Here is an 88,993-nt window from a genome sequence, read left to right as displayed (position 1 = left end):
CGAACACAGAAGTTAAGCTTCAGCACGCCAAGAGTAGTTGGGGGATCGCCCCCTGCAAGGGTAGGACGTTGCCACGCAACCTAGAGTTTTTAACCATTTGGTTAGGAACTCTTTTTTTGTGCCGTAAATTAGGTGTATAATTACCAACAATTAAGTCATAGGGGTAGTGATTTTATGAAAAAACAACGCTGGTACCGTTTTTCACTTGGTTGGCAAATTGTATTTGGCTTGTTCTTAGGGATTATCTTAGGTGTTATTTTTTATCAGAATAAAGATGCCATTAATGTAATGCAAAACATTGGGACTATGTTTATTAGCCTAATTCAAATGATTGTTTTACCAATTGTGGTTTCTTGTTTAACGGTTGGAATTGCCGGAATGGGTGACATCAAAAAGGTCGGACGGATTGGGGTAAAGACGCTGGTTTACTTCGAATTAATGACCACGGTTGCTATTATTTTGGGTCTCTTAGTCGCTAACATCGCTCATCCCGGAACTTACATTAATGTTCATCAGATGCATGGATCGACGGACATTAGTCAATACATAGCGACTGCCAAGCAGTCCAAAAATACAGGAATCTGGTCCATGATCATGAACTTAATTCCTACTAACATCTTTGCGTCATTAAGCAAGGGTGATATGATGCCCATCATTGTTTTTTCGGTCTTCTTTGGTTTAGGAACCGCAGCCATCGGTGAAAAGGGACAAATCATTATTAACTTCATGAGTGCAGTCTCAGAAGTTATGTTTAAGATCACGAACTGGGTTATGCACCTAGCTCCCATTGGAGTATGTGCTTTAATCGGCGTGACCTTGGCCGAACTAGGAATTAAGGCCCTGTTACCGTTAGGCTATTTTGTTTTCTTAGTTTACCTCACTATGCTTGTCTTCGTTCTGGTAGTAATGGGAGTGGTGGCTCGCCTCTGCCATTTCAAACTCTCGGACCTTTTGGCGGTTATTAAGAATGAAATTGTTTTAGCCTTTTCGACTGCCAGCTCTGAGGCGGTTCTACCTAAGATGATTCAAAAAATGGATCACTTTGGCGTTAATCCATCAATCGTTTCGTTCGTTATCCCAACCGGATACACCTTTAATCTTGACGGTTCGGCAATCTACCAGTCACTGGCGGCTCTTTTTCTTGCCCAAGCTTATAACATTCACTTATCGATTGGACAGCAGGTTACCTTACTGATTGTATTGATGATCACTTCAAAGGGAATGGCCGGAGTTCCAGGGGCCTCCTTTGTTGTGCTGCTTGCGACTATTTCAACGATTGGCGTTCCCATGTCTGGTTTGACCTTCATCGCTGGCATCGATCGGTTCATTGATATGGGTCGGACGGCAGTCAACGTGGTCGGCAATTCACTTGCGACGGTGGTAATTGGAAGTTCTGAACATGAATTTAACCGGAAGCAAGCGAATAGTTATGTCAAACAAGTTAAATCAAAAAAAGCATAATCGTTAAAGCTGAAGTTGGACATTTAAGCTGCTTTCAGTTTTTATTTTGTCGTTTGTTAAGAAATTGATAAAAAAGCATTGACAGGATTGGTCGTTTCAATTTACAATCAGTGAAACTAATGAAAGGAAGTTTTAGCGATGACGGCACCCGTAGTTTCCATGATTAGCATTTTATTATTCATTTTAGTCACAGTGATGATTAAAAATTGTGTGGATAATAAGATGCTTTTAAGTCAGAGCTAACTTCTTCTTTAAGTCCTCACAGTTTTGTTGGTAACTGCGGGGGTAAGCAGGTAATGTCCTCCAGTTACGTGAACTGGGGGACTTTTTTATTTTCAAGAAGTTAACTTTAATAAATAGTTCAAGGAGGGTTTGAAATGACAAATAAAGAAACGCTGGCTCACGAACAGCGCGCTTACTCAAAGGCAGCACGAATTAAGTATTTTGATATTGTAATTAAATCAGGGGCCGGAGCAATTTTAACGGACGAAGATGGACGCAGTTACATTGACCTCTTATCCAGTGCTTCATCAACTAATACCGGACATTGTCATCAGAAAGTTGTCAAAGCCATTTCAGATCAAGCTAGCCGGTTGATTCAATACACTCCAGCCTATTTTGCGACTTCTGAAGAAGCTAAGTTAGCGCCACGATTAGCTAAATTAGCTCCAATTGATGGACCAACTAAAGTGGCTTTTGGTAATTCTGGATCAGACGCGAATGATGCGATCATTAAATTTGCGAGAGCATTCACGGGCCGTCAGTACATTGTGAGTTTTACCGGTGCTTATCATGGTTCAACCTATGGATCGATTAGTACTTCGGCAGTTAGTCTCAACATGTCACGCAAAATTGGACCACTTTTACCTGGAGTGGTGAAGGTTCCATATCCAAGTCCATGGAATCGTCTAAAGGGTGAAAATGATGATGAATTCAGTGATCGGATGTTTGCGGCCTTTAAGTTGCCATTTGAGACTTATTTACCAGCTGAGGAGACGGCGGTCATTGAGATCGAAGCCATTCAAGGTGATGGTGGTTTTATTAAAGCACCAGAACGTTTTTTAAATCGGGTGTATCGATTTGCCAAGGATCACGGCATCCTATTTGCCGTAGATGAGGTTAATCAAGGACTCGGACGAAGTGGGAAGATGTGGTCAATTGATTATTTTAAGGATGTTCATCCAGATTTAGTTGCGATTGGAAAGTCAATTGCATCCGGATTGCCGCTCAGTGCCGTTGCGGGTCGAAAAGAAATTATGGATGCCTTGGATGCACCTGGGAATACCTTTACGACGGCTGGTAATCCAGTGTCGGCGGCCGCTGCTAACGCTACGTTAGACGTCATTAAAAACGAACACTTGGTAGAACGAAGTGCAAGATTAGGCAAACAGGCCAATCAATTCTTTAAGCAAATGGAAGACCGATTTCCATTTATTGGTGACGTTCGGATGTATGGATTAAATGGTGGAATTGACATTGTTGACCCTCAGACCAAGAAACCAGACGGTGATGCCGCTAACAAACTAATTTATCGAATATTTGAGTTAGGGGCCATCATGATTACCGTCCGTAGCAATGTTTTACGTTTCCAACCACCGTTGGTAATTAAAGAAGCTGATTTAAAAAGGTCCTTTTCAATTATTGAACGAGCAATGCAAGAATTAAACGACGGAAAATTAACTAAATCACCCGCAAACATGGGTTGGTAACCAAAAGGAGTTTGAAGCATGAAAAATATTTGGCACAAGATGAATGAAAAAGTTGATTTTCATTTCTATATATCTAAAGATAAACACTTGGAAAAAACCATGACCGTTAAGGACTTCCTCGCGCTCGGCCTTGGAACCATCCTTTCAACGTCAATTTTCACCTTACCTGGGATTGTAGCAGCTAAGTATACCGGACCGGCCGTTGTCATTTCGTTCATCCTAGCAGCACTAGTAGCTGGCCTCGTAGCAATGAATTACGCTGAAATGGCGTCCGTCTTGCCCTTTGCCGGCTCTGCTTATTCTTGGATCTCAGTCCTGTTTGGTAAATTTTGGGGCTGGATCGTTGGCTGGGCGCTACTAGCGGAATACCTCATCGCCGTGGCCTTTGTTGCCGCTGGACTCTCATCAAACGTCCAAGGACTAATCTCGCCGCTTGGAATTACGCTACCAAAGGCAATTTCTTCCCCACTTGGTACTAACGGAGGGGTAATTGATATTATTGCCGTTTTAGTGTTGGCACTTGTCACCTACATCTTGATGCGTGGTGACCGACAAACAACTCGAATTTCAAACGTGTTGGTAGTGTTGAAACTGCTGGCAATCGTGACCTTTATCGTGGTTGGTGCGACCGCTATCAAAGCCCAAAACTACGTTCCGTTTTTCCCGAAAAGTCATCCGAATCCTGATGGAACGGTCTTTGGTGGCTGGCAAGGGATCTACGCTGGAATTTCAACGATTTTTCTCTCCTACATTGGGTTTGATTCCATTGCCTCTAACTCTGGTGAAGCTAAGAATCCCCAAAAAACCATGCCACGTGGCATCATCGGTTCGTTAGTAATCGCTACGATTTTCTTTATTTGTGTTTCACTAGTGTTGGTAGGGATGTTTAAGTACACCATGTATACTAACAACGCCGAACCAGTGGGGTGGGCGCTTCGACAAAGTGGTCACACTATTGTTGCCACCGTCGTGCAGGCCGTGGCGGTTGCCGGGATGTTAGTGGCTTTAATTGGAATGATGATGGCTGGTTCCCGTTTAATCTATTCCTTTGGCCGTGACAAAATGTTGCCCAAGGCCGTTGGCAAACTGAATCAAAAAAAGATTCCAAGTAATGCGCTCTGGATCATCACCATCATTGGAATCATTCTGGGGGCCATTTTTCCGTTTACCTTCCTCGCCCAATTGATTTCAGCTGGGACGTTAATTGCCTTCATGGCGGTCTCACTGGCCATGTATCCACTCAGAAGACGCGAAGGGAAAACCCTCCCCAAGGCGGCTTACCGGATTCCTTTTTATCCAATCTTACCCGCATTAGGCTTTTTGGGTTCCCTCGCTGTCTTTATGGGACTCGATATTCAGGCTAAAATTTATGCGGTCGTTTGGTTCCTGTTGGGTGTCATTATTTACTTCGTTTACGGCATGCGTCACGCCGACTCCAAGATTCCCGACAGTGATGATCAAGAGATTGACGAGAACCTTTAAGTGTTGAATATGTGACTTTTATCCCAAAGGTGGTTGAAAAATCAATATTCGCGTAGTACTCTTAGAACAATCTTAAAAGAAAAGGGTGAATTAGTAATGTCAGATAAAAGGAAGAAAGTTGTTCTAGCATATTCTGGTGGTCTTGATACTTCAGTTGCGATCGCTTGGTTGACTGATAAAGGTTATGACGTCATTGCAACCTGCATCAACGTTGGCGAAAACAAGGACCCAGAATTCATTAAAAATAAAGCGCTAAAGGTGGGTGCCGTCCGCTCATACGTCATTGACGCTCAAGATGAATTCGCTGATGAGTATGCTTCAGTCGACTTACAGGCCAACGCCATGTACGAAGGATCGTATCCGCTTGTTTCTGCTTTATCAAGACCTTTGATTGTAAAGAAATTGGTTGAGGTCGCAAAGAACGAAGGCGCCGATGCGATCGCTCATGGTTGTACTGGAAAAGGAAACGATCAGGTCCGATTTGAAGTTGCTATTCATGCCCTTGCTCCCGACATAGACGTGTTAAGTCCAGTTCGTGACTGGCACTGGTCTAGAGAAGACGAGATTGAGTACGCCAAGGATCACAATATTGATATCCCAATTGATTTAGATTCGCCATATTCAATTGACAGTAATATCTGGGGTCGTGCTAACGAAGCCGGGGTCTTAGAAGATCCATGGGTGAGCGCTCCAGAAGATGCCTTTGATATGACCAAGCCGGTTGAAGAAACTCCCGATGAACCAACCGAACTAGAAATTACGTTTAAAAAGGGGCTTCCAGTTGCGTTGAATGGCAAGTCCATGAAATTCGCTGATATCATCAAGGAGTTAAATACGATTGCCGGTGAAAATGGCATCGGTCGAATTGACCACATTGAGAATCGGTTAGTTGGAATCAAATCCAGAGAAGTCTATGAGACTCCTGGAGCAACGGTGCTCCTTAAAGCTCACAAGGAACTCGAAGATTTGACCTTTGAAAGAGGCTTAGCACACTTCAAGCCCATTGTTGAAAACGAAATCAGTGAGGTCATCTACGACGGACTCTGGTTCTCACCACTAATGGAGTCCCTTCAGGCCTTTTTGAAGGATTCGCAAAAACACGTCAGTGGAGTGGTCAGAGTTAAGTTATTTAAGGGTAACGTCACCGTCCTTGGCAGAAAGTCAAAGAACTCGCTGTATGATAAGGATCTTGCTACCTACACCTCATCTGATTCATTCGACCAGGTGGCTTCCAAGGGCTTTATCAAATTGTGGGGTCTTCCAACGAAGGTGAACTCTCAGGTTCAGATTAAAAATCAAAAGCAAAAGGACAAAAGTAAATGAGCGATAAACTATGGGGTGGCCGCTTTACCGAGCAACCTGATGAATCGGTTGATAATTTTGGTTCGTCAATCTCTTTTGACCAGTTAATGGCTGACGAGGATATTGAGGGATCACTGGCTCACGTGAAAATGCTAGAAAAGACTGGCATTCTTCCCGCTGGCGACGTTAAACAGATTGTCAGTGGCTTAGAGGGCATTCAAACCGATTTGCACGCTGGTAAAATTAAGTTCTCCAAAGCAAATGAAGATATTCATATGAATATTGAAAAGATCCTCACCGATCGGATTGGTCCGGTAGCCGGAAAACTTCACACGGCGCGTTCCAGAAACGATCAGGTGGCGACGGATTTTCATTTATACCTAAAAAAGCGGCTTCCCAAAATCATTGACGAGATTACGATTTTACAGAAGACGTTGGTGAAGATGGCGGATGAAAACGTGGAAACCATCATGCCGGGTTATACGCACCTTCAGCATGCCCAGCCCATCTCGTACGGACACTATTTAATGGCGTACTACCAGATGTTGAAGCGGGACAAGGAACGTTTTGAGTTTAACAAGAAGCACACGGACATGCTGCCACTGGGAGCGGCAGCCCTTGCCGGGACTACGTTTCCCATTGATCGCCAGTTTACTGCCCAAGAACTTGGCTTTGATGAGGTCTATGCCAATTCGTTAGACGCTGTTTCTGACCGTGACTTTGCCTTGGAATTTCTGAGTAACTGTTCCATCTTGATGATGCATCTGTCCCGTTTCTGTGAAGAGATTAGTATGTGGGTTAGTTATGAGTTTCAGTACTTAGAAATCAGTGACGAGTATTCGACTGGTAGTTCAATCATGCCGCAGAAGAAAAATCCAGACATGGCCGAACTGATTCGGGGAAAGACCGGGCGCGTGTATGGTGACTTGATGGGACTTCTGTCAACCATGAAATCACTGCCATTGGCCTATAATAAAGACTTACAGGAAGACAAAGAAGGGGTCTTTGATGCGGTTAAGACCGTCTTGCCGGCACTCAAGGTGTTCAACGGGATGCTCTCCACCCTAAAGATCAATAAGGACAAGATGCGTGATAGTACCAAGCATGATTTATCAAACGCAACCGAACTGGCCGACTACTTGGCGGCCAAGGGGGTTCCGTTTCGTGAGGCCCACGGAATTGTTGGTAAATTAGTCTTAAACTGCATTCAGACGCACCGTGACTTACAGGACATGAGTTTAAAAGAGTTACAGAAAGCCTCATCTGTAATCCAGGACGATGTCTATCATGAACTTGATCCAGAAGTGGCCGTGAAGCGCCGCAACTCCGAAGGTGGAACCGGGTTTAAGCAGGTCAGAGCGCAGATTGACAAGGCTAAAGCTGAATTAAAATAAAAAAAGCAAAAAAGACTGAAACCGCATGGCTTCAGTCTTTTTGTGCTCTCTGGTAGCAAATTTTCTTAAATTAGATTTGCTTTTCATTTCACAGGTGGTACACTTTGAAAAATTAATTAAGAAATTGTTAAGGAGATGAAGTTCAATGAGTAAGTCGAAGTTAAAGACTGTCATGCAGTTGTTGTTGGTCGTTGTCATTGTTGGAATGGGTACCTTGTTAACACGACGACCAGCACACGCGGATGACCAATCGTTGAACCGAGTCAAGCAATCAGGAACACTGACGGTCGGAACCGCTCCGGATTATCCTCCGTTTGAGTTTCAGGTTAATAGGAATGGGAAACAGGACGATGTCGGCCTTGATATTGACATTGCCAAACAGATTGCGAAAAATTTACACGTTAAGTTAAAGATTAAAAATATGAGTTTTGATTCTCTGCTGGTAGCCGTTCAGTCGGGCAAGATTGACATGGCAATTGGCGGAATTAATCCGACTCCCGAACGGAAGCAGAATGCTGATTTCTCCAAGATTTACTATAGCGGTGGGCAGGATTTTCTCATCAACAAAAATGATACTGGTAAGATTAAAAATAAAAATAGTTTAAAGGGGCAAAAGGTTGGAACCCAGACCGGGACCCTGCAACAAAGTTTAGCTAAAAAGTATATTCCCAACGCGCACGTAGTTGGGATGGACAAGACACCAGATTTAGTTCTGGCACTTAAGACCCACAAGGTTGCTGCCGTCGGGGTTGAAAAGCCGGTGGCCCAAGCCTATGTCGCAAACGATCATTCCCTAAAGGCCGTTGATTCGGGTTACAAATTAAATAAAAACGACGTTGGGACTGCCATTGCGTTTAAGAAGGGTAACACGTCCCTTGTAGGCGCCGTCAATCAAAGTATTGATCAGATTCACCAAAAGAACCTGATTCCACAATACCTAAAGGACGCTGGGAAGCACATGAAGGTTAACACCCGCAACACGTCAATGTGGCACTACTGGAAATACTTCGCCACTGGGGTTGAGTATACTTTAATTATTTCAGTCGTTTCCGTCTTCTTCGGCATCATTCTTGGCATCATCTTGGTACTGATGAGACTCTCGAAATACAAGTTCTTGAGCTGGCCGTCAATTGCCTACACGGAATTTGTCAGAGGAACCCCCATGATGGTACAGGTCCTGTTCGTCTACTTCGGACTAGGCGTTTTGGTCAATATTCCCGCTTTGACTGCCGGCATTATTGCCGTTTCCTTAAACAGTGGTGCTTATGTCAGTGAGATCATCAGAGGTGGGATTAACGCCGTTGACAAGGGGCAGTCAGAAGCATCGAGAAGTTTGGGACTTTCTAAAAAAGACATGATGGCATCGGTTATTTTGCCCCAGGCCTTTAAGAACATTTGGCCCGCCCTTGGAAATGAATTTATCACCATTATCAAGGACAGTTCCATCGTTTCAATCATTGGAGTAACAGAAATTGTGTACGAACTAAACATCGTTCGGGCTGACACTTACAGAGGAGTGGCACCAATTGCCGTTGCAATGATTCTCTACTTTATCCTCTCGTTCTCGTTGTCAAGGGTGCTGAACTACTTTGAAAGAAGGATGAACCATGACTAAAACTGATAATGAAACGTTGATTCAAGTCAACGATTTGAAAAAAGATTTTGGGGAAAATGAGGTCTTAAAGGGCATCGACGGAACCATTAAAACGGGCCAGGTCATCTGTGTGATTGGTCCCTCTGGTTCTGGTAAGAGTACCTTTTTGCGGTGTCTGAACATGTTGGAAGAACCCACCAGTGGACAAATTATCTTTGATGGAAAGGATCTTACCAGGTTCAACCACAAAGAGGTTGCTACTTTGGGTGAACGGATTGGGATGGTGTTTCAAAGCTTTAATCTTTTTCCTAACATGACCGTCTTAGAAAATTTAAAGCTGGCTCCTAAAAAAGTGAAACACGTCAAAGATCAGGAGGCCGCTTCAATTGGACTGAGATTACTAGACCGAGTGGGATTAAAGGGGAAGGCCAATGTTTATCCGTCCAGTCTCTCTGGTGGCCAGGCCCAAAGAGTTGCCATGGCCAGAGCACTTGCCATGAATCCGCAAGTTATGTTATTTGATGAACCGACAAGTGCACTTGATCCTGAAATGGTCGGTGAAGTGCTTCATGTCATGCAAGGACTGGCTAATGAGGGCATGACGATGGTGGTTGTGACTCATGAGATGGGTTTTGCGAAAAAGGTAGCCGATGAAGTCTGGTTTATGGCGAACGGTTACATCCAGGAAAAGAATACGCCGGATCAGCTCTTTGACCATCCCCAAAATCAGCGAACCAAAGAATTTATCGATAAAATTATTAATGAAGATGAGTAGACTAAAAGAGCTTCCAAATGGAAGCTCTTTTTATTTTCTGACCGTTAAATTGTTCGGGATGGTGGCGACATAGGGGTCGTGTCTTTTTAGGTATTGCACAATTAAGTCGGAGGCACTGTCTGGACTTTCGTTGATTACCTTCTGGGCGTTAAACATGTCATAGTCGCCACCACCAATGGCCCGATAGTTATTTAACGCAACCTTTAATTCCTGATTATAAGCAACGGGCTGATCGTGATAGTTGAGTTTAACCACCCGTTTGCCAACCGGTTGGGAGATGTCAAATTCGTAGTCAATTCCACTGTAGATGTCGTAGTTGAATAGTTGCATTTTGGGGGTAATGAATTTGGGGTCAATGACAATCTTACCGTTTTGAATGGCGAAAAATTCGGCACATTTTTCGAGGGCCCGCTTTAAATCCGCTCCGGTAATTTTTTCGGCCATAATGGTGTTGGGGTAACTGTAACCGTTGATGATTTCACGCATTGAAATGTCATGATGAAAGCCCTTAATATCATCGTTGAAGAGGGCGGTTCCGGCGATGTCAACGTTCATCGCATCCATCTCCACCCGATTGATAAAGTCGATGTAGGGATGATTGTTCATTCGGACCTTCATGGGATCGTCAATCAGCATGCTTGCTCCCGTTGTTTGGCCGACTGGTTGATCCAGCCAGTCTTCCACCTCGCTTTCGATTTGATGATCGGAAATTAGGTCATAGTCTGGTTGGGTGTGAGCCGTTGAAATGAGATGACTGGAACTTCTAACAAGCTGTTTGTTAGAAGTTAAATCCAGGTCAATTTCACCGACATCACTGCCGTGAACTCCAGGTTGAGTGAAGGGAACGCCATTAATTTTTCCCGCCAACTGACGGTGCTGATGACCCGTAATGAGGGCATCAATTCCAGGGACTTCCGTCGCAATGCGGTAGCCTTCGTTTTCTGACGTGTCTTTTTCAGTTGGCTCACCGGTCTTGGGATCGGCTTCAATCCCACCATGGTAGGCGACAATGACCACGTCCGCCCTTTGACGTAATTCAGGAACATACTGCTTAGCCGTTGCTAGTGCTGAATTAAATTTTAATCCATGAATGTTATTGGGACGCTCCCAATTGGGAATAAAGGCGGTCGTTAGTCCGAGAATGGCAAACTTGACGCCTTTTTTTTCGATAATTACGTACGGTTGATCGGCAATCTTGTTAGAAATGGCACCCTCAATGTTGGCGTTCAAAATGGGGTAATTCCGTTTACTCTCAGTGTCCCTAATGTACTGTTGGCCGTAGTTGAACTCGTGATTTCCCAGGGTAGCGGCATCATATCCAACGTCAGCCGTTATTTGACTGAGAAGACGACGTTTGTCTGCGCCCTGTTCTGACAAAAAGGTGGAAAATGGTGATCCCTGAGTCCAGTCCCCATTTTCAATTGCTACGACAATTTCGTCGTCTTTTTCGTCCTGTTGTGCTTTTTTGATGATGGCACCTGCCTGAAGCATGCCGAGTGAAGCGTGGTTATTGCGGGTTGTATAGTTAGTGGGGTACACGTATCCATGCACGTCACTGGTTGATAAAATTCGGACTTTCAAGTTATTATGCCACCTTTTCCGTGTTTTCTGATGTAGTGATGGGAGTCTTGTTTTCGTGTTTTAATTCCTTGATTGACAGCATGATTATGAAGCTAACGAGGTAAATCCCGCTCAAAAAGAGGATCACCGCCATGAGGTTAAAGCGATCCATCAAGAATCCAATCAGGACGGTGGAAAAGCTGCCGACACTTTTAGCAATACTCATGATGGTGTTGTTGGCCGTTGCCCGAATCTCGGTTGGGTAGAGCTTGCTGACGATGGTTCCATAACCACTATACATCCCGTCGGAACAGAAACCAACGATTCCACCACCGATGAGGAATTCCAACTTATTTTGCGCGATAATCAGTAAAAAGACTGAGGCAGCGGCGGCTAGTAGCCAGATGCCATACGCCAGACGACTGCCGAGGTGATCCTGAACGATCCCAAAACACATGATCCCAAGTGACATGCCGACGATGGTCGCAATCATCCAGAGGGAGGAACCGGCCACTGAGATGTGCATTCTTTCTTGAGCAATTGAGGGAAGCCAACTAATGAGACCGTTATAGCCGGCGATGTGAATCATGAACATAATCATGATTCTGACCGTTAGAAAGCATTCTTTCGGGGTGGCGAATAATTCGGTCCAGTGGCTGAAATCACGGTTAGGATCTTTTTCAATGGCGTTTCGGTTCTCGGTAAATTCTTTACTCTCGGGTAAGTGAAATCTGATAAACCAAGCTAAGATAACGGGAACGATCCCAATGAAGAAGAGGACGTGCCAACCAAAGTGGGGAAGAATAAAGGCAGATAGGAGGGAGGCAATAATTGAACCAATCTGACCGCAGACTCCAGCAGCGGCCGACAAGCGACCGAGATATTTCTTGGAGAAGGCCTCACTTAGCATGGTAATCGCAATACCATACTCACCAGAATTACCGATTCCGATGATGATGCGAAAGAGACATAGCATCCAGAACGAGTTGGTAAGTCCCATTCCGGCGGTTCCAATGGCATAGATGATGATCGTCCAGCAGAGGGTTTTGACCCTTCCATAACGGTCGGCGATTGCGCCAAAGCCAATCCCACCGAAAATTGATCCGATGGCGGTAATGGCTGGCAGTAAGCCACCCTGAGCCTTTGAGATGTTTAAGCTAATGATGATTGAAGCCAGTGCCAGTGACATAAACATGGCGTCCATTCGTTCTAGGATGAACCCAATCCCAGTTGACCACGTGATGCGCTTTTGATACTTTGTCAATTTTGGCATAAAAAAATTGTCCTCCCATTTAATTCTGCAGGGTCCAGATTCACCGCACAGAATAGCATGAGAACACAATCGTTCAATCATTATATGGATAACATGTTATGCTTGTGGCTTCTCTGAACCATTTAAAGCTCTATATTGTAATTAATATTATCATAAAGTTGATAAAATGCAATGCAGTTTTACTGAAATAAATTATGGTTATGAGATTAGTTATTAAATATACCAGTTTGTATTTAATTTAAAGAATTATTTTTCAGTTTTATGTTTATTATGCTTGTGTTTTATTCCAAAGTTAACTAGAATGATAAAAATAGTAAAGTGGACACTGTCCACGGAAGGAATATATATAATGAATGATGTATATGAACCAATTGCTATTGTAGGAATTGGTTGTGCTTATCCACCAGAAATTTTTAACGAAAAAGACTTTTTTGAATTTGTTAAAGGTGGAAAAAATGGAGTAAATGTTGTTAATGATTCTATATGGGATAAATCTAAGTATTATTCTTCAAATCATAGTGAAGATGACAAGACATATTGTGAAAAATCAGGATTCTTAAATAAAATGCCTATGGATTCTTTGCTTTTAAAAAAGTTTGATATAGATTTTGATTCTGTAAAAATGTTAAACAAAACTCAGCAATTGATGTTACATACCATATTAAGTGCTATTGACGCGACGGGATCTTCAGTTGATGATTTTAAAGATTCTTTATTGGTTGTAGGAAATATGTTAGGTGATGAAGCTTATGCAAATTTTGTCTTAGCTAAAAGGTATGTAGAATATTTTAAGATTGCTAAAGAATTTGGGATTAATTCATCTGATTTATTGAGCAAATTAAAGGATTCAATGTTTGATAAATTTATTAGTAAAAATATATCTCTTTTTAATATATTTCCATCTAATTTGCTTGCTGGTGTTACAAAAACACTTAATTTGAATTGTAATTCTTTTGTTCTTGATGGCGCTTGTTCGGGTAGTTTATTAGCTTTAGATGAAGCAATCAAAAACATTCATTTGGGTGAATGTAATAGTGCAATAGTTACTGGTGTATTGGGGAATATTGGAGTTACTGGAAATGTTGCGTTTTCTAAAATCGGAGCTTTATCCTCAACTACCGCAAATCCTCTAGACGAAAGTGCTGATGGATTAATTCCTGGTGAAGGATGTGGCACGGTCATTTTAAAGAAATTAACTGATGCAGAAAATGATGGCGATAATATATTGGGAGTTGTGTCAGGTTCTGGTGTCTCAAGTGATGGATCAGGTAAGTCGATTTATGCCCCTTCATCTGAAGGTCAATATAGAGCAATGAAAAAAAGTTTGTTGAGGAGCAACATTGATTTTAGTGATGTTGATTATGTTGAAATGCATGCTACTGGAACACCAGTTGGGGATAAAGTCGAATTAACAGCACTTGAACATTTAATGAATGAATATTTACGAAAAGATAAATTATATGTTGGCTCTATGAAGCATCAAATTGGCCATAGTTTTTCAGCAGCTGGGATGGCAAATTTATTTAAAGTATTGTTATATTTTGATGAACCTAATTATCCAATTACATTTGGATTTAATAAGTATCCAAGTGACTTAGACGATGATATAAAAAATAATATAGTTGTAGTTGATAAAAAGGTTGATTGGCTCAGTAAAAACAAAACACCTAAAACGGCAATGATAAATGCTTTTGGTTTTGGTGGTATTAATGCAAATATAATAGTTCAAAAGTATAAAGAAGGATATTTTAGTGAAGAACAAAAAGAGTCTAAATATGATGATGTATATCAAATAAATGGTATTGGTTTTGCATCTAGTAAATTTAAAGATGTTGATTCTTTTATTAAAAATAATGAAACTACTATTGATTTTCCATATTTAAAATATAAATTACCTCCAACCGTTGCTGAAAAGATTGATTATTCTCAAAAAATTGGCTTAATAGCGGCTAATGATGCTTTAATTGATGCAAAAAATAATTTATCAAAAATAAAACGGGATAGAATAGGATTATTTGTTGGAGGAATGCTTGGGCTTGAAAAAGCTTACTCTTATGATAGTAGGATTAGAAGTAAAGAACTATCTGAGTGTTTGCATCAATTAAATTCGAAAATTAATGATAGCACTCTAAATGAAATTGAAGGTAAATTTAAAAATTCTTTTACTAGTTTAAGCGAAGATAGTTTGCCTGGATTTATGGATAATATTGTTGCAGGAAGAATTTCTAATGCATTAAATATTCAAGGCTCTAATTTAGTTATCGATGCAGGTGATAGTTCTTTTGTTACAACTTTGCATCAAGCTATTAATAGTTTAAATATAGATGAATATGATGCAGTAGTTGTAGGTGCCGTTCATGCTAATACTGATGATAGTTATTTAGATTTAAAAGCAACAATTGAAAATAGTAAAGTGATTGACCCACAAAAATCAGCATGTTTTTTTGTAATTACCAAAAATACAACAAAAGATTCTAAATATGGGTACGTCACGAATCCTGTACCTTCCCATATTTCAAACAAAGATAACTCATTTAAATCTAAGTTTAGAAATTATTTAGGAACTCAAGATGCAGTAGAATTATTAACTTCCGTAATAAGTGATCCAGATACAAAAACTGAATTTCATACTAAATCTAATAATTATCAGAATTGGGAATATAATTTTTTGCCTAGAGTGACAAATATTCGTAAAGAAAAAATTGCTTTTTTTGATACTTATGATGCTTATAGTATTGAAGATATGATTAATAATAATAGTTTTTCAGAGAAATTATTAAATACGTCGAGAGTTGCAATTGTGTATAAATGTAAGAAAGATTTAATTGAAAAAAGTAGATTATATAAAAAAATTAAAAAGGGAGAATAGTATGAATATTTCAAATGGATTAGAAGAAAAAATTAATAACAATGTAAAAGATATAATTGAAGGGAAAAGAACTAAAAATTACGTATTTGAACCCTCGTTTGAATCTGCACAAGATGGGACATCTGTAATAAATAATAAGGATGTTGTCATGCTTACTTCTAATAATTATTTAGGTATGGCAACAGATGCGGATGTAGAAGAGAAAATGAAAGATGCTATTGATAAATATGGAAGTGGAACCTGTGGTGCAAGACTGCATAATGGAACAACTGATATGCATGTTGAATTAGAAAAGCAATGTGCCAAATTTTTTAATACTGAATCTGCGGTTATTTTAAGTTCTGGATTTATGGCAAATTTGGCTGCCATTTCATCTATAGCTGATGATGAAACATTAATTATTACTGATAAACTTAATCATGAAAGTATAGATGATGGAATTAAATTATCTGGTGCAACCGTAAGAATATTTGAACATAATAACATGGAAAAGTTAGAGTATATTCTTTCTAATAATGATGACTATGATAAAAAATTGATCATTGTTGAAGGTGTTTATTCTATGGGCGGTGATTTATGCCCACTAGATAAAGTCAATGAATTAGCAAAAAAATATAATGCAAGTGTTTTAGTCGATGAGGCGCATGCTTTTGGATTTATAGGTAAACATGGAAGAGGAGTTTCAGAATTATTTAATGTAGAGAAAGATGTACATATGAGGATGATAACTTTTAGTAAATCGGCGGCTACGGTTGGTGGATGTATTGCAACAGATAGAAAAACTGCTGAGTATATAAAGCATAATTCCAATCAATATATTTTTAATGCAAGCTTACCACCAACAATTATTGCTGGAACAATTGAATCTATTAAAAAAATCCAAACAGAAACATGGAGGAGAAAAAAATTATGGGAAAATACACTAAGGTTTAGACGTGGACTATTATCCATGGGATTAAATGTAATGGAAAGCACATCACCAATAATTCCTATATTTGTTGGTGATGATGTTCTAAACATGAAAATCACAAAAGAATTATTAGATAAAGGTGTCTATATAGCAACTGCAATATACCCAGCTGTTCCTCATAATTCGAGTAGGTTGAGAGCAACGATTACATCGTCATTAACAAATGCCGAAATTGATTATTCATTATCGACTATTAAAGCTGTTTTTAGTAGTAATGGATTACTTTAAGGGGTTTTGATAATGAAAGACAACACTTTATTAAAAAATAATGATATTTTGCAACGTATACCAAAAATATATAATAATATAGCATTTACTTTTCCTGGACATGGATCTCAATATAAAAAAATGTTTAAAGATTTTAACAATAGTATTTTTAAAAAATATTTAGCGCTAGGAGATAAATACTATCAGGAAGTATCACAAACTAATGACAAATTAAGCGATTTAATTAACACCCCTGCTATTAATTATTCTTATGTAATGCAACCAGCTATATTTATAGTTGAATATTCAATGTTTCAAACGATGATTAGTTATGGAATAAAACCAGATATTTTAATTGGCCATAGTTTAGGAGAAATATCTGCATTAGGTTGTGCAAATGTATTTTCTTTTAGAGACGGAATTGATATATGCTACAGAAGGGCTAAAATATTGAATTTCTTGCCCCAAACAAATAATGGAATAATGTTAAGTATCAATATGGATAAAGATTCAATTAAAAAAATACTTGATAGTTATCATATGGAAATATCTATTGTTAACGACAATCAACATGTTGTTACTTCAGATAATATTTTTAAAATTTTAAAATTAAGAAAATATTTGGATTCAAAGAAAATAAAATCATCTATAGTTAAAAGTCCATTCCCATTTCACTCAAAACTAATGGAGCCGGTAGTTGAAAAGTTTAAAAAGTCTATTACTGAATTTAAGTTTAATGAAATGAACTATAATATTTATTCGCCAATTTTACAAAGAGAGTTAACTAAAAGTGATATTAAAAATATTCCTGAAATTATTTCAAATAGTTTAATTAAAAAGTTTGATTTTGAGAAAAGCATTAAAGAGATTCATTATCAATATAAGGTAGGAATATTTGTAGAAATTGGATCAGGATATATATTGACTAATCTAGTAGATAATATTTTATCAGATTGTTATGTTTCAATTAATTTAAATTCTCCTAAAAGCGATGATAATTTAACGTTTTGTGAAGCAATAATACAAATTAAATTGAATTTAATTAAAGATCGTACAGAAATGGAAGGTAATAAATCAATGAATGAAAACGATAGTAAAATTACTGAGATCCAAAAAATAACTGGCTATCCGGAAAATGTCGTATTTGAAATGATTCATAGTAAATATGACAATATCAGCATAAAATATGCAGTTTCTCCGCAAGTAGCTAAAAAGATTCAGTCTATTATAGACCTTAATGATACAAATATTAATATTGGAAGTATAAGCAATTCAAGTTTAGAAAATGAAAGTATAGATAATAATGTAAAGAATGATGAAATAAAAAATGAAAGTGATACAAACATTGATGATCTTGTATTGAATACAATTGCATCGAAGACAGGGTACCCCAAAGAGGTTTTACAAAATGATGCTGAATTAGAGGCTGATTTGGGTATCGATTCAGTTAAAATCGGTGAAATAATAAATGAAATTTCTAAAAAAAGTAACATTGATATTACAAATCAAACAATTATTCCTAAATCTGTAGGAGATATAATTGATTTCTTTAATACTAACTTAAATAATACAGGTGAAATTAAATCTATTAAACATAATGATAAGAAGAATGACAAAGTAAAGGATAAAAATGGTACAAACATTGATGATCTTGTATTAAATACAATTGCATCGAAGACAGGATATCCTAAAGAAATTTTACAAAATGACGCAGAGTTGGAAGCGGACTTGGGCATTGATTCCGTAAAAATTGGCGAAATTGTAAATGAGATAGCTAAAGATTTAAACATTGATGATATTAACAATAATTCATCAGTTAAAACTGTTGATGATGTTATTGAGGCCTTTAAGGGAAAGTATTATGAATAAAGCTAATAGATATGAAGCAGTTACTATTCCATATTCAATAGTAGACGAAGATAGTAAGTTAAACTTGTATAATAAGAACATTATGGTTATTGGAAATAGTGATAATAAAGAGCTTTCCAGTAATTTGGTTATGTTATTAAGTAAAACGAATAATGTTGAATTTTGTTCATTTAGTTATAATACATCTGATGATGAATTGAAAAATTATTTTAAAGATAAAAGTAATTTCGACGTAATATTGAATATGAGTTCTTTTTTTACTAATTCAGATTTAAACGATACATTTAATAAATGGAATGACAAAGTTAATTATATTTACAATTGTGCATTTTATTCATCTAAATATAATTATGAAATGCTGAGTAATGGAGCCTGCTATATAGGACTAACTAATGTTGGCAATGCTTTTGGCATTGAAAAGGGTGGTAATACAAGTAATAGTTTAAGTGGAATTTTAACCGGATTTATTAAGGGATTAGAAAAAGAACTAAGGCCGATTAATTGTAAAGTTGTAGATTTCGATAGTGATTATATACATGATAATGATATTCTAGAAAAAACAATCATTTCTGAAATGACCTCATTTGGAAATAATATTGAGATAGCATACACGAAAAATGAGAGGAAAAAGGTAGTAACAATACCTGCAATTAAATTAAATAAAAGTAAAGATATTTCAATAAGTAAGAGCGATACAATCTTGTTTACTGGCGGTGGCAGAGGAATAACAAATAAAATATTAATTGGGATGTTAGAAAGGTACCAATGCGCTGCTGTTATAACTGGAAGAACTAAAATAACCGAAGAAACATATAAAATTGCAAGAATGAATGATGATGAATTAAATGATTATAAACGAAAATTCATGATGGATGAATTTAATAAACATAGTAAAGAATCACCTTTATATATGGCTAATGAATTTAATAAATTATTACATTCTAAAGAATTGTTAGAAAATTTAGAGTATTTGAAAAGTAATGGATATAATATTGATTATGTTTCGTGTGATTGTAGTAATGATGATGATGTTAACAATTTAAAGAAACGATTAATAAATAAAGGTATAGACATAAAAGGAATAGTTAATGGTGCAGGTCTGCCATCGTTTGGTAAGATAATCAATAAAAATGAGAAATTAGCTAATCAAGTTGTTACATTAAAAGCCAATTCTTTATTTTTATTGAATAAATATTTTATTAATGAGAATACAAAATTTGTAATTAGTATGGGATCCATTTCAGGAAGATTTGGTATGGATGGTCAAGCTGACTATTCCGCTGGCGCAGATGTTCTAGTTAAAATAACTAATGAATTAAAAGCAGTTAATTATAATTCTAATGCTATATTTAAAGTTATTGGTTGGCCTGCATGGGACAAAGTTGGAATGGCATCTAATTCAGATGTTATGGAAATTCAACAAAATCAGCGGGGATTAACTTATATTGATCCAACAGAAGGAGTAAGACATTTTTTAAATGAACTTAATGATGATGGAAATGGTTCAGAATATTTATATTTTGGAGAATTGGGTACAGAAAATATGCCTAAAGGGCAACTAGATTATATTAATTTAGGAAAATATAATTATAAAACTCAATTAGACGAGAATAATCATGTGGTAAACAAGATAAAGTATCCTTGGATTAACAAAATAAATAAATATAGCAACAAATTTATTGAGGGTCAGAAGAAAATAAATATTTCTGTTGATAAACATTTAGAAGAACATATTGTTAAAGGACAAAATGTTTTGGCAGGAGTTTTCCATGTTGAAATATGCGCCGAGCTAAGCAAGTTATTTTGTGATATTCACGATTTTGATGGGTTTGAAATAAACAAGATAAAGAACTTTAAATTTAATGAATTCGTTAAATTTTATAAACAAAATCCACTATTATTAAAATTTAGGCTTTTTTTAGTTAATAAAAGCAGTAATGAAATGATGTTTAAGTTTGAAATTAGATCTGATTTTATGAATTCAAATCATAAAGTATTGAGAGAAGATAGATTACATTCTAGTGGTGAGATAATTTTATCTAAGGAGAAAAAAGCTAAGAAGAAATTTCATCCTTATGATTATATATCCAATAAAGGGGTTAATATTGATCTTTCTAAATATTATCGTGTAGCAAAAGACAATATTTATTTTGGGAATGATTTTAAATATTTAAATAGTGTTGAGTTATTTAAGAATGATATTGGTATGGCTATGATGGAGGAAAAAGATGAAAGTGTAATTTTGAATGATATTAAAGATTATTATAGTCAAATAAATCCTATTGGCATTGATAATATAGGTCGAGTAATGTTATTAAATGAGTTTAATAATTATGGGAATTCTATAATACCTATAAATATTATTTATTCTGTCTTTTTTTCTAGAATGAATAAAAATAATGATTATAAAATTTTTTGTAAAAAAATCAATGATAGTAATGAATATGTTAAGTATATGGCAATTGTTGTGGATAATGATAACAATATTATGCTTGAAATACCTTGTATGAAATTAATTAAATTAGAAAAAAGTTTAAAAAACAATGAAATTATTGAGTAAAATAAGTAATAAAGTTGGTATATTTGAATCATTTGAATTTGATTATAATAGTAATATAAATTATCTGACCAAATTTTTAACTGAAAAAGAAATTAGATCTAAAAAACTCAACTCTTTATCTAAAGAGAGACAATTGTCTTATGTTTATAGTAGAATTCTTCTTAAATCAATCTTTCTAGAAATTAATGCTAAAAGTGAGTTTTCTAATATTGACATTGTAAATAGAGAAAATGGTAAGCCAATATTAATTTATAATGGGATAGTTAAAGATAAATATTTCATAAGTATCTCTCATTATTCCAATAAGGAATTTGTTGGAATAACTACGGTTAATTGTGGAATTGATTGTCAATTGGTATTAAAAAATAATCATAATTTTTTTGAATATTTTTGCAATAATGATGAAGAATTAAGATATTTTGAGATAGCAAAAAAAGAAATGAGTATTAATAAATATATGACAATTTTGTGGTGTATTAAAGAGAGTTGGATAAAGTTAACTAGTCATAAAGAGATAGTTTTACCTAGAAGCATAAAATTAAATATTGATAGTATTCGATATAGTCAAAAATTTTTGGTAGTTCATACTAGAATAAATAGTCAATGTCATACTGCAAGAATAATTTTTTTGAACAACTATTGTTATTGTGTTCTTTATTAAAAGCAGGAGTTTTATGGTTAAAAATAAAAAAGAATCTTTAAAATATGAAATGATAAAAAAGGGAGTTGAAATTGTTAAATCAGGTGGAATTGATAATGTTTCTTTAAGAAAAGTAGCTAGTTTATGTGGAGTCACGCATTCGAGTCCTTATAGGCATTTTAAAAATAAAAATGACTTTTTGAACTATGTAATACTTGAAATATCATCAATATTTGGAGCGTATCTTACAAAAAATATTTCCATTGAATCTAGTTATAAAAATATGCTTATAAATATGGGTTGTAAATTTGTTGAATTTTCAGTCAAATATCCAAAATTTTTTGATGCATTATTTTTAAGTGATTATGTCATACCAACAAAATCAGAAAATGAAGAATTAACATCTGATGTATCTTTACCTGGTTTTGATGAGTTTAAAGATATTGTCAATAAGTTTTCTTTAGAAAATAAAATCCATATGAAAAATAATATTGAAACAATGCAATTATGGAGTTTTATTATGGGTTTATCTATAATAATAGGACATCATAATATCCAAAGTTATGATAAGAATTGGACAAAGGTAATTATTTCTAAAATGGTAAATATATATATACTAGGAAGTAGGTAAATTTTGAAAACATTAATCGTTTATGCTCATCCATATAATAAAAGCTTTAATCACTCAGTTTTAGAAGCAATTGAGGATAAAAATAAAGGAAACTGTACTGTTATTGATTTATATAAAGATAAATTTAATCCTGTATATACTACTGATGAATTAAAGCTATTTAAATATGGTAAAACAACAGATCAATTAGTGGAAAAATATCAAAAAATGATTTTATCATCATCTAAAATTGTTTTTATATTCCCAATTTGGTGGAATGAAGCTCCGGCAATTATAAAGGGATTCTTTGATAAAGTTTTTAAATGTAAATTTTCATATACTGACACTAAATTTGGAATAAAAGGTAATATAAAAAATATTGAGAATGTTGAAGTTTACACTACATCTAAGTCTCCAACTTGGTATTTAAAACTATTTGCTGGTAATTATATAAGAAGAGTGTTTATAAAAAGTACATTAAAGCAAGTTGGAATTAATAATTGTCATTGGAGTAATTTAGGAAACATCAAAAAAATAGACAATATAAAGAGAAGTAAATATTTAAGTAAGATATAAATAACAATTATTTCTTAAATACGTATAATTTTATAGTATGATATATGGTACACATTCTTGTACCTTAAAAGACTTTGTTCGATATTTAATTGAGCTAAGTCTTTTTTTGTTTGAAAATTAAATTATCTTATGGATATTATTTTACCCACAAAAAAACAGCCGCATCACTGCAGCTGTTTTCCAATCTTTAATTAACACATGTGGATTCCCATCTTTTTGTATGAATTCATAGCGGGGATATCTAAGTCCTTCACCGGGATGCCCTCTTCTTTTGAAAGAGCGTTCAGTAGGGTATCCATGTTCATTAACTTGTACTTCTTGTGTGGATCATTCTTGTCATAAGCTTGAATTTGGAGCATCATGCCACCGTCTTCGTGTTCCGTGATGTGACAGTGATACATGTAAACACCAGGAAAGTCGAACTTAACTTGCAGGCGAACTACTTCACCAGGGTTAACCCCAATGGTGTCCTTCCAACCGTGTTCGTTTGGATAAGGATCACCACCGTTTCTGGAAAGTACTCGGAATTGAGTTCCGTGCATGTGGTAGGGGTGAACCATCCCACCATCCATTTCATTTGAGTTAGATACTTCCCAAATTCGTTCTTTGCCAACTTCTTGGCGATCGTCGATTCGTTGCATGTCAAACTTCTTGCCGTTGATTTCAACGGATTCGTCCATTCCAGACATAGCTGCCTTATGAACGGGAGCGTCCTTGTCAATTTTGGCAAATGGTGGCATGTCAACGAGGTGATCTGGGAGCTTGGTGTTGTCTGGTGCGAACTCATGAATCTTAAACGTCATGATGGGAACGTCGTCGGAGTAGAGTTGAACTTCATCACCGGGTTTATAACCACTGAAATCAACGATGACTTCATCACGTTCGGCACAAACCATCATGAGGTGTGTAAACTCGACTGGTTCAGGAAGAATTCCGCCATCAGAACCAATTTGGGTGAACTTTAGATCGTCATCAAAGTGAAGGCGCCATTCACGACGGTTGGAGCCGTCCAGGAATCTGAGTCGTACTCGTTGGGTAGTAACATCAAAGTAGGGGTTCACGGTACCATTAATCATGGCAGTTGGACCTTGAACACCGTCTGGATCGTAGTCTTCTCTGTAGTTTAGTTGGTTACCCTTGTGGAAATGACGGTCTTGTAGGACAACGGGAATGTCATCGACTCCGTAATTTCTTGGGAAAGGTAACTTGGATTCAATGTCGTCTTGAACAACCACTGGGGTTGCAAGACCCTTGTAGACTTGTTCAGAAGTTTCTGGACATGGATGAGCGTGCAACCACAATGTGGCAGCAGGCTGATCCACCGTAAACTCAATTTCACTGCTTTCACCAGGGTAAACTGGTGCGTGACAACCACCGTCAACGTATGGACCGGAAACATTTAGTCCGTGCCAATGAAAGGTGGTTAAAACTGGTAAGTCATTTTTTAAGGTCACATGCATGTGTTTACCCTCTTTTAAAATGATGGTCTTACCTAAAATACTAGCGTTGTAACCCCAAGTCTTTGTTTTTTCACCGGGTAAAATCTGAGTTTCACCTGGTTGAGCATCCACCGTGTACCACATGTCGGTATCGGTTTCTTTATCGGGCTTTAAAATTTCGGGGATGTTTAATTTGTGTTCTGGAACATCAGGCACCTTGAGTGGAATGTATCCACCGTCATGGGTGTTAAAAGCTGGTTCATCATAGAAATAATCATTGTATACTTTTCGTTCGGACATTGTCTTGTTCCTCCCTAATTGTTTAACTATCTACTACACCATCATAATACAGCTTTTTAGACTATAATGCTTGTTTGTTAGCTAAAAACATAGAAAAAGATCGACTATTAAAGTCGATCTTTTTAAAACGTTGATTTTATTGTTCTTTGTACCATGGGTAATGGAAGTTACCTGGACGGTCAGTACGTTCGTAAGTGTGAGCACCGAAGTAATCACGTTGTGCTTGAAGCAAGTTAGCTGGAAGTACTTGAGCTCTGTATGAGTCGAAGTATGAAACGGCAGCTGACAATGATGGAACAGGAATACCTGCTTCAGTAGCTAACGAAACGATCTCTCTAGCTGAGTCTTGGTACTTGTTAGCGATGTCTGAGAAGTATGGGTCCATTAACAAGTTAGTTAACTTAGGATCCTTATCAAAGGCATCAGTGATGTTTTGAAGGAATTGGGCACGAATAATGCATCCAGCACGCCAAATCTTAGCTAATTGGTCGTACTTCAAGTCCCAACCGTAGTGTTCTGAGGCCATTCGCATTTGTTCGAAACCTTGAGCATAACTCATGATTTTACCGAAGTATAATGCTTGGCGAGCCTTTTCAACGATTTCGTCGCTGTTAAACTTAGGTTCTTTGGCAGGACCATGAAGAACCTTTGAAGCAGCCATTCGTTCTTTTTTCATCATTGAGATGAAACGAGCGTAAACTGATTCGGTGATAACTGATTGAGGAGCACCAATGTCTAAAGCATCAATTGAACTCCACTTACCAGTACCCTTGTTAGCACCACGGTCTAAGATTGCGTCAACAATTGGCTTGTTCTTGTCGTCGCCTAAGTCATCTTTTCTAGTCAAGATGTCAGCAGTGATTTCGATCAAGTATGAGTTTAACTCACCCTTGTTCCAATCTTTGAAGATTTTAGCAAGGTCATCAACTGAGTAACCAGCAGCATTTCTCAAAAGGTTAAAGGTTTCATCGATTAATTCCTCGTCACCGTATTCGATACCATTGTGGACCATCTTTACATAGTGACCAGCACCGTTAGGGCCAATGTAAGCAACACATGGTTCGCCATCTTCGGCCTTAGCAGCAATCTTTTCAAGGATTGGAGCAACACGGTCGTAGGCTTCTTTTTGACCACCGGGCATTAGTGAAGGGCCTTTAAGAGCTCCAAGTTCACCACCAGAAACACCCATTCCGATAAAGTTAATACCTGACTTAGCAAGTTTTTCACTTCGAGCCATAGTATCGTGGAAGTTAGTGTTACCACCGTCAATAAGAGTGTCACCCTTATCAAGTAATGGTAATAGTTCAGCAATAACGGCATCAGTTGGCTTTCCAGCTTTAACCATCAATAAGATCGTACGAGGTTTTTGAATTGATTCAACGAAATCCTTAACGTTGTAACTTGGAATCAAGTGTTTGTCACCGTGATCCTTCATTACTTGTTCAGTCTTACTTGCAGTACGGTTATAAATTGCAACTGTGTAACCGCGACTTTCAATGTTGAGGGCAAGGTTCTTACCCATAACAGCCATACCAACAACACCAATGTTTGCTTTTTTATCAGCCATAATATACCTTCCTTTTCGAATATATATGTTAATTCATTACACTAGTAGTTTACCATTTCACATTAGAATTGTGAAATAGAAACTTCAAATTTTGTAAGCACTTTCTTTACTTTTCAGCAGGGAAGTACCAACTGTGACCATCTCGAGCTAATAACTCGTCTGCTGCCTTTGGTCCCATTGAGCCTGGTTCGTAGTTAGGAAAATCAGGTTTGGTTTCGTCCCAGTACTTCTGAATGGGATCAACGTACTTCCAAGCGGCGGCAACTTCTGGCCAGCTTGCAAAGTTGGTGTGATCACCATTTAAGATGTCATGGAAAAGACGCTCGTATGGTTGAGGAACTTCTGAAGCCCGAGCATCATTTTGTAGGTAACTAAGGTCGATGGTTTCGGTATGGAAACCTTGTTTGGAATCCTTGACGTTGACTCTCAGTGTAATTCCACCGCGAGGGTCAATTAAAATTGAGAGGACGTTGGTTTTAAGAGTATCTGGCAAACCGGCTTTACTGAAGATGTTGTTAATGTCTTTTTTGAAGACAATATCAACTCTAGTGGCTTTGGTTTTTAACTTCTTACCAGTTCGAACGTAGAAAGGAGTGCCCTCCCATCTAGAAAGATTGTAAGTTACTTTTCCGGCAACAAAGGTATCATTATTAGAATCGTGTGGAACGTCTGGCTCGTCACGGTAGGCGGCTGAACCACTACCAGCTCCATATTGACCACGAACAAAGTTCTCTTTGACACCCTCAGTATTGTAGAAGTTCATACTTTCAAGGGTTTTGACCTTGGTAGCACGAACGTCAGTATCAACAAATGATTCTGGCTTATCCATTGCAAGGAGGGTCATGATTTGCATGGTATGGTTTTGAATCATATCACGTAAAGCACCGGCTGTGTCGTAATATCCGGCACGGTCTTCTACGCCAAGTTTTTCGGATAGGGTGATCTGGACGTTATCAATGTAGTTGTGGTTCCAAACGGCATCGATGATGGGGTTACCAAATCGAATAACTGGGATACTTTGAACCATTTCTTTGCCTAAATAATGATCGATGCGAAAGATTTGGTCTTCCTTAAACGCAGCGGTTAATTCATCATTTAATTTTTCAGCAGATTCATAGTCCCGACCGAATGGTTTTTCAATTACCAAGCGGTTAAAGCCACCATTGTCTGAAAGAACGTGTTGTTCCTTCAGATTTTTAGCAACGATTCCAAAGAATCTTGGGGCCATTGAAACATAAAAGATCCGATTACCATTAAGTTCGTATTTCTTGTCAAGTTCGTCGGCTAATTTACTCAAGGCCTGATAATGTTCCACGTTGGTAACATCATGAGATCTGAAGTAAAAATGACTAGCAAACTCTTCAGCTTGTTCTTGATTATCTGCTTCTGACGAGATGGAATCTAAAACCATTTTTTGAAATTCCTCATCGGTGTGGGGTCGTCTAGCTAACCCAAGCAGTGCAAAATGATTGTCAATACTGCCCTTTTTGTAAAGTTCAAATAAGGCTGGATATAACTTTCGCAAAGCAAGGTCACCAGTGCCACCGAAAAGCATGAATAATGCACGGTTAGCAGTTGCCATTAATACTCACTCCTTTTAATAATTATAGTTATTCGTATACAAGACCAATTATATAACACTACTGCTACCAAAAAAAGTGGTTTATTCCTTATTGTTCCACATATGAAAGCGCTATCTAAAGTATCCCTAACTTGACGCATTTCTTCATTATAAATAGTTTAAAATAATTTTTTGATTGCCAAATTGGTACAGGTCATAAAGTGGTTGGCCGTAAAAAAAGGCTGATAATTTAAACGACATAAAAAAGTTTTCTACCATAATAATGGAGAATCGATGGTTAAAAATAAAATGGTAGTGGAAAATTCAAAGCGGGAAACAGTGATGATGTGAATCTAATGATCGTTAGATTCACATAGTAGAAACAGGTCAAAAAAGGGAAAATTAGGTTGAATTGACCTAAAAATATGGTTGTCAACCTTTTTTTGAAGTGATTTTGAAGAAATTGAAGGGAATATATGGCAAAAAAACGAGTAAAAATTACAAAATGATACAGGAAACACTCAATAATTCGGTGATTTTTAGGGTTATGTTGCAAAACATGTTACTTATGTTACAAAATAACAAAAATCGGCGATTTTTTTAAACACTGTGTTATTTGTGTGTAATGTTTTCCGTTTAGTATATACATTGTTGATTGATACAGGAGATCAACGAATTTAAAAAACAGAAAACCGGAAAACGAAAATTAGTTAAGAAATTTAGATTAGGAGTGATTATTATTATGAAGTCAAAAAGTATCAAGGCCGTAGTTTTATCAAGTGCCGCAGCATTAGGTTTATTAGCAGTAGGTGCTAACACCACCCACGCTTCAACAAACGTTACAGTTAAATCAGGTGACACTGTTTCAGAAATTGCTCAACAATACAAAGTTTCTACTAACCAAATCGCCAAAGCTAACCATTTACAAAATGTTGACCAAATCTCAGTTGGACAAAGATTAGTAATCCCAACTGGTGTTACTGTTCCAAATGCAGTATCACAACCAGCACAAACTACTGGTTACCAAGCACCAAAGACTACTCCAGCTGTTAAAGCTCCAGTTGCTAAGGTTGCACAACCTGTACAACAACCAGTTGCTGCTCAACCAGCACCAAAGGCTCAAGTACAAGCCCCAGCCCCAGTAGCACCAAAAGCTCAAGCTCCCGTACAACAAGCCCCAGCTCCACAGCAACAAGCTAATACTCAACCAACCCAATCACCAAAGGCTAATGTACAAGCATCAACTCAAAAGAGTACTCCAGCCCCAGCAGCACCACGAACTAACCAAAGAACTTACGCTGTACAAACTAACACTGTTAAACCAGCTAACGTTAACTATTCAAGCAACGGTGGTGATGATGCAGCCAAAGCTTGGATCACTGCACGTGAATCAGGCGGCTCATACACTGCTTCAAATGGTAACTACTACGGTAAGTACCAATTATCTAAGTCATACTTAAATGGTGACTACTCAGCTGCTAACCAAGATCGAGTTGCTAACCAATACGTAACTTCACGTTATGGTTCATGGTCAGGTGCCCAATCATTCTGGCAATCACACGGTTGGTACTAAGATAATTTATACTAACTAATTAAGAAGAATTAATTGAAGTCACGGTGATCGAAAGGTCATCGTGATTTTTTTAGCTTGAAAAATAATCCGTTTATAAGTTATACTAATAGTAGACTTTTGCATGAAGCCAGGATTCTATTTGGATATTGTGAAAAGAAGTGGGTGTTGTGAAGTTTTCCCTATTTTTATTGCACAAGGATTTTATTCTATGGTATAATGTCTTTGTGAAAGATGTTATTAGATTGCGTGTCTGTGGTGCTTTATCACCATTACAAACATACAATTTATTAGCAATAAAATAATATATTTTTTGGAGGTAGTTTTTTATGGAAGCAAATATTGGTAAGAAATTAGTTTTAGGTGTGGCATCATTAGCAGCCGTTTTAGGTTTGTCAATGGCCGTTGGTAATGTTAATGCAAATGCCGATGCTGTAAATGGCGACACTAGCTCAACTCCTAATGACACTACTGGTTCAGTATCAGAAAAGTCAAATGCTCACGTTCAAGTAAGAACCGGATACTTAACTTTATCAGAAGTTCCAGATTTAAACTTCGGTGAAGCAGCTAACAACCCTAACCCACAATTCGGGATTCCGTTGCATGATAACCAAACCGGTAATGGTAAGCCACAATTAGTGGTTGTTGATGGTCGTGCCGTTAAAGACCAACCAAATGGTGCTGGTTGGAGTGTCTCAGCTGCTTTAGGTCAATTTAATGATCAACCTGGTAATGGTTGGGGTGTTCAATTAAATCAAACCGCTTATAAAAATAGTACTGGCAGTACCGCTGAAGTTAATACTCCATTGCTTCAAGCCGGATCTAACAATTCTACCCAAGTTCTTTCAGCTAATGCTGGTCAAGGTTTAGGATCAACTTCAGTTAACTACTCAAAGAGTACTGACGCTAGTTTGAACATGCCAGCTAACGTTACTCCAGCTGATTACAACGCACAAATTACTTGGACTCTTAACGCACAAGGCCCACAAAACCCAACTAACTAATAGTTCTCTTTACGGGTGTGTATTGTATAACCAAGAAGACAGACCACGTACGGTTTGTCTTCTTTTTAGTAAATTAGAAAATTAATTAAGTAGGACGTGATTGTAATTTTATCAAGGTTGAAGAAATTCTGGTTACCGTTTTTACTTGCCGTTGCAACCATTCTTTTGATGATTCCGATACTTGGAACCTTAAAAACAAATGCAGCCCAAGGTCCATCAATTGCGGTTAAACCGAATTACACTAAGAATCAAATTAAGCAAGATGGAGTGATTTTTGTTCAAACTAAGCCGGGTCAAACCCAACAAATTAGTTTAAGCATCGTTAATTTATCCAAGTCACCCCAGTCCTTTAGCATTGAACCAACAACTGCTTTTACTTCCGGTGGTGGTGCCATTGCGCTCAATCCGACTAATAAGTTTCCGACTGATAAAACTTTGAAGTATAAATTCAAGGATTTAGTCCAAGGAGACAAGAAGCAGACGATTAACTTAGCTCCTAACAAGGGAACCAACGTTAACTTTAACGTAAAAGCTCCTGACAAGACCTATCAAGGTGTCATCATGGGTGGACTGTACGTTAGTCCACAATTACCACCTTCCGCAGCTAAGTTAAGGGGAGTCAGCGTTAATAATAAGTTTGCTTTAGCAATGCCCGTCTATCTTCGTGACAACACTAATCAAACCATTAAACCAAAGCTTACGGCTCAAGGCATTAAACCGGGGAAGGTAGCTAATGAACCGGTGATTTATACTAAGTTAGCGAACGAAAAGCCCACGACGGTTAGTCAAATGCATTTAAAAGACAAGATTTACCGAAAGAGTAATCCGAAGAAGGTCTTGAGTAAGGCCAACCAGAGTGGCTTAAGTATGGCGCCTAATTCCAACTTTAATTTTATGAATAATTTTGGCAAAAACGCGTTGTTACCTGGTAATTATCATTTTAGTTTGCAGGCTTCAGACATTAACGGAAACAAGTGGGATATTGAAAAAGATTTCCATATTTCAATTGCTCAGGCAGCAATTAATAATGCTAATAAAAACTGGTGGTGGATCATCCTATTGATTATCTTGTTAATCTTAATCTTGATCTTATGCTACGTTTTGTACCGTCAACACAAAAAACAAAAGGATTTGATTGACGCACAGCAAGCAGAACTTGATAAAAGAAACGATCAATCTAAATAACTAGGTTGGGAGATGTACAAATGCGAATACAATGTTCTAAGTTTTTAAGGATGGTACTGTTAACTGGATTAACTATTTTAATAGCCGTTGGGTTAGAAGCGAATGCAGCTTCGTTTGCGAAGAGTGAATCTAATTCAAATACCACAATTCGAATTGGTAGAAACGTAACTCCAGCACCCAATGGACAGGGTGGTCAGCCTGAAGACATGTCTAATAAAACCCCAGGTCCCTCTAAATCAGAAGGCACTAAAATTCCGCCAACCATTGCTGTTAGTGGAGAGCAACAAGGTACGTTACCTCAAACAGGACAAATGCTTCAATGGGGCACGATGGTAGCCGGAGTGATTTTTCTCTTTATCGCTTTTCTGATTATATTAAACCGTCATTTCATTAAAAAATTAGAATTGAAGAATTCGAAATAAAATTCAAATGCGAAAACTAATTAAAATTATAATTTTAGTTGGAGTTTTGTTGATTGAACTGTTTGTGCCAATGACTTCCCAGGCCAATTCGGATGATTATCCGTCATTTTCTGCCACGCCAGTTTTGGGTGGACTCCCGCTTCAAAAGGGCAAAGAGTATTTTGCGATTCAAGCTAAACCGAATCGGGAATACCAGCTTCCGCTTCTTTTGAAAAATCATGGAGACCGTCCCATTAAAATTAGGTTAACGCTGAATAATGCAACGACCACGTCGAGTGGCAGTATTTCATACGCTAATCCAAGCGTGCTTAAAAATGATCAGAATTCGGTTTCTAGACAAGTTGTTGGAAAACTTAAAAGAGAAGTGAATTTGGCTCCGGATGCAAGTAAGGTAGTCAATTACCAAATCAGGACAAATTCACGAGTTATGGGAACAGAACTTGCTGGCATTACTGCTACTGGAGTGGTTCCTTCCGTTTCAAACGAGAAGGTTAACAGTTTAGCCAGTTACGTTATTGGAGTTTCGTTAAGTGGACAGGATGGATTGAAATTAGATCGTTTAAAAATTTCAAACATTGAGAGTGGAAATTATGATGGATTAAATGCGTTTAAAGTTACGATTAAGAATAATTACCCACAGCTGATTCAACATGCGAGGGTGCGAGTCAAAGTTTTTCATAACGAAAAATTGGATACGATAAAGGAATATTCGGATGTCAGTATTGCCCCGAATACTCCTTTGGTGTGGACAATTCCCTATCAAAAATTGCAGCCTGGTAGGTATCGGATGGATGTTATGATCCATTCTGACAAGCAAACGGTTCGATTGCACAAGACGTTTACCCCACTAAAGTTATCAAACCAAGTAGAGTCATACGTACCGGTTTTAATTGCGGTATTTTTGACCATCGAAATTTGGATTATTTTTTGGATTTGTCGGATGTTCTATCACAAAAAGAAAAATAAAAAGAATTGAGAAAAAATGAGAATAAAAAGAGAAGTACTTTATAAGCTATTAATAGGAGTGGTTTGTACTGCTGTATTTATGATTTGTGGCGCAATGATGAGTGTTAGGGCGGATCCAGATAATCCGTATAACATTCCTGCACCACCAGAATCAGGTCCGTCAATGGATGAATTTATGTTTGCTGGGATTCAACCGAATGAAAGCGTTCAAAAAAGATATCCCAACGTTCAGGTGGTAACTGATAATACTGGTGATGATCATTCTGCTCAAACCATGTGGTGGAAGAACCAAGTTGATTTACAAAAACCGTTTACAATTAAGTTTTACGTTTATATGAAAAACCCGAAAAAAGTTAAAACATTAGCTGATGGACTGACCTTTACCCTGCAAAATGACAATCCAAATGCCATCGGATCATCGGGTGAATCACTCGGTTCATATGGAAACGTCCGAACCGCTTCAAAGGCAATTGACAATGATCATGTTAATCCTAAAAAGGCATATTTGAGGACCCAATTTATTCACAATGCTTTATCGTTTGAGTTTGATCCATACTACAACGGAGATTATAGTGACCATAAATTGCCACGAAAGATTCCACATACGGCGTTCATTTACCCAAATGAATTCACTGGTCCATTTGACTGGCACGATAAAGATCATATTGGAATCAATCACCATGATTATAGTCAGACGCCATCTTTAACGGCTAATCAGGGAACATGGATCCCGGTGACTTACAAGTGGATGCCTAATGACTGGCAACCAGATAGTAACGCCAGGTCGGATCATGCCACCGCAACGGTTACTTATAATGATCCCAAGTCTGGTCACTCAATTGACGGAATTGATCAGCATACCACTACTGAAAATGTTCCTTTGAGCCAATTTCAAGGTGACTACGCATGGTGGGGATTTACTGGTGCAACTGGTGCGTTGAACATGGTCAGTGCCATTGCCAATACCGAAATTCCTCAGATTCCTGGGGTTAAAAAATTAGTTTGTGATTTAAGTGCACTTCAACGTGAGGGGAAGTATAAGGATATTAATCCCTACGATAGTGATACCGGTGCCGCAAATGACATGATTAAGGAAATCGATCCAAGTGAATTTAAGGACCTTGTCACTAACGCTAAGGTTGGAGACGTGATGCTTTATAAGGTCGATACCTACAACTACAAAGATAATGGTTTAGGAAATACCTGGGATAACGTTAAGGTTACGGATGACATGACCAATCTAGGGATGCGTGGTCTGGACGATAACGATCAAATTGTGGCGGAATACCCCAACGGAATTGAACCCATCGACGATGATGGGAAACCTGACTCGGTTGGATTTCGAACGATTATTACTGATCCAGATCCTAATACTAAGCAGAATACGGTAACCGCTAAGGGAAGTAACTTTACGGCACCGGATGACGGAGTGGTTAAGTCAAGTCAGGCGACCGTCGAAATGTCGAATAACCCGTACGACAACGTTAAACCACGGGTTATTTTACAAAACCAGATGTCAAATGACGGTGGTAATACTTGGACCAATAATCTGACCGACGTCAAAGACGGAAGTGAGGTTCAGTACAAGATTTCCCTTCATAACATGATTGAAGGCACGCAGTTTAAAGATGGTTCGTATTCATTTGTGGTTCCAAGTATTAAAGACATCAAGAACATTGATGTTAACGGAGAACCAATTAGTAATAGTGATTATACGGTAAGTGACACCACCGATTATGAGATTAGTGGGAAAGACTCCAACTCTAACTTTAAGAACGCTAAGAAGATTACGATTAAGAATCTTCCAGACATGAATGGTCGAGAGGTAACTAATATTACCGCTGACCTTCAGCTTGGGGACAATAATCCTGATAATATGAGTTCAATCCCTGAATTGACGGGAACCGATCGCAACCAGGATTCACTTAAGTTTCAAGGACGAAAAGAGACCTATAATTTCTACAATGGATCGGTTGTTTTGAATCAACCGCAGGATTTAGACTACGGCTTTCAAAATGACTACTTCTTTAAGGATCAGTACATGCAACCAAGAAACCTTGGCAAGAAAAAGACCCCGATTGACATCAACAAAGGGTACGAGGTTGCTAGTTTAACCGATGATCGTCGTGTTAAGAGTCCGTACAGTGTCTGGCTCTCTCAGGAGAATACTCCTGAAAATCCACATGAGATTGGGAGGCCCGGGTCACCATTTTCACTGGCTTACTTTGCCTTAAACAGCAAGCAACCAACCATTTTGAATCCAGGAACTGGCAACGTCCAGGTTTACAACTATCCTGGAAAAAAGGAAGATGGTAAGATTACGACTCCAATTAAATGGAATGCTAATCAAGGACTTGATTTAAGGATGAACCAGAGTGGAAGTGCCGTCGGTAGTACCGGAGGATATGACGCTACGCTTAACTGGAGCATCAAGTATGGTTCAAAAGATAGTGGAACACCATAAGGACGGTCAATCAGTGATCGCGGTTATGATATGTTTTGCCAAATGAAAGGCTATCAAGGACTTGATAGCCTTTTTTGTTGCATGTAAATTTAAACATGACGGTGGTAAATGTGAAGCGCTTTTTTGATGTGCTTAAAATCTCCATAATGGCGTGCTATAATTAGCGTAAATCTATCAAAGTGAGGAAACGTTATGGGTGAAATCAAGAAAAAAATGAAAGATCGACTTGATGCCTTCAGTGACGCCATTATTGCCATCATTATTACCGTGATGGTGTTGGAACTGCCGATTGAGAAAATGGGTGGAAACGTTGAGTATCTGGTTCTATTTCGTGCCATTGGAATTTATGCCGTTAGTTTTTGTTTTGTTGGGAACTTGTGGTACCAGCATGCACAAGTATTCAACGATACCGAAAAAGTCGCCAACAAGACGGTTGTCATGGACCTGGTGTTCCTCTTTTTCATGTCGTTAATTCCAACTTTTACAAAGCTTATGACCGACGATACATCGCAAATCACGGTGATGCTTTATGGCACTCTTTCACTAATTTTATTGGTGGTCTTTCGCATCATTGTGTCGCAAATTGCGGAAGTCAAGTACCGAAAGCACTCCAAGCAACATGAAGTTTTCAACTATATTTTTGCCAGAAACTTTAACTATTCAATCGCGGCGTACGTCATTTTGATTATTTTGGCGTTTTTCTTTCCTAGAATTGCTTTGACTTTATTTATCATTATCCCAATTTGGTCGTTTATTGAAAACAGCCACGAGCACGGGACCTTGAACTTGGCTAATCAAGGAATGGAAGAGGGCCAGGTTAATTTAACCGAATCGGTTAAAAATTTGACAGCTGATCAGAAAAAATCCTTAAAAGCCAAGTTAGCTTCGACGATTAAGGCGTCAAAGGGTACTGATGATGAGAAAGAAAAGCATGAGATTTGGACCCAGTTTGCCAAGTGGGCCGCTGATCAGAGGTAAAACTTAAAGCATTGCTATAAAATATTTTTAGGGATTGATGTCAATGAACAAACGATGTCAGTCCCTTTTTTCTTCAACATTTTCTTTCAAAGTTAAATATATGTTAAAATTTATCTAAAGGTAGGTGTTAAATATGGAGAAAAACGCATTTACTAGTCGTATCAGTTTACTGTGGACGGCCATGGCCATGATTTTATTTGGCACTAGTGTGGTTGAAGGCATCCAAGAGATTATCTATGGTTTTCCCATTGGTTTCATTGACTGGATTTTAATTATTTTAAGTGCCCTCTGTATCATTATTTGGGCTGTCACTTTATTTATTAAGAATCCAGCAATGGAGATTGCGGGTGAAATTACTCCAAAGCAACGTATTTGGGGTGGGATTGTGACCCTGCTTGTGTTTCTTTTGGTAATAATTGGAATTTCTCATCTTTCCGTCATGTGGACTGATTTAATCCTGATTCTAGGGTTTATTGGCTTTTTACTTAACGAAGTATGGACGTTTAAAGATTAAAATTTTTGATAATTAAATCTGAAAAAAATCCATTCCAATGTTGAATTGGGATGGATTTTTTGTTTACCTGTAATTATTTGAATATGAAGATGGAAATAATGAGGAAGAAGAGATAGGCCGCCGCCGGAATGGCAGTCTTTCTCATCACCGTGCCCTCTTGACCTTTCAAGCCAACTACTCCACTAACGGAAACAATGTTGTAGACACAAATCATGTTTCCAACGGCGGCGCCGATGACTTGACCGGCGAGGATGAGAAATTTGTCTAAGCCAGCGTCCACGGCGACATCAGCCTGAATTGATGAGAAAGTCAAGGTCGAGACGGTCGTGCTCCCAGTGACAAATGATCCCACTGCGCCTAGGATTGGTGCGATTGCTAACCAGACGCCATGCAGGTGCGTAGCCATAAACGATGCCAAGTAACCGGGCATGCTGTCAAGTTTAGCGCCGTTAAAGTTGGTGTTAGTAAAGACCTGAACCATGATTAAAGTCACAATTAAGGTCAGAAGCGTGGTCTTCATTGACTTCACCACGTCCCACGCTTCGTGTGAAAACGAACGAAATGATTCTTCACGAAGCAGGACCGTTAGTAGGGCAACAATCAAGAGGACGGTTCCCGGTGAAGCTAAAAGGAGCCAGCTTGAGTCAATTGCCTTAAAGCCAAGAATGTTGGTTAATGATAGGTTGACGTGGCTGTTTAACCAGTTATGAACCGGTTTGACGAGTTTAGGGATCACTAATAGAACGACTACGAGGACGTATGGTAACCATGCTCTAATTAGTGAAATATCGGTTCGGGGCTCTTTGATGGTTACTTTTTCGGACTGCTGCCATGGATTTTTCTTAACATCCCTTGGTAGTAAGATGTTGAACTTAATACTTAAGATGGCAAAAATCAGCGCAATGATTGGGCTGATAACGGATGTTAATTCGTATCCCAGTAATAATTGACTGATAATGGTTGAAGTCGAGTAGATTAAACCAATGGCAAGACACCATGGAGTAACCTGTAAAACTGATTTGAAGCGGTGCTTGGTGTATTGGTTGGGAAGTAGGAAAACCAGCATCACGATTAGGATCAGCGGAACCAGGGTCCCACTGATTAACTCGAGGTTAGCAATCTTTAACCCGACTTTTCCCATCTCAGCCGTACTAACGGTGTTACTTAGACCAACCGTTAGCGGGGTCCCGACGGCTCCAAACGAGGCGGCCGTTGAGTCGGCGACAAGGGCCAAAACGATTGAAGATAGGGGCTTAAATCCCAGAGCGATTAGCAGTGGTGCGGTGACCATGGCTGGTGCTCCGAAACCTGAGACTCCCTCGATTAGGGAACCAAACAGAAAGACAATCAGGATGGCTTGTAGGCGCATGTCGGTGGTTAAATTGGTAAAGCCAGCGTTGATTCGATCCACTGATCCGGTGTATTCCAGTGCTCTTAGTAATAACAGTGCCCCAAGGAGGATCCAAGCAATCGTCAGACTTTTGTGGACTCCCTGAATGGCTGAAGCTGCCAGAGCTTTCATTGGCATTTTCCAGACCAATAAACTAGCTAAAATAACAAGTATTGCCGTTACACTCATTCCCTTTAAAGCTGGCATGTTTAAAAAGCCCAGCAGAATTATTGGGACTAGTATCGGAAACATTGAAACTAATAATTCCATATAATGTTTTCTCCTCTTAGTGTTTTGCGGTAAAGATGTCTTATAACTATTATACATTAGTTAGAAGCTTCAAGCGAAGCGGGTTATTTTCAAGGAGTTTTGGAAATAAAAAAAGCTAATCTTTAGTGATTAGCCTTTTATGGCACAAATCAATTATTTGATTATCGTTTTACAACAACCTTCCCCATCATTTGATGGGACTCCACCATACTGGTTGCTTTACGAAGATTTTTGGCAGAAATGGGACTAATTGTTTTAGTGAGGGTACTTTTAATTTTTCCCTCATCAAGTAGTTTTCCAATTTTATCCAGGATTATGTGTTGTGTAATCATGTTGGGAGTTTGGTACCATGATTTTTCATACATCCATTCCCAACCAAATCTTACCATCCGTGATTTTAATGGACTAAAGTTTAAATTTCTACCTGATCCAGTGGTGGATGCAATGTTTCCGGTTGGACCAATTAATTTTGTGATGGTTGACCAATAAGCATCAAGATTTGCTAATTCCAAAATATAATCAACGTGCTTAAACCCTAAATCATGAACCTGGTCAACAATGTTATCGTGATAGTCAACAACATGATCAGTTCCATGCTGTAATTCCCATTGCTTAGTCGTTTCGTTTCCTGCAGTTGCAATGACGTTCAAATTTGCCAGATGCGCTAATTGTGTTGCTACCGAACCAACGCCACCAGATCCATTAATGACTAAAATAGATTTTGACGAGTTGCCCTCTGTATCATTAATATCGATATCCATTTGTTCAAACATTGCTTCCCATGCCGTTATACTGGTTAGTGGCATCGCAGCAATTTCTTCAATACTTAGTTTTTTGGGTGCATGCCCCACTATTCTTTCGTCGACTAATTGATACTCACTGTCACTTCCAGGTCGTTTATACGATCCAGCATAAAAAACTTTATCACCAGTTTTAAAAATGCTCGTCTCTGCTCCAGTTGTAACTACAGTTCCGTAGGCGTCCCATCCCATTATCTTAGGATGAACAAGTTGCTTTCGTTGGGCGCGTCTAGTATAAACATCAACAGGATTTACCGATACAGCCTCTACTTTAACCAATAAATCGTGAGGTTTAGGGGTAGGGACTTCTGTACTAAATTCAAATAGACTGTCTGGATTTTTAATTGATAAATATTTAGTAAAGCCAATTGCCTTCATGTTCTTTTTCATCATCTATCTAATCTCCTTATTTAAGTTACTGTTAATTTTAAGGAGAAAATGATGCTTTACAATAATGTAATTTTTGTTACTAGGTTACAAGATTTTCACTAGATAATTAGATTACTGTGGTTGAAGCTTTTATCTCTGATCGTCGTTGATTGAATTATACAGTTTTCCCCATTTTTCCATTTCATCAATAACCGGTTTTAGTGATTCACCAAATTTAGTGATTTTGTATTCTGTTTTTGGTGGAACGACAGGATAGACCTTCTTTTCAATGATATTATCGTTTTCTAGTTCCTTTAATTGTAGCGCCAGCATACGTTTTGAGCAGCCGTTGATCTGCTTATTTAAATAATTAAATCTAACTACTTTACTTTTAAATAAGTGATACAAAATAACACTTTTCCATTTGCCAGAGATTATTTGTAATGTACTTTCAACTGGGCAGCCTTCTTGACAATTATATAAATGTCTATTGCTCATGACTTTTACTTCTCTCTTTATTTTGATCAAAATATCATTGAAGTTGTCTACACACCTAGTATACGCTATATCTTTGGATAACTTTGTGTTCTTATTGAATGTAATGAATTTAAATTAAAGTATTATTTACTAATAAAAAATGAGACGCCCTCACCAAAGGGACGTCTCATTTTTGCTTATTTACTTAGATATTTCTTTTCGTAGTGGTGGTACAAAAGATAACCCACAATACCAAACAAGACAGGTCCAACGACCATCCAGATACTGCTTACGTAGTTGCCACTCAAAGCGGGAGCGATAATCGTAAAAATAATGGCAAAACCGACCGTTAGCATTACGACACAGACCGCTAATTTGGCGACCAGTGAATTCTTGTAGAAGACAAAGGGCTTCTTGATTTTCTGGTTGGCTTTAAAACCAATGAACGAGAAGGCAATGAACAGGTACGGAATTACCATGGCCACGTTGGTCATCTGAACCAGGATGTTGAAGAAAGCTTTGGCACTTTGTCCTCCAAATGAGATTACGAGGATGAATAAGATGACTAAGAGTCCCTGAATCACCATGGCATTGCCTGGTACGTTGTGTCTGTTGATTTTGGTAAAGAACCTCGGCCAAATTTCCTTGGGAGTGCCCTCCACGATCGTCTTGATTGGCGAAATGACGAGTGTGATGAAGGCCCCACTCAGTGCTAGAAAAATGGAAACCCCAACGTAACGGCTGACCCACATCCCGATTTGAACGGAGACGCTATGAGGAAAGTTCAGGGCGGTCCCCAGTTGATAACCAAAGTTATTCATGATAACGAAGGGGATGTTGACTAGGTTAATGTTGTGTTTTGAACCCAAGACCTGGTTCCAGTTCGTAAAAGCTCCAACCATGAAAATCCCAATCGAATAGACGACGGAAATGGTGATGGCCGAGATGGTGATTCCCTTAGGAAAAGTCTTTTCGGGAGTCTTGGTTTGATCGACGAGGCCCCCAATGGTTTCTAGTCCACCGTAGGCAAAGATTGCGTATACGATAAATCCGAGGACATTAATTAATGAATCGTATTGCGGATTGGGTGATACTAAGACGGCTTTCCAGGAGAGCGGCTGAAAGGTATGTCCGTTAATTAAAAGGATGATGGCCCCACCAACAATGAGGATTACATTGGTTAGCATTGCCGCAAACCCGCCGATGGAAGTTACCTTCTGAATTTGACTGATCCCACGGGTAGCAATGAACGTAATCACGATCATCAAAAGGACGGCTAAAAGGCCGATGGTTTCAACGCTTGAAAGTCCAAAGAGATGAGCATCTGACGTTTTATCAACGCCGAAGATTGCATTTGAAAGTGGGACCCAGATGGCGGAACTGGTGTTGACCATCCAGATGATGGCGGAAGCATACCACATGGAGATTCCCGTGAAGGCGAATTTAGGATTAACTGATTCGCTCATCCAAGTGTAGATGCCACCGTGCTTTTCTGAAAAAGCCGCACCAAACTCCGCAATCATGAACGCGAACGGGATGAAGAAGCAGAGCGCTGCCAGGATGTACCAGATGATTGAGGCATACCCCATTAGATAGAACGCTCTGGAAATGTTCGCTGATCCGAAGACGGATGTAAAGATCATTAAGACTAACGCAAATAATGATAACTTTTTATTGTCCATCAAATGTAACCTCCAATTTCTTAAATAATTCTTAAAGTATAACAGGAAAATCCCGATTTGTGACACAAAAAAAGAATTCATTGCTGAATTCCTTATTTTTTGAATTGAATTTTAACGTATTCGCGATACTTGGGCAAAGTCTTGATTAACTCTTCGTGAGTCCCGTGTCCACTGATTTCACCGTGGTCAACAAAGTAAATGTCGTCTGAATCAACGATGGTACTCAATCGGTGAGCAATAATGAGGGTAGTACGACCCTTCATGAGTTGATGAAGCGCCTTTTGAACCATGGCCTCTGATTGTGAATCAAGACTGGCCGTGGCTTCGTCAAGCATCAAGATTTTTGGATCTCGCAAAAAGGCCCGAGCGATCGCGAGTCGTTGCCTTTGGCCACCACTGACCTTGATTCCTCGTTCACCAACTTGAGTGGAAAGTCCGTCGGGCATCTCTTTCACAAAGCCCTCCGCGTACGCCAGGCTTAGGACGTGCCAGAGTTGGTCATCGGTAAACTGCTCGTCTAGTCCATAGGTCAAATTATGGCGAATCGTCCCCGCCATGATGGCTGAATCCTGACTAACCAGTCCGATTTGATGCCGCCAGTTGGAGAGGTTAATGTCCTCGATGTTTTCCTTGCCAATTGTAAGGGTGCCAGACGTTGGTTGGTAGTAACGTTCAATCAAACTGAAGATGGTTGATTTTCCACTTCCAGAAGGTCCAACGAAGGCCGTAGTTTGATTGGGCTTGGCGGCGACATTGACTTTTTTTAAGACCGGTTCGTCGGGGTCGTAGGCAAAACTAACGTCATTGAGGCGCAACGTTTTACCGCCAATATCATCTGAGAAGCCTGACGCAAAGTCTTCTTCGGGTTCAATGAGGAGTTCTCGGACGTGTTCGGTAGAACCATTGGCCTTCGAGAGGTCAGTGACAAAACGACCCAGCATGCTAACGGGACCAATGATTTGAAACAGGTACATTAGAAAGGCAAACATGGTTCCGATGGTCATAGCTCCAATGGCAACCCGATGAGCGCCATATGCCAAGATTCCAACAATCATAGCCATCATGACCGTGTTCAGAATTGGTCCCGCAATGGAGTCATAGACCGACTCTTTGAGACCGATTCGATACAGATTGTGAATCAGGTTAGAACCAGCGTTGGTTTCGTACGGTTCGGCATTTGACGATTTAACTAAGCGAATTTCGTTTAAAGTTTCCTGCGCCTTTCCGCTGAAATCAGCCATTTGGTCCTGACGCGACTTCCCAATCTGACTTGACTTGTGAATGATTGGTCGCATCACGGTCATGACGATGGGAATGGCAATAAACATGATTAAGGCCATTCGCCAGTCCATGATTAGCATGATGATTAAGGCTCCGATCAGTTGAAAGATCGACGTAATCGTGTTGGGAAATGAAACTGACAGTAAGTCTTTAATCTGATCCGTGTCACTCACGAGCCGCGAAGTCATTTTTCCGGTCTTCACGCTATCAAAATAGTGAACGTTTAACTTCACCATTTTCTCCCATAGTAGTTCTCGAAGGTTAGCCACTACGTCTTCACCGAAGAAACCCAGGAGCGTTCCTGAGCCTGCGTTAATGAGGGCACTTAAGACGAATAAAATAACCATGGCAAAAATCAGGACTAGACTCACGCCCTTGGCGAAGTCGTTCACCATGACCTGGGCAATCTTTGGAACCGTTAGTTGGGCTCCGGTAGCGACTAGTCCCAGGATCAGTCCGACCATTAGTTGCCAGTAGTGGGGTTTAGTTTGTCGAATTAGATGGAAGAATCCCCGAAAGTTAAAGGATCCGTTATTTTTTTGGTTTTTCTTTTTCACGTTATCACTCCTTAAATCGTAACTACTATCCTATCACAAATCGACTTGCTTGAAACGAATATTCATTCCGCCTATCCTAATCGTAGAAACACATTGAGAGGAGTTCTCATCATGGAATATGAGTATTACACGTTAAATAACGGAATGCAGGTTCCAAAGATTGGTTTTGGGACCTATCTTTTAAAGGGTTTTGAAGGTGCAATGGCGATCACTTCTGCCATTCATAAGGGTTACCGGTTAATTGACACTGCCTATAACTACGAAAACGAAGGGGCCGTTGGTCGTGGAATTGAAAATTCGAACGTCCGCCGTTCTGATTTGTTGGTAACTTCAAAGTTGCCAGGCCGTTACTACGACCGAAAGAGTGCCATTAATGCCATTCAAGAGTCACTTTATCGGGCTGGTCTAGACTACTTTGATATCTACTTGTTGCACTGGCCTAATCCCAAAGAGGGGAACTACGTTGAAGCATGGCAAGCACTGATTGATGCCCAACAGTATGGTTTGATTCGGACGATCGGAGTCTGTAACTTCCTACCAGACTACTTGGACAAGCTAGTTGATGAAACTGGTGTCATGCCATCAATCAACCAGATTGAACTTCATCCCTACTTTAATCAGGCTGATATGCGTCACTATGATGAAGAACACGGGATTTTAACCGAAGACTGGAGCCCACTTGGTCGTGCCAGTGAGATGTTAAAGAACCCAGTTCTGGTTGATATGGCCGCTAAGTACCATAAAAACGTTGGTCAATTGATTTTACGCTGGGAGATTCAGTTAGGAACCCTGCCAATTCCTAAGTCAGCTCATCCTGGTAGACAGAGTGGTAATTTGAACGTCTTTGACTTTGAGATTACTCCTGAAGATATGGAAACGATTGATTCGTTAACCAAACCAGATGGTCGAACCCACAACCAAGATCCAGCCACTTACGAAGAATTTTAGATTAATTAATGCTTGAAATCAATTAATAAAGGAGACCCAGAAGTGGGTCTCCTTTTTGTACGGATTAATTAATAAATAATTTCAAGAACTTTTTGAAGCCGATGAAGTAATTTTTCAGAATCTTTAGGAGATTCCATTGCTTCTTTAATCGTCTGGTGGCACAGAACGGTGATGGCCCACCGTTTGGCTGGCAGATTAATGATTGCCGAATCATCAATGTTTTTCTGATTATGCAGGATGTCCATCTGAATAAATTCAAAGTATTCACTTTCAGCACTATCTTCTAGAAAGGAACGGGCGGCATCAACGTAGTCGCTTGGTTTCAGTTCATCAAGCTTTTTATTTGTGAAAGGTCGATGAATGGTTGATAAAACCAGTCTGCGCGTGTAATCATAGCCGCCCTTTAAAGTAATGAAGTATTTGTAGTAGGCTCCACGTGAGATTTTGGCATCCTTGATGATCCTGGCAACTTGGGCGTCAGCGAAGGGATGAGCGGAAAATTCATTTAAAAGGGCACTGTTGATGCGATCCTTTTTTGCCTGGGGGAGATTTACAAAAGTTGACGATGGCATAAAAAATCCTTCCTTCTATGTAATAATTTAATTATACCCACATGTTGACACGGTGTTAACCGCTAATTTATCATAATTGGCTCATTAAAAGTCCGAATAAACAAGCGATGATTCCATGATTTTCCCCTTTCATAATAAAAGACCGAACATAAATGTCCGATCTTAATTGTTAGGATTAAGTTAGGCGAAGATGTAGCCAAATCCACCGGGACCGACGTGGGTCATAACGATGGGACTTGTCAGACGGCAAGTGACGTCGATGTCAGGTCGTGCTTCCTTGATCTTAGCGGCAATTTTCTTTGGGGCCGTTCCGTCGTCAACGTATGAAAGACCAACTTCGGAAATATCCTTATTATTAATGATTTCATCGGTGACTTGATTGGCAATCTTGGTCATTTTCTTGATGCCACGGCACTTGTACTTCAGTTTTAAAGTTCCCTCAGTCAGTTGAATTACGGGCTTTAGTTGAATTAGTGAAGAAATAAAGCCAACCGCCCGGCTAGCACGCCCACCCTTGACCATGTAATCAAAACTGTTGATGAAAACGTAGGTCATGATGGTTGGTACAAAAGCCTTTAAATTGTCCATAATTTCGTTAACAGACTTGCCTTGATCTGCCAATTTTTTGGCACGTATGACAGCAAAAGTAAGACCACTATCAGTTGAATCACTGTCTAGGACTGAGATGTCTCCGCCCACTTGTTTGGCAGCGGTCCTAGCCGTCTCAACCGTTCCACTTAAAACCTTGGTTAAATGAATGGAGATGATTGAAGCGTCTGGATCTTCTTTTTGAATTTTTTCGTAGGCTTGAATGAATTGACCCAGAGAAGGTTGACTGGTCTTCGGAAATTCTTTGTCGTTTGCAAGATGATCGGAGAATTCTTTTCTGGTAATGTCAACACCATCTTCATAAGTTTTACCATCAATGGTAACCTGAAGTGGTACGACCGTGAGATTATTTTTTTGAATTTCATCTGGGGTTAATTGAGCAGTTGAATCAGTAACAATATGAATCATGTGTTTCTCCCTCCAATTAACGTTTCGTTAATTTGCCTTATGGACCTTAATTATAGTAGAAGGATCGGTTTTTTCCCAGTTAAAATTGGATTTAATTTTAGTAGAGAGTTTGGTTAAGCGTGGGACAGGTAACTTCATCTTTGAAAGTGCGGTTACATAGTGTGAATGGTGTAACCGGTTGGCAATCACATTATAAAAATTATAAATTAGAGAAAGAAGTAGCTTTTTTGTTGCAAACAAGATATAACTATATTAGGGAGAAAAGCAGGGAGTTTCATCATGAAAAATAAAATGAAAATCCTGTTAACCAGTGTTGTTTCGGTGCTGGTAGCGGGTTCGATGGTAGCCGGATTGGTTGCCAAAAAGCGTGATAACGAAAAGAAGCATGCGACAAAAAAGTAAGCATTGCTGATTATTAGGGGGATTTCAACTACGGTTGAGTTTCCCCTTTTATTATGGTCGATCGTGTAAGCGTTGAAATTAAAGAAAAAATTAAAATGAATAATGAAGTGAGGCAAGCAAATGGTAAAAGGAAGAAAAAAAGAATTAAGGTTGAGTACCGTTTTAATCTATTCGTTACTATTAAATACCGGGTCATCCTTTATGTGGCCGCTAACCACGGTCTACATGCATAATTACCTTCATGAATCTCTGACAACGGCCGGCATCGTGCTGTTTGCCATGTCAATGTTCATGATTATTGGGAACTATCTGGGTGGTTATCTTTTCGATCGCTGGTCACCATATAAGACCGCCATCATCAGTGTCCTAATTACGATGACTTCGATTGTGACTTTGATCTTCTTTCACGGCTGGCCCATTTTTGGAATTATGTTACTGCTGTACGGACTGGGTAACGGCTCCAGCATGACGCTCTTAAATTCGTACGCATCGATGATCACCTCTAAAAGTACGCGATACGTTTTTAATTCGTTGTACGTGGGGCTTAATCTGGGGGTCGTTGTCGGAACCGCGTTGGTTGGTTTCTTGATGAAGTACGGGATTTCGATTGTTTTCATCGTGGCAACGGGTTTTTACATTGTGTTGTTGTTGATGACGATTTTTGAATTTAACATTAAATTACATCGACCAGAACCGACGGCCGTTAAGCGTTCACAAGATGACGACGATGTTTCTGAGAAAAAGAGTCGCGGTTTAAAACTGATTTGGCTAATCTGCATCATGGTTTTTTGTATTTATATGAGTTATACGCTCTGGGAAAGTGTCATGTCAGTTCATATGACCCAGTTGGGAATCTCGTTTGAAAATTATAGTTTCTTGTGGACGATTAACGGGTTATTGATTGTTTTCATTCAACCAATTATTAATAAAATTGGTACCCGGTTTAAGATGAGTCGGCAGATTGCCTTTGGGGTAATCATTTTTGCCCTGAGCTTCTTTATGTTAATATTTGCTAAACGGTACGCCGTCTTCGTGATTATCATGGTCATTTTGACCTTTGGTGAAATGAATGGATTGCCGGGAATTCCGGCTTGGATTGATACGTTGGCGGATCCCAGACAAAAAGGGAAGTTTCAGGGACTATTTAATATTTTTATGTCACTTGGAAGAGCAGTGGGACCACTCTTTGGTGGATTAATGGTTGAATTTTTCAACTATCCCGCTTTATTTATCGTATCCGGCGGACTGATTTTATTCGCATTGTTCTGTGTGATGAGCGAATCAAGAAAGTTAAGTAAAACACGTCAAGATTAGTGAGGTAAACCATGGTCGACACTTATTATAAAGATTCAATTGATGTGTCTGACGCACACCAAAATAATTTAAAGCACGTTAACGTCAAACTCCCTAAACACGAAATCACCGTTTTTGTCGGTGAGTCCGGATCGGGGAAATCGTCGTTAGTATTCGACACGATTGCGGCCATGTCACGTCGTGAACTAAACGAAACGTTTCCTAGTTTTTCACAACAGTATCTCCCAAAGTACGGGCAGCCGCAAGTTGGTGACATCAAAAATTTGCCAGTTGCCATTGCAATTGAACAGAAACAACTAACCGGCAACGCCCGGTCGACGCTTGCCACCTATACGGGAATCTACTCGTTATTACGGCTCCTGTTCTCACGGGTTGGAAAGCCATTTGTGGGATACTCGGAGGTCTTTTCGTTTAACCTGCCGCAGGGGATGTGTCCGTACTGTCAGGGATTAGGTTATGTCGATGAAGTTGATGAGTCAAAGTTAATTGATCCAGAAAAGTCACTTAATGACGGAGCGATTACCTTCGTTAGTTTTGGACCCGGAACCTGGCGTTGGCGGGGATACGGTTACAGTGGTTTATTTGATAATGACAAACCAATTAAAGATTATACTCCCGAAGAGTATGACTTGTTGATGCACGCGCCACAACAAAAACTGTCCAATGCGCCCGCTTACTACAAAACGAGCCAGTACGAGGGTGTGGTTCCCAGAATCAAACGTTCAATCATCAACAGTCGTGAGGGTAAGCACCACAAAGAAGCCATTAGTGAGATTGTGACCCGGGAAGTTTGCCCGGTATGTAAGGGAGCTCGACTTAACCCCAGATCTTTGAGTGTTAAGATTAATGATTTTAACATTAACGACGTTTCTAAGATGGACCTGGTTCAGTTCTTGGACTTTTTGGAGTCCATTAAAGATAACCTTGGAGATGAAATCATCCGGGGTTTAGAGTCTAAGATTAAACCTTTAATCGACATTGGATTAGGGTACTTGACCCTCGATCGGACCACCAGCACCTTATCAGGTGGTGAAGTGCAACGTATTAAGATTGCTAAACACCTGACTAATTCACTGTCGGATATTCTGTACGTTTTTGATGAACCCAGTGTAGGGCTCCATCCCCATGACATCGCTTTGATTAAAAAAGCTATGATTAACCTAAAGAAGAAGGGTAATACCATCTTTATCGTTGACCACAACCCAGAGATCATGTCGATTGCCGATCACGTGGTCGAAGTTGGCCCTAAATCTGGGGCTGACGGTGGAAAGATTACCTTTACCGGAAGTTATCCAGAAGTGTTGGATTCTGATACTTTGACCGGAAAATGGTTAAGGGCACCCCATCACTTCGCCAAACCACTTCAACCCAAGGGATTTGTAAACTTAGAGCACGTTCACATGCATAACATTGACGATGTGAGTGTCAAGGTGCCAACCGGGATTATGACCGTTTTGTCAGGAGTGGCTGGATCTGGTAAGAGTTCACTAGCGGAGGCCATGAAGGACCATCTAAATGGCAATTACGTTGATCTGACGCAAAAACAAGCCGGCATCAGTATTCGTTCCACTCCCGTGACCTATCTCAACATTTTAAACCCAATTCGAAGGCTTTTTGCGAAGGCCAACAACGTTTCAACCCAACTCTTTAGTTACAACGGCAAGGGTGCTTGTCCGCGTTGTAAGGGGAAAGGGGTCACAATTACCAATATGGCCTTTATGGATCCGGTTGTTCAGACCTGTGAGTTGTGTCACGGGAAACGCTACAGTCAGGAAGCCTTGGGATACAAGTACCACGAGCAAGACATCGCCGACGTTTTATCAATGTCGGTTGCTCACGCGGCTGAATTCTTCAAGGATGTCCCTGAAATCGCCAATCCTTTGAAACAGATGAGCGAAGTTGGATTGGATTATTTAGCGTTAAACCAAGCTTTGACCACGTTATCCGGTGGTGAACTGCAGCGGTTACGGTTGGCCCAGATGCTAGAAGAGAAGGGCAAGATTTACTTTCTTGATGAACCCACGGCCGGTCTGCACATGAATGATACGCAACGATTGCTGAAGTTATTTAAACGAATGGTTGCCGATGGTGATTCTCTTATTATCGTTGAACACAACCTTGATGTAATCAGTCAGGCTGACTGGTTGATTGACATGGGACCTGGAGCCGGAACGTACGGTGGAAACGTCCTGTACAGTGGAATTCCCGAGGGATCGGAAAAAGTTCCCCAATCATTTACCGGAAAAGCCCTTAAAAAGTACATGTTGCCTTATAAAGAAAGATAAACAAAAAGAGATCATCACTGATATCAGTGATGATCTCTTTTTGCATTAGAATCCGATGAAAGACTCAATGTTGGCTTTTATCATATTGATACCATCTTGGATGGTCATGATAATTTGTTGAAGAGCATTATTATCCCGTTCACTAGCATTTTGTTCGATTTCTTGTTTGGCTTTTTCGATAACATCTTGAGTTTTTTGGTTAGCTGCATTACTGCCATTGTTGCCACCATTATCAGCATTATTTTCTGGTTTATTGTTATAATTTTTAACCACCACGGGCGGATTTTGTTTAACCTGTTGCTGAGCACTCTTTCCTGAACGGTATAAGCCAAAGATGCCCAACAAAATGATAATTAGAAAAATAATGACGACCCAGCGGAACCAGTGATGTTTCTTCTTTTTGGGAGCACTTTGGTACTGCGTTTGATTGGGTGCTGTTCTATCAACACCCGGGGAAACCACCTGTGCACTTGGTGCGTACACCAAGTTATAAGTGAGCGTTCCTCTTGCAAAAGTTCCGTTGATATTCTCGTTCGGATTGACGGCCACGACCCGACCCATGTTTGCCGGATAATCAACGTTTCGTTTAAAGGTGACGTTAGTGAGGTAACTGACGGCATTCTGATCGCCACTAAGTCCCTGAACGACGTATCCCTTTAGGTCAGGGACTTCGATTGAAAATGCTTCCCCGGGAGTTTGCGAATATTTTAATGGGTTAGTCAAATTTTGACCGTTTTTATCAACAACGTTAATAACTACATTTCCGACATTGCGGTCCATTCGACTACCAACTGTTTCATTGTTCATTGATTGAGTGCTCCTTTAATCAGTTTATATGCATTATCTTACCATTATTTCTCAATCTCACAAAAAGAATCCAACCCAATTTCCCGCACCTTAATGGGAGATCAGGTGTCGATTAGTCGCTTTAAATGTGATATCATGGTTACTGTAAGTGATAGTCATTAACTATCAGACTGAATATTGAGAGGAAGAATGACATGAGCGAAAAAAAGATTATTGAAAAACTCGATGACATTAAAGATTACGAAGACAAAATGGCTGATTTAGTGTCAGCAATCTTGACCGACCAACCTTGGGAACAAACTGATGAAGTTCGAAACGTTTACTTTTTGGATGTAACTGATTTTGGGAAAGACCTTCAAGACGTTTTGGACCAAATGAACGTTTTGCGTGACCAATACGATGAAACATTACACTCATACTTGGGTGTTCCATTCATCCCTTACGTTCCACTATCAAAATTAACTGATGCCGCTTTTCAAACTTTAGTTGACGTTGACCCAACGGACAACATCACTAAGACTAAGAAGAACAGTGTTTTTGTTGATTCACGTGTTATTGATAGTAAAGATGGTAAGCACATTAGCTTGGACTTACAATTTAACGAACAATAAGATTAAGTGTAAAGAGAGTTGACACCTTGGTGTTAGCTCTCTTTTTTATGGCGTTTTTGAAATAAATATTTTAAAAATGATTGACAGAAAGTGATTTGAGTTGTTTAATTAGTGGCAATTAAAGAAGAGGAGGAATATTCCATGAATAATCATATTGATCATCAAAACGACCTTTATACTTACTTTACTTGGTACAAGTGCGTATCTAAGTAAGGTTGTTTTGAGGGCCTAATTAGATACCGTAAGGATACTAACTAGGCTAATTACAGATTATCGTTGGATATTCCTAATAACGAATGTGTTTTTAATCCCAGTTAGCATCGAATGTTAACTGGGATTTTTTTGTCTATCGAAAGGAGAATTAGAATGTCAAAAGCATTAATAAGTAAAATGAATCAAGAAATGTTGCAGCTATCACCATCGTCGATTTTAAAATTTAATGATGAGGTGAGTCAGATTCCTGATATTATTCCGTTAACGTTAGGAGAACCAGACTTTAATACTCCCGAACACGTTAAGGACGCGGCAATTAAAAGTATTCAACAAAATGAGAGTCACTATGCCCCAACCAAGGGAACTAAGCGACTGCGGGATGCAGCAGCGCACTTTTTACAAAGTAAATACGATTTAAACTACGACCCGGAGACGGAGATCATTATGACCGCTGGAGCAACCGGCGGAATTTATACGGCGTTAACATCGGTCTTAAATCCTGGGGATGAGGTTTTAATTCCAACGCCGATTTTTCCACTCTACTTTCCGATTATTAAACTGCGGGGAGCCACCCCAATTTTTATGGACACCTCTAAAACTGACTTTGTCCTCACTCCAGAACAATTAGAACAAAATTTAAGGGATCACCCTAAAACCAAGGCGATTGTCTTGAACTTTCCCACTAATCCCACTGGCAAAACTTATCAGCCTGACGAACTCCAAAAACTGGCCGATGTGATTAAAAAGCACGATATTTTTGTGATTTCTGACGAAATTTACAGCGAACTGACTTATGATGGCAAACACACCTCAATCGCTAAATATCTTCCCGAACAAACCATTTTATTGAATGGGGTTTCAAAGTCACACGCGATGACCGGATGGAGAATTGGGATCATGGCGGCGCCTAAAGACATCACTAGTCAACTTGAAAAAATCGATCAATTTACGATCACTTCAACCACCACAAACGCGCAAGCTGCGGCCGCCGAAGCCCTTGGAAACGGAATGAATGATACTGATGCCATGAAGAAAGAGTACCGAAAGCGACGTGATTTTGTCTACGAGAAATTGAATGCGATGGGCTTTAAGATGGCCAATCCCGATGGCGCTTTTTACATTTTCGCTAAAATCCCTGATGGTTTAATTCAAAATAGTATGGACTTTAGTTATGACTTAGCCCGTAAAGCTAAGGTAGCCGTCATTCCCGGAAGTTCATTTGGGCCAGGCGGCGAGGGATACGTTCGCATTAGTTATGCTACTTCAATGGAAAACTTAAAAGAAGCCATGGACCGAATTAGTGAATATGTCGAAAAAGAAAGAGAAAAATAGTGGTGACACCAAAGCCCTTAACTACTTACGATAGTTAAGGGCTCTTTTGCGGTGTATTTTATTTTACTTACAATTACTTGTTTTGGGCCTCTTTTTCTTGAGCCGCTTGCCCCAAGATGTTGAGGTAGTTAAACGGACGATCAAAGTTTGGTTGAAACAGCATGTCAACCATGGCCAGGTCGTCGATGGTGTTTTCGTTTTGAATGGCAACCGAAAGCACGTTAGCGGATTGCGAAATGTCGTAGAGACTGGTCAATGCGCCACCCAAGATTTTACGGGTGTCAGGACTGTAAACCAGTGACATCAGAACGGGAGTCGTGGTAGGCATGAATTCAGGACGATAGTTGTCTTCAACAATTACTTGATGAGCGTTAATGCCCTGAGCCTTAGCGGCACTCATGGTTAAGCCGGTTGAGGCGAGGTTTCGGTCGTACAACTTCAAACCGGAGGAGGATTGCGTCCCCATGTATTTTTCGGTGTCGTTTTCGATGTTCTTTCCAACCAAGATTCCTTGACGAACCGCATTGGTGGCAAGCGGAATGTAGGCGTTTTTGTGGGTTGGGTTATAGTGAACGGCGGCACTGTCACCAGCGGCGAAGATGTCCTTATTAGATGAATGCATGTAATCATCGGTGATGATTGCACCATTTTCAAGCATGTCAACTTGACCCTTGAGTAGACTCGTGTTGGGTTTGAAACCAATGCACAAAATAGCTAGGTCAGCAGTAAATTCGTCACTGCTGGTCTTAATTGAGACCGTATCACCGTTATCAGTGAACTTTTGCACCATTTGGTTTCCTTCGAATTTAACCCCATGGTCCTTGTAGTCTTTTTCAACGATGTCAGTAAACTTAGGGTCATAGTATTTACTTAAAACCCGGTCAACTCCATCAATCAAAGTGACCTCATGGCCAGTCTTGGAATAGGCTTCGGCTAGTTCGGCCCCGATGTATCCAGCTCCAATGACAGCGATCCGTTTAGCGTCCTTGGCGTCATCGAAAAGTACCTGAGCGTCGGTCCAGTTCTTACAAAGCTTGACGTGATCGCTATGAACGCCCTCGATTGGAGGGACAACCGGAAGGGAACCACTGGTCATTACGAGCTTGTCGTAATGTTCGGTCTTACTTTCACCGGATTCTAAATCCTTAACGGTGATTTCCTTGTTATTTGAGTCGATGTTAGTGACTTCGTGCTTCATTTGCACGTCGGCGCCAAGTCCCTTTAATTCCTTTGGATCAGAATAGAACAGGCCTTTTGGATCCTTAACTTCGCCACCTAAATAAAGGGCGATTCCACATGATAGAAATGAGATATTGTCATTTTTTTCATAGACAGTTAAGTCATAATCGGGATGCTCTTTTAAGATTTGTTTAACCGCAAAAGTTCCCGCATGGGTACAACCAACAACAATAATTTTCATGATGCAACTTACCTCCTAGTGTGAAACAATATTCATGAATTATAGGCTATCCTACCAGATAAAATTGTGAAATGCTAATCAATACACTCATAAAATGGTTCTTATTTGTTATTTTTTGAAAGCGACTTCATTACTATACTCTCTGGCTCTTTCACACATGGTTTGATAAATGCGAACGACATCACGATCGGTGCCCCTTAATTCGTATTCTGCAATTTCAGGGACGTTAAAACGTTCCGCATATCTTCTGGCTGTGAGACAAAATTGGACGTTAAAATTGCGATTACCACTGCCGACGATTCCCATGCAGTAGTTAGCGTTATGGTCGTAAGCAACGTATTCGCCCATGGTGTTGGTCATGAGTTCTTTAACTCCGTTATCGATTCCGTTTCCGCCATCAAGATAGGTTGGCACGAAAACAAAGTACGGTGATGTTTCGTCAGCAAAGTCACTTTGATCTGAGATTTCGGTTGATTCAATTAGTGGATTACTAGCATCTTTTTGGTGCTCGGTTTCCGCGTAGTCCTCTAAATTTTGCACGAAGTTGCGGGTGTTACCGGCAATTGAGATGTATAAAATGCGAATGGGTTTGATGATTACTACCTCCTTAAATATGAAAAATAGTCACTATTAGTGTAACCTTTAACAAGTTTAAATGCACAGAATCTTAGAAGTCAAAGCAGCCAAAAAACGCACGGAATTAGTTATCCGTACGTTTTTAATTTAATTTCGTTTCTTTACGATCCAGATGACGATTCCACTGATAGCGAGTATTAAAATTCCGAAGGCGCTCGCAATTGATCCTAATAGCAGTCCGGGAGTTTGGTATTTCAGTTCAATCTGGTGTTTCCCAGCCTGAATGGGTGCTCCGACAAAGCCAGTGTTGACCCGACTAGTGGGCACCTGTTTGCCGTCGACGAAGAGTTTCCATCCCGTTGAATATGGAATGGAAGTGGTTAAGACGGATTTCTTCTTGTTATTACTGATTCCTTTGACTTCGTTCTTTTTAACCTGAAGTTTTTGGAGACGGTTGCGTTGAAGTTTTTGAATCTGTTGTTCATACGAATTGCCAAACGGAACGGCAATAATCTTTACGTGTTTAAAATTAATCCGGTGGACACCGTCAAACGTTAACTTAATTTGATTGCGGCGTTTGGTGGAATACCCTAGGTTAATTAAAGCGTTTTTCTTTTGCGTGTAGTTTGAGAGATTGTCGCGTCCGTACTGTGAGTAACCGTTCTTCATTCCTTTCGTTGCGGCATTTAAGGAGTACTGACCGACAAACGGAGTGTGGAGGTTCTTTCGTTTCTCGTTTAGTTTCATCATCTTCGTGTACGGTTGATTTTTGATGGCGTGCTGTCTTTTGGTCATGCTTTCCTTTGAAGTCGACGAGTAATCGTGACTCTGAATGCCCTCTAATTGTAAGTAAATTTCGGCATTTTTGGTGCGGTTAGGTTGCTTAATCTTAAGAAAATACGGGACTGATTTACCGAGGACATCCTTAGTTACCACGTGGAGACCGTCTTGATTTTGCTTCTTGGTGTCATTTTCTAATTGGACGTTTTCAGAAAGAATCTTTAAAGCTTCTTTTTGGGACGTGTGGTTAATGGTTGGTTCGTTGTACTCAACGCTCTTAGAATTGTTAGTGAAGGCCGTTAATTTATCGTAGTTATCGAGGGTCTTTTCGTAGTCCGGTTTCACCTCATAACTAAGTTGTTTCTGATTCTGTTTTAGCTTGGCTGATTTAATGCCCTGAATTGGAGAATCAACGTGGACCCCACTGATCATTGCTTGTTCACGAGCGGTTGGGGATAGTTTTTGGTACTGCCGGTTTGAGATCGTTTGATCCTGGGTGTAAGCAATTGGAAGTGCGTTCTTGTTTTTTAAAACGTAGGTTCCATCGGGGTCCTTTTGGTTCACGAGCGGGTTGTCAGACGCAAACAGGAGCGGCTTTTTGTCCTTACCCTTGACCATCTTGAAGCCAAAGGGTTGTGATTTGTTTTGTTGGCCCGTGCGAATAAAGAGATACTTGACGCCCATTAGATTATCAAGGGTGGTGCGGTAGTCATTTTGAGCGACCGGAGCGTTAAAGGTCCGTTGGTTATTTTGAACGGAATTTTCAAGTTGGCCAATGGCCCCATTTTCCACCGTCAGATATGATGAAATGTCACGGGTCGAAAATAACATCGGAATGTTGGTATTGATGTTAGAGTAGTTTGATAAGTTGACGTCGTTTCGACCAGCATAGTGGTATCGATTACCAAGTGAGGTCCGATATCCACCTAACCGCGGTTCAACGTACTGATCGGCGCCATCATAGAAATTATTGATAAAGTTAGTGGCAACGTGCTTATTAAGCATGCCCTTTGAAAAGCCGGCAACGTTAGGACTGTAATAGCCAATTCCAAGTGAGATGAGGTTAACGATTAAAACCGCGGTCACACTTCCGATGGTTGTCACTGGCTTTAAATGGAAGAGCTGACTACATAGGATGACTCCCATTAAAATCAACAGGAGAACGATTTCACCGTAGTCATGCGCGCTTAGCTTCATGATGAATCCGCGAGAAGCCCAAATAAGCACAATTAGGGTGATAATTGCGAAAATCATGACTTCCACGTCACGTTTAGTTAACGTGGTGAGATGATCTGAAAGAATCGTGGCAGCCATCCCAATTGGAAGTAATCCTAAACACATCCACCGGTTTGATGGGGTCGATATGGCGTTAAAGACGGCTCCAAAAGCCGGAATCAGGGCACCAATGAAAACCACCAACAGGCCGATGTTTAGGTAAAGGTATTTCTTGAAGTGAGTCATCGTGTAAACAATGCCCAAAAATCCGAGTCCACTAATCCCAACAATGAGCCAGAAACTAATGGTCAGGTAGCCATTTCCGAGAATTTTACTTGGAATGGAAAGGTAATAGTAGAGGGGATAGAAAAGATAGCCGTTCGCAAAGGTCGAAGTGGTCCTCGTGGAACTCATGGCAAATAAAAGCGTCGGAACGAAAATGACGGCACTAATCAAGATTCCCGCTAGAATGGCCGCAACCATTTTGACCAGTGCGCTCGCAAAATGAAAATCAGGATTTTTACGAAGGCTGAAATACCTAATGACGACGTAGATAATACTGCCAAGTCCAATGATGTAGGCAAAGTAGAAGTTACTTAAAAAAGTTAAGGAAACGGCCAGCATCAGTGGAATGAAGGAATGGTTAGAAATGATGCGTTCGACGCCGTAGCAAATCAGTGGGAAGAAAATCATCGGTAGAATAAAAAAGGGATGGTGCATCCCCGAATAAAGGGCGTAACCCGCAAACGTGTAAGTTAAAGTTCCGAGTACGACACTGTATTTTTTAAAATGGAATTGTTTGATGAATATTAAAAAGGCCAATCCGGCAACGTATAGGCGCAGGATTACCAGGATCCCATATCCCAGTTCCAGTAAGTGGTCTGGGAATAAAACAATCAGGTAGTTGAAGAGATCACCGACTACGTAGTACGAAAAACTGGTTAACTGATCAGCACCGAGGCCAATGTTAAACGACCAGTTAGTAAAGCCGTGACTGGGATGGGCAAGAAATTCAGTTAGCATGTGTTTAAAGTTGACGAGAATGGGATAGTGTTGGGCAATTCCGTCCATTCCCCAAATTAGTGAATTACCGGTTAAGTAAAACGTCCAGATGTAGGCCATGATAATAATCAGAAAAATTAGACTGTAAAAAAGCCAATCCGGACATTTTTTTAAAACTGTTTTCATTGTTTCTATTACCCCTATGTATTAGTAAAGCCGAGGAGGATCCTCGGCTTTATTGATATTAGTTATTTGTCTTTTTGGTCGTCATCTGCGTCTGATTCATCATCAGTTGGTTCCAGTTTATTGACCTCTAGCCAGTTAATGAACGAGTTCTTGTAGTCAAGAACCTTAAACTGAAAGCCATCAATTGTAACAACGTCACCCACTTTAATGTGAGGGTTCTGTTCGATGATGAACCCAGCAATCGTAACGATGTCAGAGTCGTCAAAAGCAGGCATCTCAACGTCGAAGTACTTTTCAAAGTCATACGTGTTTAATTTTCCGTTCACCTGGAAGGTGCCATTGGGCTGTTTAAAGATGTATTCGTTAACCTGCGGATCGATTTCGTCTCGAACGGTCCCAAACAACTCTTCGTAGATATCCTTATCGGTAATTAAACCAGACGTTCCACCGTATTCATCGATTACGACAACAATTGGTTGATGCATCTTAATCATTTGTTGAAGTACCATCGTAATGGGGGTTGTCTCGGGAGTCGTACTAATCTTTCGGATTAGTTTTCCGACCTTAACGTTTGAATCGACCTGCGATTGTCTGACCAAATCGTAACTGTAGACATAGCCAAGGATGTTATCCTTATCGTTGTCTTTGACAACGGGAATTCGACTAAACTTCTTTTGAATGTAGACGTTGATAGCATCTTGGACCGTATCGTTGATGTCGATCGTTACCAATTGGGTTCGGTCAATCATGATGTCCCTGGCCACTTTGTCGTTTAATTCAAACGATCGTTGCATGTACAAGTAGTCGTTTCGCTCCAGGTCACCGTTTTTAACGGCATCCTTTGAAAGACTCAAAATCTCTGATTGCGAGAAGGCCTCATCGTTTTCGTTTGCCACGGGGATTCCCAGTAACTTAACCACGCCAGTTGCTGACACATTTAGTAACCACACAAATGGGTAGAACAAAATGTGAAAGAAGTGAAGGGGGCCAGCAATCACGCTTAAAACTTTCAGTGGCATGTCAATACTGATGTTTTTTGGAACAATTTCGGTAAAGACCACTTCTAAATAGGTAAGTAACAGCACCCCAACAATCGCACCAACACTGTGAGCGGTAGCAGGATTAACACTGAAATCCTTTAATTCCATGATGGAAACCAGGATTTCAATCACGAATGATTCACCAATCCAACCAAGAATGATTCCCGCAAGTGAAACACCTACTTGGGTTGTCGAAAGATACTCATTAAGGTTGGTTACCATTTTCATTTCACGATTAACTTTTTTCTTCTTTTTGTCACTGATATCTTCATCATCCAGTTTTTCTTGGAGGGCGCTTGGCCTTGATTGGACCAGTGAGAACTCACACGCGACAAAGAATGCAGCAAAGAAGAACGTTATTAAAATAATTATTAGATCAAGTATTATCTGACCGGTATTCAAATTTCATTCCTCATTTCAAAATTTTAAACAATAAATATATTATAACGTACTTATCCATTTTTTTAAGTATTTAAGATGAGCGGCATAATTAATTGATTTTATCATAAAGCCGCTTGAATGGAAGCAATTTATTAAAATAAATTCCTTATTATGTTACGAAAAATGTTTGATTTTACGGTTTCGAGGAAAAATTAACGGTTAATACGAAAGTTATTTTGTAAGTAGCACTTTTTACCCCAATTATGAGCTAATTTCTTGTGTGAAAGGGACGATCCATCCTAGTATAGAGGGTGCTAAGAGATTAGCAAATAAAATAATAAAAAGGGGTTTTAGTTATGGCAAACGATTTAAGAAAAGCTAGTTATGATCCAATGGATGACTTTTTTGGCGACTTTGGCAAGAGTTTATTAAACTCAGTTGCTGGAAGCAACAGAATGAAAACTGATGTTTTAGACCAAGGCGATGACTACGTCGTAAAGGCAGAATTACCTGGCTTTAGAAAAAATGATATTGACATTAGTTATGATAACGATACCCTATCAATTCATGCTGTTCATGACATTGACAAGGAAAATAAGGGTGACAATGGTCGGATCTTAAGTAGAGAACGTTCATCAAGTGACGTTAACCGTTCGTTTTACATCCCTGATGTTGATGAGACCAAGATTTCAGCTGATTACGATGGCGGTGTTTTGACCATTACTTTGCCAAAATCACAAGATGATGAAACCCAAAACCATCACGTTGAAATTGACTAATTTAGACTAAGTGTTAAGAGATGATCCGGTTGGACCATCTCTTTTTTTAACTATTTTTAAAGCTTTGCGCTTTTCTTTCATTAGTGGTGCAAAATTTAATTCCTTCTTATACAATATTAATTAGAAATGAATTAATTACATAAGGAGGTGTAACTGTGGCAAGTGACCAGATCGATATTAATAACGTGAATCCGAGTGAGGGACTAACGAGTACGGAAGTTAAACAACAGGTGGCAGACGGTTATAAGAATACGGCGCCTAAACCACTAACGAAGTCTGTGAAACAGATCTTGGTGGAGAACATCTTTACGCTGTTTAACGTAATCAACGTAGTTCTTGGTGCGCTAGTATTCTATACTGGTAGCTATATCAACATGTTGTTCTTGGTGATTGCCATAGCGAACACTACCATCGGAATCTTTCAGGAGATTCGTTCTAAGCGCCAGGTTGACAAAATGGCGTTGTTGTCTCAGAGCAAGATCAAAGTTCGACGGAACGGAAAAATTGAACTTATTCAACCGGACCAGATTGTTTTAGGAGACATCGTTGAACTGGATCGTGGGGACCAGGTACCAGTTGACGGAGTCGTAAAACAAACCAAGGGGATTGAGGTTGATGAGTCTCAAATCACCGGTGAATCCAATCCAATTGAGAAAACCACCGGAGATGAACTGACGTCTGGCAGTTTTCTGGTTAGTGGAAAAGCCTTCATGCTTGCAACTAAAGTTGGCGATGAGACCTTTGTTAACACGATTACAAACCAGGCTAAGACCGACAAGAGTAAGAACAGTGTCTTAATCTCGCTGATTAAAAAAATCATCAAAATTCTGACTTTTATTATCATTCCACTTGGAGTAGCACTTTTTGTTTCCCGTTTGATGCACGGGGTGAGCGTTAATAATGCCATTCTGGGAACCGTGGCGGCCATGATTGGGATGATTCCGGAAGGGTTGGTTCTTTTGACGTCAGTGACCCTCGCAATTTCTGCCTATCACCTGGCAAAAAAACGGGTCTTAGTCAGAGACCTTTCTTCCATTGAAACTCTGGCACGGGTGAACACGATCTGCCTGGATAAAACCGGGACGATTACCAGTGGCGAATTGAAATTTAAACAGATGGTGAAAGAAGCTCCTAATTACACTGATCAACAAATTGCCGAAATCATGGGCTCTTTGGTCCATGAAATTGATGACAATAACGAGACCGCTTCAGCGCTTAAAAATGAGTTCAAGCAGCACCCGTACGCTGCTAGTATGATCGTGCCGTTCTCTTCAGCGAGAAAGTGGAGTGGGGCCGAGTTAGACGACAAAGGCAAATACGTCTTCGGAGCACCTCAGTTCATTTTGGATCTAACTGACAAGCAACAACAAGAAGTTAAGCATTACGCCGAACAGGGTTTTCGGGTCATTGCGCTCGCAAAAGTGGACCAATTAAACGAGGATAGTATCGCTGGTAGTGAACTGATTGCCTTAATCTTGATTACAGACGTCATTCGGCCGAACGCTTCTGAAACCCTGCAGTTTTTCTATAACCAGGGGGTGGACTTAAAGGTCATCTCTGGCGATGATCCGGTCACCGTTTCAAGCATTGCCAATCGGGTCGGCATTCACAATTCTGATGATTACATTGACATGACGACGATTGAAGACGACGCCAACTATCGTGATTTGGTCAAGCAGTACGTGGTGTTTGGACGGGTCAAACCCGACCAGAAACAACGGCTAATTAAGGCGCTACAAGAAAACGGTCGGACGGTTGCCATGACTGGTGATGGGGTCAACGACTTACTGGCCTTAAAGCAGTCAGACTGTGGAATCGCAATGGCATCAGGATCTGAGAGTGTCAAGAGTATTGCCGACTTCGTGATTATTGATTCCAACTTCGACGCCCTCATTAAGGTGTTAAACGAAGGTCGGAGGGTGATCAACAACATTGATAGCATCGCCTGCCTGTACCTGATTAAGACCATGTTCTCGGTCATGCTCAGCGTGCTCTTTCTGTTTTTTGCCAGAAACTATCCGTTTCAACCAATTCAACTCACGCCGATTAATGACTTAATGGTCGGAATCCCATCGTTTCTCTTGGCGCTTGAACCAAATTATCGAGCTTTAAAAGACCGCTTTGCTTCTAACATTTATGAAATTTCACTTCCAGCCGCACTAAGTGTCGTTTTCTACATTTTAGTGATTGGTGTGATTGGCGATATTTTTGGACTATTCACCTCAATTACTTCATCACTGAGTGTTTTGATTACTGGGGTCATCTGTTGGTTGGCTTTGACAATGGTTTGTCGACCATTTAACCGCTACAAACTAACCATCGTCGTTTTGAGTATCACACTCTTTTTGGCGGTGTTCATCTTTCTTGGTAAAATTTTCTCGTTGGTCACGATCTTTACGTGGTCAGTCGGAGGAATTGGATTATTATTAGCTCTTACAACTGATTTCACATTTGTTGGGGTGCAAAAGTGTGTCAGATTAGTTAGACATAAACTTTTTAACAAATAAGGATTTAGACAGATAGCGTCATGAGGGCGTTATTTGTCTTTTTAATTAACAGTTAGTGCATTATTTAACAATAGTATTCGTCAAATTAATTAATTATTTTTTAAGAGTTTAATAACCGTCAGAATAATAAGTGATAAAAATAACAATGAACCATTGCTTTTTGAAAAAGATGATGATATGATATTAGTTGTGAAGAAAATAACAAGAAAATATTGGAGGCTGGAAGTATGACAGATGCAAAGCAACAACCCAATGTTGAAGAGATCGATAAGAATATTGATGCCAAAGTTCAAAAAGCACGCATTGCCGTAGATGAGATGAGTAATTTCGACCAGGATAAGGTTGATAAGATTACCCACGCCATGGTACTTGCTGGGGTTAACGCCCACCAAAAATTAGCTAAAATGGCTTATGAAGAAACCGGACGTGGTGTTGAAGAAGACAAGGCCATTAAGAACTTGTTTGCCACCGAAGAAATTTGGCACGATATTCGTAATGATAAAACCGTTGGGATCATCTCAGAAGACTCTGAAAATGACCTGATTAAAGTTGCTGAACCACTCGGTGTTATTGCTGGAATTACCCCAGTTACTAACCCAACCTCAACTACTTTATTCAAGGCAATTATTTCAATGAAGACTAGAAACGCCATCATCTTTAGTTTGCACCCACAAGCCCTTCAATCGTCAATTGAAGCTGCTCGAATCGTGCGTGATGCTGCGGTGAAAGCTGGTGCACCTAAGGACGCCATTCAATGGATTGAAAAGCCTAGTCGAGAAGCTACGAACGCTTTGATTCAGAACCCTGGCGTTGACATTACCCTTGCAACTGGTGGTCCTGGATTGGTTAAGGCCGCATACTCCGCTGGGAAACCAGCTTTAGGAGTTGGTCCTGGTAATGGTCCCGTTTACGTTGAAAAAACCGCCAACATCCCACGTGCCGTTAACGATATCGTTTTATCAAAGACCTTTGATAACGGGATGATCTGTGCCACTGAAAACAGTGCGGTAATCGATGCCGATATCTATAAAGATGTAAAAGAACAACTTGAATTAAACCGGGTTTACTTTGTTCCAGAAAAAGAAAAACAAAAATTAACTGACGCCATGTTTGACAGCAAGCGTCTTAGTGTTAAGGGTCCAATTGCTGGTGCCACTGCGCAACAAATTGCTGACATGGCTAAGATCAAGATCCCAGAAGACACTCAAGTGCTTGCCGTTGAGATGACCGGAATTGGTCCTAAGTACCCAATGTCAGGGGAAAAGTTATCACCAGTTCTTTCGGTCTACAAGTCAAAAGACCACAAGGATGCTTTCAGAATTTGTGCTGAACTTCTAAACTACGGTGGATTAGGTCATACCGCAGCAATTCAAACCTCAGATGATCAATTGGCCGTTGACTTTGGGGTAGCCGTTAAGGCTTCGAGAGTGATCGTTAACTCACCATCTGGTCTTGCTGGAGTTGGTAATTTGTACAACAACATGACCCCGTCACTTACGCTTGGGACTGGATCATGGGGTAAAAACTCAATCTCCCATAACGTTACTGATTATGACTTGTTGAACATTAAAACTATCGCAAAGAGAAGAAATAATATGCAATGGATTAAACTACCTCGAATCTACTTCGAAAAGAACTCAGTTCGCTACCTCCACGACATGCCTGGTATTAAGAAGGCCTTTATTGTTACTAGTCCTTCCATGGTTAAGTATCACTACGTTGACAAAGTCTTAGATGAATTGAACCGAAGAGAAGATGACGTTCAGTACTACATCTTCGATGACATTCATGGTGAACCAACAACTGACATGGTTAACGCTGGGGTTACCCAAATGAACGCCTTTAAGCCAGATACCATCATCGCCCTTGGTGGAGGATCACCACTTGATGCCGCTAAGATGATGTGGTTGATTTACGAAAACCCTGAGACTGACTTCTTTGGTGCAAAACAGAAGTTCTTGGATATCAGAAAACGTGCTTACAGATACAACAAACCAGAAAAATCACAAATGGTTGCCATTCCAAGTACTTCTGGAACTGGTTCAGAAGTAACGCCATTCTCAGTTATTACTGATTCAAAGCTTCACGTTAAGTATCCATTAGCTGACTACGCTTTGACACCTGACGTTGCCATTGTTGATCCACAGTTTGTTAAGACGGTACCAAAGGGCACCATTGCTGCCTCAGGACTTGATGCCTTAACTCACGCGATTGAGTCATACGTCTCAACCATGGCTTCAGATTACACTCGTCCAATGTCACTTCAGGCCATCAAGATGATTTTTGATAACCTGACTGACTCATACAACGGTAACATGGAAGCTCGAGACAAGATGCATACCGCCTCAACGATCGCCGGAATGGCATTTGCGAACGCTTTCCTTGGAATTACCCACTCAATTGCTCATAAGATTGGTGGACAATTCGGGATCACCCACGGGCTTGCCATCGCCATTACTTTGCCACACGTTATCAGATATAACTTCAAGAAACCAAAGAAGATTGCCACATGGCCTAAGTACGAATCATTTAGAGCCGACGACGATTACGCTAACATCGCTCGCTACCTTGGTCTTCCTGGAAACTCCAATGAAGAATTGAAGGAAGCCTTGGTTCACCGCTTCATCGAATTAGCTCACTCGGTTGGAGTTGAACTTGATCTGAAGTCACAGGGTGTAAGCAAACAAGAGTTAGAAGCAGCTGCCGATCATCTTGCCGAACTGGCATATGCTGATCAATGTACAACTGCTAACCCGAAAGAACCACTGATCGCAGATCTCAAGAAGATGATTCTTGACGAATACGAAGGTGTTGGGGTTGAAACGCAAACTGATAAAGAAGTTTAGTTTCTAAGTTATTAAGAACTAAAAAGTAGGAATTCCAAACGGAATTCCTACTTTTTTTGTGCAATTGATTTGGTTAAAACGTTGATTAATTCTTGCTCTTCGGGTGAAAGAACGTGACTTTTACGAAAGGCCACCGAAACGTAAAACGGGGGTAAATCTTCATCGTCAATGGGGATGGGGACAAGGTTGTCGGAAGGTTTAATGGCCTTACTAACCAAAAAGGTGATCCCCACGTCTTCAGAGACTAATTGTTTGGCTAGCTCAATATCAGACGTTTGATACTTAATCTTAGGGTGAATGGCGTGAAGTTTAGACAGATCCGAAAAGACCTGAGTGTGAACGAAGTCACTGGAGAGGCCCACAAACTCTTCGTTTTTGAGGTCGGCAAATTTAACGGAGTGAGCGTCTGCCAGTGGTGACTGTCGATTCACGACTAGCATGAAGTGGTCTTTGGTTAAAACCGTTGCGTCAATCTCACTACTTTCAAGCGGTTTGGATGATCCTAAAAGTGCTAAGTCGATTCGACCGTCTTTTAATTCCCCTAAAAGCTTTTTGGAACCACTCTCTGAGTTATCAAGATCATTTAGGATCCCAAGTGAAAATAGCTCGGACGCCAGCTTGGGAAAATAATAGTTGCCAATGATTGGTGGAAGACCAAATCGAATGACATGGTCATTGATGCTGCCCATTTCGTTGTTAATTTTGTCTACTTCCTTCATAATTACCTGGACGTGTTTTTCAAGGTCGACGCCGGCCTTAGTGAGTTTAATTTGGTGGTGGGCTTGATTTCGATTAATTAATTCGACGTTGAAGTTATCCTCTAAACGCTTAATGGCCATGGTAATCGTGGGCTGTTTAACGTGATAATACTTGGAAACGTCGGTGTAATTTTTAAGCTCGGTTAACTTGTTGAAGTACATTAAATCTTTTAGCTTCATGATGACCTCATATAAATTAAATTTATGAATAAATCGTGTTTGACTATCTTTTTGATAGTGAATTAGTATTTAAAAGAATCAATTACAGACTATTTTACTACAAAAAGGAGTCTTAAAATATGGCTAAAGGTGAAGAAATATTGAACAATCCCTTTATCAATAAGGGGACTGCATTTACTGATGATGAAAGAAAAACATTAGGACTGGTGGGGATGCTTCCACCGAACGTTCAAACTTTGGACGAACAGGTTGAAAACGTTTATGACGAATACCAACACAAGGGTAGTGACCTTGAAAAACGCATCTACTTGATGAGTATTTTTAACGAAAACCGGGTTCTATTCTATGCAACCTTCGCTAAACATGTCACTGAATTCATGCCAGTCGTTTACGACCCAACGATTGCTGACTCAATTGAAAACTATTCCAGACTGTACGTTAACCCACAAAACGCGGCGTTTTTATCAATCAATCACGATGACCCTGAAACGATCCGTGAAAGTTTAAAGAACACTGCTTCCGGACGCAACATCAAGTTGATCGTTGTAACCGATGGCGAAGGAATCCTTGGAATTGGTGACTGGGGAACTCAAGGAATTGACATCCCAGTTGGTAAATTAATGGTTTACAGTGCCGCTGCCGGCATTGACCCATCGGAAGTCCTACCAGTGGTCTTAGACGTTGGAACTACTAACAAGAGTTTACTCGACAATCCACTCTACCTTGGTAATCACCAGGACCGCGACTACGGTCAAAAGTACTACGACTTCGTTGACAAGTTTGTAAAAGAAGCAGAAGACTTGTTTCCTAATTTATACTTGCACTTTGAAGACTTTGGGCGTGCCAACGCTTCAAACATCCTTGATAAGTACAAGGATGACTACTTGGTCTTTAACGATGACATCCAGGGAACTGGAATTATCGTCCTTGCTGGTGTCTTAGGTGGCCTTAAGATTTCTGGTGAAAAGATGACCGATCAGAAGTACCTGTGCTTTGGTGCCGGAACTGCCGGCGTCGGAATTGCCGAACGGGTTTGTGAAGAGATGGTGCAAGCTGGCTTATCCGAGGAAGAAGCTAAGAAGCATTTCTACATGGTTGATAAGCAAGGCCTCTTGTTTGACGACATGTCCGACCTAACTCCTGGACAAAAAGAGTTTGCGAGAAGTCGTTCTGAATTCTCTGACTCAGAAAACCTGACCGACTTACTCTCAATTGTGAAGGCTGTTCATCCATCAATCATGGTTGGAACTTCTACTCAACACGGCGCCTTCACTGAAGACGTTATTAAGGAAATGGCCGCTCATACTGACCGTCCAATCATCATGCCAATCTCAAACCCAACTAAGTTGGCTGAAGCAACTGCTTCCGATTTGATCAAATGGACTGATGGTCGTGCCTTAGTCGCTACCGGTGTTCCAAGTGCACCCGTTGAATACAACGGAGTTAAGTATGAGATTGGACAGGCTAACAACGCCTTAGTCTACCCAGGAATTGGGTTAGGTGCCATTGCTGCCACCGCCACTAAACTTAACGACGACATGATTAGTGCTGCTGCTCATTCCCTTGGTGGAATTGTGGATTCAACGGTTCCTGGGGCTGCCATTTTGCCACCAGTTGACCAGTTAACCGAATTCTCTGAAACCGTTGCGATTGCTGTTGCTCAAAGCGCAGTTGATCAAAACATTACGCGCGAAAAGATTACGGACGTTAAGTCAGCCGTTGATGACGAAAAATGGTATCCAAAATACCCAGATTTAACTAATTTAAACAAATAATTGGAGGAATGTTACATTGGCAGCGTTTATTACTTCACTAGAAAGTGTTGCTGAGATTGTCATTGTCATTGCACTTGGATATTTCTTGAGAAAGTCGGGAAAATTCGCCGACAGTTTCAAGGGAAACATCTCATTCTTAATCATGAATGTGGCTTTGCCTATTTCAATCTTCGTATCAGTATTAGATAATTTGACCCGTGGAAAGTTAGTCGGGCTAGCTGGCGGACTGTTATACACCGTAATTAGTTTTGCGTTAGGTTACGTTGTCGCCATTGCCCTAGTCTACATCCTAAAAATTAGAAAGGGTCGTAGGGGAACTTTCATTAACATGGCAGTGAACGCCAACACCATCTTTATTGGGCTACCTTTGAACTTGGCACTGTTTGGAACTTCTGGGATGACTTACTTCCTGATTTACTATGTAATGAACACCATCTCAACTTGGGCCATCGGAATCTTCTTCATCTCAGGAGATGATCCCACCAAGAAGAAGGGTGAAAGCAAGGGGAACTTTAACTGGAAGAAGTTGCTTCCAGCTCCACTGATTGGTTTCTTGGTTGCGTTAGTTTGGATTCTGATTGTTAACGTTAAGTTGCCAATGTGGATTGACAAGACTTGTAACATGATTGGTGGTCTTGTAACACCATTATCCTTAATCTACATTGGGATTATTTTGGCCGATGCCGGTCTTTCATCAATTCACTTTGATAAGGATTCCATTGCCGCACTACTTGCTCGTTTCGTGATTGCTCCGGCAATTATGATTGGAACCTTACTGGTCTTCATGCACACCGGTGCTGGGATTCCAAACATCGAATTTGGCACCTTAGTAATTCAATCTGCCACCCCTGGTTTGGCTGTGCTTCCAATTCTGGTTAGTCAGTCCCATGGTGACGTTGATTACGCTACTAACCTGGTTGTAACCAGTACGATTCTGTTTGTGATCGTCGTTCCAATCTTGATGGCCATTATCAACTTCATTGTATAAGTAAGTAATTAATAAAGAAGTCAGACGTTCAATCTGGCTTCTTTTTTGTGTGCCATGCCACGGTCCCGGTTTGAAAGTGGTAACGTAGAAGTATGCACAATTTCATTTATTAATTAATTGGAGGGATTAAACAGTGACCGCATTTATTGCCTCACTAGAGAGTGTCGCTGAGATTGTTATTATTATTGCTTTAGGGTATTTTCTTCGTCGTTCCAACAAAATGACGGATGGTTTTAAGGGAAATGTTTCGTTCTTAATTATGAACATTGCCTTACCAGTTTCGATTTTTATTTCCGTTTTGGATAATTTGAATCGGGGAAAATTAGTTGGACTAGTTGGCGGACTACTATACACGTTGATTAGTTTTACCCTGGGTTATGTAATCGCAATCGCATTGGTTTTTGTTTTAAGGATCAGAAGGGGTCGAAGAGGGGCCTTTATCAACATGTCGGTCAACGCCAACACGATTTTTATGGGATTACCCTTAAACATTGCGTTGTTTGGAAACGCCGGGATGACGTATTTCTTGGTCTACTATGTGATGAACACCGTCTCAACCTGGGCGATCGGAATCTTCTTCATTTCAGGAGATGACCCAACGAAACAAAGGGGAAAAAAGAAAAAGAAGGTTACCCTCAAACAGATTTTACCGCCGCCACTGGTTGGATTTATCTTAGGTTTGGCGTGGATTTTGATCGTGAACGTCAAATTGCCAGCTTGGATTGATAAGACCTGCAACATGATTGGTGGATTAGTGACACCGTTGGCATTGATCTACATTGGAATCATTTTAGCCGATGCCGGCTTATCTTCAATTCATTTTGATAAGGATACCATTGCCGGACTGGTAGGAAGATTTGTGATTGCGCCAGCAATCATGATTGGAACCCTCTTAGCGTTTATGCATTTTGGCGTGAACATGGCCTTTCCAGAGTTTGGGACGTTGGTAATTCAGTCGGCAACGCCCGAACTAGCGGTTTTGCCGATTTTAGTTAGTCAATCCCATGGGGACGTGGACTATGCCACTAATTTAGTGGTAACCAGCACCGTGCTGTTCGTTATCGTGGTTCCGATCCTGATGGAAATTATTAATTTTATTATGTAAGTAAAAGAAGCTATTGGATGGCTTCTTTTTTAGTTATATATTTATAATGTGGGAAATTATTTTAGTAGGAGTGAGAGACATGAACGATAAAATTGCAAAGGTAAAAGAGTACGCCAAAGAGAACATGAGTAAGGATAAGAGTGGACACGGATTTGACCACATCCAACGGGTCGCAAACATGGTCTTACAATTGATGGGGACCGAACCAGCTAACGGTGAGATTGCCCTTTCAGCTGCTTACTTACACGACGTTTTTGACGATAAATTGGTGGATGATCCGGACGCTAAAAGAGAGGAAGTCAAAGAGCGGTTAGCAAAATTTGGCTTTAGTCCTGATGAGATTTTGCAGGTGATGGACATTATCAACCACATGTCTTTTAGTGACAACATTGAACACAAACAACCGTTATCAAAAGAGGGTCAAATCGTTCAAGATGCTGATCGATTAGATGCTCTGGGTGCGATTGGAATTGCGCGGGCCTTTCAGTATGGTGGGGCACATCATCGGACCATTTATGATCCGACAATTAAGCCGCGGACTTTAACTACTAAAGCAGATTATCGCAACGCAACTGACGATACCACCATTAATCATTTTTACGAAAAGTTGTTTAAGATTGCTTCCGATTTAAATACCGATGCTGCTAAACAAATTGGAAAGAAGAGAACCCAGTACATGCGTGAATTTGTTGCTGAATTCAAAAACGAGTGGGATGGATAAAAAAACGCCGATCCGAACGATCGACGTTTTTAGTTTATTCGGTAATATCAGTAAAGGTTCCGTTGACTAATTGTTTGACGTCTTCAGCATTTACTTTAACAGAACGACCAATCTGACCGGATGACACAATGATGTCACCCTGTTTTTGGGCTTCTTCATCGATGTAGATGGGATAACCCTTTTGTTCATAAATTCCGATGGGGGTATTTGCACCGTGCTCATATCCGGTCGTATTAACTAAGTCTTTTAGGGGAACCATGCCCACTTTTTTGTTGCCAGAAGCTTTGGCTAACTTTTTGTAACTTAAGCGTTCATCTAAAGGAACCACTCCAATGACGGGACCAGTTGTTTTTCCAGTCAGCGCTAACGTTTTGTAGATTAAATGTTGATCAACGTCAGCTTCGTTAGTGGTGATTTGTTGAACGTCTCCCTCTTGATGGGTGGCAAAAATCATCTGTTGAAAAGGAATATTGTGTTTTTCAAGGATTTGTTCGACTAAGGTTTTGTGGACTTGATTCTTTTTTTTCTTTGACAAATGGCTCACCTCTCGGAGGTATTTTATCATATTAATAAAATATAAGTAAAAATTTCATTTACTTTTAATTCTTATTTATGTAGAATCAACGTGGAAGGAGATGCAAAGGAAAATGAGTGAGAAAGATGAAAAAAAAGCACCAAAGAAAAAGCATGCCCTAATTGAGTATGCGAATGGTAAATCCCTCCAAGAAATTAACGGAAGCGTTGATGTCCCTGAAGGATTAGGATTTTGGAAAACATTATTCATGTATTCAGGACCAGGAGCGTTAGTTGCGGTGGGGTACATGGATCCCGGAAATTGGTCAACTTCAATTACCGGTGGTCAGAACTTTGGATACTTGCTGATGTCAATTATCTTGATTTCAAGTTTGATCGCGATGTTACTTCAATACATGGCGGCTAAACTTGGTATCGTGACACAAATGGATTTAGCGCAGGCGATTCGTGCAAGAAGTAGTAAGACATTAGGGGTTATCCTTTGGATAACAACTGAGTTAGCAATTATGGCGACCGATATCGCGGAAGTTATCGGGGCAGCGATTGCGTTGTACTTGCTATTCCATATTCCATTGTTGATTGCCGTTTTAATTACGGTTCTTGATGTTTTGGTACTGTTACTACTTACAAGTATTGGATTTAGAAAGATTGAAGCCATTGTTGTTTGTTTGATTTGTGTCATCTTCTTGGTATTTGCCTATGAAGTAACTCTTTCAAACCCACAGTGGTCAAAGGTTTTCTTAAACTTAGTTCCAAACATCAAAACCGTTCAAACCCATCCATTTGTAGGTGGTCAAACTCCGTTAAGTGGTGCCTTAGGTATCATCGGAGCCACCGTTATGCCGCATAATCTATACTTACATTCTGCCATTTCGCAAACCCGTAAGACTGATAATAACGACGAGGATTCAGTGGCACGCTCAGTTAAATTTTCAGCTTGGGATTCCAACATCCAATTAACAATGGCGTTCTTTGTTAACGCATTGTTATTGATTATGGGGGTTGCGGTCTTCAAGTCTGGTGCCGTTAAAGACCCATCATTCTTTGGTTTGTTTGCTGCCTTAAAGAATCCTGATTTTATGACCAACCCATTACTAGCAAGTGTTGCTAAAACCGGAGTCCTTTCAATCCTGTTTGCCGTGGCTTTGCTTGCTTCTGGTCAAAACTCCACTATCACTGGTACTTTGACTGGTCAGGTTGTTATGGAAGGTTTCATCCATATGAGAATGCCTTTGTGGGCTCGTCGTTTGGTAACCCGTGTCATTTCAATCATCCCAGTTGTTATTTGTGTACTTTTGAGTAGTGGAAAACCGGCCATTGAAGAGCATGAAGCGCTTAATACTCTGATGAACAACTCACAGGTCTTCTTGGCGTTTGCTTTACCATTCTCCATGTTGCCGCTTCTGATCTTTACCGATAGTAAGTTTGAAATGCGTGGAAAACGGTTCGTTAATGCCCTCTGGGTTAAAATTGCTGGTTGGGTATCTGTGATTGCTTTGACTTTCTTGAATCTGTATGGTTTGCCAAGTCAGATTGTCAGCTTCTTTGGTGATAATCCAACTCCAGCTCAAACCGATATGGGGAACTGGATTGCCTACATCTTGATTGTTTTAGTTCTGGCCCTCTTGACTTGGGTTGTTTGGGACTTGTACAAGAGTAATAAACGGTTCATGGAGGAACATAAGAACGCGAAAAAAGAAGTCGATCAGTACGAATAATTAATTAGAAAAATAGAACTTCGATTTGATCGGAGCTCTATTTTTTTAGCCAAAATTTATTATTTTTAATATGTTAAAATAATGGGTAAGAAACGTCTAATAAGGAGTATTGAATGGCTGATCTAGTTTATAAACGGGTAATGGATGATTTAAAAAAGAAGATTGATTCCAACTATTTCAATAATAATCGTTTACCGGATGAACGGACTTTAAGTTCAAAGTACCACGTCAGTCGGAGCTCGGTTAAGCAAGCTTTAGGTATCCTAGCGGAACAAGGAATTATTTTTAAGAAACGTGGCTCTGGGACCTTTATTAATCCACTTTATTTGAAGAATAAATCCATTTTTAGTTACGAGGGATCTAACCTTGGAATTACCAATAATCTGAAGGTTGAGGGGTACGATCCAAAGATTGATTTACTGGAATTTAAAGTTGTTGCCCCCACCCCTGAGATTTTAGAAGATCTGTTTCTAAATCAAGGTGATGAAGTGTATGAAATTAAACGGCTCCGCTCGGTTGATTCGACACCTATTATTATCGAGTCTGGTTATATTCCCGTTAAAGTGGCACCCAAAATGAGTAAGCGAGTGGTTAAGGGTTCGATTTTTAACTACTTAGAGGAAAAGCTAAACAAGACGGGAACCAAATCCTACATGTCGATTGAAGCCCAACCGTCCACGATTGATGATCAAAGACTATTGAACTTAAAGCCTGATGAACCAGTCGTGGTCATGGGTGGGATTTTCTTTTTAGACGATGGAACCCCGTTTGAAATTTCCAACATGCGCATTCATTATAAGTACTTTAATTACAACACGTTTGTTGATTTGAATAACTAGAATCGACTTTTACTCAATTTTTTGAGTTAGTTTAAAAGTGATATAATGGAATTGTTGTAAGCACGTACATTGGTTCGGAATTAACGTAATGTAAGAATGTACGAAGAGATTTAAAAGAGTGCCAATGCTGGCAAAAAAGGAAGTATTAAGATGGCGAAAAAGAACGTTAGAGTTAGATATGCACCAAGCCCAACTGGTTTTTTACACATCGGAAATGCACAGTCTGCTTTATTTAATTATCTGTTTGCAAAACATTTCGGCGGAACGATGGTTCTTCGAATCGAAGATACTGATTTAAAGCGTAACGTTGACAGTGGTGAAAAAAGCCAGATGGACAACTTACGCTGGTTAGGGATTGACTGGGATGAAGGCCCTGATAAGCCTAATCCGAAGTATGCTCCCTATCATCAAACGGAGCGAAGAGCTTTGTATGATAAATACATCAGTGAATTAATGGACAAGGGTCTGGCATACAAGGACTTTGCCACTGAAGACGAACTAAAAGAGATGCGGGAAAAGCAACGGGCAAATAAAGAGGCTCCACATTACGATGGACGTTGGTATGGTGCTTCTGAAGCTGATATTCAAGCCGCTGAAGATAAGGGATTACCTTACACAATTCGTTTACATTTACCAAAGGATCATACCTACGAATGGGACGACATTGTGAGAGGTAAGGTTGAATTTAATTCTGACAATTTAGGTGGCGATTTTATCATTCAAAAGAGTGATGGATTACCAACCTATAACTTTGCTGTGGTGGTCGATGACCATTTAATGGACATTACTGATGTTTTAAGGGGGGACGATCACATCGCTAACACCCCTAAGCAAATGGCCGTTTATGATGCATTAGGATGGCAGCACCCTAACTTTGGTCACATCTCATTGATTTATAATCCGAAGACTGGTAAGAAGTTAAGTAAACGTGACAAGGATACTTTGCAGTTCATCAGTGAGTACAAGCGTGAAGGATACTTACGTGAAGCAATCTTTAACTTCATTGCCTTTCTTGGGTGGTCACCGGTTGGTGAAAAGGAAATCTTTTCAAAGGACGAACTGATTAAGGCGTATGATCCAAAGCGAATGTCAAAATCGCCAGCTTTCTTTGACCAACACAAATTAGACTGGATTAACTCGCAATACGTAAAGAGCATGCCATCAAGTGAACTTGCCGATCGAGTGGTCGAACTCGTTGACGAAGGGCAGACTGACATTGCCAAGAAAATTCAAGAAGATGACATTCCCAACCTGCACGATTACGCTGAACAGGTGATTGATATTTACAAACACAGTGTGTTTAAGTTGACTGAAATCATGGAATACATGGATTTCTATTACAATATTTTGGGTCAAAACATTGATTACTCAAAACTCAGCGACTTTTCACACGATGATTTGGAAAAGTTATTCAATGCTTTAGAAGACAAGATTCATGAGGCCAGTGAAAACGGTCAAAATAAGGGACTTGATTATGGTCCAATTGTTAATGAGGTTGGCAAAGAAACGGGGATGAAGGGTAAACAACTCTACTTCCCACTAAACGTCATTTTTACCGGGGACACATCTGCTCCCCAAGTTGCCCAGATTATGGGACTATTTTCTCCATCGGTGATCAGTGCGTTAATCAATAAAGCACTCCGTGGAATTGAATAAAATATTTTAAGTCTCCAATTGAAAAATTGGAGACTTTTTTAGTGCTTAAAATTGCTTGAAATTAGGGTTTTTAAGGGCTTAAAATTGGTTCGTATCAATTGTCGAAATGGTTGACATTTCACCAAAAGTCTTTATCATAGTTGTTGTAGGTAAGCCAATAAGTTTGGCGCTTTCAAAAACAGATTAGATCCAGCTCGAAAACGAGCTGCCGATTATTTAAAAGGAGTGTTATAGCATGGCAGTAGATTATGATTCCAAATCATATTTTGAAAAAATGCAACAATACTGGAATACTGCAAATTACTTGTCAGTAGGTCAGCTATTTTTACGTGCTAATCCTTTGCTTAAGAAGCCTTTGACTTCTGAAGATGTAAAGGTTAAGCCAATTGGACATTGGGGAACAATTGCCTCACAAAACTTTGTTTACACCCATTTGAACCGTGTCATCAACAAATATGACCTTAATATGTTCTATATTGAAGGTTCAGGTCACGGTGGCCAAGTTATGGTTTCAAATTCTTACATGGATGGAAGCTACTCAGAAATCTATCCTAAGATTTCTCAAGATGAAGCCGGAATGGCTCGCCTGTTCAAGCAATTTTCATTCCCTGGTGGAATTGCATCACATGCTGCACCTGAAACTCCAGGTTCAATTCATGAAGGTGGAGAATTAGGTTATTCACTTTCACATGGTGTTGGTGCAATCTTTGATAATCCTGACGTTATTGCTGCCGTTGAAATCGGTGACGGTGAATCAGAAACTGGTCCTTTGGCTGGTTCATGGATGTCAAGTAAGTTCATCAACCCTGTTACTGATGGTGCTGTTTTACCAATCATTAACTTAAACGGATACAAAATTGCTAACCCAACTGTCTTAGCTCGTATGACTGACGAAGACATTACTAAGTACTTTGAAGGTATGGGCTGGAAGCCTCGTTTCGTTGAAACCAACATGCCTTACGGTACCGACCAAATGGAAACTCACGAAAAGCTTGCTAAAGTTATGGATGCTTCAATTGAAGAAATTAAAGCCATTCAAAAGAACGCTCGTGAGAACCAAACTGCAGAAACTGCTACGGAACCAAAATGGCCAATGATCATCTTCCGTTCACCTAAGGGTTGGACTGGCCCTAAGAAGAACGCTGAAGGTCTTCCAATTGAAGGATCATTTAGAGCTCACCAAGTTCCAATTCCACTATCAGCAGATGACATGGGTACTGCTGATGAATTCGTAGAATGGATGAAGAGTTACAAACCTGAAGAATCATTTGATGAAAATGGTACTTTAAAGCCATACCTTAGAGAATTAGCTCCTAAGGGTGACAAACGGATGTCAACGAACCCAATCACTAACGGTGGTATCGATCCTAAGCCATTAGACTTACCTGACTACCGTGATTACGCTCTTGATATCAAGACTCCAGGTGCTACTGAAAACGAAGACATGGTTGTTTGGTCCGAATGGCTACGTGACGTTACTAAGAGAAATCCTAATAACTTCCGTGGATTCGGCCCTGATGAAACATGGTCTAACAGATTATGGCACTTATTCGATGTTACTCGTCGTCAATGGTTGCCAAATATCAACCCACCATATGATGAGTACATGGCTCACTATGGTCGTTTGATTGATTCACAACTATCAGAACACCAAGACGAAGGTTGGCTTGAAGGATACACCCTTACTGGTCGTCATGGATTCTTCGCAACTTACGAAGCCTTCGGTCGAGTTGTAGATTCAATGCTTACTCAATACTTCAAGTGGTTGAGAAAAGCTTCTGAACTCGAATGGAGAAACAAGTATCCTGCATTGAACTTCATCGATTCATCAACTGTATTCCAACAAGATCACAATGGTTACACTCACCAAGATCCAGGTATGATTACCCACTTGTCTGAAAAGAAACCTGAGTTTATCCGTGAATACTTCCCAGCTGATGCAAACACATTATTGGCTGTAGGTAACGAAGCATTTGATAGTTACGAAAGAATTAACTTGATTACTACTTCAAAGCACCCACGTCCACAATGGTTTAACATTGACGAAGCTTCAAACCTTGTTAAGAACGGTCTCGGCTACATTGACTGGGCTTCAACTGACAATGGTGAAGAACCTGACGTTGTTATGGCATCTGCTGGTGTTGAATCAACTCTTGAAACCCTTGCTGCAATTTCAATCTTGCACAAGCGTTTCCCTGAAATGAAGATTAGATACATCAACGTTGTTGATTTGCTTAAGTTACGTAACCCAGAACTAGACCCTCGTGGTATTAGTGACAAGGAATTCGATCAACTCTTTACTAAGGACAAACCGGTTGTATTCGCATTCCACGGTTTCGAAGATATTATCAGAACCATCTTCTTTGATCGTCACAATAAGAACGTTCACGTTCATGGATACCGTGAAAATGGTGACATTACTACACCATTTGACATGCGTGTCTTGAACCAATTAGACCGATTCAATTTGTCTAAGGAAGTTGTTTCTGATATTCCAGAATACGCCCTTAAAGGTACTGGATTTATCCAAGAAATGAACAACATGCTCGACAAGCACGACCATTACATTAGAGAGTACGGTACTGACTTGCCAGAAGTTGAAAACTGGAAATGGGAACCACTTAAAAAACCAGCTAAGAAATAATTAATGTAACTAATTAATTAGAAAAGAGTGAACTCATATGAGTTCACTCTTTTTGTTTACATATTGAATTCAGGCGGTAGTGGGACAGTAACTTCAAGTGGTTGATGGTAAAACGGTGTCATCATTTGGACCCGCCAAGAATGAAGCAGCATGGGATGATCATGATGACCGTTCGGGTCGTATAAGGGATCGTCAATGATCGGATGACCAGTGGAAGCCAAGTGCACCCTGATTTGATGGGTTCGACCGGTCTGAAGTTGAAGGGCCACGAGGGTTTTGTCTGGATCCGTTTTTATGACCTTGTAATTTGTGATCGCTGATTTAGAATTTGGTCCGTTAATTTTGCGTTTGCGCTGGTCGTAAGGATCAAAACCAATTGGCTGATTGATTACTTCCAATTGATTTTTAAAATGACCATGAACCCAGGCCAAGTAAGTTCGCTTGACTGCTTTAGTTTCAATCATTTTGACTAAGATGGGGACCACGGCTGGATTCTTGCCGATGATAAGTGCACCACTGGTTTGTTGATCTAAGCGATGAACCATGTAAGCGTCGTTTTGGGGTTGAAGGTAGTTGGCAGCAAAATTAATGGTGGATCCCATTTCGTGAGGTTGATTGGCATGGGTCTTGTCACCGCGATTCTTGTTAACAATTAAAAAGTCAGAGTTTTCGTAGACAACGTTTAGTGGTTTCGATGAATCTGATGGAACGTGTGGGAACGGGACTTTAAAATCGGTAGCAATAAACTCGAGTGTGACTCGATCATTTTGCTTAACCAGAAAGTTCATGGGCAGGTACTGACCGTTAATTAACACGCGATGATTTTTTCTTAGTGAGAAAATCAAATGCTTGGGAATTAAAAGATATTCGTGCAGATACTCCCGAACGGTTTGTTGATCAAATGATTTGGGGACGGTTAATTCATATTTCCATTTCTTCATAAAATTCCTCAAAATAAAAAACCCACTCAATAAGTGGGTAGAGATTTTGTGACTATTTGACTACTAAGACGTCTTGAGTAGCAGCACGTGTGACGTAGCTAGTGACCGAGCCAACCATCAAACGTTCAACGGCTGAAAGACCAGTAGCACCGATGATGATCAGGTCATCATGGTGATCGCTTGGAAATTCCTTGGCAATGACTTTCTTGGGATTACCAAAACGCATATGAATTGATACGTCGGTTACCCCAGCGTCAATTGCTTGTTGTTTCAAAGTTTCAAGAATCTTCTTTGTCTTGTCAGTTAACTGGTAAACAGCGTCGGCGGTAATTGCATCCCCGTAACTACGGTTGAATTGGTTAACTTCAATTACATTTAAAATATCTAAGTGACTGTCATTTTGTTTAGCCATTGTGATTGCACGACTCATAACAGGCATTGTATCTTCAGCACCATCCACCGGTGCTAAAATCCTCTTGTAATTCTTGGCCATTTAGCTCACCTCATTTGTTTTCTTATACACTAACTATACCATGTTTTAAGAATTTACGTAACGAATTTAGCTAAAACAAAAATTGTTGGTATCAAATTGAGAAGTTCGTTATACTGAAGCTAAAAGGATGAGTAAAATGAAAAGAAAACAGACGTTAACGTGGGCGTTTATTTCACTGATATTGTTCTGGATTGTAAACATTGTTATGACGATGCCAATCATGAAATTAACGGTCAAGTCGAGTGTCAGTGGCCTAGTTCGCACGTCAGCCATTGCAGCCATTATGTATTTGATTCCGATGATTCTGGTTGCGTTTAAAAGTCGTTTAGGATATTATTTGTTGGCAGCCGTTCAGGTTATTTACACGATTGGGTTAATCGCAGCGATTATTGCGATGATCACCATTAGTCATACAACATGGCCACTTCGAATTGCCGTCATTGTGCTGGTAATTGGTTCCATTGGTGTAAATATTTACTGGTTCACGATTGCTTATCAGGTCCGAAAGGCAACGACGAAAGAACGTGTGGCTCATTATATGAAGTTTAGAAAATAAAGTTAGGTGAATGAAATGAAAATTGATGAAAAAGAGTTTGTTGAAGCAGCTGGAAATGATGATTTTCAGAAACAGGTGTCGGAAATGTCCCTTAAAAAGTTGCAATCTGACTTAAAGGGAAACTTGAAGAAGATGACTGATTTTATCGCAAGTAATCTGAAAGAAGACAGGATTGCCAGCGCGGAAATCACCGTTTCTGATCATGACATTCAGCTGAAACTGCAGACCTCGGTCATTAATTTACCGCTAGACTACGCTAAAAACATTGCTAAAATAACGGTGGGAGACGGGATAAAATCAGTCAATGTGTACATGATCATTGCTTCTCCCAACGTCAACCGTTCTAAAATGCGAATTGATGAGTTGGCGGATTCAACTAGTTTTGAAAAGGAGCCCGATGGGACTTATTTGGCGCAGTTCGTTGACTGGACTCAGGATAAATTAGATCAGATTGCGGCTAATGAACAGGATGACGCAAGTTCTAAATAGCTTTTAATTACTAATTATGATACAATGAAGGTATGCGACGAGCCGAGCAGACTTTTTAGTCTGATTGTGGGAACCATGTTTATCTGCCGGATTGCAGATGGTTTGATTAGCAGGTGATGTGAACACCTAGTTAGTCCGTCTGACTTGTTCAGATGCCAAAAAGAGCTTCCAACAAAAGTTGGAAGCTCTTTTATTTTGCTAAATAAACGTGATCTTGGATTAAATCGAAGTTTGAATAGTGTTGATTCAGGTTCTTAATGCCCTCGTCATCGTAAAGTTGTGCGTTTTGCCAGAACTCTTTGGAGTCGGTGGCCCCGTTTCTCTCACCAATGACGATTAATTTGATATCACGATTTGACTTTCTGATTGCTTCAAGAAGTTCATTATCGATTGGAATACCATCTGGAGACCACGACATAATTACGTAGTCAATCTGGTCCTGATACTTGTGAAATGCGTCGAGAGCTGATAACTTTTCCACGTTAGTGACGGGATGTCTGCCAGTTTCGTTCTCGTTTTGCCAATCTAAACTGTCAGTTGCGATGACGTTTGCGTGGTTATCACGGAGTCCCTTTGAGATGTAGCCGTTACCCGCCATTACTTCAAGGGCAGCATTACCATCTAAGTATTTTGCAAGATGGTAGGTAAACGATGAGGAGATGTAGGCCCACATCCCGTATTGATTTTCGAGATAATCACGAAAGTCACGCAAGTGCTTGTCAAGGTTAGAAAGATCGCCTGAAAGCCGGTTCCATTCGGAATCACCGCTACGATCATTCATGGCGTACTTGGAATTGATTTTTTGATAAATCTGGTCCTGAATGTCATCAGGAAGAATCAGCTTGGGCAAATCCTGCGGAAGTCTACCAGCCGTAAGTAATTGATTGGCTGCTAAGACGTTGTTAATTAAGTATTTAATCTCAGGATACTCCCGATACTCGTCACGATACTGTTCCATTTGATGAATGTAAGGTGGAGTCGCCTGTTTCAACTGATGACGTTTTTTGAGTTTTTTTCTGAGTTTACGTTTATCCATTTGATGTCCTTAGTAGTGTAAGTCAAGCGATTCTTGGTGATTTTTGTGGTCATCGTCTCTGTTTTGTTTACCGTGAAGGTAGCCGTTGATAAGTTGAAAAATCTCGTACCGATCGTTGTTATTAATGGCTTCACCGTTGAAGAAGAGTTGCTTTCCAGAGATAAATAACTTGGAAAGATCGGATTCTTCATGGTCAACTCGGCCACTCAAATAGTCCATTGACACGCCAAAAAATTCAGCTAATTTTTTGACTTCAATGTAAGAAGGATTACGGATTCCACGTTCCCAATTGCCGATCTGTGAGGCGGTATTCTCATGCTCTTTGTCAGTGGGAAACATTGTGTTTAATCCGTTTGCAAGGTCAGTCAATGTGATTTTCTGACCGGTTCGTAAAGCTCTGAGTCTTTCAGGAAACATAGAATCACTCCTTAATACCATTATACTTCATGATATCATCAAAAAGCACGAGTGACTTATTTTAAAATAAAGATTTAAATGTTATTATTTAAATAGATTAAAATGAATTGAAAAGAAAGGAAGTGTCAAATTGATAACTTCCATTGCAATTATTATTGCACTCTTACTTGGAGCAGCATGTGGCTACTACGTACGAAAAAACCACGTCTACAAGGGACTGACAGCTGCCAGAACCGCTGCTAGTGAGATTAAAGATAATAACCAAGTTAAGATTAATGATACTAAAAGAAAACTTGAAGATAAAAGTAAAACAGCAGCTGAAAATTATCGTAAAGAAGAAGAAATTGAACTCGATGCCCAAGTTCAAGAAAATGAGAGCCGCAAACTGCGAATTGATCATAGAGAAAAAAGCTTGGAGACTTCCGTTGCCCGCTTGGACAAATCAGAGGACGCTCTAACAACTAAAAAGAACAGTAATCACCTTCTAGTTGAAAACCTTAAGAAGGCTCGTAATGACGTCTTAGAACTTGAGAAGCAAAGAAAACAAATCATCCACGATCGGGGTGAATTAACTGAAGGTCAAGCCAAACAGCTCGTTTTGGCCACTCTTGAAGCTGATTTAAAACGTGACTTTGATACTACCGTTAAGGAAAATAACGACTTAATGGCGTTTAACGCTGCCAAACAGGCCCGTAATCTTATGATTGAGGCAGTTCAAGAGGGGCCAGTTGACGTTCCTCGTGACCACATTGAGCGCTCAGTGATTATTCCGGATGCTGGAATGCGCGCCAAGATTGCTGGCAAAGATGACCAACGATTACGATTGATTGAGACCCTTACCGGGGTTGATTTAATTTTTGATCCAGAACACCCGGAAACGTTAATCATTAGTACCAGTGATCCGGTTAGAAGAGAGATTGCGCGCAATTCCATTAACGATCTGTTGGCCATTAAGCAGGTTAATAATGGTGTAATTGAAAATGAAATCAATCAAACCCAACAGGAAGTTTTGGATGAATTAAGAAAGACTGGTGAGATGACCGTTAGTCACTTGCACCTTGGTTGGGTTCATCCGGACCTAATGAAGACGGTGGGACGCTTAAAGTTTCGAACGTCGTATGGTCAAAACGTCTTAGAGCATTCCATTGAAGTTGCCGAACTATCAGCTGTGATGGCTGCTGAACTTGGTTTAGATGTTCGGATGGCTAAACGGACTGGATTATTCCATGATATCGGGAAGGCGATTGACAGAGAAGTTTCTGGAACACACGTTGAACTGGGAGTGAAGTTAGCTGAGGCTTATGGTGAAGATCCAATTGTCATAAACTCGATTGCGTCTCATCATGGGGACGTTGAACCAGATAACCCATACGCTATTTTGGTCGCAGTGGCTGACGGAATGTCAGGAGCTCGACCAGGTGCCAGAAGCGAATCGGTCGAGGAGTACATCAATCGATTAAAGAGTTTGGAAAAAATTGCGAATGAACATCCCGGCGTTAAGGATAGTTACGCCATTCAGGCCGGTCGTGAGATTCGAATCATGGTTGATCCAAAGAAGGTTAACGATACGCAAAGTAGTGAGTTAACCAATGAAGTAAAGGACCAAATTGAAAACGAATTGACCTATCCTGGTAAAATTAAGGTTACTACAATTCGACAGTTGCAAGCCGTTCAGTACGTGGGCGGTAAACCGAAAAACAATAAAAAGAAAAAAGCTGGATAAAAAAAGTTCTTCACCATTGGCATTTACGTGGTGAGGAACTTTTTTATTTAATGACTTTGAAGTTTTGCTGGTTGTTAGCGTCGACTACGGGATGATCTTGAAGGTACTTCGCAATCAAATTACTCATGGTAATGGTGTTATAGGAAATAATTTTACTTTCATCGTACATGGGGTAGTGCCCGCCACCAACGGCGCGGTATGCGTTTAAGACGATCTTCAAGGGCTGATGGTCCAGAACTGGGCGACCGTGATAGGTTAAGTTAACGATTCTGGAACCAATCGGCCGGGAGACGTCAATAGTGTAATCAATGCCCGCGTACATGTCATAGTTATAGTCCCGGTGTTTCGGATAAGTATATACGGGGTTGACAATGATTTTATTATCCTTTAAGGCAAAATAATCAGCCGTTTTTTCAAGGGCAGCTTTTAAGTCCGCTCCAGTAATGTTTAAGACTGCTAACGTGTTTGGATAGACGTAGTTGGTGATGATGTTTCTCATGGTGATTGGATTTTCGAATCCATGGGCTTCGTCGGTAAAGAGCGCGGTTGCCGAAATATCAACTCCCATTGTTTCCATTTGGACCCTTTGAATAAAATTGATAAAGGCCGATCCATGGGTTCGAACTTCGAAGGGATCTTTATATTTGAGATTACCTTTAATCTTTGAGAGTGGTTTTGAGAGCCATTTTTCAACATCTTGGTCGACTGGATCAACGACGTTTTTGGTCGGTTGAAATGGCTTATTTTGAGCCGTTGAGATTAGTTTGGCGTTACTGTTGACCACCGTTTTATCGTTATCATTAATATCAAGGGTAATTTTGCCTACGTAATCACCACGATGTCCGGGTTGAACGTACGGAACGCCAAAGAGATGGTTAGCGAGCTTTCGGTGCTGGTGACCCGTCACTAAAGCGTCAATTCCGGGAACTTCTTTTAAAATTTGATAACTTTCGTTTTCACCAGTGAATTTTTCACTAAGTTTGCCTACTTTGTCTCTTTCAAAGCCCCCATGATACAAAATAACCACCACGTCGGTTTTTTGGCGAAGAATTGGGACGTATTTTTTGGCCGTTTCTAAGCCAGATTTAAACTTAAGCCCTTTAACGTTGGCCTTATTCTCCCACTGGTTAATGGCCTGAGTGGTAAGACCTAATACTCCCACCTTTAGATCCCCAAAGTCTTTAATGGCATAGGCCGACCCAAAGGCTGGCTCATCTTTTTCGTTTAGGATGTTGGCGCAGATAAACTGGCGCTTGGTGTTTTTGATGGTATTTTTTAAGTAGCTTTGTCCGTAGTTAAATTCGTGATTACCGAGTGATCCAAAGTCATAGTCAATCGTATCGTATGCTTTATTAATCGCCTTAGCACTCGGAAGTTTTAAAACTTCGGCCGTGTAGTAGGCAAGAGGAGACCCCTCTAAAAAATCACCATTATCTAAAATTAAGGTGTGGTCGAAGCCTTCCTGTTCGTGCTTAATTGTGGTTGCTGCCTTTTCTAAACCAAAGGGCATGTTTTCATTTGGTTTAACGTAATTTGTTGGCGCTAAATAACCGTGAATATCGCTCGTACATAGTATTTTGAGTTTCATAGTTTGGCCTCTCCCTCTTATATAGTACAAATTATAATATTTATTAAGGAAAGTGTAAATAAAAGCTAGAAATCAGGCTTTATTTAAGTTTAAAATAACGTTGACGAAGTAATAATATATGATACAATTTAGTTGTTTAATAAGTACATTCGTACTAATTTAAACAAGTCATGTTAAATGTTAGACATGAGGAGGTTATTACATGTTGAATTTATATGTTGCACCAAGCAGCGCATCAAGTCGTAAAGCCCGTGCTTGGTTGAAAGACCATAATATTCCATTTAAGGAACGAAACATCAATTCAAACCCACTTAACGCTGACGAAGTAAAACAAATTCTTCGTTTAACCGAAAATGGCAGTGAGGATATTATTTCAACAAGATCAAATGTTTTTAAGAAACTGCACTTGAACTTAGATGACTTATCTTTAACAGAGTTAGTTGACCTATTAGTAAAGTACCCTGACCTAATCAAGCGTCCGATCATTTTTGATGACAAACGTCTTGAAGTTGGCTACAACGAAGAAGAAATTAGACGGTTCTTACCGCGAGATGTTCGTGAAGCAGAATTGAGACAATTAGAGTCGAAGTTAACTTCTTAAGATATGAAAACGCCCGGTATGGGCGTTTTTTTATGAATAATTTAAATGATGAGGAATTAATATGATTAAAATGATCGCACTCGATCTTGACAACACACTGCTTACAGGTGATAAGAAGATCAGTAAAGTAAACGAAGACGAGTTAAAAAAGTTACACCGACAGGGGATCAAAGTGGTGCTCTGTACTGGACGACCAATCAATGCCATTTGGAAGTACATTAAGCAACTAGACCTTGATGAGCCAGATGATTATACCATCACCTTTAATGGTGGGCTCGTGGTTCGAAATGCCGATAAGTATGAATTATTTAAGCGTGGGATGAATCGAGATGCGTTCAAATTACTTTATGAATACGCTCAAAGAAACGGCCTCCCGTTAGATATTCTTGATTTTACCCAGGTCTATCCAATCTCCGATTTAAAACCATCGATTTATCAACAAATGTTGAATGCTGACATGCAGTTTGTACCAACTAAGTTTTCTGAGATGCCAGACGAAAGCTACTCTAAGGCGGTTATCGCAGCCGAACCAGACGTTCTTGATAAAGCTGTTAGTGACATGCCCGAAGATGTGAAAAAGCAGTATCACATTGTTCGTTCACAACCCCAAATCCTAGAATTCTTGGCACCCAGTGTTGATAAAGCCTATGGATTAGGAGCATTGCTTAGTCACTATGGTGATGATTTTTCTAATCTAATGGCATTTGGTGATGCTGAAAACGATGCCGGAATGATTAAGAAGGCCAAGGTTGGAGTTGCAATGGCGAATGCGCAGGAACCAATCAAGAAAATTGCGACGGATGTGACAAAATCGAATGACGATGATGGTGTGGCAGTTTTTTTAAAGCAGTATTTTAAAGCTGATCAATAAATATAAACACAACCAAATAAAAATGAGCTAAACAATTATGTTTAGCTCATTTTTATTTGGTTTTTTACATGGTCTCAAACGCATTATTCATATTTTTCATAAATTCTTTTAAGTAGCGTTTGGAGTCAACCGCTACAGCCACCTTAACGTTGGTGTTAGGATCATCTAATCGATTCTTGTCACCAATCGTTCTAGCATAGTATGCGTCGGGTTTGGTGGTAACGATCATATTCATATCAATGAATTTTACGAAACTAGGGTTGACCGCTACACCAACGGCGAGTGGGTCATGAAGTGAACAGCCGCCAAGTTCAGGATACATATCAGCATAGATGTTGATGTAGAAATCCACGATGTCAGCCATTTTCTTTCCAGCCGTTGTCCCAGAATCGCGCCACTTTTGGGTTTCTTGCTTGGTCAAAAGGGTTCGTAACGTAACGTCAAGGCCGACCATGTTGATGTGAAGGTTACTGGTGAAGACTTCGTTGGCTGAAATGGCATCTTGGTTGATGTTGGCCTCGGCGACGGGGGTGACATTACCCGGAACGGTTAAAGCACCGCCCATTAAAGTCACATTGCCAACCTGCTCCATGACTTTTGGAGCTTGTTTGATTGCTTTGGCTAAGTTAGTAAGAGGACCAGTTGGCACAATCGTTAGATCATTGCCGTACTTTTTAGCGGATTCAATCATGAAGTCGACCCCGTTTTTACTTTGGACCGCACCGCTTGGTTCGGGAAGGTCAACGTCGCCAATCCCATTTTCACCGTGAATGTCAGCGCTGACTTGCATTCTGACATAATCTTCGCTTAATGGATGAGTTTCACCAATAAAGACTGGAACGTCTGAAGCACCAAGTAAATCTAAAATTTTAAGGGTATTAACGGCTGCCCGTTTGGCTTCGATGTTGCCAAACGAAGCAATGACCCCGATTAAATCAATCTCAGAATTGCCAACCGCGTAGGTTAGTGCCATTGAGTCATCGATTCCAGTATCAAGGTCCAAAATCATTTTTTTGGTACTCATATAAAGTCCTCCTATATAACTTCAGTTACAGTACAACTTTATAATACTTTAATATGTAGGAAATTGCGATAGATATGAAATTGGTTTTTTTATTTTGTCTTTGCATGGTAAACTTTGGTTAAAGATAAAATTAGATAAAGAGTGATAAAAATGGAAAATATGTACGATATAACAATTATTGGCGGCGGTCCCGTTGGGATGTTTGCGGGGTTTTACGCTGGCCTGCGGGATGCTAAAACGCAGATCATTGAGAGCCTTCCTGAACTTGGGGGCCAGGTCAAAGCGCTTTATCCTGAAAAGACCATTTTGGACGTTGCTGGTTTTGCGGGCGTCACGGGTGACGAGCTGATTGCACGACTGCAAAAGCAACTTGACACCGTTGATGTTGACCAAAAGGTCGAGAGTAAGGTAGTCGATGTGATTAAAAAAGATGACTATTTTGAGATTGAAACCAGT

Annotated in this window: 70 protein-coding genes (1 of these 70 only partly in view); 45 read left to right on the top strand and 25 right to left on the bottom strand. The window is 39.9% G+C overall.

The features are described from left to right. The first annotated feature begins 174 nt into the window (after positions 1-174). The 7 genes from AC6UD6_RS04900 to AC6UD6_RS04870 all read left to right on the top strand — a co-directional run bounded on the left by AC6UD6_RS04900 (position 175) and on the right by AC6UD6_RS04870 (position 9,717). Positions 175-1,461, top strand: a complete 1,287-nt coding sequence (locus AC6UD6_RS04900; RefSeq protein WP_500695875.1) for a cation:dicarboxylate symporter family transporter — start codon at positions 175-177, stop codon at positions 1,459-1,461. A 377-nt stretch (positions 1,462-1,838) separates the two neighbouring features. Then, on the top strand, positions 1,839-3,170 hold the full coding sequence (locus AC6UD6_RS04895; RefSeq protein WP_500695874.1) for an aspartate aminotransferase family protein: 1,332 nt from the start codon (positions 1,839-1,841) through the stop codon (positions 3,168-3,170). Between the two features lie 18 nt (positions 3,171-3,188). Next, positions 3,189-4,652, top strand: a complete 1,464-nt coding sequence (locus AC6UD6_RS04890; protein ID WP_500695873.1) for an APC family permease — start codon at positions 3,189-3,191, stop codon at positions 4,650-4,652. A gap of 96 nt (positions 4,653-4,748) precedes the next feature. Further along, positions 4,749-5,975, top strand: coding sequence for an argininosuccinate synthase (locus tag AC6UD6_RS04885; RefSeq protein ID WP_500695872.1), 1,227 nt, complete (start codon positions 4,749-4,751; stop codon positions 5,973-5,975). Next, the gene (argH, locus tag AC6UD6_RS04880; RefSeq protein WP_500695871.1) at positions 5,972-7,348 is read left to right on the top strand and encodes an argininosuccinate lyase; all 1,377 of its coding nucleotides are present in this window, start codon (positions 5,972-5,974) and stop codon (positions 7,346-7,348) included. The genes AC6UD6_RS04885 and argH overlap by 4 nt, the downstream gene beginning before the upstream one ends. Before the next feature lie 145 nt (positions 7,349-7,493). Next, positions 7,494-8,963, top strand: a complete 1,470-nt coding sequence (locus AC6UD6_RS04875) for an ABC transporter substrate-binding protein/permease (RefSeq protein WP_500695870.1) — start codon at positions 7,494-7,496, stop codon at positions 8,961-8,963. After that, entirely contained in the window at positions 8,956-9,717 is a 762-nt protein-coding gene (locus AC6UD6_RS04870) for an amino acid ABC transporter ATP-binding protein (RefSeq protein WP_500695869.1), read from the top strand. Before AC6UD6_RS04875 ends, AC6UD6_RS04870 begins: the two co-directional genes overlap by 8 nt. A 30-nt stretch (positions 9,718-9,747) precedes the next feature. Here AC6UD6_RS04870 and AC6UD6_RS04865 read toward each other — a convergent pair whose 3' ends face one another. Together AC6UD6_RS04865 and AC6UD6_RS04860 are read right to left on the bottom strand one after the other, a co-directional pair. After that, the gene (locus AC6UD6_RS04865; RefSeq protein ID WP_500695868.1) at positions 9,748-11,298 is read right to left on the bottom strand and encodes a bifunctional metallophosphatase/5'-nucleotidase; all 1,551 of its coding nucleotides are present in this window, start codon (positions 11,296-11,298) and stop codon (positions 9,748-9,750) included. A gap of 4 nt (positions 11,299-11,302) precedes the next feature. Further along, a complete protein-coding gene (locus AC6UD6_RS04860) occupies positions 11,303-12,550 on the bottom strand; it encodes an MFS transporter (RefSeq protein ID WP_500695867.1) in 1,248 nt (415 codons plus the stop codon). Positions 12,551-12,899: 349 nt separating this feature from the next. On the opposite strand from AC6UD6_RS04860, the gene AC6UD6_RS04855 reads away from it, so the two are divergent. The 7 genes from AC6UD6_RS04855 to AC6UD6_RS04825 are packed head-to-tail and all read left to right on the top strand — an operon-like array spanning position 12,900 to position 22,851. Then, positions 12,900-15,419 carry a beta-ketoacyl [acyl carrier protein] synthase domain-containing protein gene (locus tag AC6UD6_RS04855; RefSeq protein ID WP_500695866.1) on the top strand — a complete coding sequence of 840 codons (2,520 nt, stop codon included), beginning with the start codon at positions 12,900-12,902 and terminating at the stop codon, positions 15,417-15,419. A 1-nt stretch (position 15,420) separates the two neighbouring features. Further along, positions 15,421-16,617 (top strand): aminotransferase class I/II-fold pyridoxal phosphate-dependent enzyme, encoded by a 1,197-nt coding sequence (locus tag AC6UD6_RS04850; RefSeq protein WP_500695865.1) that lies wholly within the window; start codon positions 15,421-15,423, stop codon positions 16,615-16,617. Between the two features lie 12 nt (positions 16,618-16,629). Further along, positions 16,630-18,465 carry an ACP S-malonyltransferase gene (locus AC6UD6_RS04845; protein WP_500695864.1) on the top strand — a complete coding sequence of 612 codons (1,836 nt, stop codon included), beginning with the start codon at positions 16,630-16,632 and terminating at the stop codon, positions 18,463-18,465. After that, positions 18,458-21,025 carry an SDR family NAD(P)-dependent oxidoreductase gene (locus AC6UD6_RS04840; protein ID WP_500695863.1) on the top strand — a complete coding sequence of 856 codons (2,568 nt, stop codon included), beginning with the start codon at positions 18,458-18,460 and terminating at the stop codon, positions 21,023-21,025. Before AC6UD6_RS04845 ends, AC6UD6_RS04840 begins: the two co-directional genes overlap by 8 nt. Next, the gene (locus AC6UD6_RS04835) at positions 21,009-21,686 is read left to right on the top strand and encodes a 4'-phosphopantetheinyl transferase family protein (RefSeq protein ID WP_500695862.1); all 678 of its coding nucleotides are present in this window, start codon (positions 21,009-21,011) and stop codon (positions 21,684-21,686) included. Before AC6UD6_RS04840 ends, AC6UD6_RS04835 begins: the two co-directional genes overlap by 17 nt. Positions 21,687-21,699: 13 nt before the next feature. Further along, positions 21,700-22,296 (top strand): TetR/AcrR family transcriptional regulator, encoded by a 597-nt coding sequence (locus AC6UD6_RS04830; RefSeq protein ID WP_500695861.1) that lies wholly within the window; start codon positions 21,700-21,702, stop codon positions 22,294-22,296. Positions 22,297-22,299: 3 nt separating this feature from the next. Continuing rightward, positions 22,300-22,851 carry an NAD(P)H-dependent oxidoreductase gene (locus tag AC6UD6_RS04825; protein WP_500695860.1) on the top strand — a complete coding sequence of 184 codons (552 nt, stop codon included), beginning with the start codon at positions 22,300-22,302 and terminating at the stop codon, positions 22,849-22,851. 191 nt (positions 22,852-23,042) lie between these two features. Here the strand turns inward: AC6UD6_RS04825 and AC6UD6_RS04820 are convergent, their stop codons facing one another. From AC6UD6_RS04820 to zwf, 3 genes are all read right to left on the bottom strand, one after another. Continuing rightward, positions 23,043-24,590, bottom strand: a complete 1,548-nt coding sequence (locus tag AC6UD6_RS04820; protein WP_500694126.1) for a multicopper oxidase family protein — start codon at positions 24,588-24,590, stop codon at positions 23,043-23,045. A gap of 136 nt (positions 24,591-24,726) precedes the next feature. Beyond that, a complete protein-coding gene (gene gnd / locus AC6UD6_RS04815; RefSeq protein ID WP_500694125.1) occupies positions 24,727-26,157 on the bottom strand; it encodes an NADP-dependent phosphogluconate dehydrogenase in 1,431 nt (476 codons plus the stop codon). Positions 26,158-26,263: 106 nt separating this feature from the next. Beyond that, a complete protein-coding gene (zwf, locus tag AC6UD6_RS04810; RefSeq protein WP_500695859.1) occupies positions 26,264-27,739 on the bottom strand; it encodes a glucose-6-phosphate dehydrogenase in 1,476 nt (491 codons plus the stop codon). A 721-nt stretch (positions 27,740-28,460) separates the two neighbouring features. Here zwf and apf point away from each other — a divergent pair. The 8 genes from apf to AC6UD6_RS04770 all read left to right on the top strand — a co-directional run bounded on the left by apf (position 28,461) and on the right by AC6UD6_RS04770 (position 36,821). Then, positions 28,461-29,291, top strand: a complete 831-nt coding sequence (apf, locus tag AC6UD6_RS04805) for an aggregation-promoting factor (RefSeq protein ID WP_500695858.1) — start codon at positions 28,461-28,463, stop codon at positions 29,289-29,291. 326 nt (positions 29,292-29,617) lie between these two features. Continuing rightward, positions 29,618-30,292, top strand: coding sequence for a WxL domain-containing protein (locus AC6UD6_RS04800; RefSeq protein WP_500695857.1), 675 nt, complete (start codon positions 29,618-29,620; stop codon positions 30,290-30,292). Between the two features lie 117 nt (positions 30,293-30,409). Next, the gene (locus AC6UD6_RS04795; RefSeq protein WP_500695856.1) at positions 30,410-31,477 is read left to right on the top strand and encodes a DUF916 domain-containing protein; all 1,068 of its coding nucleotides are present in this window, start codon (positions 30,410-30,412) and stop codon (positions 31,475-31,477) included. Positions 31,478-31,497: 20 nt separating this feature from the next. After that, on the top strand, positions 31,498-31,899 hold the full coding sequence (locus tag AC6UD6_RS04790) for an LPXTG cell wall anchor domain-containing protein (RefSeq protein WP_500695855.1): 402 nt from the start codon (positions 31,498-31,500) through the stop codon (positions 31,897-31,899). 7 nt (positions 31,900-31,906) lie between these two features. Further along, entirely contained in the window at positions 31,907-32,875 is a 969-nt protein-coding gene (locus AC6UD6_RS04785; protein WP_500695854.1) for a WxL protein host-binding domain-containing protein, read from the top strand. Between the two features lie 6 nt (positions 32,876-32,881). Beyond that, positions 32,882-35,329 (top strand): hypothetical protein, encoded by a 2,448-nt coding sequence (locus AC6UD6_RS04780; protein WP_500695853.1) that lies wholly within the window; start codon positions 32,882-32,884, stop codon positions 35,327-35,329. Positions 35,330-35,521: 192 nt separating this feature from the next. Beyond that, on the top strand, positions 35,522-36,307 hold the full coding sequence (locus AC6UD6_RS04775) for a TMEM175 family protein (RefSeq protein ID WP_500694117.1): 786 nt from the start codon (positions 35,522-35,524) through the stop codon (positions 36,305-36,307). A gap of 133 nt (positions 36,308-36,440) precedes the next feature. Further along, positions 36,441-36,821, top strand: a complete 381-nt coding sequence (locus tag AC6UD6_RS04770; RefSeq protein ID WP_500695852.1) for a hypothetical protein — start codon at positions 36,441-36,443, stop codon at positions 36,819-36,821. Positions 36,822-36,894: 73 nt separating this feature from the next. Here the strand turns inward: AC6UD6_RS04770 and AC6UD6_RS04765 are convergent, their stop codons facing one another. The 5 genes from AC6UD6_RS04765 to AC6UD6_RS04745 form a co-directional block, all read right to left on the bottom strand. After that, positions 36,895-38,481 carry an L-lactate permease gene (locus AC6UD6_RS04765; protein WP_500695851.1) on the bottom strand — a complete coding sequence of 529 codons (1,587 nt, stop codon included), beginning with the start codon at positions 38,479-38,481 and terminating at the stop codon, positions 36,895-36,897. A gap of 161 nt (positions 38,482-38,642) precedes the next feature. Then, positions 38,643-39,671, bottom strand: coding sequence for a zinc-binding alcohol dehydrogenase family protein (locus tag AC6UD6_RS04760; protein ID WP_500695878.1), 1,029 nt, complete (start codon positions 39,669-39,671; stop codon positions 38,643-38,645). A 129-nt stretch (positions 39,672-39,800) separates the two neighbouring features. Then, the gene (locus tag AC6UD6_RS04755; RefSeq protein ID WP_500695850.1) at positions 39,801-40,148 is read right to left on the bottom strand and encodes a winged helix-turn-helix transcriptional regulator; all 348 of its coding nucleotides are present in this window, start codon (positions 40,146-40,148) and stop codon (positions 39,801-39,803) included. Positions 40,149-40,324: 176 nt separating this feature from the next. Next, positions 40,325-41,809, bottom strand: a complete 1,485-nt coding sequence (gene yjeM / locus AC6UD6_RS04750; RefSeq protein WP_500695849.1) for a glutamate/gamma-aminobutyrate family transporter YjeM — start codon at positions 41,807-41,809, stop codon at positions 40,325-40,327. Between the two features lie 92 nt (positions 41,810-41,901). Then, positions 41,902-43,647, bottom strand: coding sequence for an ABC transporter ATP-binding protein (locus tag AC6UD6_RS04745; protein WP_500695848.1), 1,746 nt, complete (start codon positions 43,645-43,647; stop codon positions 41,902-41,904). A gap of 111 nt (positions 43,648-43,758) precedes the next feature. Between AC6UD6_RS04745 and AC6UD6_RS04740 the strand changes: the two genes are divergently transcribed. Next, positions 43,759-44,595 (top strand): aldo/keto reductase, encoded by an 837-nt coding sequence (locus AC6UD6_RS04740; RefSeq protein ID WP_500695847.1) that lies wholly within the window; start codon positions 43,759-43,761, stop codon positions 44,593-44,595. 68 nt (positions 44,596-44,663) lie between these two features. On the opposite strand, the gene AC6UD6_RS04735 is transcribed toward AC6UD6_RS04740, so the two are convergent. Then, positions 44,664-45,167, bottom strand: a complete 504-nt coding sequence (locus AC6UD6_RS04735; protein WP_500695846.1) for a TetR/AcrR family transcriptional regulator — start codon at positions 45,165-45,167, stop codon at positions 44,664-44,666. Positions 45,168-45,347: 180 nt separating this feature from the next. Further along, the gene (locus tag AC6UD6_RS04730) at positions 45,348-46,184 is read right to left on the bottom strand and encodes a DegV family protein (RefSeq protein ID WP_500694108.1); all 837 of its coding nucleotides are present in this window, start codon (positions 46,182-46,184) and stop codon (positions 45,348-45,350) included. 279 nt (positions 46,185-46,463) lie between these two features. Here AC6UD6_RS04730 and AC6UD6_RS04725 point away from each other — a divergent pair, with 279 nt between their 5' ends. From AC6UD6_RS04725 to AC6UD6_RS04715, 3 genes are all read left to right on the top strand, one after another. Beyond that, positions 46,464-46,586, top strand: coding sequence for a hypothetical protein (locus tag AC6UD6_RS04725; RefSeq protein WP_500694107.1), 123 nt, complete (start codon positions 46,464-46,466; stop codon positions 46,584-46,586). Between the two features lie 120 nt (positions 46,587-46,706). Further along, entirely contained in the window at positions 46,707-47,900 is a 1,194-nt protein-coding gene (locus tag AC6UD6_RS04720; protein ID WP_500695845.1) for an MDR family MFS transporter, read from the top strand. An 11-nt stretch (positions 47,901-47,911) separates the two neighbouring features. Beyond that, positions 47,912-50,185, top strand: coding sequence for an ATP-binding cassette domain-containing protein (locus tag AC6UD6_RS04715; protein ID WP_500695844.1), 2,274 nt, complete (start codon positions 47,912-47,914; stop codon positions 50,183-50,185). 45 nt (positions 50,186-50,230) lie between these two features. Here the strand turns inward: AC6UD6_RS04715 and AC6UD6_RS04710 are convergent, their stop codons facing one another. Next, the gene (locus AC6UD6_RS04710) at positions 50,231-50,992 is read right to left on the bottom strand and encodes a hypothetical protein (protein ID WP_500695843.1); all 762 of its coding nucleotides are present in this window, start codon (positions 50,990-50,992) and stop codon (positions 50,231-50,233) included. Positions 50,993-51,186: 194 nt separating this feature from the next. Here AC6UD6_RS04710 and AC6UD6_RS04705 point away from each other — a divergent pair, with 194 nt between their 5' ends. Both AC6UD6_RS04705 and AC6UD6_RS04700 read left to right on the top strand, forming a co-directional pair. After that, on the top strand, positions 51,187-51,603 hold the full coding sequence (locus AC6UD6_RS04705) for a hypothetical protein (RefSeq protein ID WP_500694103.1): 417 nt from the start codon (positions 51,187-51,189) through the stop codon (positions 51,601-51,603). Between the two features lie 366 nt (positions 51,604-51,969). Then, positions 51,970-53,148, top strand: a complete 1,179-nt coding sequence (locus AC6UD6_RS04700; protein ID WP_500695842.1) for an aminotransferase class I/II-fold pyridoxal phosphate-dependent enzyme — start codon at positions 51,970-51,972, stop codon at positions 53,146-53,148. Between the two features lie 73 nt (positions 53,149-53,221). On the opposite strand, the gene AC6UD6_RS04695 is transcribed toward AC6UD6_RS04700, so the two are convergent. From AC6UD6_RS04695 to AC6UD6_RS04680, 4 genes are all read right to left on the bottom strand, one after another. Next, the gene (locus AC6UD6_RS04695; RefSeq protein WP_500695841.1) at positions 53,222-54,568 is read right to left on the bottom strand and encodes an FAD-dependent oxidoreductase; all 1,347 of its coding nucleotides are present in this window, start codon (positions 54,566-54,568) and stop codon (positions 53,222-53,224) included. A 108-nt stretch (positions 54,569-54,676) separates the two neighbouring features. Further along, a complete protein-coding gene (gene nrdI, locus AC6UD6_RS04690) occupies positions 54,677-55,162 on the bottom strand; it encodes a class Ib ribonucleoside-diphosphate reductase assembly flavoprotein NrdI (protein WP_500695877.1) in 486 nt (161 codons plus the stop codon). Positions 55,163-55,291: 129 nt separating this feature from the next. After that, positions 55,292-58,327 carry a YfhO family protein gene (locus AC6UD6_RS04685; protein WP_500695840.1) on the bottom strand — a complete coding sequence of 1,012 codons (3,036 nt, stop codon included), beginning with the start codon at positions 58,325-58,327 and terminating at the stop codon, positions 55,292-55,294. A gap of 62 nt (positions 58,328-58,389) precedes the next feature. After that, positions 58,390-59,769, bottom strand: a complete 1,380-nt coding sequence (locus AC6UD6_RS04680; RefSeq protein ID WP_500694099.1) for a hemolysin family protein — start codon at positions 59,767-59,769, stop codon at positions 58,390-58,392. 335 nt (positions 59,770-60,104) lie between these two features. Here AC6UD6_RS04680 and AC6UD6_RS04675 point away from each other — a divergent pair, with 335 nt between their 5' ends. From AC6UD6_RS04675 to adhE, 3 genes are all read left to right on the top strand, one after another. Continuing rightward, positions 60,105-60,527 (top strand): Hsp20/alpha crystallin family protein, encoded by a 423-nt coding sequence (locus tag AC6UD6_RS04675; protein WP_500694098.1) that lies wholly within the window; start codon positions 60,105-60,107, stop codon positions 60,525-60,527. A gap of 155 nt (positions 60,528-60,682) precedes the next feature. After that, positions 60,683-63,034, top strand: a complete 2,352-nt coding sequence (locus tag AC6UD6_RS04670) for an HAD-IC family P-type ATPase (protein ID WP_500695839.1) — start codon at positions 60,683-60,685, stop codon at positions 63,032-63,034. 227 nt (positions 63,035-63,261) lie between these two features. Then, positions 63,262-65,880, top strand: a complete 2,619-nt coding sequence (gene adhE / locus AC6UD6_RS04665; RefSeq protein ID WP_500694096.1) for a bifunctional acetaldehyde-CoA/alcohol dehydrogenase — start codon at positions 63,262-63,264, stop codon at positions 65,878-65,880. A 47-nt stretch (positions 65,881-65,927) separates the two neighbouring features. On the opposite strand, the gene AC6UD6_RS04660 is transcribed toward adhE, so the two are convergent. Then, entirely contained in the window at positions 65,928-66,818 is an 891-nt protein-coding gene (locus AC6UD6_RS04660) for a LysR family transcriptional regulator (protein ID WP_500695838.1), read from the bottom strand. Between the two features lie 119 nt (positions 66,819-66,937). Here AC6UD6_RS04660 and AC6UD6_RS04655 point away from each other — a divergent pair, with 119 nt between their 5' ends. The 4 genes from AC6UD6_RS04655 (at position 66,938) to AC6UD6_RS04640 (ending at position 71,407) form a co-directional block, all read left to right on the top strand. Further along, the gene (locus AC6UD6_RS04655) at positions 66,938-68,593 is read left to right on the top strand and encodes a malolactic enzyme (protein WP_500695837.1); all 1,656 of its coding nucleotides are present in this window, start codon (positions 66,938-66,940) and stop codon (positions 68,591-68,593) included. A 16-nt stretch (positions 68,594-68,609) separates the two neighbouring features. Then, positions 68,610-69,581, top strand: coding sequence for an AEC family transporter (locus tag AC6UD6_RS04650; RefSeq protein ID WP_500695836.1), 972 nt, complete (start codon positions 68,610-68,612; stop codon positions 69,579-69,581). A 133-nt stretch (positions 69,582-69,714) separates the two neighbouring features. Further along, positions 69,715-70,686: an AEC family transporter gene (locus tag AC6UD6_RS04645; RefSeq protein WP_500694092.1), complete on the top strand. Its 972-nt coding sequence runs from the start codon at positions 69,715-69,717 to the stop codon at positions 70,684-70,686. A gap of 79 nt (positions 70,687-70,765) precedes the next feature. After that, positions 70,766-71,407, top strand: a complete 642-nt coding sequence (locus AC6UD6_RS04640) for an HD domain-containing protein (RefSeq protein WP_500695835.1) — start codon at positions 70,766-70,768, stop codon at positions 71,405-71,407. A 34-nt stretch (positions 71,408-71,441) separates the two neighbouring features. On the opposite strand, the gene AC6UD6_RS04635 is transcribed toward AC6UD6_RS04640, so the two are convergent. Continuing rightward, positions 71,442-71,942 (bottom strand): aminoacyl-tRNA deacylase, encoded by a 501-nt coding sequence (locus AC6UD6_RS04635; RefSeq protein ID WP_500695834.1) that lies wholly within the window; start codon positions 71,940-71,942, stop codon positions 71,442-71,444. Between the two features lie 112 nt (positions 71,943-72,054). Between AC6UD6_RS04635 and AC6UD6_RS04630 the strand changes: the two genes are divergently transcribed. From AC6UD6_RS04630 to AC6UD6_RS04615, 4 genes are all read left to right on the top strand, one after another. Then, positions 72,055-73,659, top strand: a complete 1,605-nt coding sequence (locus tag AC6UD6_RS04630; protein WP_500694089.1) for an Nramp family divalent metal transporter — start codon at positions 72,055-72,057, stop codon at positions 73,657-73,659. A gap of 113 nt (positions 73,660-73,772) precedes the next feature. Then, positions 73,773-74,498, top strand: coding sequence for a GntR family transcriptional regulator (locus AC6UD6_RS04625; RefSeq protein ID WP_500694088.1), 726 nt, complete (start codon positions 73,773-73,775; stop codon positions 74,496-74,498). Positions 74,499-74,648: 150 nt separating this feature from the next. Further along, positions 74,649-76,154 carry a glutamate--tRNA ligase gene (gene gltX / locus AC6UD6_RS04620; RefSeq protein WP_500694087.1) on the top strand — a complete coding sequence of 502 codons (1,506 nt, stop codon included), beginning with the start codon at positions 74,649-74,651 and terminating at the stop codon, positions 76,152-76,154. A 235-nt stretch (positions 76,155-76,389) separates the two neighbouring features. Beyond that, positions 76,390-78,798 (top strand): phosphoketolase family protein, encoded by a 2,409-nt coding sequence (locus AC6UD6_RS04615; protein ID WP_500695833.1) that lies wholly within the window; start codon positions 76,390-76,392, stop codon positions 78,796-78,798. Positions 78,799-78,854: 56 nt separating this feature from the next. Here the strand turns inward: AC6UD6_RS04615 and AC6UD6_RS04610 are convergent, their stop codons facing one another. After that, a complete protein-coding gene (locus AC6UD6_RS04610; RefSeq protein WP_500695832.1) occupies positions 78,855-79,739 on the bottom strand; it encodes an RluA family pseudouridine synthase in 885 nt (294 codons plus the stop codon). A 52-nt stretch (positions 79,740-79,791) separates the two neighbouring features. Then, positions 79,792-80,232 (bottom strand): universal stress protein, encoded by a 441-nt coding sequence (locus tag AC6UD6_RS04605; RefSeq protein ID WP_500694084.1) that lies wholly within the window; start codon positions 80,230-80,232, stop codon positions 79,792-79,794. Positions 80,233-80,368: 136 nt separating this feature from the next. Here AC6UD6_RS04605 and AC6UD6_RS04600 point away from each other — a divergent pair, with 136 nt between their 5' ends. Next, complete coding sequence (locus tag AC6UD6_RS04600) at positions 80,369-80,788, top strand: hypothetical protein (protein ID WP_500695831.1); 420 nt, start codon at positions 80,369-80,371, stop codon at positions 80,786-80,788. Between the two features lie 15 nt (positions 80,789-80,803). After that, on the top strand, positions 80,804-81,277 hold the full coding sequence (locus AC6UD6_RS04595) for a hypothetical protein (protein ID WP_500694082.1): 474 nt from the start codon (positions 80,804-80,806) through the stop codon (positions 81,275-81,277). Between the two features lie 190 nt (positions 81,278-81,467). Here the strand turns inward: AC6UD6_RS04595 and AC6UD6_RS04590 are convergent, their stop codons facing one another. Both AC6UD6_RS04590 and AC6UD6_RS04585 read right to left on the bottom strand, forming a co-directional pair. Further along, positions 81,468-82,313: an SAM-dependent methyltransferase gene (locus tag AC6UD6_RS04590; RefSeq protein WP_500694081.1), complete on the bottom strand. Its 846-nt coding sequence runs from the start codon at positions 82,311-82,313 to the stop codon at positions 81,468-81,470. Between the two features lie 9 nt (positions 82,314-82,322). Next, a complete protein-coding gene (locus tag AC6UD6_RS04585) occupies positions 82,323-82,730 on the bottom strand; it encodes a helix-turn-helix domain-containing protein (RefSeq protein ID WP_500694080.1) in 408 nt (135 codons plus the stop codon). Positions 82,731-82,860: 130 nt separating this feature from the next. Between AC6UD6_RS04585 and rny the strand changes: the two genes are divergently transcribed. Continuing rightward, complete coding sequence (rny, locus tag AC6UD6_RS04580) at positions 82,861-84,453, top strand: ribonuclease Y (RefSeq protein WP_500695830.1); 1,593 nt, start codon at positions 82,861-82,863, stop codon at positions 84,451-84,453. 43 nt (positions 84,454-84,496) lie between these two features. Here the strand turns inward: rny and AC6UD6_RS04575 are convergent, their stop codons facing one another. After that, positions 84,497-86,041 (bottom strand): bifunctional metallophosphatase/5'-nucleotidase, encoded by a 1,545-nt coding sequence (locus tag AC6UD6_RS04575; RefSeq protein ID WP_500695829.1) that lies wholly within the window; start codon positions 86,039-86,041, stop codon positions 84,497-84,499. A gap of 202 nt (positions 86,042-86,243) precedes the next feature. Between AC6UD6_RS04575 and spx the strand changes: the two genes are divergently transcribed. Both spx and AC6UD6_RS04565 read left to right on the top strand, forming a co-directional pair. Next, entirely contained in the window at positions 86,244-86,642 is a 399-nt protein-coding gene (spx, locus tag AC6UD6_RS04570; protein WP_010022968.1) for a transcriptional regulator Spx, read from the top strand. Between the two features lie 61 nt (positions 86,643-86,703). Then, positions 86,704-87,513, top strand: a complete 810-nt coding sequence (locus tag AC6UD6_RS04565) for a Cof-type HAD-IIB family hydrolase (protein WP_500695828.1) — start codon at positions 86,704-86,706, stop codon at positions 87,511-87,513. 64 nt (positions 87,514-87,577) lie between these two features. Here AC6UD6_RS04565 and AC6UD6_RS04560 read toward each other — a convergent pair whose 3' ends face one another. Further along, entirely contained in the window at positions 87,578-88,537 is a 960-nt protein-coding gene (locus AC6UD6_RS04560; protein WP_500695827.1) for a nucleoside hydrolase, read from the bottom strand. A 150-nt stretch (positions 88,538-88,687) separates the two neighbouring features. On the opposite strand from AC6UD6_RS04560, the gene AC6UD6_RS04555 reads away from it, so the two are divergent. After that, positions 88,688-88,993: the beginning of an NAD(P)/FAD-dependent oxidoreductase gene (locus tag AC6UD6_RS04555; protein ID WP_500695826.1), read on the top strand. Its footprint extends 684 nt past the window's final position; the window shows 306 of its 990 coding nt (coding positions 1-306); it begins with the start codon at positions 88,688-88,690; the stop codon falls past the right edge of the window.

The sequence above is a fragment of the Fructilactobacillus sp. X8R2C1 genome (assembly GCF_059900955.1).
This window is presented reverse-complemented; position numbering and strand designations above follow the sequence as displayed.

Bases quoted from the DNA above. Each gene is read 5' to 3' on its own strand.
- AC6UD6_RS04695 (WP_500695841.1), bottom strand. From the start codon at position 54,568: ATGAAAATTATTGTTGTTGGTTGTACCCATGCGGGAACTTTTGCGGTT.
- AC6UD6_RS04605 (WP_500694084.1), bottom strand. From the start codon at position 80,232: ATGGCCAAGAATTACAAGAGGATTTTAGCACCGGTGGATGGTGCTGAA.
- AC6UD6_RS04895 (WP_500695874.1), top strand. From the start codon at position 1,839: ATGACAAATAAAGAAACGCTGGCTCACGAACAGCGCGCTTACTCAAAG.
- AC6UD6_RS04640 (WP_500695835.1), top strand. From the start codon at position 70,766: ATGAACGATAAAATTGCAAAGGTAAAAGAGTACGCCAAAGAGAACATG.
- AC6UD6_RS04830 (WP_500695861.1), top strand. From the start codon at position 21,700: ATGGTTAAAAATAAAAAAGAATCTTTAAAATATGAAATGATAAAAAAG.
- AC6UD6_RS04735 (WP_500695846.1), bottom strand. From the start codon at position 45,167: ATGCCATCGTCAACTTTTGTAAATCTCCCCCAGGCAAAAAAGGATCGC.
- AC6UD6_RS04760 (WP_500695878.1), bottom strand. From the start codon at position 39,671: ATGAAAAAGAACATGAAGGCAATTGGCTTTACTAAATATTTATCAATT.
- zwf (WP_500695859.1), bottom strand. From the start codon at position 27,739: ATGGCAACTGCTAACCGTGCATTATTCATGCTTTTCGGTGGCACTGGT.
- AC6UD6_RS04625 (WP_500694088.1), top strand. From the start codon at position 73,773: ATGGCTGATCTAGTTTATAAACGGGTAATGGATGATTTAAAAAAGAAG.
- AC6UD6_RS04850 (WP_500695865.1), top strand. From the start codon at position 15,421: ATGAATATTTCAAATGGATTAGAAGAAAAAATTAATAACAATGTAAAA.
- spx (WP_010022968.1), top strand. From the start codon at position 86,244: ATGTTGAATTTATATGTTGCACCAAGCAGCGCATCAAGTCGTAAAGCC.
- AC6UD6_RS04660 (WP_500695838.1), bottom strand. From the start codon at position 66,818: ATGAAGCTAAAAGATTTAATGTACTTCAACAAGTTAACCGAGCTTAAA.
- AC6UD6_RS04790 (WP_500695855.1), top strand. From the start codon at position 31,498: ATGCGAATACAATGTTCTAAGTTTTTAAGGATGGTACTGTTAACTGGA.
- yjeM (WP_500695849.1), bottom strand. From the start codon at position 41,809: ATGGACAATAAAAAGTTATCATTATTTGCGTTAGTCTTAATGATCTTT.
- AC6UD6_RS04770 (WP_500695852.1), top strand. From the start codon at position 36,441: ATGGAGAAAAACGCATTTACTAGTCGTATCAGTTTACTGTGGACGGCC.
- AC6UD6_RS04600 (WP_500695831.1), top strand. From the start codon at position 80,369: ATGAAAAGAAAACAGACGTTAACGTGGGCGTTTATTTCACTGATATTG.
- AC6UD6_RS04615 (WP_500695833.1), top strand. From the start codon at position 76,390: ATGGCAGTAGATTATGATTCCAAATCATATTTTGAAAAAATGCAACAA.
- AC6UD6_RS04675 (WP_500694098.1), top strand. From the start codon at position 60,105: ATGGCAAACGATTTAAGAAAAGCTAGTTATGATCCAATGGATGACTTT.
- AC6UD6_RS04655 (WP_500695837.1), top strand. From the start codon at position 66,938: ATGGCTAAAGGTGAAGAAATATTGAACAATCCCTTTATCAATAAGGGG.
- AC6UD6_RS04775 (WP_500694117.1), top strand. From the start codon at position 35,522: ATGGGTGAAATCAAGAAAAAAATGAAAGATCGACTTGATGCCTTCAGT.
- gltX (WP_500694087.1), top strand. From the start codon at position 74,649: ATGGCGAAAAAGAACGTTAGAGTTAGATATGCACCAAGCCCAACTGGT.
- AC6UD6_RS04900 (WP_500695875.1), top strand. From the start codon at position 175: ATGAAAAAACAACGCTGGTACCGTTTTTCACTTGGTTGGCAAATTGTA.
- AC6UD6_RS04715 (WP_500695844.1), top strand. From the start codon at position 47,912: ATGGTCGACACTTATTATAAAGATTCAATTGATGTGTCTGACGCACAC.
- AC6UD6_RS04885 (WP_500695872.1), top strand. From the start codon at position 4,749: ATGTCAGATAAAAGGAAGAAAGTTGTTCTAGCATATTCTGGTGGTCTT.
- AC6UD6_RS04855 (WP_500695866.1), top strand. From the start codon at position 12,900: ATGAATGATGTATATGAACCAATTGCTATTGTAGGAATTGGTTGTGCT.
- AC6UD6_RS04820 (WP_500694126.1), bottom strand. From the start codon at position 24,590: ATGTCCGAACGAAAAGTATACAATGATTATTTCTATGATGAACCAGCT.
- AC6UD6_RS04780 (WP_500695853.1), top strand. From the start codon at position 32,882: ATGAGAATAAAAAGAGAAGTACTTTATAAGCTATTAATAGGAGTGGTT.
- AC6UD6_RS04585 (WP_500694080.1), bottom strand. From the start codon at position 82,730: ATGTTTCCTGAAAGACTCAGAGCTTTACGAACCGGTCAGAAAATCACA.
- AC6UD6_RS04800 (WP_500695857.1), top strand. From the start codon at position 29,618: ATGGAAGCAAATATTGGTAAGAAATTAGTTTTAGGTGTGGCATCATTA.
- AC6UD6_RS04870 (WP_500695869.1), top strand. From the start codon at position 8,956: ATGACTAAAACTGATAATGAAACGTTGATTCAAGTCAACGATTTGAAA.
- AC6UD6_RS04755 (WP_500695850.1), bottom strand. From the start codon at position 40,148: ATGAGCAATAGACATTTATATAATTGTCAAGAAGGCTGCCCAGTTGAA.
- AC6UD6_RS04890 (WP_500695873.1), top strand. From the start codon at position 3,189: ATGAAAAATATTTGGCACAAGATGAATGAAAAAGTTGATTTTCATTTC.
- AC6UD6_RS04845 (WP_500695864.1), top strand. From the start codon at position 16,630: ATGAAAGACAACACTTTATTAAAAAATAATGATATTTTGCAACGTATA.
- AC6UD6_RS04785 (WP_500695854.1), top strand. From the start codon at position 31,907: ATGCGAAAACTAATTAAAATTATAATTTTAGTTGGAGTTTTGTTGATT.
- AC6UD6_RS04740 (WP_500695847.1), top strand. From the start codon at position 43,759: ATGGAATATGAGTATTACACGTTAAATAACGGAATGCAGGTTCCAAAG.
- AC6UD6_RS04610 (WP_500695832.1), bottom strand. From the start codon at position 79,739: ATGAAGAAATGGAAATATGAATTAACCGTCCCCAAATCATTTGATCAA.
- AC6UD6_RS04720 (WP_500695845.1), top strand. From the start codon at position 46,707: ATGGTAAAAGGAAGAAAAAAAGAATTAAGGTTGAGTACCGTTTTAATC.
- AC6UD6_RS04565 (WP_500695828.1), top strand. From the start codon at position 86,704: ATGATTAAAATGATCGCACTCGATCTTGACAACACACTGCTTACAGGT.
- AC6UD6_RS04685 (WP_500695840.1), bottom strand. From the start codon at position 58,327: ATGAAAACAGTTTTAAAAAAATGTCCGGATTGGCTTTTTTACAGTCTA.
- argH (WP_500695871.1), top strand. From the start codon at position 5,972: ATGAGCGATAAACTATGGGGTGGCCGCTTTACCGAGCAACCTGATGAA.
- AC6UD6_RS04835 (WP_500695862.1), top strand. From the start codon at position 21,009: ATGAAATTATTGAGTAAAATAAGTAATAAAGTTGGTATATTTGAATCA.
- AC6UD6_RS04710 (WP_500695843.1), bottom strand. From the start codon at position 50,992: ATGAACAATGAAACAGTTGGTAGTCGAATGGACCGCAATGTCGGAAAT.
- AC6UD6_RS04875 (WP_500695870.1), top strand. From the start codon at position 7,494: ATGAGTAAGTCGAAGTTAAAGACTGTCATGCAGTTGTTGTTGGTCGTT.
- AC6UD6_RS04590 (WP_500694081.1), bottom strand. From the start codon at position 82,313: ATGGATAAACGTAAACTCAGAAAAAAACTCAAAAAACGTCATCAGTTG.
- apf (WP_500695858.1), top strand. From the start codon at position 28,461: ATGAAGTCAAAAAGTATCAAGGCCGTAGTTTTATCAAGTGCCGCAGCA.
- AC6UD6_RS04560 (WP_500695827.1), bottom strand. From the start codon at position 88,537: ATGAGTACCAAAAAAATGATTTTGGACCTTGATACTGGAATCGATGAC.
- AC6UD6_RS04595 (WP_500694082.1), top strand. From the start codon at position 80,804: ATGAAAATTGATGAAAAAGAGTTTGTTGAAGCAGCTGGAAATGATGAT.
- AC6UD6_RS04765 (WP_500695851.1), bottom strand. From the start codon at position 38,481: ATGGAATTATTAGTTTCAATGTTTCCGATACTAGTCCCAATAATTCTG.
- AC6UD6_RS04860 (WP_500695867.1), bottom strand. From the start codon at position 12,550: ATGCCAAAATTGACAAAGTATCAAAAGCGCATCACGTGGTCAACTGGG.
- AC6UD6_RS04630 (WP_500694089.1), top strand. From the start codon at position 72,055: ATGAGTGAGAAAGATGAAAAAAAAGCACCAAAGAAAAAGCATGCCCTA.
- gnd (WP_500694125.1), bottom strand. From the start codon at position 26,157: ATGGCTGATAAAAAAGCAAACATTGGTGTTGTTGGTATGGCTGTTATG.
- AC6UD6_RS04725 (WP_500694107.1), top strand. From the start codon at position 46,464: ATGAAAAATAAAATGAAAATCCTGTTAACCAGTGTTGTTTCGGTGCTG.
- AC6UD6_RS04840 (WP_500695863.1), top strand. From the start codon at position 18,458: ATGAATAAAGCTAATAGATATGAAGCAGTTACTATTCCATATTCAATA.
- AC6UD6_RS04575 (WP_500695829.1), bottom strand. From the start codon at position 86,041: ATGAAACTCAAAATACTATGTACGAGCGATATTCACGGTTATTTAGCG.
- AC6UD6_RS04700 (WP_500695842.1), top strand. From the start codon at position 51,970: ATGTCAAAAGCATTAATAAGTAAAATGAATCAAGAAATGTTGCAGCTA.
- AC6UD6_RS04730 (WP_500694108.1), bottom strand. From the start codon at position 46,184: ATGATTCATATTGTTACTGATTCAACTGCTCAATTAACCCCAGATGAA.
- AC6UD6_RS04705 (WP_500694103.1), top strand. From the start codon at position 51,187: ATGAGCGAAAAAAAGATTATTGAAAAACTCGATGACATTAAAGATTAC.
- adhE (WP_500694096.1), top strand. From the start codon at position 63,262: ATGACAGATGCAAAGCAACAACCCAATGTTGAAGAGATCGATAAGAAT.